Origin of the sequence: Prevotella vespertina, from assembly GCF_009728485.1 — a bacterium.
Lineage (GTDB): Bacteria > Bacteroidota > Bacteroidia > Bacteroidales > Bacteroidaceae > Prevotella > Prevotella vespertina.
The window spans coordinates 173,015-288,357 of record NZ_VVIQ01000003.1; the positions used below are offsets into that span (position 1 = coordinate 173,015).

Sequence of the window (115,343 nt, forward strand, 5' to 3'; positions counted from 1 at the left end):
TGGCTCGCTACGCCTCAACATCCCTAATGGCGAAACGATCCTCTTCCCTGGTGACACGCTTCAAGCCATTGGAAATGATGAACAGTTAACGGCACTATCAAGAGCCATCAAGTCTGAACAGCAGCCCGAAGACACCGAGATAGAGAAGCGAGAAATGAAGCTTCGCCGTGTCACCTTATCCGAATCTAGCCCTTTCATTGGCAAAACCCTCAAAGAGAGTGGCATTCGAGACAAGTATAACTGCATGGTTGTTGGTGTCGATGAAGGGCAAGATAACCTAACCCTCATCACTCCTTCCCGCTGTTTACAGGCTGATGATGTACTATGGATTGTTGGCGAAGAGAGCAATTTGGCGAAGATTCTCACGTTGAATTGAGAACCTCTCCAAGTCTTATGGATCCATACGTACTAATTTTTTTGTCATTTGATTGGTACTGAGACGACTGCAAAGCATACAAACAACAAGACGCCTTTCTCCATTTGAGAAAGGCGTCTTGCTAAAAGGAAGTGAGCATTGCTATGATAACAACCAGGGGTATAGTCGCTTATTCATGATAGCTACCTAGTTTTGAAAGATAAAACTTCTTAAAGTCGCTCCATTTATAGTAATAAGGTGCAGAAGTCTTCGGCAATGGTAGCGTAGCTTCCTCTTCATTGAGTAAAACCTTCACAAGCGTTTCTGCCTTAGGCTTCCTCGGATTTTTATAGAATACGAATTGAATGTTAGCAGCCATAGGTACAATGCGTGTAGAACTCCAACCTTTCAGGTCAAGACTATCTATATCCGATACTCTGATGTCACTATTATTCAGATTAAGCAGACAGGTCAACGGCATCACCATCGTATCATGTCCGAAACGAAGTGTCGCACCGGGATGAGGAAGTGCCAAACAAGAATCGGCATCAGTGATAATCTTACGCAAGAGATTGCGCTGTGAAAAAGGTTGATTACCTCCGCTCTGTGGTGCACTAGCATATCGCAAATACCACCAAGCATTACTACGTTCCCAAAGACGGTATAATTCTTCTGGGGTAAAGAGATTGTACAATGAAAGCGAATGGCGTATTTCCGAGTTCTGAACAATACTAGCCAAACTGAAAAGATCAAATGAGAGTTGCCCCGCATCCACCTTCTTTGTCACATATTCCTTATCCTTAAAGAGGCGAGCCATCAAAGGTTTTGTGTCAATATTGCGTTTGCCCCACTCATCAATCGTATTCTTTACAGCACTACTATCCCTTTGGTGAGACAATTTTTTGTCTGATTGATTCATAAAATACATATCATGTGCACTCGCATCATGCCTAATGCGCAAGCGAGGATTATGTCGAATCAGCTCTTGCAGTTCGTTTTCCATGGACAGAATACAGCGGATAACATCCGTAGACTTAGCATCTATCCACACCGAATCACGGAAAACAGATGGGAAACGTTCGTACATTCTTCTCGCAATCTGCTGATGTTGCTGTGCTCCCAGAGGTGTCAATTCACCCCACCGCTTATAGGATTCAGCATACATGAGGCGTAGTTTCTTCAAGACATCTTCCCCCTCATTCGTCAAAACCCCAGCAGAATCAGCCCGCTCAAGCACTTCAATCGGTCGAAGATATTGCTGCGCATGAATGAGATAGCGCGATCCATGTCGACCATAATGCGAGAGATACACAGGAAAATAGCCTGACGGAGCAGGTGTCAGCTTACCAGAAGGAGTCGGATAAGCTAGGTAATTGTTGGCAGAAAGTTCTGGATGAGCACTAATCTGCTGTTTGAACGATTGTGCTGTGACGTGTAGAGATGCCGAAAATGCCAGCACACCAAGCCAAAAAAGATGTTTTTTCATATCGTTTTGATTTGTTCTAATAGCAATACAAAGGTAAGCATTTTCCATAAAGGCACATAAGAATAAACTAAATAATAGCTTCTTTCACTGAAATACGATAGTTGTTTTTCTATAGCATATACAATGAACAGAAGCAGAAGACACCCACTTGTTTTGTAAAAGAATATAGCCAATTTGATAGGTTATTACTGCGATATTCTGGAAAGCCTACTTACTTTGCTCGAAATATTCGATTTTTGAGAGCAATAAGTCTTGTTCTTCTAACAAACTAATAACCAAGCTGTTACAAATAATGCTATCCTATTATGAGAAGAAAGCAGATAGATTTTAATGAAATTGGAGCATATTTTAGCCCAAAACGATGGTTATTTCCGTAAAAAACGATAGTACTTTTTAGCAAAAACGATACTACTTTTCACCAAAAACGATAGTACTTTTTCATAAAAAAGTACTATTGTTCTGAGTTTATGGGTATTTAGTGACTCCAAAAACCAATATTCGTTTCTAGAAAGAGCTAATTAGGAAATTTAGAATGTAAAATATCTTCTTAATTAATTCGTCTATACGAATCATCTAAAAAGATAATAGGAAAGATTCGGAAACAGCCGAAAAAACTATCTAATCGAAGCACTTTTCCCACTCACGGAAGCGGAGACCCCCCTCATCACCGAACTTTGATAGGCTCTTTTCCGCCTGTTCAATCGTCTTCTCTCGATCAAGGTGCGTCTTAGAAAAGAACTTATCGGCATAACAAATCACCTTTTCTTCCATCGTTTCGGGTAGGAAATCTTGCTGCGGAAGAGGGAGGTTTTGCGCTATAATCTGCGCTTTTGTAATCCCAGCACCCGTATGTCGTTCGCAAACACGAGCATGACGTGGGAAGCCTTCCGACCTTAATAACTCTGCTCCGATACGCCCGTGACAGATGTAAGGTTCGGTTCCGAAACACTGAATGCCAGCCGCATCGCACTTGAAAATACCGATATCATGCAGCATAGCAGCCTCCTCTAAGAACGCACAATCGAGCTTTAATTCTGGATGGTGAGCCGCTATTGCTAATGCCTTATCAGCCACACTGCGACCATGAACTAGGAGGATGTGACGAAGCTCATTGTCGGTTGGGTAAAACTTATTGATGATTGAAAGATAATCCATAATCATAAACGAAAAAGTCACGGTCTTACTCAATAGCAATAGACCGTGACTTAATATTTTTTTAATGCGTTTTACTTATTCAGCATGCTCACGCTCAATGTAAGCAATAACATCGCCCTTGTTCACCTTAGCACCTTGCTTAGCGTTGATCTCAACCAACTTACCACCGAGTGCAGCTGGAACAGTGACGAACTCGCCCCAAGGAGCCTGGATATAGCAGAAAGCATCGCCCTCTTTATACTCCTTACCAATGAATGGTTCTACAGCTGGAGCAGCCTCGCCATCGCCCTGGAACTCCCAGAACAACTGACCTTTGACAGGAGCAACAAGTGCATCTGCCTTTGCATGCTTAAAGGCTGCAGCCTCTTCTGGGCTAACCTTTGCGCCGAGCTTAGCATCCTTAGCAGCTTGAAGATCAGCCAAGAAGTTCTTCTTAGCCTGTCCACTCTTGTAGTTGCGATACTGCTCTGGGTGCATAGCCAATTCGAAGAGTTCCTCCTCATCCTGACCATAATCCCAACCATTCTCGTCCATTTCCTTGCGGAAATCCTCAAGATTATTCTTCAACAATGTATGTGGGTCTGCATCTGTGAACTCAAGTCCCTTCTGCTTAGCTAGGTCTTTCAACTCTTGACAAATCTCACCTGGTACACGACCGCTCTTTCCGAGGATCATACCCCACATAGAATCGTCCATCATAACGAAGCGACCCTTACCCTGCTCAAGAGTGAGGAGGTTCATCAATGCGATGTTCTTTGTATATTGTGAGAATGGAGTTACCAATGGAGGATATCCTACACGAGGCCAAACATAAGCAACCTCATCGAACAACTTGATAAGCATGTCGTCAACAGAGAGTTCTTCCTCGCCCTTCTTCTTACGAAGGTTATTAATAGTAGAGCGAATACCACCGAGATCTGCCATCATTGAACCCATCATACCACCAGGTAAACCACAGCTAAGGAGCAATGAACTCATGATCTTATTCTGTGGATTAATGAAGTAACCCAACCATTCATCAATAAACTCCTGAGTCATGGCACGCGCCTTCATATAAGCATCCATATTAATCTCTGGAACATCAAAGCCTGCATTCTTCAACATACTTTGTACAGAGATAACATCTGGGTGAACTTTACCCCATGACAATGGCTCTATAGCAACATCGAGGATGTCAATACCATTCTTTGCAACCTCCAACATAGATGCCATTGAGAGACCAGGACCTGAGTGACCATGATACTCTAGTAAGACATCTGGGTGCTTCTCCTTAATACGGCGAGTGAGTTCTCCTAAGAAAGCAGGCTGACCAATACCAGCCATATCCTTCAAGCATAGTTCCTCAGCACCAGCTGCAATTTCTTCATCAGCTAATTTGCAGTAGTACTCAATAGTATGAACAGGAGAGGTGGTGATACAGAGTGTTCCCTGTGGAGTCATACCAGCTTCCTTTGCCCATTTCAATGCTGGAGCAATGTTACGAATATCATTTAAACCATCGAAAAGACGAGTAATATCTACACCCTGAGCATGCTTTACACGATACATCATCGCACGAACATCATCAGGAACAGGATACATACGTAAAGCATTCAAGCCACGATCAAGCATGTGTGTCTTGATACCAGCTTCATGCAGAATCTTCGTATAGGCACGTACCGACTCGTTTGGATTCTCACCAGCCAGTAAATTTACTTGTTCAAAAGCACCACCGTTGGTTTCTACACGTGCGAAACAACCCATCTCAATGAAGACAGGTGCGATGCGCACTAACTGATCTTTACGTGGCTGGAACTTACCAGAGCTCTGCCACATGTCTCGATAAATGAGACTGAACTGTATTTTCTTTCCCATATCTTATTTTATTGCTATCTAAATGAAGGTGATTGCAAACTGCAATCTCGACTTGCAAAATTAGATAAAAAATTCCAAAAATCAACTGACAGACAATATTTTTTGCAATAATTGACTATCTTTGCAGCATAAAAACAACGTACATGAAGAATTTCTTTTTCCCTCTTTTAAGCCTTTCTTTGTTGCTACTTACGGCATGTTATAACCAAAGTTCAACAGGTGATCATGGGGCTATAGACATTGAAACTAGCCTGAAAGGTGATAGTACTCGGTATGGATTGGCATGTGATGGATGCTCTGATTCTGTTATCGTATTCCTACCTGATGAGGGTGGAGACCCTATAAAGTTTGATATTGTCACGGCTAAGCGAAATAATATGGTATATGGGGATATCCAGATAGGAGACAAACTGGCGATTCTCCCTAATCCGATTGATCCATACGAGGCTGCAATGGTTATCGATCTAGAACAGATGAAGGGGACTTGGACTTTTCAGGTTCTTCCTAAGTTGAAACCAAATCCGACAAAGACAGAAGACGAAATTCTTGCAGGGATGAGCGATTCTTTGAAGAAAGCACTCTTCATTCCTCGAGAATATGGATTCACACTCAAGAGTTATAATCAAGCCTCCCCCGTGGGATATATCATGAAGTCCAACTCTTTGGAAGATGAGAGTCCTGTAGAATACCCAAAAGTAACGGTTTATACAAGTTGGCATATTTTTAATGGTAAACTGTATATCTATAAAGATACATTGGATGAGCAAGGACATCGAATACCACAAGACTCTGTTGGCTTTGATTCTGGCTCTATGCGTTATTTATCAGCTGATTCTATGGCTGCTCTCTTTGGTAAGAAAGTCATGCAATATCACCGAAAGAAGAGTGCTTTAGAGGCTAACAAAGAGGCACAAGAGGCTGAAGCGAAGGTGGCAAAGCAAGATACGATTAAGAAATAAGTAGGTATATTTATTTCAGTGAGACTCTCCAAAGCTTCAAAATAATATGTTTAGGCTTGTTCTAAGAACCTATACACGTAGAAGGTAGGACACTTCCTAATTGACGATATTTGTAGAATACCTATCAAGGGATAATAAAAAAGTAGGGGATTCATTGTATATGAATCCCCTACTCTGTATTACTTTCCTATAAGAAACTTCTCTTCTAAGAAGAAAATGTGGACCTGGTGGGAGTCGAACCCACGTCCGCACAAGGAAACCATACGCTTTCTACACGTTTATTCCAGCCTTCGGTTTTCGTATGTTGGCAAGACCTGGACCACCAACCAACATCTTATCCTCTAAATCTTCATCAGTGCATCGAGGCATACACTGACTATTTCCGATTGAACCTGCATCGCTTACTCTCTAGATTCGGAACAACATCCTCGGAGCGATGTCTCGTCCAACTATCTAATAGTCGGATAAAGCCAGTAACCTACTGTACTTCGGTTAGGCAGCGAGAGCGTAATTGTTTTCGCCAATTAATTGTTTGATAGCTGATATTAAGGAGCAAACTAACGACGCTCCGCGTGCTTACGTACCATTCCGTCTTGCCGTCAAATCCAAACAAGCCCATACGATAGTCGTGCAAAGGTAGTGATTGTTTGTGATAATGCCAAACATTTACTCCTTTTTATTATTGCAGAGTAAAGGTAGGGATATACAATCGTCCGTCTGAAAGTATGCTTCCCTTAGATCAAACGATTCGTTTATCCCTACCTTTATGATCTCTTTCTAGCCTTCGTTATGCTTCCTTATCGTATTCGAGATGGAAGTTGATAATGGTTTCAATACCCTTCAACCAGAGGTCGACAGGCATATTCTCGTTTGGAGAGTGAATAGCATTTGACTCCAAACCGAAGCCCATCAGGACGCTCTTAGCACCGAGTAACTTCTCGAATGTTGAGATAATAGGAATAGAACCACCAATACGAACAGGCAATGGACGCTTTCCGAATACCGCTTCAAAGCCACGTTCTGCTGCCTTATAAGCTGGGAAATCAATAGGACAAACGTACCCATAGCCACCATGATGCTTCTCAACCTTCACCGTAACGGTATCTGGAGCAACGCGATTGAAGTAATCTACCACTAATTGGCTAATCTTATTATGGTCTTGATGAGGTACTAAACGTGAAGAAATCTTTGCGTATGCCTTTGAAGGAATAACCGTCTTGGCACCATCGCCAGTATATCCACCCCAGATTCCACATACATCGAACGATGGACGATAGCCTGTGCGCTCGATAGTACTATATCCTTCTTCACCGAATAGAGCCTTTACTCCGATAGATTTCTTATATTCTTCTTCGTTAAAAGGAATAGATGCGACGAGTTTACGCTCCTCATCCGAAGCCTCCTCAACGTCATCATAGAAGCCTGGAATACGTATCTTACCATCAGGACCGGTAACGTCAGCTATCAACTTACACAATACATTGATTGGATTAGCCACAGCACCCCCGAACGTACCAGAATGTAAATCGTGATCAGGACCTGTAACCTCTATCTGCCAATAGGACAAGCCACGCAAACCAGTTGTGATAGATGGTACATCAGGGCTGATAATACCTGTATCAGAAACAAGAATCACGTCACAAGCTAGCAAATCCTTATGCTCTTCGATGAAAGGAGTAAGACTTCCTGAGCCGATTTCCTCCTCACCTTCGAAGATAAACTTCATATTATGCTTCAGTAAATCATGCTTGTTCAGATACTCAAAAGCCTTTGCTTGCATGAACGATTGCCCTTTATCATCATCAGCACCACGTGCCCAAATGTGTCCATCTTTGATTACTGGCTCGAAAGGCTCCGTCTTCCAAAGCTCGAAAGGTTCGGCAGGCATTACATCATAATGTCCATAAACTAATACGGTCTTAGCCTTTGGGTCAACCATTCTCTCTGCATATACCATAGGGTTGCCCTTCGATGGCATCACCTCAGCCTTGTCAACTCCTGCTTGTAACAAAAGTTCCTTCCAACGTTCTGCACAGCGCACCATGTCTTCCTTATGAGCTGTTTGTGCACTCACGCTAGGTATGCGTATCAGACTGAATAACTCCTCGAGCATTCTGTCTTTGTTCTCTTCTACATATTTCTTAATCATATTTCTTTATTTATTGATTTTCTAATGTTCGCAAATTTAAGCATGATTTATGACTTTTGCAAGTTTTTCCTTTGGTTTTATACTGGCTTACTTGCATGAGATAGAATTAATTGATATATTTGCAAAAACTAATACACTCTTTTATGAACAAAGTTATCCTGACAATCGTCCTGTCATCTTTACTATTTGCATGTGGTTCTGCTAAACTTACAGAAGAGCAACGTATGCAGAATGAAATAAGGCGAGATGTCCCTTTTCAATTAGACTCTCTTAAACCCACCAATAGTAACAGCTGGAGCTTCGCCAACAATGGTATTATTACAGCAGAGCCTGACTATGAAATAAGGGATGACGGTGCATTATTTGTTTATCGTACTTTCTTTAATGAACCGAAACAAGCACAGCAGCCCAATATTGTATGGCGTAATCTCTTCATAATAAAAAAGAAGCACCGAGTAATATGCGTGGATAGGATATTGATAGATGGTAAGACGAAAGGTATAGTTTATATTCTTCAGAGCAAGAACAAGTCCTATTCTTCTTATGGACTTTATCAATGGGATGTCACACGATTGAAGCATTTAGAGTTAGTTGGCTCTATTTTAGAAGATATGAAGAACTCAACTCTAAAACGATTCAACCTTTCTAACAGCACTCCTAAATTAATGTCTTCAGATATCAAGACACCTTCCTCACAGGATGATTATTGGCATCTTATCTTCCATGCTGACTCTCTTTATGAGCAAGGGCGTTATGATGATGCCATCCGTGTATATACAGAAGCATTCGCAGATGATCGTTACATCTTTCCTTCCAAGTTATCAAGTGTTGCTTATAAATTACGTATGGTTGATAAAGATGAGGCTGCTTATAAGTTTGATAAGCACCGTATAAGAATGGAAAAGGATTACTATCAGATGCCAGACTCTGCCACTGTGCCTTCTTATGAAGATGAGTTTGATAAGCGAGCAGTTATCTATAACTATGATTTATCACTGAAGAACCATTTAGAAGAGATGCTTGAACGTGACCAAGCTTATAGGACACAATGGATATTGAGCCGACAGTTGCACCATGAGGAGACACAACGTGATATAGCGTTAAGGCTTCGTGCTGATAGTATTGACTCTCTCAACCAAGTCGAGATAAGGCAAATATTGAAAGAACACGGCTTCCCTAAAAAGACAGAAGTAGGCACTTCTGCTTGTGAGGCAGCATGGATAATCATTCAGCATGCGCCCTTGGATGTACAGAAAGAATATCTACCTATGTTGGAGAGAGCTACGACAGAAGGGAACATTCAAGCTGCTTTAGTTGCTGCTCTACATGATAGGATAGATGTAAGAGAAGGGCGTCCTCAGAAATACGGAACACAGAGAAATGGCAATGGACTATGTCCTTTACTTAATGAAAAGATGGTCAACCAATGGCGGAAAGAGGTCGGACTTTCGCCATTGGATGAATCTGCGAAGTGAACTTAGTGTTTCTGTTTGGTAGAGAAGTCATTATTCTCTTGGTCTATTTCTCTTAATACTTTCACAGCCAGCTCAACGCTCTTCACATCGCTAACTACCATAGATCGCTTGCCATTCTTCTCTTTCAAGTTACACTGACGGGGATGATAACCGATGTAGTTAAGTACTTTACCAAAGGCTGCACTTTGATAGTATATGCTGTTGGTATTGGAGACAAACTGCATCTGCATACGCTGTTGCTTGAGAATAATCTTCTCACAACCCAATCGCTTGCCTATGCGTCGTAGCGCAACAACCTGCATTAACTCCTCACCTTGACGTGGAACAGGACCAAAGCGGTCTATCAGACGTTGGCGATAAGCCTCCAAGTCCTCATCTTTCTCAATGTTATCTAATTCGCGATAAAGCAACATTCGCTCCGAACTACCGGGCACATAGTTATCGGGGAAGTACATCTCTAAGTCGCTTTCAACGGCACAATCATCTATAAAGTCATCTCCCGTTATCTGCTTCCCTTCGTTCATTTCCTCCGCATAAAGGTCTTGGAACTCGTCATTCTTTAGTTCGGTGACTGCCTGACTAAGTATCTTTTGATAGGTTTCATAGCCCAGATCCTCCATAAAGCCACTCTGTTCCGAGCCCAGCAGATTACCCGCACCACGAATATCAAGGTCCTGCATAGCCAGATTAAAACCGCTCCCTAAGTCGGAGAAAGTCTCCAATGCCTCCAAACGACGGCGTGCCTCAGAGTTAAGCGCAGCCAATGGTGGAGCGAGAAGATAGCAGAAAGCCTTTTTATTAGAGCGTCCCACACGACCACGCATCTGATGCAAGTCAGACAATCCGAACCGATGAGCCTCATTAATGATAATGGTGTTCGCGTTAGAAATATCGATTCCATTCTCCACAATAGTGGTCGAGAGCAACACATCATAGTCGTAGTTCATGAATCCCATGATGATTTTTTCTAGTTCCTCAGGCTTCATCTGCCCATGTCCTATTGCCACACGGCAGTCAGGGACATACTTCTTAATAAGATTGGCTATCTCTGGAAGATTACCAACGCGGTCATTCACGAAGTAGACCTGACCATTGCGACTCATCTCGAAGTTAATCGCATCGGCTATTACCTCATGTGAGAACGAGGCGATCTCGGTCTGAATTGGATATCTATTGGGGGGTGGTGTGCGCATGATACTCATGTCACGTGCGCCCATCAAAGAGAACTGCAACGTTCGTGGAATAGGTGTTGCCGACATAGTGAGCGTATCTACATTCGTCTTCAACTGGCGTAACTTCTCCTTTGTAGTTACTCCGAACTTCTGTTCCTCATCAATGATAAGCAATCCTAAGTCATGCCACTTTACAGTCTTACCAATCAGTTTATGCGTACCCACAAGGATGTTTATCTTCCCTTCTGCAAGGTCTTCTATAACCTGCTTCGTTTGCTTTGCACTGCGGGCACGAGATAGGTAATCCACCCGAACAGGCATATCCTTCAGTCGCTTCTTGAATGTTTGATAATGCTGAAAAGCCAATACTGTGGTAGGTACTAATACCGCCACTTGCTTGTTATCTACAGCAGCTTTGAAGGCAGCACGTATAGCTACTTCGGTCTTACCAAAGCCCACATCGCCACAAACCAGTCGATCCATAGGGCGCGCACTCTCCATATCCTGCTTCAGTTCCTGCGTTGCCTTTAGCTGGTCGGGCGTATCTTCATATAAGAACGAAGCCTCCAATTCATGTTGCATAAACGAGTCGGGCGAGAAAGCGAAACCCTTTTCTCTGCGGCGTTTAGCATATAGTTTGATAAGGTCACGAGCAAGATCTTTGATTCGTTTCTTCGCTCTCTCCTTCAATCTATCCCATGCTCCAGAGCCCAAGACAGATAACAATGGAGGTTCACCGGAATTGCCTCTGCGATACTTACTAATCTTATAAAGGGAATGAATAGACACATCCACGATGTCATTATGCTGATAAACGAGTCGGATCACTTCCTGATATGAATCGCCTGTAGGCACTCTGACGAGTCCAGCAAACTTACCGATACCAAAGTCAACATGCACAAGAAAGTCGCCAGGTTCCATCTCTTGCAGTTCTTTCATCGTCAGTGCCATCTTGCCCTGACGTGCTTTATCTGACTTGAGGTTATACTTATGGAATCTATCGAATATCTGATGATCTGTGAAGAAACATACTTTTAAGGTATTATCAACGAATCCCTCGTGTATTGTTCGATTAACGGGAGTGAAAGGCAAAGCTCTAACTTTGGTTTCACCTTGGCTATTGGTAGTAGCTTCAACGACTGACAAATTCTCCGAATCGGGTGCCATATCTGAGTTAGATAACGATTCGAATATATCTTTGAGGCGTATTGTTTGCTTCTCACTATCCGCAAAGATGTATAGTTTGTAACCCTGTAGAAGATAGTCACGGAGCGTCTTTGACAGCAGATCGAAGTTCTTATGAAATAGCGGTTGAGCGGTCGTATTGAATTGAATCGTTACGTGCTGACCATCCGCTTTCTTGGCAGTCTCACTGATAGAATGGGGCACTCCGAACTCTATGCGACGATAGTTTAGAGCCTCATTCATAAAGTGCGATGCCGTGATGAGTTGCCCTTCTTTACGGAACGCCTGCTCCAGTTCGTGCTGTTCCACCTCTGTCTTTCCCTCCCTCTGTGCCGTTAACGCCTGTGCTGTGAAGCCCTCTTTATAAATGTTTTCGATAGCATCACGCACATAAAGGAAGTCTTTGAACGCAAGGAAACTATCAGCTGGTAAGAAGTGAAGGAACGGCACTTTCTCTTCTGATAAAGTAGCCAGTTCGGGTACGACCTCTATGTGTTCTAACTTCTTACTTGATAACTGGCTCTCTACTTCAAAAGTGCGAATCGTCTCTATGTCATCGCCAAAGAAGTCGATACGATAGGGCAGTTCACCAGAGTAGGAATAAACATCAATGATACTGCCACGCACAGCAAATTGTCCAGGCTCATACACATAATCGGTTTCCGTGAAGCCGAATGAGCGCAAGGTCTTCTCTACCTCAACGATATCAATGTGCTGATTGACAGAGAGCGATAGGTGTCGTTCGTCCAACTGCCGCTTTGAGACAACCAGTTCTGATAATGCTGAAGGATCTGTGACAATGTAGATTGGATGCCCGTTAGCCGTCCCTTTCTCCGTAGCCAATGCCGATAAGCGTGTGAGTACCTCCGTGCGCAGGATTTCATTCCCCGCATCCCTCTGCCCATACTTGACTGCACGACGATAGGACGAGGGGAAGAAGAGCACTTCAGCCGTGCTATCTTTGCTATCTTCAGGCATGACGATTGTCTTCAAATCATTATAGAAATAGCCAGCTTCTTCGCTATCATTAAGTACGATGACGACCGTTTTCTGCCATCGTTCGGCTATAGCTGCAAAGAGCATTGGAGCGGCTGATGCCACTAGTCCTTGCAAGAAGATGGCTCTCACTTGTTGGTCTTCTTGCACCTTCATTATCGCTCCCGCCTGTGGCAAGGTAGCATATATCTTTTGTATGTCTTGTATCTTCATCGCTTGTGCGTTGTGCCTGCAAAGTTACAAAAAAGTACAGATAGTAAGGCTTGAAATGCGTATGGATTGAGTGAAGGAGTGCTCTTCTCGATTTAAAGAGGGCGTTTCTTGATGGTGAGAAGAGCCTTTCATTGAAGTGAGAAAACGCCCTTCTCGATATGAGAAGGGCGTCTTGCCATTAGGAGATACAACTCCTATCATATGGTACAAAAAGCAGAAAAGGTTGAACTACCAATGGTTAGTCCAACCTTTTCTGTCTTATTTATTATCATCTCAAACATCGTCTTGCGATGAAGAAACAAACGTTTTATTCAAATGGTACAGCCTTGAAGCCCAACTCTCGGTTACTTGATTCTACATAGATTGTATATCCAAACGTATTATTCCGTCTAAAGAATAAGTTGAAGGCATACTTGGTATTATTTCCATCAACACTATTCTTCGCAAAAGCACTTGAACTCCAATAAAAACCATTATAGCCAATATTCAAACAGATTCCCCTCTCATACCATCCTAACTCAGGCAAGAAGAAATACTTATGAAGGTCTGCCTTTGCAGGAGGTGTGTCTGGGATATTATTATTCTGTGCATATTCTCCACTTTCTGCGACACGTAAATCAGTTACAGGAGCCAATTCGCTTGGTGCTGTTTCCTTGTTCATGTCGGCGATATATTGCCTTTTCAGAATCCACATACCACCCTTATAAAGATGACCTAAGAAAGAGAATAATTGATTCCTATCGCCATGTGGGTCGCCCTTAACTACATACCATGCCATCTCGTTAGCATTTGGTAACTTCTTAAATAGTTCTGTTTGCGCATCATTCCTAACACCATCTCCAGGGAATGAAGTATTACAATAACGATCTACATCACCACTCTTTGGGTAGTTCTCATTATATGATTCTGGACCATTAACAGTTCCTACAGAAGTTGAACCATTCTTCCAAGGCTGCCAGATAGGGGCTGTTCCACCCGTCTGATGTGGATACCAATAGTTCTGCTTAGCATCCCACATATAGTAATTCTGGTCGAAGTTTGGAATTTCCATATCCACTTTCATGTTGTAAGTGATATTCTCCTTATAGGTAAAAGTACCATAATCCTTTGTTACTACACCCTTGGTTCCTGTTCCGGTGTCCTCCAAATAAAACTTAGCCGTGAGTTTGTGTGCGCCTGGCTTTATAACGACAAACGAGCCATTAGTAGCCATATCCGCTGTAGTCTTGCTTAAAGGGAACCCATCTCTATACTGGCTTGGAGAAAGGAGACCACCACCAAGTGAGTTTGATTTTAGGGTGATTGTCTTGCTAACAGCGTCATCTTCCAACTGATTGGTTGTCGTATTCAGGGTATAAGTACCTGCAATATTCCCATCAGAAGTCAACTCTATCTTACTGATACGTGTCGAACTTAATTCTGTCTTACCATTGAAAGGCATAAAGCAAAGTATAGCAGCCTTGTGCTGAAGAGTGAACTTAAAGTTACCATCAGCTGTCTTTGAAGTAGTAGCCATACCCCAATCGCCATATTTGCCAACGTCTAAACCACTATTAGGCTTCATTTGCTGCTGTGTAGAAGCAAATTTTATTTTCTTATCAGTGCCTTCCTTTCCGAGATAAAGCACCCTATAACTACTCTTCTTCTTATACTGTCCTGGTACTTGGAAGGTGAATGACTCCTTCTCTTGGATAGGGGTAAACGTTTCAGGACCGCCTTCAATCGTATTTGTACTCTGCTGCCATACGCCATTGTCATCTTCTACCCATATCTTATCACCAGATGTCCATTTGAAAACTTTTGGATAAGTGATAGAAGTACGTGTCATTACTGCACCACCAGTAAAAGAGGTTAAGTGTTCATTCTTATGTTCCTTTTCTTCTGTCTTGTTCTTCTCTAACATGTCATCTTGAGCACATGAGGTGAGACTTAAACCTATCGCCAGAGCAGCACCAAGAACAAAGAGGTTAATCTTCATAAAATTGTTATTCATTACTTGTTAAGACCTTTAGTTGTATCATCATTTAGAATTACTCACTATTCATTTCCCCACATAATGGCAGATTTTGCCCCATTAGAGGAACCACTAACAGGCTGAGGTCCATCTTCATTATTTGCATCTTGATGGTCGCCAGTGACTGTCGGATGCTCTTGCGTGGGTGGAGAACCTGCCAAAATTGGCACAACATCAACAACTAAACTTCTCGTTTGAGGCCGTGTATAGACACTTCTTAGACCTCTTGTTACTTTCTTCTTCATTCTGTAATATAAATTGTTTTTGGGATAAATGAGTTATTTTAAAGTTATACTTTTGATTTCTTCGTGGTCTACCAATAACGAACATAAAACTTCTATGGCGACTCTTTTCTCTGTTATATTCATTCTCTTGAATGACAGAGCCATCTCACAAGTGGTATATTCGTTCTCTTGTTAAACTAATCGTTCTCTTAAGTTTATTGCTTGCAAAGGTAAATATAAATTTTTAAAAAGCAAAAGCACAATTATACTTATTTCTCTATAATAAAAGAAACGGGGGCATTACTTTCCATTTAAAGGACAAGTTAAAACTAAGAGAAATCAAGTTTGCTGTCATTCTTATCATTGCTTTTCCATTAAAAAAGCATTGTAAACCCACGAGTTAGTGCAAACATTAAATATGACAGCCAATAAAAACAAAACTAAATCAGGGATTTATCGTGTGTTATAGAGAGCTTTTATTTTAGGTAAATCACTTTGCTTTGTCCACAACTTGCAACAAGTCACGTCCCCGTACATGCTTATTTGCAAATAGGCGAATGATATTCTGGAAAGGAGCTGGCATGTGTGCAAAGTCGCTATTATCACAGTCAAAGACTGTACGCCTATTTACATTAAGCCATACACATACATCTCCTTGACCATAATGTTCAACGTCTTCGTTATAACTTATATATTCCTCTGGATGCTGGTGAATGAAAGCAACAATACTATCATTCGCCTCCTGGGATAACTTAAAACTAACTTCATTCTTAGAATCAAACCCGCCCCCGTCTACACTCATCATCCGTGTCCGTGTGTTATATTCGAACTCATAGTTTGGAAGAGACCTTCCGTAACACGATAAATGACCATTGAGAACATAGTTTCGTTCCTTCATTAGATACGACTTACGTAGGTTTAGGACTTCCTTCTGATGCCGCTTATATAATAAGGAGTCAGTAACAAAAAGGCTATAAGCCTTCATACCTCGACCTTCATCAAGCTTATTATCCGACCATGCAATCAGCGCTCCCCATTGATCATAGAACTTCCATTGTGCAGAATCAGGGATTATCGGTGAATCCCCAGTGAACCCTTGAGACTTCACCTTATCTACTATTACTCCCCTATCGCACACGAAGAACGAACACACCTGTGACGCATAACCATCTGTAATGATATGAGTCTTATCCTTATACCATACCGCCTTCGGTCCATCAATAGAGAACGCAAACAAACCAACAACACCACAGACGAGAACGATAACACTCATAAGGATGATGACCAACACACCCAATATCTCATTATAGTTAAAGCTCTTTCGGATTACTTTCCCTATAGGATAAAACCATATAGGAAGTGTGCCAAGCATGCCATAGTATAATAAGGTATCGAATAAGGGTTCCATCCGCAAATCTGCTGGTAGACATATATGTAATGCCCACCAACAGAAACTTAGTAGGATGTGAACCCAGAAGATGGAATATACAATCCGCTTAGTTGTCATAACAATCAGTATTTGTTATGGATAAGGAACGTGCTCCCTTATTCGTGCGTGATGAACCGTTGCTCGGCTAACTGCTCGTATTTCGTACCCTTACGACCATAATTAGCGTATGGATAGATACTGATTCCCCCACGTGGAGTGAAGATGCCTGTCACCTCGATGTACTTAGGATCCATGAGCTTAATGAGGTCCTTCATAATAATATTCACACAATCTTCATGGAAATCACCATGATTACGGAAGCTAAAAAGATAGAGTTTAAGACTCTTACTCTCAACCATTCGCTCGTCAGGGACGTATGAGATACGTATCTCTGCAAAATCGGGTTGTCCCGTAATAGGGCACAGACTCGTGAACTCAGGACAGTTGAAACGCACCCAATAGTCATTCTCTAGATGCTTGTTCATAAACGTCTCCAACACCTCTGGCGCATAATCCATTCTGTATTGGGTTGCAGAACCTAACGACTGCAAGCCCTCTTCGTTTCTTTCCATAATCGTTTCTATTGTTTTACTTGCAAAGGTAATACATTGTTAGTAAATTGCAAACACCATCCCCATATATTACCTCTCTAACCAACATCTTATAGGCTTCGAGGTCCTCTCCCACCCGTTCCATTATTATTTACTCCACGTCTGCGAATCATTTCTCACGTGCTCTGCATCTTTTACAAACGTATAAAAAGTTTGTTTCATCATGAAGAGACACTCGTTTCATCATGATGAAACACAAGTTTCATCGTGATGAGACAAATAAAAGGTACGGGAGATAAAGACGTAAAACACATGAGAAAAGAAGAAGATACAAGGAAGAAACTGAGTGAAACTGTATTAGACAAGGAGCGCAAACGCACAACTAATAGGAATCGATATTGACCAATCCGAATAGCAAGCGGGGTTCTGGTTTGTTGTGCAACCTTACTCATAGTAAGCTCACTCGCATAAAGTTGCTCTGCATTAGATTAGATATTTACCGATGTTTGTCTTCTTATTTTGCCTCACAACACTATCCCTGCTTTGAGACAATATTAGGTACACTATCAGAACTTACAGAAGATTTGCATCCATGAGATACTACTACTCAAGCCTTACTTACATCGAGAAAGGGGATGTGCCAACCGATTGGCACATCCCCTTTTAATTGTTTATTCCCTTGTGTGCTACTGCAAAGAAAATATCTTCCAAATACTGTAATTCACACCATTGTCATAGACATCTTCCCCTTCATGCGCCTTTAAAGCCTTCACTACACGGATGGTGATAGGCAAAGCTATTACCTCGTAAAGCGTCTTTAAGACTACCTGCCAGAGCATTAGTTTTGGCAATTCTGGAGTTGGAACAACGCCACCCAACGCCAATGGGAAGAAGATAAGAGAGTCAAGGCTCTCACCTGCAATGGTACTCAAGATGGCACGCCATGAGAAATGACGACCTCCATCACGTAGCTTCATCTTACTCATTACGTAGGCATTAGCGAATGAACCTACGATGAAAGCTACGAAAGAGGCTGCTGCCACACGTGGAGCAAGACCAAAGATAGCATGAAACCCTGCTTCGTTAGTCCAATAAGGAGCACCAGGAATCCAATCACATAAAGCCCCCATAGATACGAAGAAGAAGTTCATTGCAAAACCTGTCCATATTAACAGACGTGCTTTTTGGAACCCCCATACCTCACAAACACAGTCGTTGATGATGTAAGAGATGGGGAAGACGATGAGTCCACCCGTCAATGAGATACCTAACACAGAGATTTGCTTTGTCTCGAGCGTGTTTGCCGCAATAAGGCAAACGCAAAAGAGGATGCTGAAAAGCATAAACAGCACACTCACTTGTTGTCTACTTTTTATCATTGTCTTGTTTTGTTAAAGGGGGTTGAGCAAGTACCCCTATTCAATTAAGCGGCTGCAAAGGTACGCTTTTTATCTGAACTACCATAATAAGCCCTAAAAAAAAGCTAAATACACGTGGAGATAAGCATATTTTCATTACTTTTGTAACCATAATATAAACCAAATGAAAGATATGAAGAAAATCATTTTAATGACCATGTTGGCTGCTACAACACTTGCTGCTAGTGCGCAAGATACAAAGCCATACGAGAGTAAGATGTCGCAGATTGAGACTGAATATAATAAGTTGAAAGCTGAATTTGAAGTCCTCAAACAGAAGGATCCATCTACATTTACTGATGCAGACAAGGCTAAGATTGGAGAAATCATGGCAAAGGCTGACTCACTAGATAGTGTTCAGTTGGCTACTGTTCTAGAGATTGCTGATAAGTTCAAGACTACTACTTTCCCTGCAAAATATATTGCGGAGGTGGCTGACGGACTAGAATATGCAGACTTGAAGAGGCTATGTGACCCATCAACGGGCTATTACAATGCGCCAGAGATGAAGAAAGCCAAAGATTTATATGAGATGTATAAGCTACGCGAACCAGGCTCTATGTATAAGGAGTTGGTAATGACCGACCTCAATGGTAAGCAAATGAAGCTAAGCGATTGGGCAGGTAAGGGTAAGTATGTGTTCGTTGACTTCTGGGCTAGCTGGTGTGCGCCTTGCCGCAAGGAGATGCCTAACGTTGTGGAGGCTTATAAGAGATATAAGGACAAGGGACTAGAGATTATTGGTGTTAGTTTCGATGACAACAAACTCAAATGGTCATCTGCTGTTGAGAAGCTCGGTATGACTTGGCCTCAGATGTCTGACCTGAAAGGCTGGCAGTCTGCTGCTGGTAAGGTTTATGGCATTCGTTCTATTCCTTCAAACATACTGCTCGATAAGGACGGCAAAATCATTGCAATGGATCTAAGAGGTGAAGCTTTGCAGACAGAATTAGCAAAGTTATTGAAGTAATATATATAAAGTGTGTCAGATAGCTGCGCTATTTGACACACTTTATTTAATAACACAACACGACCATATAACCGATAAACACTATTGTAAGGACTACTCCTTCCCACCTTGCAATCTTATACTTCGTGAAGGAGAAAAGCCATACTAACAGCGTTGAGACTACCATCATTGAGAGGTCTAACATTGTTATACCTTGCAAGTGCATAGGAGTTATTACACCTGTAACGCCCAAGATTGCTAGAATATTAAACACATTCGAGCCTAAGACATTGCCAATAGCAATGCCACTATTACCTTTGCGCGCAGAAACAACACTTGTTGCTAACTCTGGTAGGGAGGTTCCTCCAGCCACAATGGTTAGTCCGATGACTGCTTCCGACACACCGATATGCTCTGCCACCTTCGTTGCTCCTTCCACAAAAAGGTTACTGCCCCCTATCAAACAAGCTAATCCAACGATTATCCATACGATAGAAAGCCATGCTGCCATAGGTTTTTTCTTATCTTCAATGGGCTCTGTCTTAGCTGTGGTATCATCTTCTTTCGTCTTAGCACCCTTCAAGGTGACATACATAAAGACAAGGAATAGCACAAAGAGGATGCCTGCATCCAACCTACTAATATTACCATCAAGACACATTATTAGTAATACAACTGAGGCAAATAACGCAAAAGGTATATCCTTCCGAACGGTTGACTTCAAGATAGTCATAGGTGCTACCCACGCGGAGACACCAACTATCAACAGCGTATTAAAGATGTTCGAACCAACGATGTTACCTACAGCCAAGTCGGTAGTACCTTTGAGTGCAGACACAAGACTCACACAAAACTCAGGCATACTTGTGCCCATCGCAACTATTGTTAACCCTATCACAATCTGTGGCATCTTCATTTTCTCAGCCACTGCTACAGCCCCGTCAGTCAGTCGGTCGGCTCCCCATAAAACGAGCACAATGCCCACGAGGATAAATAAAACATTTAGTATCATATACTTCTTACTCTTTTGGCGGGCAAAGATACAAATAAAAAGCTATATGCCAAAATGTTAGTTCTGCATCAATTATGGGCTACTTACAATGCAGTTATTTGATAAATAGCCCTCATTTCATCCATTATTTGCTTCCAAGTTGCCCCTCTTCACAATATGAAAGAGACTAAGGTCTATGTGTAACAAGGCTATGCCTTGTTAGCCAAGAACAAAGGTAGCACAAATGAAGAGACGCTCTTCTTGACATGAAGAGAGCCTTTCCTTACAACAAGGAAACGCCCTTCTCAATTAGAGAAAAGCGTCTCCTTATATTTCCCTTTAGGTACTCCCCCTCCTTGAGAGGAGCTGGAGGAAGTTCTATATATGCTCTTTAGCCAGCAAGCCCACGTCGATTAAGGATCTTAATAATCTTACCCTTAATCTCGATAGCACCCTCTTTCTCCAAATCGGAAAGCACACGCAGAAGAGAGAACTTCTGTATTCCGAATGAATCAGCAATCTCTTGACGTGAGCGCTCAAGGTGTATCTCATTACTACCCTGCTCTCCTGCACGCTCTAAAAGTAGGTAGGCTACCTTCTCACGGACGGTAAAGAGACTAAGAATCTTCATCTTTTGCGTAAGGAAAACATCTATATTAGAAAGGATACGAATGAAATTCATGCGGATAGCATCATCATTATCAATAAGTGACTTCAGGCTATCGGGCTTCATACGAAACAATTCCACACGACCATCAGTCTCGACACTAACGGGTAGACTTCGGTCTTTAGAGAAGATAAATGCAGGTGCAACAAGATTGCCACTTCGCAGTCGGCTCACCTCTACTTGCTTACCCGACAGGGCTGCCATACGGCATATCAACACACCACTCACCACAATATCTACTGATCGACAAGGCATTCCTGCCAATGCATAAACATCATGCGGAGGTAGAGAAACCAGCTGATGTGGAACGTTCCCCAGCGTTATTTCTATCTCAATATCACTCATCCCTGCAAAGAGCGGACAGGCACGAAGAGCTTTCATAACATTACTTTCCATGCCTGCAAAGATACAAAGAATACTTGTAATCCTATACTTTTAACGTGCTTTAACCCGATATGGTCACATTTGTTACTCCCTTTCTTCCGTTATTTTTGATACTTTTGCAAGCAAGAACAAGATAACAATTTAAAGATATGTCACAGGCACAATTCAAAACAAATATCCCTTTCGAGACATGGGATCTAGACTTACTTGTTGATTACGTATTGAAGTTTCATCATCGTAACACACGTAAATATGGTAATGAACTATTAGAGAGACTGAACCAATTAGCAGCTAATCACCCCGAATTAGATCGTGTTGTAGATCATTTCCGTAATAGTATTGCAGACTTAGACTTGCATTGCCAGAAAGAAGAGAACGTACTCTATCCTTTCATCCTAGAGCTTTTCAATGCAGCAGAATTGGGTCAGGAGCACGCTCCATTCCACTGTGGTTCCATCCAATTCCCTATCAATGCAATGATGGCTGACCATAGTGATGAGATTGAACGACACGATCGCATTGCAGAACTGACTAATAACTACACAGCCCCAGAAGGTGCAGAACCTGAATATGTAAAGGCTTTAGCAGACTTAAAACAGTTCCGCAATTATCTCTTGGAACATATCTATGTGGAAAACGAAGTGATATTCCCGAGAGCATTAGCTATAGAATAAGGTTTAAATGGAGAACTAGATTATGAAACTAAAACGTGTTTATTTGCCGGCAGAAGAAACCGATGGTTATCGAATACTCGTAGACCGATTGTGGCCAAGAGGTATTAGTAAAGAGAAAGCGAAGATTGACCTTTGGCTGAAAGAGGTTGCTCCGAGCAATGAATTACGTAAGTGGTTCGGGCATGACCCAGAGCGTTTCAACGAGTTTACCGAGCGTTACAAAGCAGAGTTACAAGCATCTGGCGCATTGGAGGAGTTACATCAAGCTATCCAAGAACATCCTAATGCAACACTACTTTATGCAGCACATGACGAGCAACATAACAACGCCATCGTCCTGCAAGAACTACTCGAAACGAAATAAATAAACACAGGAACAGATATTATTGTCTGCTCCTGCGTTGCTTTATACACTATCCTAATAGTGAATAAAGCAGTATCTTAACATTTAACGTATTAAAGGAAAGCACATAGCTCCCTCTTTACTTCATGTTTCTAGATTATGATTTCTTATGAAGATAGCATTTATTCCACTACAAAAACATAGTTTGTAAGCCTACAGAATAAATTACAAACTAACTTGGTTTACCAACATTTATATGAAACTGAAGTAATAGTTGCAAGAAAGGAGAATACCTTTCTCACATAGGAATAGAACACCCATATATTATAAAAATAGATTAGCTTCACTCATATTTAGTTGTATCTCAAGGTTAAAAGACCTCCATTAAAAGAGATTCACATTACAAAATAGAAAAGAATATATACTTTCAAGCCATAATGTCAGTATATGCAGTCATCTTGTCACACATAATCCCTTGGTATGCTCCTTGCATTATGGTCAGTACAAAAACGATAATAATAACATAAAGTAAAGGAGATGAAAGATATGTATAGAAATTCATGGTTACCAGAAGTTTTCAATGACTTTTTGAATACAGCAAATATGCCTAAGACAAATGCAACAGCACCAGCTATCAACGTACTGGAGTCTGAAAAGGAATATACAGTGGAGCTTGCAGCACCAGGACTAAGCAAGGAGGATTTCGATGTAAACATCAATAGTGATGGTGACTTAACCATTAAGATGGAGAAGAAAGCCGAGGAGCAAGAGAAGAAAGGTCATTACTTGCGTCGTGAGTTTGCTTACAGCAAGTATGAGCAGACACTGATCTTGCCAGATGATGTACAAAAGGAGCATATCGCAGCACGTGTTAATAATGGTGTGTTGACGGTTGTTTTGCCTAAGATTCAGGTTCAAGAGCAGAAGGTTGCAAGGCAGATTGCTGTAGACTAAAGATTTGAGAGACTTTGAGGTAAAAGTCTAGTTGTCTAGTTATTGATGAAAGAAGGATTATACTGAATTGAATAAATTGTGATGTTAAAAGCCCCAAGTACGCTTGTACTCGGGGCTTTTTCGTATTCTAACACTTAGTTGCTCTAAGCGTTTTATATGATTTCAATTACTTTCTGTCATCGATGTTATCACCCTCAGTAGGCTTCATATCCTCTTCAAAGTTGGTTTCTCCTGCCTTTACAAGGATCTCGTACCACTGAAGAAGTTTCTTGATATCGCTGTTGTGAACGCGGTCACGATCGAAGTTAGGAAGCACCTCTCCAAAGTAAGCCTGTAGCTCCTTTGCAGATGCCTTACGCCAATTAAGGGAAGCAACTTTGCCATTCTCTTTATCACGCAACTTAGTCAATATTTCGCCCAATGGCACATCCTCGCTATCAGTGAACATTGCAATATCAGCAAGACTGGTTACTCTGTCGGTAGCAAAAGCTGGTTGACGCTTGTGCGTCTCATCGAGTGATTCAACGATAAGATTCGATTTACCACGGCTAACCAACTTATAGAGTCCTGGTTTGCCTGCAATTGAAAGAATTGTCTGTAACATTTTCTTATAAATTGTTTATTGTTAAATTATTCTGAATTAATAACTCTCTTTATTCTTAGGAATGGTTCTCTGTGGAAGATAGTTGTGTGAGCAGGGAGTCTATCTGCTGGTCTAATGATTGTATTCCATCATTGATAATTTCATAATCACTACGCTTCAAGACTTCTTCTTGCGGTAATTGTCGGTTTATCCAATCGAGAGTTTTCTCTCTGCTGATAACATCCCTTTGCATAACACGTTGTATGCGCACTTCTATCGGAGCAGTGACACATACCACCTTATCTATATGTGTGCGCTCGTAGAAACGACTATCAAAGAGAATGGCACTCTCTATCCACGACATTCCTGATTGTTCGAAATCACGTGCAACGGCAGGATGAATGATATTATTAACAGCTTGTACATGGGCATCATCACGAAGGAGATAATCGGCAAGAACAGCTTTCTGCAATATACCTTCTTTATATACATGCTCGCCAACTAACAGCTTTAGATTCTTTTGCAACTGAATCGAAGTGCGCATGAGTAGCTTAGCATGGGCATCACAATCGTATACCTTTATACCACGCATAGCTAATATTTGGCACACATAGGACTTACCACTACCAATACCACCTGTTATTGCAATAATCATCGCTGCTCAATTAAATAATCAACAGTATTGACTGACGGACGAACATTTCGAACACCATTAGGAGTATTGAGGATATATAAGCGGCATTTGTCCGAATGAGTAGATTCTATATCCTTATAATTAACGACAATGCGGAAGTCTACGGGCAGTAATTCCTTTGTCTCTGCATTCTTCGGCATACTACGCATACGATATGCACCAACGACAAAGCGAACCTTTACCTTACTTGGGAATGTACGCATTACCTTGTCTTCTGGCATGTTGATAGCCTCTATTGGTACTTCAACGCTTTCTTCCGTAAGGACATCAGGGTAGAGTTTCATCTTCACTTTCGATGGTATGCACTTCGCATTCGTGAACTTCCGAAGATCAATCGTCATCTCCTTCACGTCGGTAAAATTGGTAATATACTGACGTTTTGTATAGACCGTTTGAATACTGTCCAATACATTCCTAGCGGCATAAACCTGTACACTATCGGGAACAAAGTCGACGTGTGCTAGATAATAATTCTTACCTGGCACTACCGTTCCTAATAAATGCACAGGAACCTTCTTATGTTGTCCGAAATTGAATGAAAACGAGAGTTTTCCACCTTTGACCGAGGTTATCTTCGAGCTTTTAGCCAACTGAAGATAAATTTGTTTTTGAAGATCTGCGACAGAAATATCGCCCCGGCTGTGCCCATCAGTATAGAGCCTATAGTCTGCATAAATGGGGCGGAAAGCATCCTCTGCACCATAAGCAGCTATCATATAGCCTTTATCGCGAACCGTAAAACGAACAACAGAATCAGGATCACTCGTAATAACAACATTACGAGGGACGTCTGCCATACGAAGTGGTATGCTAAACTCCCGCTCATAGGTTTCATTTAGCGTCATAATAAGCCAAAATCCACCACTTAATACAAGGAAGAACAAAAAAATCAGAAACTCCTTGTTGATGATTATCGACAAGAAGCTTCTGAAGAGATTGAGTGTATGCAGCGATTTGCCTATCTTCATCAAATAAATTACTCCTTTATGAGATCGTTTTTACTTTGACTGCCCCTGTTGTGAAGCCTGTACGCTAGCAAAGACGTAACCTTTATCTACGGTGATAACAACATTGTGTGCAATCTCTATGTCAACCTTATTAGTTGCCAAATCAATCTTCTTGACTGTACCGTAGATACCACCACCAGTAACAACAGTGTCACCTGCTTTCAATGCATTCTGGAAAGCACGAATTTCTTTCTGTTTCTTCTGTTGTGGGCGAATCATTAAGAACCACATGATGGCAAAGATTACTACCATCATAACTATCATCTGCCAACCACCACCACCTTGGGTAGGTTGTGCGGCTAAAAACATAGCTGTATTCATTTTATCTATTTATTACTTTTATTGTACTATTAAAAAATGTTTGTCTACATGAAGCTTACTTTTCCGAAGAAGAACTCCATACATAAAACAAATTGATTATTCAATATTCTCTTGTGGAGCATCAGGCTGCGTGCGACTAGCAATGCGCTGAGCCGATGTCTGCGCAATCGTTGGGCGACGTCCCTCTCGACGGGGAGCATTGTTCCGCTGATTATCTACATAGGCACGACGAGGACGTGGTTCTGGCATTACCTTCATCATCTTACCCGTCTGAATAAGATGGCGTGCAATAGCATCAAGCATTCCATTAATGTATCCGCCACTTCGTGGAGTGCTATACAACTTAGCTAAGTCAACATACTCATTGATGGTCACTGTCGCTGGAATATTAGGGAATGTCAACATCTCCGCAATAGCTATTTGCATGATAACAACATCCATATAAGCCAGACGAGAGAAGTCCCAGTTACGACTAGACTCACTCATATAACGTTGATATTCATCAGCATTAAGAATAGTAGAACGGAATAGCTTAATAGCGAACTCACGATCATCCTCTTCTCTATATTCCTTCAAGAGTTCTTGATCTGCCTTATTTTCTGGGTCAAAACGCTTAATCGTTTTAAGAACAAAGGTATCAACAATCTCTTTATCATCATTCCAATAAAGACTCTTCTCCTCTAGAACTGCATCTAAGTCTGCGTTCTCTTGTATCAAAGTACGATAGATTTTACGCCAAACCTCACGATCTACATCATACGAATCCTCTTCGTTCACCATATACTCTTGGTAGATTGTACTCTGCTCTATCTGATCACAAAGTTTACGTACAATCTCCATATCATCCTCCCAACGATGTTTCTGAGTTTCCATGAAACTATTGAGTTGCTTATTCTCCTCTAGCTGTACCGCAAACTTATTATAAGCAAAGCGCTGAGAAGGAGCCTCTGTTCCTTCACGTGTAGCACGATTAGCATTTATCTCCACGCGATGGCGCTCCTCTTGCGTGATAGATACAATTAAAGCCAAGAGGTAATTGTAGAGATCATACGCTTTTGCTAAACTGAAAAGCAATTCTTTCTCTGCATTGTCCATATTCCTGTTACCGTTCTGATAGTATGCATAGGTTAACTGGACAATCTTAATTCTAATTAATTCCCTATTGATCATTGTCTATTCTAAAAGATTGTGTTTCTATTGAATTCTTTAACGTTGCAAATATAGGAAAATTCCTTTGCACATGCAAACAAAACTTTCTTTTTCTATGTTTTTTAAGACAATACTTGTGTAGTCCAGCGAAAAGAGGTAACTTTGCAGCGCTTTCTGCAAATTGAGAAAGAGGTATTAAAAGTTCTATAAAGACTTCGTTCTCCATATTTCTCAGTGTGTGATGGCGAATTAACGTTCATATTAATTTAGAGTAACACAAAGTTATGAAAGAAATTAAAGTAGCAGGTCAGAAGCGTACAGACCTTGGAAAGAAAGCTTCAAAGCAACTTCGTAAGGAAGGTTTAGTTCCTTGTAACCTTTATGGTGAGGCACAGAAAGACGGCAAGCCATTGGCATTGTCATTCACTGCTTCAATGGCAGAACTCCGCAAGTTGGTTTACACTCCACACATCTATGTTGTAGAGTTGGTTATTGACGGCGAGAGACACACAGCTGTTCTTAAGGAACTCCAGTTCCATCCAGTAACAGATGCTTTGCTTCACGTAGACTTCTATGAAGTAAACGACCAGAAGCCTATCGTTATGGGCGTACCAGTTAAGCTCGTTGGTTTAGCACAGGGTGTACGTGATGGTGGACGTATGAACATGTCTATTCGTAAGATCAATGTTAAGGCTCCTTATCAGCAGATTCCAGAGCACCTCGACATCAACGTTACTCATCTTAACCTCGGTAAGAGTATTAAGGTTGGTGAATTAAGCTTCGAAGGTCTCGAATTAATAACTCCAAAGGAAGTTGTAGTTTGCTCAATCAAGGCTACACGTAACTCTATCCAGGCTGCTGCTGCAGCTGCTGCAGCTGAGGCTGAGTAATCTTAACAAGATACGACAATTGGATAAGTATTTAATTTGTGGACTAGGCAACCCAGGTCATGAATACGAGGGAACTAGGCACAACACAGGATTTATGGTATTGGACGCTTTCGCTAAAGCGTCCAATATTGTTTTTGAGGACAAACGCTATGGCTTCATAGCAGAAACTACTATTAAAGGGCGGAAAATCATCCTTCTCAAGCCTACAACATTCATGAATCTATCAGGGAATGCTGTTCGTTATTGGCTGAATAAGGAGAATATTGACCAAAGTCGACTACTCGTTATTTCCGACGATGTCGCTTTACCATTAGGTGCTTTTCGCTTAAAAGGGAATGGATCAAATGGTGGGCACAATGGCTTGGGGCATATTCAACAACTCATCGGACAAAATTATGCACGATTACGCATGGGTGTTGGCAACGATTACCCACGTGGAGGTCAAATAGACTGGGTACTTGGGCATTATTCAGAAGATGATATGAAAGTCCTTCAACCTGCGATTGATTTAGGTGTAGATATCATCAAGAGTTTTGTTTTAGCAGGCTTAGATATCACCATGAATCAATTTAACAAACTCGGTAAGAAGTAACACAACTACTAAAAGATGACATGAACGACGTTGCAAGAATAGATAAATGGCTCTGGGCTGCACGCATCTTTAAAACTCGCTCCATTGCAGCAGACGCCTGTAAGAATGGTCGTGTGACGATTAAGGGCGTAAACGTAAAGCCTTCTCACACTATCAAAGTGGGTGAAGTTGTAAGCGTAAAGAAGCCTCCTATCACCTATTCGTTTAAGGTTCTTAAAACCATCGAACAGCGCGTTGGAGCAAAACTTATCCCCGAAGTATATGAGAATGTCACCGAGGCAAAGCAATACGAACTACTTGAGATGAGTCGTATCAGTGGTTTCGTTGACAGAGCGCGAGGTACTGGTCGCCCCACTAAGAAAGACCGTCGACAGATAGATGCCTTCATCGATCCTTCAATGTTCGGCTTCGATGATGATGAGGAGGACGAGTAACAATAGGGACAGACGCCATCGTCTGTCCCTACTTTGTGGCATTTCACCAGCCTATCCTAACTAGCTTCCGTTAGGCACATCCCCTCCTTTGGAGGGGCTTGGGGAGGCTTCCTACCCTGCTTGTGGTCCAGGGTGATCTTCACTCCCCTCTCCATTCGGAGAGGGGGCGGGGGTGAGGCTTTTTTTATCCTCCCCTTTCCACTCTTCCCACTCAATATCAACATCCGCCAAGCCACGGGTGGAAACACGACCTTTGCCAGCACCACGATAACGGGTTTCGGGCAAGAAGCGGACACGAATACCACGAATCAACGTGGCATTTACATCTTCAGGCTTATCGACACCGTTTTTCGTTGTCACGGCTGTGAAATAAAACGAACCGACCCCATCGAGCTTCACCGAGCGACCCTGTGCCATGAAGTCACCCAGTACACCACCCAAGGCTGTCAGTACCGCCCGCACATCGGCAGGGCTAACCGTCGATTCGGCTGCGATTCGTTTTGCTACTTGTTCGGTTGTTGCCGGACTTACCACTAGAACGGACTTAGGATACCATTTGCCGTTCACCTTCATTTGAGCTTTCTTATAGAATGCCATAGGTAAAAGATTTTTACGCTGCAACACTGTTTTTATCAGTCATCATAACGAGTCGTACACCCGTGTTTTACGCCATATACTTTCGTGGCTGACAATATATACTTTCGTGCCCCACGAAATGTACTTTTGTGCCCCACAATATGTACTTTCGTCAAACTGCCGATTTTCACAGCTTGCAGCAAGTTAATAATTAGATTTATAAGCTCCGCACAATTTGCGGATTTTTCTTTACATTTTTCTCCTTTTAATTACTTTCCATAGGGATAAACTCAGTAACCTCAAAGAATGGAGACAACTTCATCCATTACAACTCCTACAGATTTCAACCCTGCCACATAAAACCCTCCAAAGAAAAAGAAGTACCGATAAAACGCGTGGCGGTCAACAGCTACTTTCCGAAGCAGAAATGATTTAAAGTGCCCTAGATAACCACAATAAGAGTTAATCACGCTCCGTAAGAACAACACCTGTCGACGATTCAGAGCCTTCTCACGGCTGCAGAGCTGTTCTATCTGCCCCATCCGAAAACGAAACTTCCTTATCGTCCGCCAACGAGGATAACGCCTGTAAGGCATCACGTATGCACCAAGGAATGTCATACCCTTTGAGCAGTGTTGCAAGCTAATCTTCTTTGGGTGCAACGTAAGGTGTAACTCATCATGCAGATAATCACGAAACAGCCCTATCAATCTCGCCAGCTTACGATGGTCAGTATCTATAACATAAAAATCGTCAACATATCGTCCATAATGCTTTAAGTGTAGCTGACGTTTAGCAAACTGGTCAAGCTGATTCAGATAAATGTTACTAAATAGCTGTGACGTGAGGTCGCCAATGGGTAGCCCTGTACCTTTTGTCGAACGGAAGAGACTCTTTGAGGGTGGCAATCCCTCCCAATCCTCCTCGCCCCCAACAATGCGCACATCACTCGTAGGGTCGCGCAGCAGAATGCAGTCAATTAGGAAATCAACCAGCCCACGGTCAATCATCTTGTTCCATTGCGGCTTCTTATCCATCTCTTTGCGCAACAACTCCCGCAGTTCACGTTTCGGAATACTCATAAAATACCCTTGTATGTCAAGTTTCAGCACGTAAGCTGATCGAGTATAGTTCTGCGTGCAGCTACGCAGGTGGTGTTCAAACCGTTCCACACCCATCAAAGTCCCTTTCCCCACACGGCACGAGTAACTATCGTGTATAAACGTTGTTTCAAACAGTGGTGCAATGTAGTTGAACAATAAATGATGCACCACACGATCCTTAAACGACGAGGCAAATATCTCTCGTTGTACAGGATCAAACGTGATAAAGCAGATGCAAGGTGAGGGACGATAAGAACGTAAACGTAGTTCGTCGTAGAGTTGCATGAGGTTATGTTCAAGATTCATCTCAAACTTCATTTGGCTCTCTGTGTTCCGCTTATTCCGCCGAGCATCATAGTAGGCTGCAAATATATCGTTCAATAGATTCATTGATTGAGGAGTAATGGATGATAATAAATGATGATAGCTGACTTTCTCGTCAACTCGTCCACATGCCAGGCGGTAAATTCTGAGACAGCCCGAACCGCGAACCCATAGGTACGAGTGTTGTTGTTCAGCGGGTTCACGTTGCCCGAGTTGAAGTTCAGGTTGCAACCATTGTTCGTGTTGTTCGGAACCGCCGACCAATAATAACCGTTGTTGCCGACGTTGTTGAGCGAACCATCATTGTTGTTGCGTAAGCCCGAAGCAGGGAAGTGTAGTAACCACTCATTAAATGAAGCATGGGAACAGCCCCTGTTTGCAAGCCCATAAAGGAAATGCGAAGCAAAGACTGATAACCACCCAACAGATTGGAATACCATAACCAGCCACGACGCATTGCCACGGGGCATTTGCGCACCATTTACGTGTACTGGTGGGTTACTGAATTTACTAATGCACGCTGCCTGCGACCGTAATCGCTGACATTCTGGCGTAGCCTGAGCAGGGAGAGCAGACGAGAATAAGACAAGTATTATCAGCACAAAGCACATGATCAAGTCTGTGTGCCCTGCGTATATCTTTTTGTAGGTTGTGATTATAGTTTGTTTCATTGCTTTCATCTTGCTTATTCGTATAATTAGCGATATTCGTAGTTCATTCTCCTTCCTCTCTGTTCACACCTTCGTTTCAGTGTCTTTGCCCTCTTCGTTTGCAACCTTTTGACTGTACTTATGCCATGCCGTCAGTTGTTTTGAGATGCTCTCCGTCTTTAGGCAGAGTTGTGCAAACTGCGGTATGCTCAAGTGATGCATGTCTTTCAACAGGCGTATGCGTAGCCGTACATACATAAACACCTCAAGGCTCTTCCGTAAAAGAGGCTCTTTCTCACGTTGACCATTCGCTTGATAAACAAGCACCATCAAGTCCAGAAGTTCATTCTTCAAGTCCTGAACCAGTGTATAACGCAAATCACGAGGGACATTGCGCGTACGCTGATAAACCTCCAACAGTAAGTCATAGATAGCCTTAAACACTGGCAAATTATCGTACTGTGCCATGGGCTTCTCCTTTTCTTCAAAAATCGGTCCTTACTTCAATCCTTTTAAAATCTCTTGCAGCTGCGCTATAAACATCATGCACTGCATAGGCGTACTGTTAGCAAGATTAAACGCTCGCAGCTTCTCCAAAACACCATTCCCTTCACAGTGCCCCATAACTTCAGGTAGAGAGCAGCTCGCTGGTGCCGACTCCTTTAGCTCAACCCCCTGCTTCCACTCTGCAAAAGCATTCAAATCAATGGGCTCTACTAAACCTATCACTTTGTGAGCGTCATCCGACTCTATGATATTCCGACCACTCAAATATTTTTCTTCTGACGAAGCAGGGAAGCCAACATAGACTACCTCATCACCATTAAGCACCTTCAGCTGACGCTTAATAACCTTAAAAGGATGCACAAAACTGCACAGGGCAAATGCCGAAACCTCATAAGCACGAAAAAACAAACCCTCACGATAAAGATAAATCTTGCTCGTATTGCTTTTCTCTGCTTCAACAATCTCTTTTATACTCATTGTCGTTACCATCTTTTTATTTAAAAATCTTTTTTTATGTTTATCCTCGCCTCCTCACGAGGGAGGCAAGGATAAAAAACAGAAATTTTCATCGACCGGCTTCGCCGGTTTCTTTTGCCGGCGGGCGGGGCGAGCCCGCCGGCAATAAATCAAATGAATCAAATCAATCGAATTATTCTGAGACAGCCCGAACCGAGAACCCATAGGAACGAGGGCCGTTGACCAGCGGGTTCACGATGCCCGAGTTGAAGTACAGGCTGCACCCACCGTCCGTGCTGTTCGGAACCGCCGACCAATAATAACCGTAGTTGCCGACGAAGTTGAGCGAACCATCATTGAAGTTGCGTAAGCCCGAAGCAGGGAAGTTGATAGTAGCAGTCTTACTGCTATTGGTCCAGAAGTTATGACCAAAATTATTTGTCCACTGCTGCCAGTCGTCTGTACCGTCAACATTCATCTCTGATTGAGACGTTGAATTCTGACCCGTTGTGGTAAACCCTGTAAATGCATTGTTGGCTGGCATCTTGAAACCTACAGGACAAGGATCGTAGACAGTCTTAACGACAGGATTGTCATTACCCTGATTATAACCACCAGTAACAGTGTTGTCGGCTGACCAAAGATTGTAATAACCATAATTTGTCCACAACGATGAACCATAAATATAGAACTTATCTGGATTCTGAATATTGTTCACAATAGTCATGTTGTCACCAGCATTCTCGGTGATACTACCAGCCTTTAGATCACTTGTAGCAACCCCAGGGAAGGCATCCTTACGACCGAACTGGTAAAGTGTGGTAGCACCCTTCTTTACATTACCTGGGTTCTGGGTAATATTGATGACTGTCTCTTGTGCTACTCCACCATTCTTAATGGTCTGCACAACCTTGACTTTGACAGTACGAGCTTTGTCGTATGTAGAACCACTCCACTGGGTTGGCTTCCAACCTAAGGTTTCTTTAGTGAAGTAATAGTCCTTGTTTTGATGATTGGTTACCTTTATCTTATCGAGCACATCCTTAGGAGCAAACCACAAATGCCATGACCAAAGAACTGTTTTTGAAGCACCACTACCTTTGGTAACAGCAACAACGGCATTACCGCTCTGGATATCGCTTGCCTTAACCTCGAAGTCGAGGAAAGCATTGCCACCAACATGCACGATAGAAGGAGAATGAACGAGGTCGGCAGCATCTGCCCAGACTACTTCAGCACCATTGACACCACTATTGGCACCTCCATTGGTCTTCTCGATCCAAGGGTCAGTGATGTTAGCACCTGCATGATCCTTAAAATTACGCAAAACGTATGGCTCGTTAGGAGTACCCGTAGGCGCATGACTGATGTAAGAGTTCGCATTAGTAGCACCGTTCTCAATGGCATTACCATAAACGAGCGGGATGCGATAATGACCAGGAGCTGAGATAACGTAAGAGTTGGCTGTGCTACGATTTACACTACCACCCTTGGTAGAAAGGTCGTAAGGAGCAGAAGCAGAACCTAAGGCGGTTGCATCCTTGAGTTCCTTGTTACGCTTAGCAAGTAGGTCGGTAACGTCTTTGGTCAATGTAGCTGTGCCTTGGTCAGCAGCAGTACCACCATCACCCTCGGTCTTGCTAAGACTGGTGAGCCATGCTGGTTTCTCCGCCATAGAGAAAGTTCCATCGCCATTGGCATCATAACCAACGACCTTCCAAGCCACAGCCTGCTGTGTACCGTCAGGAGCAGTACGATAACTTGTGATGCCGTAATTATCCGTCGTTGTTGCATCGTAAGCAGCAGCACTTGGATCGGTTGCTGTAATCGTGTAATTCCAAGTAGAGCTGGTCTGGCTTAGCTTGTAAGTACGGGTGGTTCCGGCTTTCCATTCACCCTTCAATGGTACGGTGATAGTTGTACCGTCGGTGCAATGCACGTATGCAGTAACAAGACCTGTGAGCTGCTGCGGAATCATATAGAACGTGAAGTTATCACCCGCATTACCCATGATGGTAGTGTTAGGGTTGGCACTTGTGCTCACGCTGACACCAGAGAGGACGGCGTTACCACGCGTGCTATAGCCTGTGTGATCCCATGCTGCCCCTGTACCATTGAATTGCTTTGAGAGCAAATACTTGCTCTTCAGCAATACGTTTCGTAACTCCACCTTATCGATGGTTTTGTTCCAAGAGAGGTTTTGACCAACGGCAAAGCGAATACCTGTAAGGGCGTGACGGAAGTCAAGACTGGTGACTGGTTGCACGTTCTTTGTGGCATACTGTACATCGCCAGAGCAGGCGGTCATTAGGTCGACCTCTTTCTTTACATCAGGATTGACTTCAAATTCTACGCTTGGACTACCGCTGGCAGCAGTGTTGTTAATGGTCATCTTTGAGTAGCTCTCTGTGTTAGGAGAGACAGCAAAGAAGCGAGCAAAGGGTTGTGAGAATGCCCAATAGATGGGTGAATAGAGTTCACCATTACTCTTGGTTTTCTTAGCGTGGAACCACTCTGGATTGGTGAGGATGGTTGATGCCGAGGTGCCACGAATACCAGAGGCGGAGAAGTCGCCAAGGGTAGAAGTCTTGATGATTTCGGCACGTGTGTGGGCATCTGCCTTAACAGGGTTGACACCCTCAACAGTGGTTTCAATCAAGCACACATCAATGTTGCGATTGCTATGAGCTGTGAGCTTACCGCCGGCAAGATCGCTGCTACCCAAGCCGGGAGTGATGGCACCGCGTGTCACAACTCCACGAGAGATAGCTCCCTCCTGCACATCGTTTACACTAAAACGGACAACAGCACCATTGCCGTTCGTTCCGCCGTTATCCAAATCGTCGTCGGCACAAGATACGGCCGTCAACGCTGCGCCGCTGGCTAAGAGTGCCGAGCAGGCGTAAAAGAATAGTTTGTTCATTAATTAATAAAAGAAAAAAAGCCTCACTCCCAACCCCTCTCCGAGTGGAGAGGGGAGTAGATAGTATGTTAATCCTAAAGGTTAGATCGTCATAAGATAAGACTATAGGAATGAGGAGTTAATACTGTTTGTTTGGATTCTTGGACAAGTAACTTGTTAACTTGTAAACTCGTTAACCTTCTAGATTATCATCATCGCCACCATTTTCTTCTGTTGGGTCAATGACTTTGATGCCACCAGGAGGAGTACCACCGCCACCAGGACGAACGAGAGGACTACCGGCAAGGAGACTGCCCTCGGAGGCCACTCTGACGACATCGATTGTAGGACAAACATAAAGTTGTCGCACCGTCTTTCTAATTTTCTTCATAAGCTTAATGAAATTAGTTAATTAATAAAAGTTACGTGTTAGTTCACAACATTAGCACTATTTAGGGAATAGTTGGTAACCACATTGAATTGCATGGGCAAGGACGCAAACGGCACCTTGCCCATGCGTGTCAACATGGTTCCAATCAGAGTATATGAGAAAAAAACGATTAATAAAACAAAATCGGCAAAGGGCAAATACAGCAAGCCCTTTGTCGATACGCTATAACGTGCCACGCATTGCATAAGCACGTAAACGACTAAGAAAGAAAGAGTTATAATACTATTGAGAGAGAGAGAGAGAGAGAGAGTACACAATTATTTGGAACTACCAAATAATTTAACATCTTTTCTTTATTTTCTTTCTTCAGCACCTCTATAGACTTGTTCGCATTGCAAGCAACAGGCACAACAACACGACTTACACCTTTATTATATAAGGCGTAAGCATTAGTGGTTGAAATAAGCTGCTTTGTTACTCTCATTATGCGTTATTGCAAGTTAATTTTCGTTTAACTGGGCGCAAAGGTAAGAAGAATAAATTAAAGGAGCAAGGAAAAGAAGAAAAAAACTCACCCCCGCCCCCTCTCCGAATGGAGAGGGGAGTAAATAGTACTGTTTGCAGGGGATTTGCTGGCTAATGGATAGGGCGTTTATCAAGTGTTTACTATATATAATAAAGGTGGAGTCAAAGGATTAAGGGGGGTAAAACGAAATGTGTAAATATAATAATTGGGTAAATGTTGTTAGATTGTTTGTATATCAGAGAGTTACAGGATAATTGAGGGTGAATGGAGCGCAAAACGAAATGTTACAATCGTGTTACATTTGTGTTACATTCGAGGGATGTTTGAACAGTGTTTGAGGAGATAATGTTACATGGGGCCGGAAAGGAGGCGATTTGGGGCGATTTTAGCGTAAGAATGGGTGTTTTATTGTGTGAGGAGTATAGAGGGCGACAGAGACGGAAAGAATGGCTGTGGGAGAGGTTGTTTTATCGTGATACAATGTGGGTGAGCTTATTTGGGCTCGCCTTTTATTTTGCTTTGTTATTAAATAATTACATGTTTAATATATCGTATATAATAACTATTTTGTATATTTGCAAACAAAAAGAGATAACTATGACAAAGGTAATACACGTACAATTGATGAATGGAAGGAAGAATTATTACTTTGGTTCTATTCCTGCAATTTACAGCGTTTTGACGGCTGAGGAGATAGGTATTAAGCAAAGTTCGCTGGAGCGTGTAGGATTGAGTAAGGGAGGGGTTGTTCTGAACAAAAAGGCTTGTATCAGGGCTGGTGAGCTTATACGCTCAAAGGTGACAAAATAAGGGTATGTATGAACAGCTAAAACGCTGATTGAACGATAGTTGAACGGCTTTCAATACGTTTTTGAACGGTTGAAAGCTGTTTTCTTTATTTTATGGGGTTGTAAAGGTGTGTTTTTAAGGTAAAAAATGGCTTTGGAGTGACATTAGGGGTGACGATAGGGGTGACAGTGTAAAACGAAATGTGTAAAGAGGGGTGACATTAGGGGTGACACTTTTTATATGTTTTTGACCACATTCACCCCCCTAATAAGGACAAAAAAAGGCGGATTGATGCCGTTTTTTGCCGTTTTACCCCCCCCTTTATTCCACAAAACAGGGGGTATAATACCATGTGACGAATAAAAATAATTTCGTAGAACACCCTATTTATCGGGCTTTTTAGCTATATTTGCGGTGTAAAATCATTAAAAAATGTGCGTGTGTCGCATAAGGAGGGTAATATGAAATATAAAAATGTTGCAGAATTGATTAATAAATGGGAGTCGTTAATGGGTAAAGAACAGACATTATGTAGATTGAGAGCAATGCGCAATTATGCTGTAGAATGTCTGAAAGAGCATCCACACGAGAAATGCGCAGATGCTCTTGATGATAATATGTGCCTACTTGAGGCAGTTGTTGCTGAAGCAGAGGCTCTTCTTCAATAGTTGGAATTAATCATCTATAAAAACAGCGTCTTGGATATTACTTGATATATCACTCAATACACCAATATTTAAACGCTTAATGTATTTTCCAAGATCTTGATAAGTGATGTCAAATGACTTTTTGTGTACCTCGACCTTTTCCGTGTTCCCTAATCTTTCGGCAACTTGCTCATAAGGTTCGTGGTCTGAAGCTCTTTCGACCAGATATGCCGAAACTGTTAGTGGGTACTCTCCTATTGTTTCTCCATCCGAGAACTCAAGACCCAGCAGAAACCACCCGTGAAGGTCAATACCATTATCTTTACACATTCTCCACAAAAAATCATTCATGTGTCCGTCAATTGCAGCAATACCCTTCATGTCATTGTTCTGCGTACCAATTTCATTTTTGAGAAGACTAAAATTGAAATCTTTCATTGTTAATAGAGTTTAGTTAATAATTATATAGTTTGTTTTTTTCTTACTCGAGATTTACGTGCCCTATAACGAGTGCGATACCAGTTATTTCTTCCTTGGGTATATCGAAAGGAGGATATTGGGTGTTCTCGCTTACTGCAGAGAGCGAGTTTGCTGTAGTACCTGGCATTAGTCGTTTGATGAGTAGTCCTTGTTCACGTGTTGCAATGACATGTGGTCGATTCCATTGTATGAAACCTGAGTTATGTATGATAGTACAGCCAACGATATCACCAGCATTGTATTTAGGTTGCATAGAGTCGCCTGTTACTTCGATCATGAAATCTACACGTTGTCTTTTCCATTTGGGAATGACATAATATTCTTTTACGTCACTCTTAGCTATAACAAAGTCTGCACTCCCGAAACCAGCAGCAACCTTTGGCGTTACTAAAGGAATCAACTCTTGTGTGGCGTGTAGAGGGTCAAGGCATCGGAATGCCTCAGGAAGTCTATCTTTTGCTGTTGGCGTGCTCGGTTGCGTTGTTACTTGTGGCTCTTGTATTGTGGGCTTGAGCATGGGACCCTTGCCTGTGAGAAGCCACTCAGGAGAAACGTTTACGCATTTTGCATAAACAATATCAATATCAAAGGTATTCCGGCTAATCCATGTATTAATAGCCTGTGGAGATACGCCTATCATACGAGCAAATTCTGACTTATTTCCGTCAGAATAGTGTTCTATAAGCTTTAAAAGTCTATCCTTTTTCTCCATAATTAAACATTTTGCGTAAAATAATTGCCTAAATATTTGTTTTGTTTATGCAAAGTGTTTATCTTTGCAGCGTGTTAAGTTTATTAACAGCGTCCAAAGATACAAAAAAGGGGCGTTATTTGCAAATGTTTAATAACCAAAATAACTGGTTTATGGCAACAAAGAAAGTTTATGATGCATGCTGTCAGTGCATACGACAGATGAACCTACAACAAGTAACGAGCGCAGGCTGCAGAAAAATAACAAAGCCAGCAATGTCTTTCTTATTTGGAAAGACAGAACTGGTTACGGAAAAGGAGTTGATGCGCTGCGGCGAAATTGAACAGCGCCGCCACCTTAATGAGGACGCTATTTTGCGGAGCATTTACATTGAATTGTATTCGAAGGTGAAACCTTTTGTCAAACACTCCAATATGGTCGGTCATACATAGGATGTCGATAGAACTGGCAAAATCGTGGCACTGTTGAACGAGTGTCTCAACGAGTGAGAGTCCCCGTTCAATGGTATCAGCTTCTGGTTCAAACCAGAACTGATAGATGACATTTATCTCTTCGGTCATGGGTGTTAATTTTATAAATAGTCCCAAAGATACGAAAAAGAAAATTGATTTAAATGTATAATAAATAAAATATATGGAAAAACAGATCTATGTAAGTAAGAAAGGTAAGGCTTATTTATGTGAAGTCTTTAACTGCACCACAGTGATGGTATGGAAGGCTCTGAACTTCAAAAGCGACAGCGAACTTGCAAGGAAGATTCGCTTCACAGCACTAACACAGCTGAATGGAACCCCTAATTGGAAGCAGGCTGACGTTGAGACTACTCACGAAGAAGCTGAACAGACAATGACACAGACCTTCGGTGAGCGTGTGAAGTTGGTTGTGGACCGCAAGGATGGCAGCGTGAGTGTCTTTGTTGATGGAGTTATGACACGTCGAGAGCAGGATATGAACATCCCTGCCTTCGTGGAGCTGCAGAGTGAAGTTGAATTGATGGCTATGAGCTTATAACTATATTTGGGATGGAATACTTCAACAAGATATTGTGCGTAACCTACGCGGAACTGACTGGAGGTAGTGATGCAGTTATTAAAGCTGCTACATTACGTCAGAACATGAGCCGTGGAAATATTGTCAGCGTACACCGTGGAGGTGGCGAGGGCGGTCAGGCACTTTACGCATGGAGTTCCATTCCTCAGAAATACAAGGCTCGGTATATGGAACGATACGGTGATCCAGAGCAACGAATGAAGGAAGCAATGATGCGTGACCGCATACGGCTTGACAGCGAGGCACGTGAGTTCTTTGAAAACTTCACCTATGAGAAGAACGGCAAGCAGGAACATCTTACAGAGAAACTCATTGAAGAGTACACCATTAATGCGAGTGTTCTGAAAGAACTGTTGAAGATGATGGCACAGCGTAGAGCTATTCGTCAGAGTCTGAACGGCAGCACTACAGGGGCTTGGGAGGTAATCTATCAGAGTTCTGAAGCTATGCGCGAAGAGTATCAGCACACCCTTCCACAAAATGAAGCGCGACTGAAGGCAAAGATTAAGGCTTTCAAGGCAGATGGCTACAAGAGCCTTATCAGCGGTAAGGTTGGAAATAAGAACACGCAGAAGATTACTGACGAGTTCGGACAGCTACTCATCGCACTGAAGCGTTGCAGGGTTCCAGTCTACACCGATGCGCAGCTCTTTGACGAGGCAAACCGCCAGGCGGAAGCAAACGGCTGGAAGCCACTGAAAAGCCTTAGCGGTATGAAACGATGGCTGAACAGTGCTGCGATTATGCCACTATGGTACGATGCTGTGCATGGTGAGCAGGCAGCACGACAGAAGTTCGGACGTAAGCACCGGACGGCATTGCCAACGAAACGTGATGCGCTGTGGTATGGCGACGGTACGAAGCTTAACCTCTACTACCAGGACGAGAACGGCAAGGTGCGCACCATGCAGGTCTATGTAGTCATTGATGCGATGAGTGAAGTGATGCTTGGTTGGCACATCAGCGATAGTGAGGATTACGAAGCGCAATATCTCGCTTACCGCATGGCAATTCAGACAAGCAAGCACAAGCCCTACGAGATTGTTCACGACAACCAAGGCGGACATAAGAAACTGGATGCCGACGGACTGTTTAAGAAGCTTTGCCACGTGCATAGGACCACGCAACCTTATAACGGCGAATCAAAGACCATTGAGGCGGTGTTCGGTCGGTTCCAACAACAAGTGCTGCATAAGGATTGGCGTTTCACAGGTCAGAACATTACGGCAAAGAAGATGTCGAGCCGTCCGAACCTTGAATTTATTGAGGAAAACAAGGACTCACTCTATACGCTTGAGGAACTGAAAGATGCTTACGCAAAGGCTACTAAGGAGTGGAACGAAATGGCGCACCCTGCATACGGCAAGAGTAGACAGGAAGCCTACGACAGCAGCGTGAATGAGGAAACGCAGCAGGTTACGGCACACGACATGGTGGATATGTTCTGGGTAACGGCTAAGCGTATGAGTACCTTCACCGACCAGGGGATCAGCGTAACGATTAAGAAGGAAAAGCGACAATACGAAGTGATGAGCCAGCCAGGCGTTCCAGACCACGAGTGGCGCAGGCAGCACACTTACGAGCGGTTCGTTGTTAAGTATGATCCTTACGACTTCGGAAGCATTCGCCTCTATAAGAAAGAGGCTGACGGCAGTCTGCGATTTGAACGAGTAGCAGAGCCTTACGTTGTGATACATCGTGCGATACAAGAGCAGACAGAAGGCGAGGCTGCATTCATCAGACAGGAACAGGCTGCGAATACCACTGACCGCATTGAGCGTACCGTTGCAGGACGTGAGATTGAAAAGGCTCACGGCGTAATGCCAGAGCAGCACGGATTACGTAGTCCAAAGCCTAAGGGAATGACAGCAGCTGAACGCAGACAGATTGAACGTCGTACTGGCATCTATAGCAAGTCGCCAGAAGAGTATAAGATAGGACGAAAGACGAAGCAAGTAAGCCTTGAAGACTGGGCGGAGGTTGAGATGGCAGTGGTTGATATGGCTTCGGTAGCTGGAAAGTATTGAAAGGTAAAATCGTAAAAATAAAGACAATATGAAACTAACAAAAAATGAAAAAGGACAGATTCAGGAGTGCTTGAAGCAGTATGTCAGCAAGTACCCAAGCCAGAATAAGGCTGCGCAGAGTCTCACGGGTATTAGCAGCGCAACATTGAGCACGCTGTTGCAAGGCAAGTGGGAGAATATTTCGGACGATATGTGGCGCAACCTCGCCTCACAGTTGGAGACAACGTCCAGCAATGACTGGCAGGTGGTCGAGACGAAAGCCTTTCAGGAAATGACCCTCGTCATGAAAGATGCCCAGGCTGTGAAGAATGTCACATGGATAGTGGGAGAAGCAGGCTGTGGAAAGACAACCACGGCGCGCCTCTATGCAAATGAGAACAATGAGGTGTTCTACATCTTGTGTTCTGAAGACATGAAGAAGAGTGACTTTGTACGGGAGATTGCACGCCGCATCGGTCAGCGTACAGAAGGCTACAGCATCAGAGAACTGCTCGACAGGATCATTGACGACCTTATTCAGATGGAGGCACCGCTGCTTCTTTTTGATGAAGCCGACAAACTGCCCGAGCGAGTATTCCACTATTTCATCGACTTGTACAACAGATTAGAGGATAAGTGTGGTATCGTCTTCTTCTCTACAAGCTATATCAAGCGTCGTATGACCATGGGGCTGCGCTACAACAAATGCGGATATAACGAGATACACAGCCGTATCGGCCGCAAGTTCTATGAACTGGAACAGACCGCCCCTCATGATGTGTATGCAATCTGCATGTCAAACGGTGTGACAGACAAAGGACGCATCTCAGAGGTTGTTAAAGATGCAGAAGAATATGAATTCGACCTGCGGCGCGTGAAGAAAAATATTCATAGAGTTAAATTGATGGCTGCTCAAACAGCGAAAAATCAGCGTTTGAACAGCGGTAAAACAGCAGAATAATGAACAGGGCAATGTCAATAACCGATATGCTGCGTATGAAGAAAGAAACCTACCCTTTTGAAAGAGAATGGGCAGACGCCTTCGGAGCACCGGAGCGAGGAGGCGTATGGTTCATTTGGGGACGTTCTGGAAGCGGTAAGACCAGCTTCACGATGAAGCTCTGCAAAGAGTTGGCAAAGTACGGGAAGATAGCCTACAATTCCTTGGAAGAAGGTTTCTCTCTGACAATGAAGAATGCACTTATAGAGGCAGGTATGCAGGACGTTGCACGGCGGTTTATCCTCATCAGTGAAAGCATGAAAGACCTTGACGGCCGTCTCAAGAAGCACAAAAGCCCGGATATCATTGTGATAGACAGCTTTCAGTACACACAGATGAGCTTTAAGGATTATCAGAAGTTTAAGAACCGACACCGGGATAAGCTGCTCATCTTCATCAGTCAGGCAGAAGGAAACAAACCTTCAGGTCGTACAGCGGTGAGTGTGATGTATGATGCAGCCCTGAAGATATGGGTGGAGGGTTATCGGGCAATCAGCAAAGGACGGTATTTCGGGAGCAAGGGCTATTACACGATATGGGAGGAAAGAGCAAACATATATTGGGGAAAAACTAAAGAGTAAAGCTATGGCAAACAAGCGAGACAACCTGTTGTACAGGCTACGAAAAAAGGGCATACAGGCCAATACCCGCGAACGCGTTATCTTCTTCGGCGTGGGTGGCGAGCCGTTCAAGCTAATACAGATAAGGCGGCTCTGCCGTGAGTTTCATTTCAATGTGCAATTAGTAATACAATAGACAAATGAATACTTATATTTTAATGTTATCAAAAACCTTTCCAAAGGGACATCTCCATGCCGGAGAACAAACCTTTTTTAAGGAGAAGCTCGGTATAAGCAAACTGCATACTATTCGTGCAAATTATCCTCTATGGGAACAGCGTATTGCAGAAATACAAGCAGGTAAAGGTGTATTGTCTATCCGGCAATGGGTGGGCGAACCATATAAGAGCAAACAGGTTGAAATTACACAGCTGACTGCAAATGAGGGTGTCGGTATTCAGAAACTAATATTTATCGACAATAATATCATGCTACCTGTTATTGAATATGGGTCAGGTAACGAATTCAAATCAATGGATAGATACATGTTTGCAAAAAATGACGGCCTTTCTTTCAAAGATTGGAAAGCGTGGTTCAGAAACTATGATTTATCAAATCCGTTGGCAATCATTCATTTTACAAATTTTAGATATTAATATTAAGATGAGCAAGGAAAGACGAATCATTGAGATTGCTCCAGGGCTGTTGAGCCCAGGAGGGCGCATGGGAGAGCGCTTTTTGAGCCGTGGGCACGTGTGCACCTATTGTCAAGGGAATGGATACCGTTGGCAGGAGGACGACTGGCAAGAACGATACAAGTTAAAGTGCCCAATATGTGAAGGTAGCGGTAAACTTGATGCAGTGATTAATGTTGAGTGGAAAGCTTCAAAAGAATAGTTATGGAAATGTTAAGATACAAGTCTGTCTGTCCGAACGACAAACCGATGTGGCTGTTAAAACTACAGATGGCAATCAGTAATACTTACTCTCTACGAGGAATAGAAGATACTGAAGAGGAATGGAAGCAGTTGAAAGACTTTATAGACTGGTTTATATCTAAGTTGTATGTTCGCAAAGACATAGCAGTGAAAAGCGATATAAGCACCTACCTTATGAGAGAAGATGGTCAGACCCAACTGCTTATCAAACGAAACGGAAAATTAATTCAAACATATTATATCAGTAAGTAAACGAGTAGACGAGTGAATGAGTAAACAAGTTATCAGTACGATTAACATGTCAACTTGTAAACCCGTAAACTTGTCAACTAAAACAAAAAAGATTATGACTACATTTTTAGACGAAATCAAACGCAGATTGCAAGTATGGCACGAACAACGCGCTGAGCGCATAGAAGCTAAGCGACAGGCACGGCTCGACGCAGAGGCACGTGAAGCCGTACAAGTAATGGAATTCAACGGCGAACTCTATGTATGTGTGCACGGCATACCGCTGTTCGGTGAATGTGATCTTAGTGACGACCTTACAGAGGCTGTAGCTTCTGGCCGTAAAGCGTATAAAGACTGGAAGGAGGAAAAACTATGGGAACGGACAGGAACTACGCTCGATTTTATACGTTGCTGAAGAAGATGCCTTGCGTAGACAAGGAAACGCTGGTGTATCAGTTCACACAAGGACGGACAGTTCACCTACGCCAGATGACAGCAAGGGAATATGAAGTAATGTGCCGCCAGATGGAGGATATTACAGGGTATGACGAGCGAAGACGTAAGCAGTATGATATCCTACGCAAGGCACGTAGCGGAGTACTTCACCAGTTGCAGATATACGGCATAGATACGACAGACTGGAACCGTGTAGATGCTTTCTGTAAAGACCCACGTATAGCAGGAAAAACATTTAGAGCATTGACAGTGGATGATCTCAATGCTTTGAACACAAAAATAAGAATGATCATCCGAAAACAAAAAACAGATTAATATGGTAAACATTAAGAATCTAAGTAAGGAAGAGCGTGCGAAGCTACTTGCTGAGTTACAGAACGAAGAAAAGCAGAGTCGCATTGAACGCCGTGAGACCTATGAGGGGCTACGTGCTGAGATGATGCACGATGTGTGGCAACGCTTAACACGTATCGTGACTGACGTGCGTGGCTTCCACGACTGGTTACAGGGTGAAGTTGAGAGCTTCGTAAGTGTGATGCGTGATTATGGTCAGGTTCGTAAGAACAACCAACGAAGCTACACGATTACTGACGGCGATTTCCGTCTTGAAATCTCAAGTAATAAGGTGAAAGGCTTCGACGAGCGTGCAGACCTTGCAGCAGAGCGTCTAATCGACTACCTCAAGCGTTATATGAAGCAAAGCGAGAAAGGTTCGGACGACCCAATGTATCAGATGGCAATGACACTGCTTGAGCGCAATAAGGCTGGTGACCTCGACTACAAGAGTATCTCTAAGCTGTACGAATTGGAGGATAAGTTCGATAGTGAGTATTCAGAGATTATGACGCTTTTCAAGGAGGCGAATGTGGTTCAGAAGAACGCTATCAACTACTACTTCTATCAGAAGAATCCGAAGACCAATGTTTGGGAACGCGTAGAACCAAGCTTCTGTAGGTTATAAAAGCCTCCCCAAGCCCCTCTTTAGGGGCTTGGGGAGGCTTCTTTATGTGTCCGTACACATAAATACGTGCTTTTATCATGTAATCACTTGCAAATAAGCTGATTATTTGTTAAATTTGCACGTAATGGGGAAAGGACGAGATAAAGCACTCATAGAGTTGCGCGACGAGGCATTATGCCGCCGCTACTACTACTGGACGGAGGAACGACGCCTCCGTTTCGATGATGCGTTGACATTACTCTCAAAACAAGAGTTTTTTATCTCCGAAGAGCGCATTATGGCCATCATCCGCCGCAAGTGCCGTGAGATAAAGGACATTCAGCTGCGACCAGTTCCCAAAGTGAAAGTACCACGATTGACGGCACAACAGTTAGAATTGTTTCAAAAGTAAAAAGGTAAGAGATGTTGGATAACGAGAAAAAGGTAAAAGGATAAGGATTCCTTTTATCTTTTTCTTTTTTATCTGGCAGCCGAATCGTCGTGCAACTCAAACTGAAAGACATATTCATACACCTTAATCATACCCGGCAACGAATAGAACCTTGTTTTCGTGCGATACAGCGGACCCATGTCGTCGTTGTGACGCGAACATTGAAGCACGGTGTACAGACGGTTCGCAAGGCGTAAACGTTCTGCAGCCTTTTCCGTTGTTCCCGAACCGATGTGCGTATCGTCATAACAATCAATGGCAAGCCGTGCTGTAAGCGTAACGACTCCTTTCTGCACACCCATGCCCACTTCGTTCCAGTCGGCTTCCATGTTGCCTATAAGAGCGCAAGGGAATGTGACGGGGTAAGTGTCTTCAGCTGTTTCCAGCTGCCCGCAGTCCTCATCTACGAGCGACAATTCTGGTATCTCACGACTAATGAGATTGAGGATTGACGTAAAAATCTCTTCCATATTCTATATTCCTAAAACATTGGTAATCTCCTGTTCTATTTTCTCATTGATGCGCTGCGTGAGCTCCTCACTCTCACCGAGAAACTGCCGTCGAGGAATCTTCACCGAGAGTTTTTGTTTCCGTGTAAGTGCAAGATTACGCCAGAACTCCGCCTGTGGTGACGCTGATTGCGCTGTAGCCTTTTTCTTACCCCGCTGTCCCTTTGAATCTTTACCCGATGCCTTGTAATACATATACCACGCAAAACGGCGCATACGGGGCGTAACAGTGGGGCTGACAGTGCCACCCTGATTGTGTATGGCAGCATAGGGCAAATCATTCGAAACCGTCACACGATAATCGCCAGGCACGTATTTAATGGAACTGAACAGATGGTTGCGCCCAGAGAGCAGCGGACCATACGAAGCTGATGCCGAAGCAGAACCTGACTGCTGTCGCCTTGTCACAGCCCACTTTTGCAAACCTCGATTAACGAAGCCACCTTTGCGGAAGTTGTCCTGATAATGATCCTTAGCCATGCGCCCCACCTTTACAGGTAATTGCCGTCGAACAAGTTGATCAACCTCCCGACTTTGCCTTTTTATGAGTTCCGAAAAATCTTTTATATCCATTTGCTTGCTTTATTCGTTGATTAGTTGTATATTTGCAGTGGTTCTGGTCGAAGGTATCGTCCCCGACCGGAACCTCCTACAATGTCAGGCTTTCCACCTGACATTTTTTATTTATAGATTATCAGCTTATTTTTCCAATGTATCATAATGGTTCTTTCTTTTTTACTTCTTGACAGATAGTTGGTTATGGTGCTATGAATCGTTGTTCTTGCGACAGAAGAAGGTATTTCCAGAATGATATTATCTGCTTGCTTTTTAGCTTTCTTAATATGATTCTCAATAGCGTTCTTTTGTTGTTTAATGGTTGCACTACGGTTCATACTTAGCATACTCTTTCCATCAAATAGTTTTCCGCCAATTAAAAAGTCAGGGTTTTTACCCTCAAATACATCTGAAGGTAACAGTTTTGCACGAAGAGCCTTCTGCGTTGGATTCATAGGATCAAGCCGTGGCAAAAGATAAACCTTAGTCTTGAGTTTATCAGAAACAAATTTTGCTAATCGCTCATTCTCTTCCACCTCATTCTTTCCATGATAAGGACTTGTAAACACCTGCCCTTTATAAGCGTCTTTATAAGTTTCTACTTTAGGAGGTTTCACGTCAACAGCATCTGCTTTGTTCAATTTAGAATCAATATACGGACAATGATAGCAGTCCTTTACTCTATCTCTGAACAGTCGCTTGAGCCTATCCTTGAACTTCGGAGTATAGAACGGACAATCGTCACACGAAGCGGGGAAATACGGGTGATCGTCAGAGAACGTCTCTCCCGTTGTGCCAGGGTTGCCTTTCAACCCAGCCTGCGGCTCTGAGTGTACGTCCTCAGCAGGCACAGGCGTAACCGCCTCGTCAGTACTCGTCAGGCTGCACTTACAATTCCATCGGTCGCCTGGGCGGTGCTCCGTCCAGAACTCATCATCAATCGGGCGTATCGTTCCCCAGTACTTCCTATGATCTTCCCCTGGGTGCAGGCTCGTTGAGGGCATCCACTTGAGGTTAGGCAGCACATCTCGTTCGCGGAGGAACTGCTGCCAGTCGGCTGTCTGATGCGCCCTTAGTACGGCTGTATCGTATTCTGTCCGTAGCCATGCGCCACACTGATGCGAAGCAATCGGCAGAACATCCTTCAACCACTGATTGAAAGGCTTTAAACCGCCGTTTGAATCCAGCATCCGTACAGCCATGTCGTTTTGAGCACGATGCACTTTGAAGGCAGAGAACACCTCATTGCTGTGTTTTAACTGCTGCTTGAAATCCTCATCACGGTCAACAGAAGGAAACGCATCATTAGTAGCCTGATTGAATACCTCACGAATGGCATCGTATAAGTAAGGTTCTATCTCTGTTTTCACATTGAACATCTTTCGATAGATGTTTGTCAAAGCCTTTCTTAACACGTCCTCACTTATCAGCATGTTCATGGCTGGCGCATCGTCAGCATCAAAGTAGTTTTGATTGACTACCAGTCTAAACGAGCCCCGTCCTTCGGGGCTTTCACGAAAAAAGAGCGGAGGCGATTCTTGAACTTTGAGACTTGAGTTTTTCCATTTGATGTTTGCGTAGTACCATCAGGATCTTCCTCTTTAGTCTGTTGCTTTAGTTTTTCTTCACGTGTTTTTTTATCCTCCAGCTGCTGTTGCTTCTGCTGGTCGTAGTTTTTAGGTTTTTCTACACCAAACTTCTCATAGAGATAATCATCATCAATAGGAAGAGAGAAAGTCGTGTGCAGCTGCGTAAGTACACTCATCTCCGTATTCGGATCAATGTCTTTCTTCTCAGGGAAGCAGAACTTACCACCAGCTGTGTTTATACCCATGTGTGAGAAGATGTCAGTCATATCATAGTTCAACACGTTGAGCACATATTCACGATCAGCCTTAGCAACACTTTCCTCCACCTTCTTATGTACCGTTCCCAGAGCCTGCGTACCCTTATCTGACGACTCCGTTGTTAGTGTGTTGCCCAGAACAAGCTTTGAAATCTCGCTATTACAGCGTTCCACCAATCTCTCATATACATCAGCCGAACCAGTTTTGTTGCCCGCCTCACGCAATTGAAGTTCTGTATCCTTGCCATGAATGAACGTGGCGAGCGATCCAATAGAGTTGGCATCATTCAAAGCTCTTGCACGTGCATCCTCATCGTCGGTCTCATAGATATATTCTTGAATGGGCATACCGAAGACTTCTGAGAATTGTGCCCAGTCGGCAGTTGTATTGCGTTTATAAATGACCCATGGAGCAGCCTTTGCAAGTAGTCCAAGATCGCTACTCCTACCAATAAAGAGTAAGTCGGCAAACTCTTCCCAAGGTGTACCAAGCAAATCTGTTTGGCGGGTAAGAATGAGCTTACGTACAGGCTCCACATGCTTACGTGGCACAAGGTCATAATCTATCCATTCTCCGTTCTTATAGAACTGAAGTAAAGAAAAGCCCCAAAAGCGTGCATCAAGAATGTCTGCTACGCAGCGATAGAACCAGGGAGACAGAATCTGTTCATTAATAGCATCATCGGGCTTTCCGTTGCGTTGGAACTCGATACTTGAGCATAGCACGGCATTCTTTCTTTTTTCTATGACACTTGAAAGATGCGTATCAAGCAATATGTCCGTATAGAGGTCGTATAGCTTAGAACGTTGCGAATAATCTACATTCTCTGCAGCCTTAATAGCTGTCATGAAGTCAGCCGTGTCGATATTGAAGCGCTTAGGCTGCGTAATCCTTACAATGGCAGGCTGCTTCTGCCCGGGACGTGGAATATTCCCACTGATAGTAATTCGTGTATTCTTCTTGCTCATGATTATAATCTATTTACTCGTTTCGTATTACTTTTGAACATCAACGGAGCTTTAGCAGCTCTTACGTCTTCTGGTAGTAGCGGTGCTCCATCAATGGATATATCTTCCTTCGCTACAGCCTTCATCCACTCCACGGCTCTCTCGTATCGATCTTTGCGCACTTGTGAAAGCTTCATGGGATTATGAATGCAGAAGATGTGATAGACAGTTATATCAATGACCATCATCAAGATGAGTTGATTGCGTGCTTCTCCTGAAGCCGAGAAAATGACATCGCAGTCGTAACGCTTAGATAGGTAGCCTCGCATTTCAGCAATAGCCCTATCCTCACATATCTCAACGAGTGACTCATCGTCCCTAACAAGTGCATCAAGTATCTCTCGGTGTACACTTGCATCATAGTCCTTTATATCAATAAACTGGCTCATATCCTATATTTGTTTTTGTTTCTTACGCTTCTGCGTGATTGTGTAAGAGGTCGATCTGCACGCTGTGCTGTCTGGTCAATCTTTCTGTTGCCACCCTCCACAGCATCAGGTCCATCGGCAGGGTATTTCAGCGAGAGCGTGAACAACTTGAACTGATCCTCTAACTCCTTCATGTGAGGGTTATCCTGTTCTGCCTCATTAAGAATCAAGTTTCCTTCACGATTCATTGGTTCAAGATTAGCCTCTATACGAGTTGCTTTATCCGTCTTCTTCTCCTCGTCCCCTTGTATATATAATGTGATGTTACGCTCTTTGCGAACCTTACGCACAAGCGGACGAAACACCTGCTGAAAAAATGGATCTTGAAGTTTATTATTCTCCATCCAGCAATAGACATTGGTGCGCCCAGCTACATATTCAAGCAGCTGCACATACCAGTCGATGAACTCTGAGTTGAGTGCCTGTGCAAGGCGTGCCTTAATTACGTAGAGTTTTCCGTCTTTCTTTCCAAGCAGCATTACAGCTTTGAATGACTTTCCTTTCTTTCCCCGGCTTTCTCCTGGAGCTGGATCACCATAGATGATGAGAAACTTGAACTTAGACAGTGGTGGTACCTTACCATAAACAACCTGCTTGAATATCTCACCTTCCGAAATAGGGTTGTTGAAATACTCATGCTGCTGTGAAAGTGTGGAAATCTTAGATAGCGTTCGGTCTATATGTTCCTCAGTATTTTTTTCAGGCCAGGTGCTCTTACCATTCTTATCACGGATATTAATAATATCCCAATGGTCTGCTTTTTCTCCAGCACGTGTGACACAGCAATCCTTTGCGATGATGTTCCCGCAGAAGATAATCAGGGTAGGTTCTGATGTTGAGCGTGTCGGATAGAGAGCTTGCTCCCACCACTCCCAACGCTTTTGTATAGTGTCAGGGTTCTTGGTATCCTCGTCAGTATCAAAATCGTCTACAAGTAGTACATCTGGACGAATGGCCTCATTACGTGAACCACGGGGCGACTGCCCTGCGCCAATGGCACGAAAAGCCACACCGCCCTTTGTTATAAACTCATCTTCCGTCCATGCACCAATGGTCCGCTGTTTGCCATAATAAGCTATGATACGTCCGTTTGCTTCAAGATTACCTCTGTAAGGGTCAAGTAGCCGAATCGCATTATCCTTACTATTAGAGGTGAGAATAACATTTCTCTTCTTGCCAGTTAAGGTGAGGTACATGACAACAAACATTGTAATAGTAGACTTTGCCAGCTCACGAGACCATGACAAAACTTCATACCATTCCTCATGTGCTATCATACGTCGGATAGCTCGCTTTTGGAAGTCTGCAAACTCATACTTAGCGTAGTTTGGAAAGAAATATTCTATCCATTCTATGGGGTGTGCCTCAAGATAGATACGATGCCTTTCTCGATCAGCTACACTCATTTCCTTGTCTACAGGAGTTGAGCGCATAATATCTTGGCGATATTTCTCCCAGTCAAGGAGCGCATGTTTATCGATTTGTTTCATATCTATAGAAGTGATTTAATGAATGCGTCAGAGAGTTGCGTAATTTCTTTTGCTTTCTCAAGATCTATGGGACGTAAGAACTCGATAAATTTTGTCTGCACGCTGATAACATCAGCTATACCAATATCAGTCTCCATCTTACGAATTGCAGCAGAGAGTTTTCCCAGGATGTCGGCCTCTGTACTATTGGCAAAACGTTCACCTTCTGGCTTCTCTGCAATTTTACTGTTTATCTCAGCCACCTGGCGATATAGGTTAGATACTTGTTCCTCGCGTGTCAGGGTAAGCCCGACCTTCTGCTTCTCCCATTTTCCGTCAGCTATCCACCTGTTCACTGTCACACGGGCGACACCCACACGGTCAGCAATCTCCTGCTGTGTGAGGTTCTCTTTGAGATAGAGCGTCTTTGCCCATTCCTTTTTCTGTGTATTGCTTAAATCCTTTGTCATTTGCACCTAAATTATAGTGCAAAGGTGGGGCGATTTCATGATGTTTGCAAATCGTGTCCGCATGATGCAACTTTATAACGTAAAGAGTTAGTTATAAGGTTTGTATGATAAAATGGCCGTTTGCAAAGTCGGAGAAAATCTTTCACCTTTGCATCAAAATCCGCAATGTGTGAAAGTGAAATAATAAAGAAAATGAAATCAAAAACATTCTTTAATATCATACCAGGTGAGGAAACCTGTTGCATTCTCCTTTATGGAGATATCGGGGATAGTTATGGTGCTGTCACCAGCAGTCAGATTACCAGTGAACTGATGGCAGCAGAGGCAACCTATAAGAATATAGATGTTCGTATTAATAGTATTGGTGGCGAGGTCTATACGGGCATTGCTATCTTTAACGCTTTGAAAGCGAGTAAGGCGAACATAACAATCTATGTTGATGGTGTAGCAGCATCCATGGCAAGTGTTATAGCCTTATGCGGGAAGCCTCTCTATATGAGTCGATATGCCCGTTTGATGCTGCACAGCGTCAGTGGTGGTTGCTATGGCAATACCAAGGACATGAAAGATATGATTTCACAGATGGAAAGCCTTGAGGATACGCTCTGTGATATGTATGCAAGCAAATTGGCTCAAGATAAAGAGACCATCAAGACAAACTATTTTGATGGAACAGACCACTGGCTTACAGCAGAACAGGCAAAGGAACTCGGTTTTATTGATGGTATATATGATGCCGACCCTGTTCCTGAAGAGAGTACACCCGAACAGATTTACACAATATTCAATAATAGGCTCAACGAGTCACAAAACATTTTAGACATGAATTTAGAAGAATTGAAGAAACGTCCGCAGTTCAAGGACTGTGCGACAGATGCGGAGGTACTGGCACGTCTGGATCAGTTAGAAGCAAAGGCTGGTAAGGTTAAGAGCCTTGAAGAAGAGAACATATCGCTTAAAGCACAGGTCAAGACTTTTGAAGACGCTGCCGAGGAAGAGGCCGCTGCAAACCGTAAGACGCTACTTGATGCAGCAGAACAGGATGGACGTATCAATGCTGAGACACGCTCTGTCTATGAGAACCTACTGAAGGAACACCCTGAGGATGGCAAGAAAGTGCTTGCATCATTGCCTACAAAAAAAATGGTCAAGGATACCTTGCCTAGTGGTCAACCACTTGAGGAAAGTCCATGGGAGAAGCGTCAGCGTGAAATAAGAGATAAATTCCACGGAAAGTTATAAGCAACCATGAGAGTAATAACCAAATAAAATAGAACAATGGCAATAACAATTAAAAACACCAATTACAATGGTGAGGTGCTGGAGCAGCTCCTAACTGTAGCAACAACGAGTAATGAGATTGTTGAGAAAGGTCTCATACATGTTATTCCAAACGTTGCTAAGAAAATCTCCATTCCACGACTTCGCACCAATAAGATGCTGCAAAGGCAGAAAGAAGACCCACAGGTGAGTGACAGCAAGGGAGGATTCGATTACTCTGAGAAGGCACTTGAGCCTGTAGATTTCATGGCTTTTACTGTATTCAACCCACGCACATTCGAGAGTGTCTGGCGTCCTTTTCAACCGAAGGGTGACCTTGTGTTTGCAGAGCTTCCTCCGAACGTCCAGAATCAGCTTCTTGATGCTCTCTCAAAGCAAGTTCAGTTTGAGCTCGGTACCCACTATGTGAATGGTGAAAAAGGAAGTGATGATGATCACCTGTTCAATGGTATCTTGACTCAGGCAGCTAAGGATACAGATGTTATCATAGCAAAGTCTGATTCGACTAAGATGACAGAGCGTCTTGCAGCGATTCGCAAGGTAATTCCTGTTGCAATCCGTGAGAATCCAAATTTGCGTATCCTAATGAGCGTAAACGACTTCGACAAGTACGATGAAGAACTTACTTCTCGGGAGTACAAAAATCGTGACGAAACGACACGCAACATCAAGCGATACAAGGATATTCAGATTGAAACTCTTGCGGCTTGGCCTGACGATCTCATCGTAGCTACATTGTGTAGTCCTGATGCGATGACATCTAACCTGTTCGCAGCTGTGAACCTACAGGATGATGAGCATGTCATCAAGATTGACAGAGTGAGCAACATGAGTGAGCTCTATTTCTTTAAGATGTTGATGAAGGCTGATACTAATATCGCATTTGGAGAAGAGTTCGTAGTTCTTGATAAGCGCACTTCCCCGAAGTTCCTTGCTCACGGATAAAAAACATTGTATAATTATTAAAAATAAACAAAATGGAAAAGACAATTAAGCAAGAAGAGAACGAGGTAAAGAAGGTTACTATAAAGGTAACAGAAGATTTCCTTGATAAGTTTGATACCTCTGTTCGCTATGAGGTAGGAACAGAGTTAGAGTTCGAAGAGGAGCGTGCAAAGGACGTTGTCAATCGAGGTCTGGCAGAATTTGTTGAACCTACTCTTCTCCAGGGTTAATGAGTAATCCTATGAAGTACCTTGTAATCCACTGCACCGCCACGCCGGAAGGACGTGAGGTAAGTGCTGCGGAGATACGCCACTGGCATACTGCCCCTATAAGCCAAGGAGGGCGTGGCTGGAAGCAAGTGGGTTACACAGACATGATACATCTTGACGGGCGTGTGGAACGACTTGTTCAGAACAACGAGGACGCAATGGTTGACCCGTGGGAAATTACCAATGGTGCTGCAGGTTACAACGCTGTGAGCCGACACATCGTGTATGTGGGTGGTTGCGACAAAGCTGGAAAGCCCAAGGACACTCGCACCACGGCACAGCGTGAAGCTCTCAAACGTTACGTCCAGGACTTCCATCGCCGCTTCCCTCAGATACGCATCGTGGGACACCATGAACTGAACCCAAGCAAGGCCTGTCCAAGTTTTGATGTTCCATCGTGGCTTCGTGAAATTGGTATCAGACAGGTTTAATTAAGATTGAAAGACAATGGCAGACACTATATTCCAGATTCTGCAATGGGCAATCCCGTCAGGTGGTATTGGTGCTGCCATTGCCTGGATAGCAGAAAAGAAAACGAGAGATGCCAAGACAGCTAAGGAGGTGCATGACACCTATAAGGCTATGTACGAGGATATCTCAGCACTATTAGTTGAAACTCAAAAGAAATATGAAGAAACAAAAGAGCAAATTGAAACTCTCGGCACAGAGAACAGTCGTACCCGTCGGGCACTTAACCGCTTATCTCGGGCTATCGAGGCTATTCAGATTTGTCCTCATCGTGCTAATTGCCCTGTCAGCGGTGAGCTGTCACTCGACGAAGAAGCTGACACAGGAAAGCAGGTCAGAGCAAAGCACAGAACTACTCGACAGCGAGGCAGTGAACATCAGCACACTGCAGATGCACCCCGTGAAGGTACCAATGTCGGCAGTGAGCCTAACGCTCAATCTGGACACACTGCGCCTGCTGCCTCTCGGAGCAAGCTACACGGCACGGCAGGGGCAAGCAAGTCTGAAGGTAAGTCGTAAGCCACAAGCCAAAACATCAAAGGCAGGCGGAACAAACGAAGCTGTTGAACCGGGCGAAATCATCATTGAAGCCAATTGCGACTCGCTCGAACTCGTTGCCATGCAGCTGTCAAAGACGGTCAGCGTTCTTAAAAAGCGTCTTGCCCGTCAGCAGCACAGCAGCCAATCGCAGCTGAAAGAACAGAAAGACACTACATCATTCAGCAGCGTTCAAGTGGCGTTCAAATGGCTTTTAATCGGCATTCTAACGGGCTTTATCTTATCGAAAATAAGAACAATTATTTCATTTATAAAACGAAGAGTATATGGCAAATAAAGATTTTTTGTATGGTCTCAGCAAGATGACCTTTGCTGGCAAGACGGTTGGTTACATCGAAAAAGACAGCTTCGAGTGGGGCGGCAAGGCTCCAGAGAGCGTTGATGTCGATGCCGAGCAGGTGCCAGATGCCCCCGTGTTGACATTGGTGCAGAAGAATAGTACGGTTGAGCCAAAGTTCAACATGATTCAGCTCAACTATGAGAACATGGCAGCCTTGCTTGGTGGTCATGCAACAGCGACTGGGTGGGAGGCACCAACGGACTTGTTACAACTTAGCGGAGAGTGCCTCATCGACACACCAAGCGGAAAGCGTATCAAGATTCCGAATGCAGTGTTGCTATCGAACCTCGGTGGTAAGCTGACGCTGACAGAGGTTTCAAAGATTGAGTGCCAGTTGAAGGTGATGAAGCCTGCTGATGGCACAGCACCATTCTCTATCATCGATATCCCTGCAGGATAATAGTAGCTGATTATGGATGAGCGGAAAGTTCAACAAGAGGCATCGGAAGCCCTGCTTGACGTAGGGGTATCGGTGCCTCTGAAACCCATTAAAATACCTTTCTGCAAGAAACCTTTGATGCTTCGAATGGCAATGCGTCGCCCAAGGCTAAGCACGCAAATCAAGATTGCCCGACTCTACTTGAGTTTAGGTACAACTTATAAAGAGCTGGAAACGCTTGACAAAGAAGCACAGATGCGTTTCATTGCAGAGCATGGTAAAACGGTGGCTGACATGGTGGCACAGACGATGTGTGGCAAATGGTGGAAACCCGTATGGATTGTCTCATGGGTACTGCGTCACATGGTCGACAACCTCTATTTGCAAGTAGCGATGATGAAGTTTGTCCTACTGTTAGGCACTGAAAGTTTTACGAATATTATCAGATCAGCCGAGATGACGAACCCGATGAAGCTGCGTCTGAGCCAACGAAGGAAGGGGAGTTAGCAACCGAGTATGAAGGAAGTCATAGCCCCTTTGGTCTGGTGTGGCAAATCGCAAATGCCACAGGTTGGAGCCGAGAGTACATTCTTAACGGCGTAAACTATCAGACATTGATGATGATGCTTGCAGATGCACCACGCTACGTCAAAAAGAAGAAATCGAACATGCGTACCGAAGAAGAGGGAACCCCAGCAGACGATGTTCTAAACTTCTTCCAGAGTAATCTAACTTAAAACCTCAAAACAAAAAGATGAAGGCTGTTGAAATAGAGTTCTTAATGAAAGGCAACCTTAAACAGGGTATGCAGGAAGTCGGCGGTGAAGCAGATGTGCTTGACAGTCGGCTTCGTGGTCTGCGTAATACTATTGGTGGACTATTCGCTGTCGATCAGAGTGCAGAATTTGTCAAGAAGATAATTGATGTACGTGGTGAGATTGAGAGCCTTCAGATATCTTTTGAGACCTTAGCTGGTAAAACTAATGGTGATAAGCTGTTTGGTGATATCAAGGAATATGCTGCCAGTACACCACTGATGATGAACGACCTTGCTAAAGGTGCACAGACTTTATTAGGTTTTAATATTGAAGCAGAGAAGGTGATGCCTATCCTTCGTCAGATAGGTGATATCTCTATGGGTGACTCTCAGAAGTTCAATTCCCTTACACTTGCCTTTGCACAGATGAGCTCTACTGGTAAACTGATGGGACAAGACCTGTTGCAGATGATTAATGCTGGATTCAACCCGCTCGTCGTAATATCAGAGAAGACAGGTAAGAGTATGAGTGTGCTGAAGCAGGAAATGACAGACGGGAAAATCAGCGTCGACATGGTTGCCGATGCCTTTGCCTCGGCAACGGGTGAGGGCGGTAAGTTCCATGGAATGCTTGAGAAGCAGAGTAAGGGTATGAAGGGAGCTATCAGTAACCTTGAGGGTGCATGGAAAGATGCTATGAATGACATGGGAGAAAGTAGCGAAGGTTTCATCATGCAGGGAATTGACCTTGCAACACTGGCTGTAAAGAACTACGACAAGTTGGGTAAGGCTATCCTTACGGTCGTAGCTGCTTACGGCGAATACAAGGGAACGTTGATGGCTGTACAGGCACTACAGAATATCATCAGTCAGCAGAAGACCGCAATAGAAGCCGACCGTGTAAACGAACTGCAAGAGCTTGTTGGGAAGTATAAGGAAACACTTAACTCTGATGCTATCAATGGCGACACGTCAGCAACACAAGCAAATACAGCTGCAAAGGCTGAAAATAAAGCAGCTATTGATGCCGAAGTAGCTGCTATGGAAAACGAACTACGTACTAAGGTGGCTGTGGCAGAGGCTAATTACAATGAAGCTACAAGTCTGGCAGCTGCAGCATCCTTACAGGTTGATGCTGCGAACGAGGCGGTTGTTGCGGCACAAGAGCAATATGAAGCTATTTTACAAACTGGAAATGGCGAGGCTATTGAAGCAGCGGAGTTAGAATTGAACACGGCTGCTTCAGAAGCAAATTCAGCAGCACGCAACTTGCAGGCGGCACGTGCGAATGTTGCAACGGCAGCAACTGTGAAGGAGACAGCTGCCACACGTTTGTCAACTTTCCAAACACAGGTTGACACAATCCAAAAGAATGCCAACACACGTGCTACAGGGCTTTGGGCTGCAGCCACACGTATGGCAACCACAGCTATGCAAAGTCTGAAAGCTGCCTTCATGTCTAATCCTTTCGGACTCGCTCTGGTTGCTATCACTTCGATTATAGGTCTACTCTCCATGTTCACCTCTGAAACGAAACAGGCAGCTGACGCAACCAGTCGGTTCCGCGAGAAAGTGATGCAGGAGCAGTCGCAGTTGGATGCTTATTATGCCACCCTTTCCAATGTTGAAAAAGGATCGAAGACTTATCAGTCTGCCCTTGATAGTATCAATTCACTTGCAAAAGAATATAATACTCATCAACTTTCACTCAATGACACTTTAACAGAGCAGAAAAAGAAGTATGATGAGCTGACTGAGGCTATCCGTAAGCAGGCAGCAGAGAAGACGCTTGCCGAAGCAGCAGCAAAGGCGAATGAAGATGCCATGAATGCTGAAAAGGAAGCCATGGATAGTTTGCTGGAGAAAGCCAAAGATGCAACGCATAAAGAAATACGTGAAGCCGTAGAGACAACACCAGAAGGTGTCTCAATAATGGTTAACAAGTCCGTCGATGTTGCCAGTGAAAAGCTACGTTCTGTTACCTCTGCCACATGGAATATGATTTCAACGGAGGTGATGAGTCATGCTGCTGACATATCTGCTGCATTTGCCAAGTCTCAAGAAGATGGAACAAAGGCAGTTCAGGAGGAAGTAGATTCCATCGAAAATATCTTGCGTACATTGGGTGTCACAGATAAGGAAATAGAAGCTTTCCATGATGACCTTTACGATTACGTGAACACATCGGCACAGGGATTCAGTGAGTCATACGGAGAGTTGGAACGAACACAGGCACAGCTGGAAGGTATAGCCAGTGCTACTATCGACACGAAGGACACGACCAACGAAGCTATTGACCAAATGAATTATGAGCAACTGGTTGAAAAGATGCAGAGTGTTCAAGCGGAGATAGATAATATCAATGCTAAGGAGGTTAAAGTAGAGACTGATAACTCACGCCTATTAGAGTTGAAAGGACTTCTTATTGACATCAACAACCTTATCCCAAAGGCACTGACAGCGGGTTCTGATGCTGATATGGAGAAACGCCTTCAGGATTTGAAGAAGAAGCGTGATGGAGAGGTATATGGTACAAAGGCTTGGGCTGACTATAATAGTCAGATTGGTAAACTGACGGCAAAACTCTCTGCGCATAAAGGGGGATATGCCGAGACAATTTTTAACGAAAACAGGAAAAAGAGTAAAAAGAAACCTAAGAAAAAGAAAGAGAAGAAAGGTCCCTCAAAGGAGGAGATTGCTCGGCAGCAAGCTCGCTATCAAGAAATACTTGAAGAGCAAAAAGAGGAGCGTAAGCGTGCTGCTAAGGATTTGGAACTGGAAACGCAGCAGGCACGGATTGATGCCATGCAAGAGGGGTCTAAGAAGACGCTTGCACAGATACAACTCGACTTCGACAAGGAGAAAGAAAAGATAAAACGGAATTATGAGGATATAAAGAAGAGTAAGATAGAAGCTGCACAAAAGGCTTGGGAAGCTAATCCTGTCAATAAGGGAAAAGTCTTCCATGCAAATCCTGCTGATAGTCGATTTGCTTATACTAAAGAGGAGGAGGAAAACAAGAAAGCGCAAGAGATGGCTGCTAAGCAAGACTTCCTCAAGAAGCGTTCAGATGTATTCTCTGCCGACCGCCAGGCAATGCGCGACTATCTAAAAGAGTATGGTTCTTTTAACCAGCAGAAATTAGCTATAGCAGAGGAATACGCCGAGAAGATAAAGAAAGCAACAAGTGAAGGGGAGCGGCAGAAACTGATAGCTGAACGCAACACTGCACAAAGTAAGGTTGACGTTGATGCCATCAAACAAAGTATTGATTGGGGCAGTGCATTTGGCGAGTTCGGAGCAATCTTTAAGTCTGAACTTGACCCGCTGCTCGGTAAGCTGCGAAAGATAACCGAGAGCAAAGAGTTTAAGAGTAGTAGTATCCAAGATCAATCGGCAGTATTTGAACTGATCCATCGCCTTGAACAAAGTTCTGCCGTATGGGACGGCGACATATTCCGTAAGGTTAGCAATGACATGGAGGCTTATCAGGCCGCTATGGAGAAGCTCATCACTGCACAAGAAGTGGAACGCCACGTATATGAAGAGACTACTGAAAGTCTGAAAAATGCACGTGAGAAACTTGAACTGGCACAAGCCGAAGGGAACACCGAGGATATGGAACGCTGGCAAACGGAAGTAAACCGCTTGGTAGCTGAACAGAATGCAGCAAGCACAGCTGTTGCAACATATAGTCAGGCAGCCAATGAAGCAACTGAAAGTCTCAAAGCAAGTGCTGACAGAGCCAAGGGAATGTTCGAAGGGCTGGAGAGTGCTATTAGTGGACTTACAAGTGGCTCGCTCAAAGGTCTGGGTGGCGCGCTGATGCAGCTTGACAAACTCTTTGGCGGCAGTGAGACTACAAAGACTGTAGGCAATGCACTTGCAAAAGGGTTTCAGTCTCTGTTTGGGAAAGACAGCAGCGTAAGCAAAGCTCTCTCAACAGCTCTTGGTGACACGGGAATGATGGGCGAAGTTATTAGTGCTGTCCTCGGTATATTCGATGCTATTGCACAGAATGGTATCAGCGGTATTGTTACAAGTCTTCAAGATACTATACTTGGAGCAGTCGAGAAGATATTAGATGATGTGTTCAGTGGAGAGATTATCACAAAACCTTTAGGTAATCTGATGGAACACCTTAATCATATACTTGACACTGTATCGTTTGGCGGATTCAGTAAGTTGACCAGTCTGTTAGGAGATGGCGATAGCGATAAGAACTTAGAGCGTGACCTTGAAAAGCTCACTGAAAGTAATGCTGATTTGAAACAGGCTATTGACAATCTCACCGATGAGCTTAGTAAATCGAAAATGAGTGATGCTGGCAGCCTATACGAACAACAGAAGCGGAACATAGAGGCTTTGGAGCGCAATGCACGTGAAAGTATGGCACGTAGTGGTGCTGCATACACAAATGGACATTGGTACAAAGCATGGACTGATGGGCACCACAGCTCGAACTATAAGATTAACGAAGGCATGAGAAATAGCGAGTGGGATGCTATCAGTAAACTGCTGGGTAAAAACGTGCGAGGTGCTGCTGACGTGTGGACACTATCAAGCAAGGAAATGTATGAGGTCGCAACGAAACTCACAAGTGAATACAGCCATCTTAAGGATCTTGCTAACGATGGATATAAGGACGCAGCGCAGTTCATGGACGATTACATCGGCTATTGGAAGCAGTTGGAAAAAATAGAAGACTCCTATCGTGAGAAGTTGACGGATGTTAGTTTCGATTCTGCCCGCAACTCATTAGTGTCGCTGGTGAAGGACGTAAAGAATAGCAACCGTGAGATACTGAAGAGTGTCGACGAGATGTTTGAGAATGCTATTCTAAACTGGATGCAGTCAGAAAAGTATGGCGATAGACTTCGGGCATGGTACAACAACTTTGCCGATGCAATGAAGGACGGACTTTCCAAAGGTGAAGCCGAGAGCTTGAGAAATATGTACACCAAGATAGTCAATGATATGCAGGCTGAGCGAAATGCTGCTTACGATGCTGCTGGCATTGACCCTTCCGAAGGAACGCAGCAAACAGGGCGAAGTGGTGCTTTTGAGACGATGACACAAGACCAAGGAACGAAACTGGAAGGGCTCTTTACCAGTGGACAGCTTCACTGGGCAAGCATGGACAACTTGCTCGCTAAGATAGCAGAGCGGTGGGCTTCGGCTTCCGACTGTCTTGCAGAACTGGTTGAGAACACGTCCTATTGCAAGCATTTGAAAGATATATCAGAAGATATAAAAGCTATGAAACGTGACGGAATGAAAATGAGATAAACTTATGGCAGAACATATATTATCAGGACAGGTGTTTATCAATGACACTGACATCTGGACAACTTACAAAGCTTTCCTGCGTGAGGAGCAGAAAGGCGGACACGAGAATCTCAATGCGCTGCTCGCACCTGCAAAGACAAAGGCGAATGTTGCAGTCAATATACGAGAGCAACATGGTGAAGAGTATAGCGATGACCTGCGTCCGAAGACAGAAGGGCGAGACGTAACACTTCATTTTGCCGTTAGTGCTAACACTTCAAGTGAGTTCGTCAGACGATACACTGATTTCGTGCACTTTTTGAAGCAAGGCAATAAAGGCTGGTTGAATTTCCGATTTCCTACGCTGAATTTAGAAATGCGTATGTTTGTCGATCAGTTCCCAAGCGGGTTTACGGCAATCAGCAACCTATGGTCGGCTGGACAGCAATGCGGAGCCTTCAAGGTGAAATTTCGTGAACCAGTCTCCTCATTCTAATGGTGTTTAATCAGTATTCAAATAGCATTTTATCAGTGAGCAATTACTATGCAATTCGTAAACCTATCACTTAGCGGTAGTAAACGATAAGTTTACGCATTAAAAGTGATAGAGTTACGATGCATAAACGATAAGTTTATTTTTTATAACCTACCAAGATGATTAAAATATACGGGAGCGACAATAATTTGAAGTGCCAAATAGAACCAGGCAATAACAGTCAACAAGATAAAACTCTTGGCGGCGACAACCTGCTTTCCCTTTCATTTGTGCATCATAGTTTTGTTCAGTTGGATGTAAACGACTGGTGCGAATTTGAGGGTGAACGCTACTGGCTGCAGGAACGCTATCTGCCGACACAGAAGAGTGAGAGTGAATGGAGCTACGATTTGAAATTCTATGGTATAGAAAGTCTTATCAAGCGGTTGTTGGTGCTGAAGAATCCTGATGGCGAGAACGAAGCGGTATTCACGCTTACTGCCCCAGCTGCAGAGCATGTGCGGCTCATAGTCGGCTGTATCAATGCTGGAATGAGTTCAACGGAGTGGAAGATGGGTAGTGTCATTGCAACCGAGAACCTGACTATAGACTACAGCGGAACTTATTGTGACGAGGCTCTACGCAAGGTTGCCGAAGCTGCCAAGACAGAATGGTGGGTGGAGGGACAGACGGTGAACGTCTGTCGGTGCGAGCATGGTGAGGAACTCACACTGCGTTATCCAGAGAGTATCACGCAGCTTGAACGCGATACGGCTGATGGTGTGAAGTTTTATACACGATTGTTTCCAATGGGTAGCTCGCGCAATATTGACCGTGAGAAGTATGGTGCTGTACGTCTCCAGTTGCCGAATGGTCAGAAATATGTGGATATGAATGTTGAGAAGTATGGTGTCTTTCATCATTATGAAGAGGTCGCCTTTGCTGACATCTATCCGCGTCGCATCGGTACGGTGAGCGAAGTGAGGGAATCATCGGTTAAGGACAACGAAGGTAAACCTTTCAAAATATACTGGTTCAAAGATAAAGACCTACCTTTCAACCCGAATAAATACGAACTGGCAGGACTGGTAAAGCATGTGGTGTTTCAGAGTGGCGAGCTCAACGGCAGAGACTTTGAAGTGAACTACCATACCGAGGAACGAGAGTTTGAAATCATAACCACCTGGCCTTATAATGACGATATGCAGCTGCCGGGTGGACTGCTCATTCCGAAGCCCGGTGATAAGTATATTCTTTGGAATATCCGTATGCCCGATGAGTATTACGGACTGGCTGAACAGGAGTTCCTCGCAGCGGTGGAAGCATTCAATGACAAGCATTGCATCGACACGTCGGTGTATAAATGTCCGACGCATCATGTCTGGATAGAACGCAATCGGGTGCAACTCTATATCGGGCGAAGAATACGACTGGAGAGCCAGCAATACTTCCCCGAAGCAGGTTTTCGCAGCAGTCGCATCACCCGCATTAGTCGCAGTGTGACGCTACCCAGCCAGATGAATCTTGAAATCAGCGATGCCACAAGTACGGGCAGCATGACTCGTATTAATGATGGCATTAACGAGGCAAAAAGTTACGCAATGTCAGCTCTCGGTGCTGTGCCAGACATCATACGGAGCGGTGAATCTACACTACCGACCGACACCAATCTTTTTTCCGCCCGCCGCTCGCAGAAGGAGTTCCTAAGCAAGAAGGAAGAAGACGTGGCGCAGCAGCTCATCACCTTCCTCAAGGGTATCGGATTGGGAGTAAATGGGCAGTTTTCAATCAATGCTGACGGCGTGGCACTACTCTCTCGCATACTCATCGGCAACTATATCAAGGACTCGACGGGTGCGGGCATATACGCTGATGAGCAAGGAAACTATCACATTGAGAGCGATTACGTCCACGTGCGTAAGCAGCTGACGGCAGAAGAGATGCAGCTGATGAAGTCGACACATATCAATGGTAAGGTGGTCAATTCCCCTGGTAGCTTTACTATCTCAAAAGTTGAGAAGATCGAGGGCGGTTGGCGGTGCTACTTCACGCAGCAGGATGGTGATGGACGCAGGGTGAGTAACACAATGGGTATGGACGATTATGCGTATTGTGAGACGTTCAATCTCGTCAACACACAAGGCGCATTGGCGAATCATTACTATCATCGCCGTGTCTTTGGACTTGGTGTTGATTATGTGGACATCTGCGATAACACGAATGCAGAAGACTATGCAAGTGGTAGCGACGAACCGCGCATAGGAGATGAGGTTTCAACATTGGGCAACAAGACTAATCCCGCACGTCAGCACGCTATCATTCAGGCAGCTGCAGGGACTGGCTCACCTTACTATCGTATGTATGTGGGCATTAATTCGTTCTCAATGCCAAAGCCAAAGATTCAGATGAGTCCGACTGAAGGGTCTTGGTGGATGGTTACGGACGAACATGGCAACGATATGCCGATGGAGGAGTACATAGCCTCTTTGAAATCACAACTTAACGCTGTGCAGGATCAGGCAGACAAGCAAATTGTAATATGGTTTGGTGATGCTGTGCCGACAGCCTCAACAGGACCTGCCAGTGAGTGGGCGGATGAAGCTACAAAGGAGATGCACCTACATGACATCTATTATAATAGAAGTTACGCAGAGACAGGTGGTGGTCGGGCGTATTCATTCGAAAAGAATCCTGATAACACATACGCTTGGAAAGAGATAACCGATGCTGACGTGTTGAAGTCGCTTGAGGCAGCGAAACGAGCACAGGACACGGCTGACGGCAAGCGCAGGGTGTTTGTACAAGACCAGCCAGTACCACCGTATGATAAGGGCGATCAGTGGAGCCAAGCCACGTTCGGCGACAAATATAAGAACGACTTGCTGGTATGTGTGAAATCACGTGGCAAGGACGAGGAGTTCGATATCGATGATTGGACTTCGGCGCAAGAGTACACTACGAAGAAGTTTGAGGCACAGCTGAAAATAGGCGATAAGACGATTGATGCCTTTGTGAGTGATTTGCGAACCGACATGGAATCTGTGGGACTTCATCTTGATGGCGAGAATAGTACACTTACTTTGGTAGCGAACAAGACCCGCATACAAGCCGCTGACGGAACAGAATCAGCCGTATTCAATGCTGATGGCACAATCGACGCACGACGTATCATAGCGCAAGGCACGGAGGACAGGATAGAATATGGTATCATTGACGGGCGAGCTAATCTCATAATCAAGGATAAAGAGGGTAACACTATGCTACGATTGAACCGCAATGGCATTGTTCTTCCAACGGATATTACGGCATACGCACGAAAGCATGCGTGCCTAATGTCTGTCAAGGAGGCGGGTGATGGTGTGTATCTTTCGGCTTCGTTCAACTTCACACTCTATGTGCGCAATACAGGATTTGAAAATAGCACGTTCGGAGACAATATCCGAGTGGAGGTTGATGTCCCCAATCTTGACATTAAGAATATGGTTATACCAGTTATGGAGGGACAAAGCAAGGCGATAGCAGTTGATCAGTCAGCAGAAATTCTATATGTTGAAAGTTACAACCATCAGTATAAATCAGGGACTATGTTGCCCATAACTCCCCAATTTGAGTATCGTGTGATATGGCGAGGCAATATCATTGATTACGGACAGGGTGAGATAACAAAATTAAAGGAGGAGGAAGGGATAAGAACCCACCCCAACCCTCCCGAAGGGAGGGAGTTTGAATAGTTCTTAGTGGGTATTAAAGGTCAAAGGTAAAAGAATTAATGTATAACAAACGTAACAACAAGCAACACCACTAATCAGTCTCCCCTCCCTTGGGGAGGGGCTGGGGGTGGGTACTTATGATGAAGTATATCAAGCTACATATCACAGAGAGTCATGTAACTGACAATCGTTTTACACAGGCTTCCGTCCGTAGTATTGAGGATGCGACTGGCGAGAACTTTGTGTCCGCCCACCCCAAGCTGCTGCAGGATATAGTCTGCCATGCTCTATCATTGGCGCACGGCGTTCAGATTGAAGGCAACAACGGATTTACATACGTATTTCCTTTTAAATTATCATAGATATGACAAAGAACATAGAGCCTATATACATTGACCGAAAGGCAAGAGGCAATCAGCTCACCGCAGAGGAATTTAATAAGATTCCAGAAAAAGTGAATGAGCTTGTCAAAGCACAGAATGCCGAAGAGGAGCGTACCAAAGGAATTATAGCAAAGAACCGTCCTACGCTCGGACAGCTTTCAAACGTGAATAGCGAAACAGACGAACTCACATCCGAGACATGCGTTCTCGTATGGAACGGTGACGAGTGGGTCCCTATGAAGCTGTCTGAACTTAATATTGGACAAGGAGGTGGAGGGCAGCAACAGACCATTCTCTATTACTTGAGAGCAGTCAATCAGTCGCCATCGACAACACTATCGGCTTCTAAGTCAGCAGGCGAGTGCGCTATTCGATTTATGTTCGTTTCACGCACTAAGGATGTTGGACAGGCGGATTATGTTGACTCTGGCGAATGGGGCACGTATGAGATATTCGCCAAAGCAGGTGATGGTACGTTCGTAAGTAAGGCTCGTGGTCGCTGTCAGTCTAATACGATTACCACTGTTGATGTGTTCAAGTTCTTAGAGAGCGGTCAGAATAACATCATGGTGAAGATTACAGGTGAGGTGACAGGGCAAACCTCTCCTGCCTTGGTATATTCAATCACGTTGTCTGCCCTCTTCCTCTCAATATCAGAGTTCAACTGGTGGAAGGCTTATCAAGGGGATATTGTGCTGCCATGCTACATCAGCGGTAATATCTCGAAGACGCTTCATGTGAAGATTACAGGTGAAGGCTACGAGCAGACGTATGAGCGTCAGTTCGGTACCGCAACTTACACATCTTCGCCTGTAGCTTATACCGTGCCATTCACGAATAAGACGGGTATCTTCCATCTCTCTGCTTGGCTATCGAATGAAGATAATACGGTCCAGACTACTCCAGTTGGTTACGACTTTATGGCGGTCGCTAATAACGAAGCAGTGAAGATGGTTGTCGTGAATAATAAGGCAGAGAAGCTGCTTAACTGGTATGAGAACAAAGTATTGGAATATGCTGTATATGACGGCAAGGCGGTAACAACACCGCTGTCAATCTTGATGAAGAAGGACAACGAGGTCCTTCAAGAGAATGTGTCTGAGAATACTTTGACACAAACAAAGATGCAATACACCCTTTCGCTTGAGGTTGAGACGATTGATAACTCCGATTTCACAGCGTTAATCGGTTTCCGTTCTCACCCAACAGACGAGGTGCGTTTGCGTGATGCTATTCCTTTCCCTGTTGATAACTCACAAGGTTACTCTGCAACAGCTGGAGCAGTATTCTATCTGAATGCAAAGAACAGAAATAACACCGACACCGACCGCAATGTCCTCCGCAATCTCATCAATACCGAGCATATCGGTGCTGAATGGCAGAATGTTGCCTTCTCTCGAGACGGTTGGGTGACGGACGATGAAGGCGCACGCACATTGCGACTACTCGCTGGTTCACGATTGACTATTGATTACAAACCCTTCGCAAAGGAAGCAGCACAGAGTGGTAAGACCATCGAAATTGATTACCAGATTAATAACACCTCTGATTACGATGCAGAGTGCATATCTATTGCTATGCCTTATCAGAAGGGTTATATCGGACTGAAGGTGAAGCCATCTTCTATTATGTTCGCAACTCGTAGTGAGCGTAATCCTGATGTTCAGGCAATGAGTACAGACGATGGTGTGCGCATTCGATTGGCTCTCGTAATTAGTCCGAAAAAGTACACGTATGTACTCAATGGAAACACGTATTATCTTAACCTCGTCTATCTCTACATTGACGGCATTGAAGCTCGTAAGTTTGCTTACCTCTTGACAGATTCTATGCAGATAGGTTTAGGTGGTGGTATCGTCATAGGTTCTGATAAGGCTGATGTCGATTTGTACTCTATTCGCATTTATGATAGTGCGATGGACGCTGCTAATGTGCATCAAGACTATATCAATGCCCTTGCAACCGTAGGAGAAAAGAGTGCCGAGAAAATAGATAATGACATCTATGATACGCTCGGTACCACAGTCGACTTTGATAAGGTGCGTGGCAAGGTGAACGTCTTTACTTTCGACAAGCCATTGCCGGCTTATGAATACGGCAAGTCATATCGTCCTAAGGGCACGCTTGAGATATATCCGAAAGACGGGAATACGAACCTTAACCGCTTGACGATTACTAACCTTCAATTGCAAGGTCAAGGTACATCTTCTATGCTTTACTACCTATGGAATTGGAAGGCAAAGGTAGCTAAGGACACAACTATCGTCTATGAGGACGGACAGACAGCACAGAAAAAGTTTGAACTCTTTAAGAACCTTCCTAAAATCTCTAAGCTGACAGCGAAGAAGAATATCGCTTCTTCTATGCAATACCACAAGTTAGGTTCTGTAAACTCATATACCGACCTATGGAAGGCGGTAGGATTGACTAACGAGGGTATCGAGCAGGATAGCGAAGCACGTGTCTCTATTTACCAAGAGACATTCGTGGGATTTGAGAAACAGACGGCAGAAGACGGTACTGTGACGTACAAGTTCGTCGGTTTGTTTACAGTAGGCCCAGATAAGGGGGATGCTGCAACCTTCGGATATGATAAGGACTTGTTTCCTGACCTTCTATCTATAGAGGGTTCTGACAACTCGCCACGCTTGACACTCTACCAAGTGCCTTGGGACAAAAGGCGCATCCGCTATAATGCGGAGGAAGAAGCCTATCAGTATCAAGTCTCTGAACTATCTTGGGAGAACTGCTGGGACTTGGATTACGCTGACTTACCTGCTGATGATAAGGCTACAGCCGACAATGAGACCCGTCAGCGAGCAGAGCAGCTCGTTGAGTCGTATATCACGGCTTATAACATCGTGTATCAGTGTAATACGTTCATTGAACCTTTCAATGGAACGCTTGATGAGTTAAACGCTGACCCACATTCAACCCATATTGAGTATTGGATTGCGAAGGAAGGCGACCCGAATCAATACAACCTATACTATTACGATAGCTTGTATAAGCGTTTCTGCCCTTCTACGCTTGATAGCGGTGTGTCGGTGGTTAATCTCCGTCAGCAGTTAGTCGGAGATAAGTACGGATTGACAGAGTCGGTGTTCAACTCGATTAGTGATGTCGCTAAACTCAATGAGTTATTCAAGGCAGCACGTATTCAAAAGTTCCGTGCCGAGCAGTCACAGTACTGGGACATCACAGACTTACTTTATCATCAGTTATACGTAGAAGCGGTGGCAGCGACCGATAACTGCGCAAAAAACATTTATCCTTATAATTTCAATGCAGAATAGATATGGCAAAAAGTAAATGGAAATTTCGTCAGGATGACTTGGATACTATCTTCACAGTCATTAATCAAGGATTGATGAAGAAACCCTACTCGGTGGAATATCACGATACATACGAGGACGGTACGCCTGTGTGGAATGGAGAAAAGTCCGTACTATGGAACTTGATGGAGCAGGCATACCCTGAGGAACGGGCGCAAATGATGCGTCGTATGCTTGCGAAGATGGAGGAGTTGGGCGGTCTTCAGAAGGGAACGCACCAGCAAAAACTCTTTGCGTTTTTTGAGAAGTACTATTTTTCTGTGATTGATAAATTCTCATCTATGCTTTACAATGAGGATGGAAAACTCTACGAGAAGATGAAACTTGCCATGCTGCAAGGAACATACACGAACGATACCGACCCTCTTGGTCAGTCGCTTGGTGATGGTCAATCTCCTGAGGTTGCGTGGGTAAAGAAGCGCATCCAATATCTTATGTCTAAGTATTCTTTTGGTGACTACGATGCAAAGACTGCTGAAGGTGCGATTACTGTTCGTACCTCCGCACAGGCAGACGCTACGACTAATTCTATTGTTCTTCGTCTGACACCTGCAATGAAACTGTACCCTACTATTGCGTACGGTACCACAATTATGCGTGGTGCTCGCACGGACGCTGGTAAGGCTTGTGAGATTATAGTCGATATTAACGGCACGTCCGACCAGCAGCTCTCTGTCAAGTCAGCTGACTACCTGCTCGATATTGGAGATTGGAGTTCGTATGTAATTAACGGTGCACTCTCTATTATCGGTAAGCGATTGAAGCGTCTGAAACTTGGTGATGAGAACGAGCAGAAGGTGAAGATACTTATCTCTTCGCTTACGCTCGGTAATACCACCTCCTTAGAGGAGATTGATGTACAGAACATCTCGACCCTTGGAGGTTCACTCGATATGCGTAGTAACTTCCGTCTGCGTAAGTTCCTCGCTGGTGGCTCATCACTCACCGAAGCACACTTTGCGGATGGTGCTGCTCTCGAGGAGGTTGACTATCCGGCTACTACCTCATACGTCGAATTAAAGAACCTCGATAAACTCACGAACGAGCACTGCAACACAGAAGGTTGCGCTCCTAACGTTATGAGTTACTTTGTAAGCGGTTGTGACAACCTTCAGCCAGTGAAGAAACTCATCGACATCATGGATGCACAAGTAGGACAAGTTCCTCACGCTCTGCGCTACGTGCGCTGTGTCGGCTTCAACGAGACCTTCACGGACGGACGAGCCTTTGACAAACTCTCCCAGCTTGTAGACGGTACATATCAGGGTATCGATGCAGAGGGTCAGTACGGCAATGACCCTTACCCTGTTCTCGACGGCACTATCAATCTCTCCACAGGTGCATACCGTGACACCTACGATGCGCTGATGACTCATTACCCAAAACTTAAATTGAACATCGCTAAGTGGTGGATTCGCTTCGAAGACCCTGAGGTGAAGCGTATTTGCGTTGAAAACTGGGATAAAGACGGTGACGGAGAGCTCTCTATGGAGGAAGCTGCTGCTGTTAGTTCCATCGGGACTATGTTCGCAAATAAAGAATTTACTTCACTAAGAGAGATTGGATTTTTCGGAGCAAGTGAATTATCAAAAGGAGCCTTCAAGAATGTTGTTGTCTCAGGAGTATTAATCTATCCGAGCAGTTGTAAAGCGGTGTCAGACGGTTGCTTTTTCAACGCTACCATTGATACGATAGATATACCTGCGTCTGTCACGTATTTAGCTAGCACGTGTTTTCATAGCAGTAAAACTAAGAATATAATTTTTCGCTCTAAAACTCCGCCTAAGTTATATGGCTATCAAGAATTTGGCGGGAAGATACGTATGGGAAAAGTCTATGTTCCTGATGAATCTATTGAACTATATCGTACAAAATGGGGAAATTGGATTCCATTTGCACCTCTCAGTGAGTATCAAGGATGATACTCGCTGAGTGGTAGAATGTTCCCCAAGTAACCTTGCATAGCCTGACTATTCCATTTAGTGCTTTGCTTGTATGTTTCGACTAAATGAGAAGCTACATAAAGAGTGTCTATTCTTGCGTAAAGAATGCCCCAATATCTTATTATGTCGATATAGTTACTGCCCTTGAGGACTAAGCTCTTTATTCTCGCACTGTTAAATGAACCCTCATCTATAGCTATTACAGAAGAGGGTATTATAACACACTCCCCTTGACTAAAACGAAACATAGATTTAGGAACAAAGGTTAATCCTTCTGGAAGAGATATTGTTCCAAATATAGAACTTTCGAAGGCTCCTTTTTCGCCAAAAGGTTTTACCTCTTTTCTCAAATCAGTGAAATATTGAAGCTCCGTAAACCCTTTTATGGTACGATTTGTGAACACAGTCCCGATGGGATTAAAACGGTATTTAAATGCTATTTTAATCCCATCGGGACTGTATTTATCGGCAAAGATTCTATCAAGAATTTAGACCTAAGTTTTCTACACCATTGGGAACGGATTAACTTTGCCCATGTCAGAGACTGTAAGCGTTTGAAGCGTGTAGTTTATCCAAGCTCTCTTAAGGAGGTAAGCGGTGGATTACTTACGAATTGTTATGATGTCGAAGAAATAGTTATATTAAGTAAGGATATACGATTTACTTTTGGAATGGTAATTAATGGTGCTCGTTCGTTGAAGCGAGTTATACTACATGCAGAAACTCCTCCTGAGAACACAGACCCTTCTGCATATTTCTTTTGGTATGTCAACAAAGATGCGGTGCTATATGTTCCAGACGAAAGTGTTTATCTTTATAAACAAGTTTCTTTTTATAGCAAGTTCGCTAAAGAAATACTCCCTATGAGTGAGCTTTACGAATGATACTTACTAAGCGGTTCATATTCTAACCATGGTGAGAGATTAGCAGAACGATAAGAATCTACACTTTTATCAGGAACATATATGTGTTTTATCTTCGCTCCAAAGAACTCCCAATATCCAAATATTCGAGGGGGCTGAGTTCCATGGAAAATCAGATTGTCGATACGTGCTTCGTGAAAGCAAGTACCCGAGAGAAAAGATACAGTAGAAGGTAGCTCTATCGTTCTTACTGTGGCATTATCAAAGGCTCCTGTCGCTACGTCCGTGCAACCTTCAGGTATAACAATAGACTCTTTTACTGTTGTATTTTTGAAGGCTTCCTTACTCAGCTCGACAGCTCCAAACATACCAAGTTCTTTCAGCGATTCAAACGACCCACCTCTAAACATAGTCCCGATGGAACCCTCACCTAAACGCTCTTCGTATCTCCTTATTAATCGTTGTGTCTTTCACAGCAGAATACACCTGAGTAGTCTTGATGCTCTGATGACCTAATATATGTTGTATAATAGGTAAGCTCACTCCTTTACTCAGCAACACTGTTGCACACGTATGTCTTGCGCAGTGAAAGGTAATGTGTCTGTGGATATTAAATCGTTTGAGCACACGCTTGAGAACCAGGTTGCACCGTGCGTTACAAGGCAACTGAAACAATTTACCAGTAGTGGTCTTGTTCTCTTGTACCATTGCAGTAGCCTTACCTCCAAACATCTTGGAGATAGGTATTCGCACCTCGTGGTCAGTCTTCTGCATACGCATCACCACCCACTTGTTCCGATAGATGTTCTTAATATGCTGCTTAGTTACTTGCACGATATCTGAGAATCGAAGACCAGAATAGACGCTGAATAAAAAACCTTTAATCACCTTTCTCTCCTCTTCAGTCAAGTCTTCTTTTACCTCCTTCTCCTCAATCCGCCTCAGTTCTCTCTCTGTCAGCGATTGCTTCTGTACATTCTCTGTTTTTATGTGATACTTGCGAAAAGGATAGACTGTCATCAGTTCCTCGTCGATAGCGAGATTAACGAATCGACGAAAAATCTTCATAAACTTAGCTATGGTGTTTATCGCATACCCTGCATTCTTTAGGAAGTTCTCAAAATCGTATATACATTTATAATCAATCTGAGTGAAGGTTATATTTTTCTTAAACCGCCTTAGCACTGCCAGCGCAGCCTTATGATTCGCAATCGTCCCAGCTGTGTATGTCTCTTTTTCAATCTCACCTTCCATCCATTCAAGAAAAGAGCTATCCTCCTTGTATGCAATCAGAGTAGGGTTATCGACCAATTTGTTGACGTCACCAATATGCTTGATGACGTATTTCCCATCAACTTGAATTTGTATTAGCGCATTATGCCCTTTAAGCTGTGCTGTTAAGTTTTGAATAAGCTCTTTGAGATTCATTTCTTTGAATTTTGAGGACAACCTGCCCAAAAATTCAGTACCTTTGTAGTCTATTAGCAGGCTGCAGGTGAAAAATAAAAAGCCCCCAGCCTGTTAATAGTCATCTCACCTACGTATTAACGAACGAGCGAACCCGTACGACTGGGGGCAAATACCCTTGTCGCAGGTTCGCTTTATTCGTTAAATGTAAGTGAGATATTGCAAAGGTAGTAAAATTTAGGATAATGAAGATAATAGAAGTATTGAAATTTAACCGTGAGCTAATAAAAAAGCTCAAAACGGCTGGTATACGCTTGGAAGATGAAGCGTATGTAGACTTATATACTGATTATATGGCATTGATTGAACATGGCGAGAAAGTATCATATATCGTAGCACATCTATCAGATAAGTATGCCGTAAGTGAACGCAAAGTGTATGATTTGATTAGACGCTTCCAAAGTGACTGCAAAACGCTTGCAGTATGACTTGCTCTCGCTTTTCTCTTGGCTCAATAAATATTGCGACCTTTGCCGTGCAAAATAAGTGAGACAATGAGAAAACAATATTTATCAGCACCGCTTCCATTTCAGGGACAGAAGCGGATGTTTGCTAAGGAGTATATTAAGGTACTCCAGCAGTTCCCTGACAATACAACCTTCGTAGACTTATTCGGTGGTAGTGGTCTTTTATCACACATCGCCAAGTGTCAAAAACCCAAAGCCACCGTGGTATATAATGACTTCGATGGCTATCAATACCGCTTGGAGCATATTCCACAGACCAACGAACTCCTTACAAGATTAAGAGGCGTTATTAGTGTGCCACGACATAAACCGATACAGGGAAAGGAACGTGAGCAAGTTCTAACACTGATACGTGAGCATGAATGTTTATACGGATACGTAGACTACATAACGTTGTCCTCTTCCTTACTTTTCTCAATGAAGTATGCAACAAGCTATGAGGATTTAGAGAAAGAGACCTTGTACAATAACATCAAGGCAACGAATTATCCTCTATGCAGAGACTACTTCGACGGACTAACCATCACGTCATGCGACTACAAAGAGGTCTTCAATAGCTACAAGGATACTCCTAACGTCGTCTTCCTTGTAGACCCTCCATATCTCAGCACAGACAGCTCGACATACAAGATGTATTGGAAGCTATCTGATTACCTCGATGTGCTTACTATCCTCGCTGGTCACCGCTTTATTTACTTCACATCGAACAAATCCTCCATCGTAGAACTTTGTGAATGGGTAGGCAAAAACAAACTGATCGGCAACCCCTTCCAGAATTGTCACCGCCGAGAGTTCAATGCCCACATGAATTATAACTCCTCCTACACAGACATCATGCTCTATACGAACGCCATTTAAACACCATTCAAACGATGAATAAATACCACGAAATATTAGATAAAATACTGCAAGATGGTCGTATGCAGCATAACAAAAAGGGAGAAATTAAATATCTTCTAAATGAACGGCTGACACTAACACCTTCGGACCTACTTGATATATTTGAGACGCATGGTATCGCACGCAAGAAACTACGTAATGAACTGCAACTCTTCATGCAGGGTGAACGCCAGGTAGAGAAGTATCGTGAAGTCGGTATTGCTTGGTGGGATTATTGCGGTTCAATTCTTGTCAATAGTTATCCTACATATTTAGAGAAGTTGCCTCCATTGATAGAGAAGATAAACCGTGAGAAGCGCAATAGTAAGAATTATGTATTATTCCTTGGAGAAACAAATGCAGAGAGCAATCAAGCTCCATGCCTAAGTCTTGTACAGTTCCAGATAGATGAAGGGGAACTCGTTGTATCTGCTTATCAACGCAGCTCTGATGCTAACTTAGGTCTTCCTGCAGACATCTATCATCTCTATTTGATATCTCGACAAATAGATCTCCCGTTGAGGTCTATAACACTTAATCTTGCCAATGTACATATATATCAAAGCAACATAGAACATACAAAGGAATTGCTTGCTGGAAACGATGATATTAGATTTGAACTCAATGTATAACGAAAAAGTCAGACTGGGAAATCCAAAGTCTGACTTTTTCTTCTGTGCGTGCATTCAATATTATCACATTTCGTTTTACACAGAAAATTCGCATTTCGTTTTATAACTGCATCACATTTCGTTTTGCGGGATTTAGGATATGTCATTAAAAGAATATGTCTCTCTGTCATTATGTCTAAAGAATATGTTAGAGTCATTATGTTTAAAGAATATGTTACTATCTCTTTCACGTTCCTTTGTTACTATGTCTTAAAGAATATGTCCCCTTTTCTGTCTAAAGCAATTAGTAGAAAGGGGCTCTTGTTCCTTTTATCTACTTAGAAGCCACCAGGACCACCCATTGGTGGGCGACCACCTCCCATTGAGCCACCACCAGGAGGAGGTGGTGGCATATTTGAATTAGGGCGTCCGAAGCCACGATCCTTGGGCTTTGGAGCATTCTTGCCACCAAATAGATTCAATCGATAAGTAGCACGGAACATGATGTAACTATTTATACTATTATATTCCGTGTCGGTTCTGTTTACAGCATTGATAGTGCGTGAGAGGTTACTTTGTTGATGTAAAATGTCATAGAACTGTAAGCTCAATGTCAAAACATTACCCGCTAACAAACTCTGAGAAAGCTGTGCATTCCACAACAACTCATTCGTGTTTAGTGCCGCATCATTATATCCTCGACGGCTATTCTGATGTAAATCAGTAGATAAACTCATGTTCCAAGGCAAGGAGAAGATAAGACTTCCACCATAAGAGAATTGCCATGTACTCAAGTTATTGAGGCTTTGGAGATTGTTCTTAGAGTGTGTGTAATCAACCGAACCATCCAATGCTAGTTCTAGCCAAGATGTGCGATAACTAGCTGATAAGCGTTCGCCAAGTGTCAAAGACTTAGTGATATTCTTCTCAACGGCACTTGTTGCATTCTGTTGTAAATAACTAGCGTAACGATTGAAACTGCCTCGTGTGAACGTATTAACATTCCATACACCTGCAGAATCAATACTTGTATTAAACATCACAGCAGCATTTGCATCCCAATTACCATTCACATTGACTGGTTGTACTGTACGAGCTCCCGTCGTTCCATCATACGTAACACTGTTTCCAATGGCGTTACGTGTAGTAGAGAAGTCCGCAAAAGTCATCACTGACTGCGCATGTTTTTGCCTAAAGGCATTGTAGAACAAGCGGAACTTATTAGTAAAGGCTGGCTTCAAATTAGGATTACCTTTCGATATATTCTGTGGATCAGTATTATCGACAATATCAAGTAACTGCGTCATAGATGGTTGCGAGACCGTGCCATTATAATTGATACGCAGGTTACTTTGCTCATTGAATTTATAGCGGAAATCGAACGTTGGACTCCAGTTCACCACTGATCGTTTATTATCAACATGTACACCTAGATAATCCTGCATATAGGTAGAATGTTGTGGTTGTAACTTCATTCCGACATTCATTTTCCACTTTGTATGTAACATTCGCAACATCACTTGCATATCGTGAGTATAGGTTCGATACTCTGAATAACGGCTTAAATTAGAATCTAAATAACTTGGCAAAGGATTCGTTAATAAACCTAGATAATTATCCCATGATCGATAAGCTGGCTTCAAACTACCGAATGTTCCAGATGGCAATGAGGAGAAATCATAAGTATCACGATCGCTCTTTGAGAAGCCATATTTGAATTGATAACTGAATTGTAAGTATGTCTTCCGTGCAAGTGGTTCACTATAAGTAGCCTGCAAAGCGTAATCCCAGCTCTTTGTTGGCATAAGGTTATAACGATAAGCACGATAGGTTTTATAATTCCCCAGCGCATCTCTCAACTGAAAGTATTGTAAGTCTTGTGTTGAGAAAGTCTTCGAATCTGCATCACTATAATCGCCATCCACACGCAGGGTAACGTTTCGTCCGTTCTGACTCAAGCGACGATTCACTTGGAGCATAGCACCCAAAGCATTGTTATCACCATAAGAAATGGTTGTATTATGCTGATTGTTCACCATTACACCTTGTGCTTCTAACTGTGCAATAGCTGTTGCCAACAATGAATCATCCACACTTTCGTATGGGTCGGTATTGTAAGCTGCCGACTTACTAACAACCTGTCCATCATTCTTTGATAGTCGGATATTAGGTCGGAACATGATATTCCACATAGAGTCAGGTTTCCACTCCAAACGGAAACGACCATCCCAAGAGTTCTCACGAGTATATTCCTGCGAGCGACGATTGGCGTATGAACCTTGTGACGCAACGAAGTTCTCTATTGATACACGGGTATTCAAGTCACCATCAGAATGATTCCAACGAACACTACCATCCCATTGTAAGGTTTTACCATTATCATAGTTCATATTCAAACCAACCATCTTTGTAGCATTCAATCCTTGACGTATGCCACCCCATCCGCCACGAGGACCACCACCAAAGCCCATATCGTTGACATTATTAGCAGACAAGAAGCCCATCATTCGGAACTTATCATTGAAATAAGCTGCCATTGCCTTCTCTGAATAACGATGCTTGGTTCCTATTCCAAGGTCAATGTTTGAGAAGAAGCCTTTGTTCATTCCAGCCTTAACACCAAAGTCCAGTACAGTCGATTCGTTGCCATCATCAATACCCGTCACACGACTCAAATCACTCTTCTGGTCGTATGCTTTAATCTTATCTATTATAGAGGTGGGGAGGTTCTTGAGTGCTGTTTTAGTATCACCAGTCATGAACTCCTTACCATTAATGAGTATTTTCTTGACCTCTTTACCATTAATCTTTATCGTACCATCGTCCGACACCTCGGCTCCTGGTAGCTTTTTTACTAAGGCTTCTATAGTCGACCCCTCTGCAACACGGAATGCCGACGCATTGTATTGAAAGGTATCAGCCTTCACAACTACCTTTGGTGCACTTGCAACAACCTTAACTTCTTTCAACGTGTGCGTATCCACTTGAAAATCGAGTTGCCCTATAGCAACATCTTGATCATTTGCAATCGTAACATTCTGAAAGATTGTTTTATAACCAACATAGGATGCCTTCAGAATAAACCTGCCATTCGTTGGAGCTGTCACTTTGAAATTACCACTTTCATCGGAGGTAGCTCCAACAACATAGGTGCTATCCATCTTCAACAACTGGACAACTGCAAAAGGAACTTTCTCCTTCACTTCTCCATCAAAAAGAGAACCTGTTATCGTTCTATTCTGTGCAAGTAGTGTGATGCTACTAAACGACAAGAATACAAACAAGAATAATCTTTTTACCATAAAACTATTTCATTAACTGATTTATATGATGGTTAAACATATAAGAAGTTTAACCTTAATCTTCACTTTTAACAGCTTATATAAGACATTTACAATTATTTTTTGTAACATTGCAGTTGATAGTTAATTTAACTAATAACAATTAAATGCGATACAACTAAACATAAAGGAGTATGAAACATAAAGTATTCATCACAGGTATATTAATTTCCTTTGTCTTATCTTCATGCAATAATACAACGAAGAAAGTGGATAACAACCCTACAAATGATAGTGCTGCTTCTATCGTCTTAGTTGATAAGAGTGCTCCCGAAAAAGTGGTAGCGCAACCTGACCGATTTGTTACTTACAAGAAGACGGAACGTTACCAACTAAATACTGATTGGGGAACTGACGAAGGACAGGATGACCCCACTTACAATGTAGGACACAAGAGTCTTAACCTGCAATGGCCAGTCTACCTCAATGGAGTTACACAATTACCTATCTTACAAGACCATCTAATGATTCTCATATTTGGTAAATCATGTCCTGATATACAATCAGCTATGGCAGAGTATTGGAGGCTGGGAATGATAGATGAGTGCGGTCCATACAATCCAGGAGAAGAGATTACATTAAAAAGAGTGAAGAGTCATAATCCTAATTTCGTCCAATTCATATTGAAACGTATGGTTAATTGGGGTGGAGGAACTGGTGATTATATAGAAACCTCTACTAAAGGTATCACCTATGACAAGCGTGTACAAAAGATACTTCGAAAGAAAGACATCCTTAAAAACCCACATAGTCTCCAGCTCGTACAAGTTCTAAATAAAGAAATAAAGAGGATTATGAAGGTTCAAAATGAGGAATACAACCTACTCTCCAAGATGCCTGATAAAATCATTGTTGGCGATAAGGGACTAACTTTCGTATGCCCTGATTGTATACAATTTACTTATCAAGGAGACGAAATAGAGGTGTTCGTACCTTACTTCCGAATAGCAAACTTCCTCACAAATGACTTCAAGCAATCTATCAATATGCAATAACTTGCACAGATAGGACAAGTTTTTATACGGATTGGAAGTAAAGAGATAGTTTATGAAACAGCGTGTCATCATATCAAGACATCTCAAGACAGAATTGGCAGAAGCCATTACTGAATGTGAACATGATAGAATCTTTGTTCTCGTAGATGAGACTACTAACAAACTCTGTTGGGCTCTTGTCAAGGATTATTTATGTCTGAAAGATGCCCAAACAATTGTTATTGGTGCAACTGACAGACGTAAGAATCTTGACACACTCGTCCATGTATGGGAATCATTACAGCAAGGGAAAGCCACACGCCATAGTCTACTCATCAACCTTGGAGGTGGTATGGTAACCGACTTAGGTGGTTTTGCTGCTTCAACCTACAAACGGGGAATTAACTTCATCAATATTCCAACAACCTTACTTGCCATGGTGGATGCAAGTGTTGGAGGTAAAACGGGTATCAACTTTGGTGGGTTAAAGAACGAGATAGGAGTCTTTAATGATGCTGAATTTGTATTGCTTGATACCAACTGGCTCCGAACACTTGATGAAGAAAATATTCGCAGCGGTTATGCCGAGATGCTCAAACATGGTTTGATAGCTGATGAAACGATGTGGGCAGAACTCATCAACTTCAATCTAGCACAACCTAATCTTCGTCAACTAGCCTCCATGCTGGATAAGAGTGTACACATTAAGGAACGTATCGTTGCTGAAGACCCACACGAAAAGGGTATTCGTAAAGCCTTAAACCTCGGTCACACCTTTGGACATGCGTTCGAGTCATGGGCAATGAAGCGCCAACCTGTCTTGCATGGATACGCTGTCGCCTTTGGACTGATTGCGGAACTATATCTTGCAACGACACGAACAGACTTCCCCACAGAGCGCATGCGCCAAATAGTAAACTTCATTCGATCGTATTATGGAAGTCTTCCTATCACCTGCAACGACTATCCTGAGCTTATAGAACTCATGCACCACGATAAAAAGAATCGTGGTAATGAAATCAATGTAACGCTCCTTGGTGGTATTGGAGATATCCGCATCAATCAAACCATCACAGAGAATGACATTAAGGAAGCACTCGACTTTTTCCGTGAAGGGTAGACTTATGTTCGTAAGTCCAGCTTATAAAAGGTATTTTTAACCATCTTAGTAATACAAAACCAGCTCATTTATAGTACATACAACCGCTAATTAAGTGTGAAATTCATTTGCTGTCAGTTTTAACATTTACACTATATCATTGATTACTAATGCCTTATATACTATGAAAAGATGACAGGAATGACAGCAAAAATGATTCCCTTCAATTTTACCAATAGTACGATATCATCTTTACCACAATGCTATACGCCCTATTCCTTGCGCTTCAAAAGATGCACTAATCCCCATTGCTTTAAAGGCGCGAGCGATAGTAGTGAATGTAAGATTACGTCCTCCTTCAATACGTGATACTTGCGCTTTCTTAACACCCATAAGTTCTCCTAACTGCTCTTGTGTTAAATGCCGTGACTGGCGAGCTTTCTTTATGGCTTCTCCCATAAGGAACGAGTTCATGTCAGACTCGTATTCATCACGCAAAACAGTCCCTTGCTTGCCCAAAACGGTGTCAAGCATATCCTCATGTGTATATAACTTCTCCTGTCCCATTATTTTCTTCGCTTATTATTAAAATATTCTTTTCGCTTTTCCTCAGCCTTCTTTATTTCTTTTAAGTAATGATTAAAAAATAACTTGGTACATTTTCGGAGCCGAGGCATCGGTCTTGAGCAGTGTATTCAATTGATGAAAAACTCCAGAAATGGAACTATATGGTTTCATGGAGAGAGAGAAAAAAATACCAAGTTATTTTTTTATCATTACTAAAGGCGTCTTTTGCGTTTTCTTTGTAATGCCATGCGTAGCAACAACCAATGTCTCTGCATCTGTATCCCAAAAAGCAAACAGGCGATAAGCCATCCCATCATATAGAGTTCGGAACTCCCATATATCTGTATTACCCAGTTTTTTAAACAAACTATTGTCGAGTACGAACATACTCTTACCTATATTGTATACCACTTTGACCCTTGCTTTCTGTGGTAAGAGGGTTAAGAAGTCTATTGCATCCTGCATATAGGCTATCTTAAATCTTGCTTCTCGTTCCATGTTATTGATTGTCTGCTACAAAGATAAGCATTAGTTTCCATATATGTAACCTTTCTCTTTCTTTTTTTGACCATAATTTATACTAAAGGCTTTAAACAAGTTCCTCCATAAAAGATAATACCAAGCCCCTCCCCCACTAATTCCTCACATCTAAAATACTATAAACAAGAATACTACTATCTGATTATTTACAATCAAGTGGAAGTTCCACTTGATTGTAAACATGTTCCCTTCTGTCGCCGAATATCATTTTTTCTTTGTATCTTTGCAGCCCAAGTACAACAGCTAAAAGGCAAACATGTTCCCTTTTGTCGCCGTTGTCTCATACACAAAGACATTATGAAAGAGAAGAAGATAATTAACGGGCTTAATGATCAAGAGGTGTTAGCAAGTAGGCAGAAGTACGGTGAAAACCTCCTCACACCACCTGCGAAAGAGCCTATGTGGAAGCGTTTTATAACGAAATTTGAGGATCCTCTGATTATCATTCTACTTGTTGCTGGCATTCTCTCTATCGCTATCTCTTTCTATGAATACTATGGTTTGCATGAAGGAACAGAGGTGTTTTTCGAGCCAGTAGGCATTTTTATCGCCATACTATTGGCTACTGGCATGGCATTCTTCTTCGAGGAGAAAGCGAACAAGGCCTTTTCTGTTCTCAACCAAGTCAATGACGAAGAACCTGTGGAGGTCATTCGAAATGGCAACACCACCCAAATAACAAAGCGAGAGGTTGTGGTTGGCGATGTGGTCAGGCTCAACACGGGCTCTGAAGTGCCTGCTGATGGAGTGTTACTACAAGCTATCTCTCTCAACATAGACGAGTCTTCTCTCACAGGAGAGCCTATCTGCCATAAGAGTACACATGAAGCTGATTTCGATAAAGACGCAACATTCCCAACAAACTATGTCCTTCGTGGAACAAAGGTGATGGAAGGTCATGGTTTATTCCGCGTTGAAAAGATTGGAGATAATACCGAAAATGGTAAGGTTTTCGTAGCTTCTCAGATTGATAACAGCGTTAAGACACCTCTTACCGAGCAATTAGAACGATTGGGCAAACTTATTACTTGGGCTAGCTACACCATTGCCGCCCTCATTCTCATTGCCCGCATTATCATGTTCTTCTCGAACTTCTCCTTCGATTGGGTACACTTCCTGCAATATCTCCTAGACTCAATAATGATTTGCGTGACGCTTATCGTCGTTGCTGTTCCCGAAGGATTACCTATGGCGGTAACGCTTTCTTTGGCTTATTCAATGCGTCGTATGCTAAAAACAAATAATCTTGTGCGCAAGATGCACGCTTGCGAAACAATGGGAGCAACGACTGTCATTTGTACAGATAAGACTGGAACGCTAACGCAGAATCAAATGCGTGTGAGTGAAATGGCTATTGACAGGGAGACTGAAGAGCACAGGGCGTTAGCAAGAGAGGCTATTGCTGTGAACTCAACAGCGTCTCTCGATTTCACTGATACTCATCACCCAACCGCCTTAGGCAACCCAACAGAAGGTGCACTCCTACTTTGGTTAAATGATCAGGGCTATGATTACCGTCAGTTGCGCACAGAGGCTGAGGTTATAGACGAACTTCCTTTCTCAACAGAACGCAAGTGCATGGGAACCTTGGTGCGCTCTGCTCAACTTCCGGGGAAGACCATCTTATATATAAAAGGTGCAACTGACATCATCCGTAACTATTGTTCTTCTATCATGGGGAATCGTTCGTGGGATGAAATTAGCAACCAGTTGTTAACCTGGCAGAACCAAGCTATGCGCACATTAGGCTTTGCTTGTATGCTCATCGACGATGACAACTTACACGAGGGGGTAATCCCAACCCTCCTCGACACCATCAAACAAACAGGGAAAGGATTAACTTTCCAAGGTATCGTAGCCATCTCCGACCCTGTTCGTAAGGAGGTTCCTGCTGCCGTTCGGGAATGTCTTGATGCTGGTATAGATGTTAAGATTGTCACAGGCGATACCCCGGGAACAGCAAAAGAGATAGGTCGACAGGTGGGACTATGGACTAGGAAGGATTGTGATAACTGTGTGATAACAGGTCCGGAGTTTGAAGCTCTAAGTGACGAAGAACTTTCTAAACGCGTAAACAACCTAAAGATCATAGCCCGCGCACGCCCAATGGATAAGAAGCGATTGGTTGAAGCCTTGCAAGCTCAGCATCAAGTCGTAGCAGTTACGGGCGATGGAACAAACGATGCACCAGCTCTCAAAGCTGCACACGTGGGTTTATCAATGGGCGATGGGACGAATGTTGCGAAAGAAGCATCCGATATCACCATCATTGATAACTCCTTCCGTTCTATCGGTCGTGCGGTAATGTGGGGGCGATCACTCTATCAGAACATCCAGAGATTCATCCTTTTTCAGATGACAGTAAACGTTGCTGCCTGTCTTATCGTTCTAGCAGGTGCATTGATGGGGACGCAGAGTCCACTGACAGTAACTCAAATGTTATGGGTCAACCTCATTATGGATACCTTCGCAGCAATGGCTCTCGCCTCCCTTCCACCATCGGAATCTGTCATGCATGATAAGCCTCGCAACCGCAAGTCTTTCATTATTAATCCAGCAATGACAAGACTCATTATCGGTGTTGGTTGTTTGTTCTTTGTAATCCTACTCACATTGCTTTATATGCTGGAACATGCTCCTATTCATTCGATGACCGACTTCCTTACATGGAAGAATATGGGAAATCAAGGACTAACTGACCATGAGTTGAGCATCTTCTTCACACTCTTTGTGATGATACAGTTCTGGAATATGTTTAATGCGCGAGCCTTTGCAACAGGACGTAGTGCCTTCCACTTGAAAGGTTGTAAGGGTTTTGGGGGTATAGCCTTGTTGATATTTGTGGGGCAGATTATCATTGTGCAGTGTGGTGGAAGGATGTTCAACGTCACTCCCCTTAGCCTTTCTGATTGGTTGATCATCGTCACTTCAACCTCTGCCGTTCTATGGATCGGAGAGTTATTCCGCCTCTTCAACAAACGAAACAAGCAATAGTCACAAATCAAAGAGAATATCAACTAATAAACAGAAGAGCCTTTCTTTCACGCAAAGAGAGGCTCTTCTTGCTATGAGGAAAGGCTTTCTTCACAATGAAAAGGGCGTCTCTTTGATTGGGGAAAAGACTCTCTTACAAGAGAAAGAACATCTCATAATTATGAAAAAAACATCCTGCAACTTGATTTTCATTATATTTTCACTATCTTTGCAAAATACTATTTATCGATAAACACATGGTCAGAAAAAGAAAAAACAAGCTAAGAGACGTATGGGAGTTCTTAGTGATTGCTTTTGCAATGTTGCTTGGTAGTTTTGGATGGTGCGCCTTCCTCTTACCTCACAAGATTACAATTGGTGGCATTGCGGGTATTGCCTCTGTTATCCAATGGGGTTTGGACATTCCCGTTCAATATACCTACTTGGCAATTAATGGTATCTTACTCTTTATTGCTTTGAGGATTCTTGGATGGAAGTTCTGCATTAGAACTATCTTTGCAGTGGTCACCTTTGCCATCTTTACATCGTTCTTTAGACAGGTGTTCGCAGGTCATGCACTCTTTGCCGACCAACCTTTCCTTGCCTGTGTAGTAGGAGGTGTACTATTAGGAGCTGGTGTTGCCATCGCATTACAGTACAATGCAAGCTCTGGCGGATCGGATGTTGTGGCTGCAATGATACATAAGTACCGTGACATCTCACTAGGTCGTGTCATCTTGGCATGCGACCTTTGCATCATTAGCTCAAGTTATCTCGTATTGAATAATTGGGAGAAAGTGATCTATGGATATATCGTTCTCTTTGTCATGACATACGTTGTTGATTACTTGATCAACGGTATGCGAGGTTCCGTTCAGTTCTTTGTTATATCAGAGCACTGGGCAGAGATAGGAACAGCAGTCAATAACGATGTACCTCGTGGATGTACCATCATCAATGCACAAGGGTTCTATACAGGTAAGGAATTGAAGATGCTCTTCATCATAGCAAGGCGTTCGGAAGCACGTGCCATCTACCAACTCATTGATGAAATAGACCCTAACGCATTCGTTTCACAAGGGGCTGTTAATGGTGTGTATGGCGTTGGCTTTGATCGTATGAAGGTATCACATCGCAAGAAGATAACCGAAGAACAGGTACAAGCCTGACGGTATTTTAGATAGGAAAGGATTATAGAATGGATATTCAGGAGATAAAAGATAAACGCATCGCAGTGCTTCTCTCTGGCGGTGTAGATAGCTCGGTCGTCGTATATGAGTTTGCTCGACTGGGCTTACACCCCGATTGTTTCTATATTAAGATAGGACCAGAAGAGAAGGAGGAATGGGATTGTAACTCTGAAGAAGACTTGGAGATGGCTACTTCCGTGGCGCATCGTTATGGCTGCAAGTTGCAGGTCATCGATTGTCATAAGGAGTATTGGGATCAGGTAACGAGCTATACTATGGAAAAGGTAAAGGCTGGTTTCACTCCAAACCCTGATGTGATGTGCAACAGACTCATAAAGTTTGGTGCCTTCGATGCGAAGATGGGGCATGATTATGACCTAATAGCAACGGGGCACTATGCGCAGACTGAATGGATTGATGGGCGTAAATGGCTTACAACAAGTCCTGACCCTGTAAAAGACCAGACCGACTTCTTAGCACAAATATACGATTGGCAACTAAAGAAAGCGATATTCCCTATAGGGCATTATGCGAAGAATGAGGTGAGAGAAATTGCCGAACAGGAACACTTAATCAATGCTCGTAGGAAGGACTCACAGGGTATCTGCTTCCTTGGTAACATTGATTACAATGAGTATGTACGTCGTTATCTGGGGGAACAGATGGGGGACATCATCGAATTAGGGACCGGTAAGAAGATTGGTGAGCACCGTGGACTATGGTTCCACACCATCGGACAACGCAAAGGATTGGGTCTTGGAGGTGGTCCTTGGTTCGTTGTTAAGAAGGATGTGGCGCAGAATATTCTCTATGTAAGCCATGGTTATGATCCAGCAACAGCTTATAAGAAGGACTTCCCACTGCATGATTTCCACTTCTTAACCGAAGGTATCACAGAACTACCTGCTAAGGTGACTTTCAAGATACGCCATACACCGGAGTATCACACGGCTACCGTAGAGCAACTAAGCGATGGGAAGTGCCTCATCCATTCTACAGAGAGTATTCATGGAGTTGCCCCCGGACAGTTCTGTGTCATATATGATGAGCAGCACTACCGCTGCTTTGGCTCTGGAGAGATTACTCTCTAAGGCGCATTTTAATCGTGTCACACAATTATTTATAACTTCTTAAAGCGACATTCAAAAGCAATGTCTCTTTAAGAAGTCTTCGTATTGATTGCTATACCCATTAAACACGTTGATATCAACATCACCATGAATACCACGCACCTTTCCATCAGGACTAAGCTGCCAGTAAGCTAGTTTGAAGTTAGGTTTATACTCTCCATAACGCGCAATCCACACGAGATAGTTATCACCAAGGTCGGGGGCTAAGGGCATATAACGATTGGCAAACGACTGACTGATATAGAGTATAGGGCGATGACTCGTATGTTTAAATACCATAGACATCCATATCCTCACTTGTTTGAACAGCACTTCAGCACCTCCCATAGCATGGATTTGTGCATCAGTAGGCTCTACGTCGAGCACAGGTGGTAGGTCGCCTTTTCTGAATCGAGCTTTCTTTAAGAAGAAGTTAGCCTGCATATAGCCCGAAGACAAGGTTGAGAAGAAGTGGTAAGAGCCCACTCTAATTCCGTGCTGACGGGCTGCCAAGTAATCAGAATAATAATAGTTGTTGAGCAAGGTGCGCCCTTCTGTAGCCTTAACATAGGCGAATGAGACAGGATAGTCAACTATCCCTTCCACCTTCTTACTACTTAATGTACCGAGATGAGTGATTCTTAACTTGCTCCAAGCTATGCTGTAACGCTGCTCCCCCTTCTCATGTTGATGTTTAGAAAGGTCTATACCATAGATACGATCAGCGTTGTAAGTGAGACGCTCGCCCTTAAATACGTTGTTCTTCCACTCCCCCACCTTCAGAAAGTCATGTGGCGCAACATTGATACCAAAGCCATTTCGCTTGCCATCCTGCCAATGCCCATCATAAAAACTACCATCATTACCATAATACTGACCATACCCCTCAGCCTTTCCTCCTCGTTGCTCGCCAACGTAATAACCCGCAGAATCAATCAAAGCTCCTGCTGGAAAGCCAAGAACAGGATGCGAATAAGCCTTGAAGTTACGCAAACTCTCTTGCATTCCTCGCTCTCTGCCGAAGCGTGAAGAGATCATCCAAGGAGTCATACAATCAGATGTCTGCAAGCAAAGAGCCCATCGGTTTGATTCATCATTCAAGCGATTACAAACCATTATCTCGCCTGGCTTATACCATACACGCGCTGTGTATTGATTCACTTGACGGATTCGAAGACGTGCAGTAGGTTTTATATCTTGCAAAACGTGTATAATCCTTTGCAATGAATCTATCTGATGAACCACCGCTGTATGATAATCGGCAATCTTGTTATAACCATAGTCTTGCACACTATGAACACGCAAATAATAGGCAGTTTCATTGCGCTTGGACTGTAAACCCACTAACTTTATATCCATCTTCATCAATGCGTACATCAATACCTGACGCAACTTCTGATCCTTCAGATTGATAATTGTGGAAGGATAATGGCGCCTTATCACAGCTATACGCCCAAAGCTAGAAGGCAAAATGGGTAGTTTATTCACCCAATAGCCCTCTGTTACGGACATACGTGAGTGTATGGAGTCACCTGGCAGACTACCCTCTACAAAGGTGGAGTCGGTATAATTGGAGAAATAAGCTGCAGGTTTACCATCAACGTCCAACTGATAATAAGACTTTTCAGTCACATCTACGGCACATCTTTGTATATGTCTTCTTGTCAACGAGAGGTTACGCCTGGCAATAGATGACAATAGGGAAGCTACGAGAATAAGGCTTACACCCTTGTAAAAATTCCTGTTAAAGAACGAACGAAACATCTAAATAACCTTTAAAAACGTTGCAAAGTTACTAATAAATACCTAACTTTGCCCCGCAAAAGATGAGAAAATCGGTAAATATAACACTTTCCCTCCTACTATCACTGATGATTGTTTGGATTGGTTCTGGTGTGCTGACAATGGTTTGTGAGCATACTGGTAATGTGTCTATAGCCGATAACATGAGGGATGGACATTGCAAGAAAGAGGCTAATAAGCACTGCATGAAACTGCAAGTAAAGAGCTTGTCTGCCACAAATACTGCACAATCTTCTATACAGAAGGTGCATCCTATCCAAATATCTCTACTCCCGCAACTAGTTACAAGTTGCTCGTTATTGCCTTTGCCCACATTGACAAAGGCTCCAGAGAAAGTGCTGTCATTGCTTTGGCATAGTCCGCCTAGGCAATATCTACGCTTTCTTACCACACTTCTTATTTGATATAAAGTCTCTCTGAATCCCTTTCAAGAAGGGACGCAATCGGCGTATCAGAGCTTTAACGAGGCACTATTAGGAACCAAGAGGATGTCTTGATGGGCTTATCCATCATGCGTCTACGTTTCTCTCGTTGGCTCGAAGGATTATTGTATGGCTCATTAAACAACACAGAATGCCATACGATTCATTTCAAACCATCATTTTAAAGACTTTATATGAATAAGAAAATACAACTTGCAGGGCTTGCGCTGCTCTTTACTCCAACGGCTTTCGCACAACAGACGGCCATTGATTCCACCACAACAACCCCTATTGACACAACTGCAACACTGAAAGAACAAACGCTTTCAAACGTGACGGTAACAGCAAGGGCAGCGACTGTGCGCACATTGGCGGGCGCTATCAACGGAAAGGATATTCTACGTGATGAACTCTTCAAAGCTGCATGCTGCAACCTTGGAGAGAGTTTCGTCAACAACCCTTCAGTAGATGTCAACTACTCAGATGCCACTACTGGAGCAAAACAAGTGAAGTTACTCGGATTGAGTGGCACCTATGTTCAAATGCTAACAGAGAACCTCCCTAACTTTCGCGGTGCTGCCTTACCTTACGGATTGGGCTATGTACCAGGCAACTGGATGAAGAGTATGCAGGTGAGCAAGGGTAACTCTTCAGTGAAGAACGGCTATGAAGCCATGACTGGACAGATTAACGTCGAATACGTCAAACCTGAGGATGAGACGGGCATGAGCGTTAATCTATACGGAAGTACTATGGGGAAGTTCGAAGCCAATGCGGATGGTAACATTCATATCAATGGTAACAAGAACCTTAGTACGGAACTTCTTGCACACTTCGAGAATAATTGGAGTAGGCATGATGGTAATGGGGATGGATTCCAAGACGACCCTCAAGTGAGACAATATAACCTACAGAACCGATGGTACTGGAAGACGGGCAACTACATGCTCCACGCTGGTTTGTCACTATTAAAAGAGGATAGAATGAGCGGACAGGTTAGTCATCACGCATCCTTAATGCCAGCTATGACTACACCTTATCGCATCAACATCGCAACTGACCGCTATGAGGCTTACATGAAGCACGCTCTCATTCTCAATCCTGAGCACGGCACGAACATCGCCTTAATGGGTAACGTTTCCATGCACAAGCAGGATGCGCAATATGGTATTAAGCAATACTTCGTCAACGAAAAGAATGCTTATGCCTCATTGATATTCGAGACGAACTTCACACCAGAGCATAATCTATCGGCTGGATTGAGCCTCAATCACGACTATCTGCACCAGCAACTGACACTCCCAACAGGCTATAACCCGTCTGACTATGGCAACCTCTATCCTATGACGAGGGGCATTGAGAGTGAGACAACACCTGGTGCTTATGCGCAATACACCTATAACTTGAATGGTAAACTCATCGCTATGGCGGGCTTACGCATTGACCATAGTAATATATATGGCACCTTCTTCACGCCAAGATTCCATCTGAAGTGGGTTCCAGCGAGCTTCCTTACAATGCGTCTATCGGCTGGTAAGGGCTATCGAAGCCCTCACGCTTTGGCTGAAAACAATTTCCTCATGGCATCAGGACGCCGCCTTATCATAGACAACCTCAAGCAGGAGGCTGCATGGAACTATGGGGCAAGCCTAAGCTTCACCTTCCCTATCAACAACAAGTTACTCAAGTTGAATACGGAATATTATTACACGCACTTCATCTCACAAACGCTTGTTGATTACGATACCAACCCACAGGAGCTGCACATCACCAATCTCAATGGCAAAAGTTTCTCACACACCTTCCAGGTGGATGCCTCTTATGAGTTATTCAAAGGGCTCGACCTCACAGCCGCTTATCGTTATAACCTCGTCAAAGCGACTTACAACAATCGACTGATGTGGAAACCGCTGCAAAGCAGATACAAGGCTTTGCTCACCGCAAGCTATAAGACGCCGCTAGGTTTGTGGCAGTTCGATGCTACATTAGCACTCAATGGCGGTGGACGAATGCCCGAACCTTACACCTCACCAGTGACAGGCAACCTATCATGGGAGCGCACCTACAAGGCTTACGGGCAGGTGAATGCACAGATAACACGCCACTTCCGTCACTTCTCGGTCTATGTTGGTGGCGAGAACCTAACCAACTTCAAGCAGAAGAACCCTATCATCGGATATGACAATCCATGGTCGAACACCTTCGAACCAACGATGGTCTATGGTCCTATCCAAGGTGCGATGGCATACGTGGGCTTACGTCTTAACTTAGGAAAGCGACTACAATAAGAGTCAAACATATCAATTACTAAATATAAAATATAGGATTATGAAAAAGTCAATCATCACTTTGGTGCTTCTCATGGTAGCCATGATTGCATCAGCAAAAGAGCTCAAGACTGTTATTTTCACTACGACTCCTCAAATGCACTGCGCCAACTGCGAGAACAAAGTAAAGGGGAATCTCCGCTTTGAAAAAGGCGTGAAAGAGATCAAGACAAGCACCGAAGAGCAGAAAGTTTATATCACTTATGATGCCAAGAAAACGGATGAAGCGAAGTTGCAAAAGGCTTTCGAGAAGTTCGGTTATAAGGCTGTGAAGACTACAAAGGACGCTAAGATTCCTGTACATGAGGGCGAAGAGTGTGACAACATGTAAGTCTCAGCAGCATTACCCAAGACTGAGACTGTGCGTTCCATATACTGAAACTGTGTGTCTCAAAGGCGTGAGACTGTGTGTATCACGTACGTGAGACGCTGTGTCTCAGACGTATGATACAATGAGTTTCATGGGCTGAGACTGAAAGAGGTCATAGGTAACAGGACTAAAAAAGGGGTGCATCAATAATCCTAACGGACATTTGATGCACCCTTATCATTGCGGAATAAGAAGGTTCGTCGTTATGCCTTCTTCATCCGAAGGGCTAATTGGAAGATGGACGGGATGAGTATGCAAAGCGAAAAAAACAGTCCGCCATACATCATTCGCTCACTTCCATGGAAGAAGTCGATGAGCTTTCCGTCGCTCATCTGTGGCATTAAATGGAACATCACATAGGCTACTGTGTTGTTCATCCAATGCAACATAAGCCCTGGCAGAATGCTCTTTGTGCGATAATACATCCATCCAAGTACCAAACCGAGCAAGAAGGCGTGGACGCCCTGCGCCAGGTTGAAGTGGATGAAACCAAAGACGAGAGCCGAGAGGATGATAGCTATCCAGTGACTCTTACTGCCCGTTGCATTCAGAAGTACACGGAGTACACCACCACGAAAGACTACCTCCTCTGCCAATGGTGCCATGATACCTAAGGCGATATATCCCCATGATGTCTCCATAATGCTTTGGAACATTGTTTCCGTTTGTTCGGGCATGGTGAGATTAATCTTCTCTGCTATGAACTCCATCGGGAGGATAGAACCTAAAGCAAGCAAAGCTGCCCAAAGGAGAACGCCCCACGGACGTGACTTGAGATAGATGTTAGATACTGGTGCCCACTTTGTACGAGTGAACAGGAGGAGGGTTAACAAACTACTAATCACTGATGAGAGAGCTATCGAAGTACCATCTTTGGCACCATTCATCGTGGTTAAGAAGGGAGTTCCATTAATGAATGAAACTGTAAGATTGGTAATTACTAATGCAATAACTTGCAACACGATGAAGAGTGCTACGAATAATATAGTATAAAGAACGGCTGTCCATAATTCTCTTGACTTCATATTCTTCCTTGTTTATTATTGTTCTACTATGTTATCAACCATCGGATGACGCCTATCGAAGAGTTCGTTGATGGTATGTTTGTCTTGTTCGAGCTGTTGGGATAGGGCTTCGAGGGAATCGAACTTACGCTCATCTCGTATCTTACTGATGAATCGGATAGAGACATCTTGCCCATAGAGATTGCCCTCGAAATTGAAGATGTTTACTTCTAAAGTCTCTTTCGTTCCATCGAATGTGGGGCGTTTACCGATATTCATCATCCCACGCTTCCATACGAGGGAGTGGTCTAATTGAACCATGACAGCATATACGCCACGCATAGGTAGGAGCTGTTGGCAAGCGTTGATATCGAGGTTGGCAGTGGGAAAACCTAACTTGTGACCGTTCTGGAAGCCGCTCACAATCTTGCTAGAGATGGTGTAATCGTAACCTAAATAGTGATTGGCACGCACGATATCACCTTCTTTTATATACGTCCTTATCTGTGACGAACTAATCTTCTCACCATCGGGAAGGTAGGCATTATTGTGTATGACCTCTATTCCTAACTGCTCGCCGTATCGTTTATAATCATCGAATCCCTCCGAACGATTATGCCCGAAACGATTGTCGTAACCGATAAACAGCTTGCGTACATTCAGTTGATTGCGTAAGACATCCTCCATAAACTCGCGTGCAGATAAGTCTGCCAATGCGACATCAAAGTGTAACACGATGACTTTATCAATGCCTGTCTTTGATAATAACAGCAGTTTCTCATTAAGTGATGATAGCAATTCTGGTCGGCTATTAACATCCTCTTCCTTCCCCAATGATGCCTTCAACACTTGCCGAGGATGCTCATCAAACGTTATTACAGCGGACACCATCCCTACCCGATGCGCCTCTTCAACCACATTCCTTATCAGATACTGATGCCCACGATGCACACCATCAAAGAAGCCGATAGTAGCTACCAGCTCTCCTATCTCAACCTTCTCTCCTTGCTTTATATATATCGTTTCCAATTTCCTTATACACTATTTACCATCCTTCCAACAGTTATCTGTCCTCCTTCTCCCCTCTTCCATCTCTTCAAACAATCCTCCTCAACAGCACTATTATCTTACCTCTCTTTCGCTCCTTTCACTCTTTACACTCCTTGACAAAGCCCCTTGCTCTCCTTAGCAAAGCTCCTTGCAAAGTTACTTAGAAACCACCAATTAAGACAACAGGTTATGTTCTCAAGTGAATCAAAGTCCCTTGCAAAGTTACTTAGAAAGCACCACAAACGCACTTCACTACTTCTCAAAATGTGTTAAAACTGTCATTTTCTTTCTTCTCCATTCTCCTATTTCCATTTATTTCATTACCTTTGCACCCGTATCAAACACATCTCGGACTTGTAGCTCAGTTGGTTAGAGCAACAGACTCATAATCTGGAGGTCCCTGGTTCAAGCCCAGGCTGGTCCACAACAACCAATCAGCAACTTAGAACTAACATCTAAGTTGCTGATTTTTCTTTTATAAGCTCTACCGAAAAATACATTCTTCAAGACTAAAAACAATCATGTTTACGTGCCAAGCCTATGATTATAAAAGAGTAGGAATAGTCTATCTCTAACTGCAAACTAACGTATATAATGAAAGAAGGAAATACACAAAAACAAAAAAGAGATAGATGACTCTATCTCTCTAAGCGTTGGGATACCCGGATTCGAACCAGGAATGACAGGACCAGAATCTGTAGTGTTACCATTACACCATATCCCATTAATAGCTAACTCATTGCTGAATTGCGGTTGCAAAGGTAGTGTTTTTTATTTAAACAACAAAACTTCTCTAGACTTTTTTATCGAAAAGAAGCAATTTAAGAAATACATTATATGAATTGACGGAAGGACATATGCGAGGCATAAATCAAATTAGTACTCATCTTATTAAAACTTTTGTCTACTCTTCACCTTACTTATATCCGCTTAACAAGTCATATAACAAGCCCATACCACCTATAATTATAGGTGCGCGGGGGAAGGTGAAAACAAAAAGAGATGGAACCTTGCCCATATTGTGCGAAGCCCCATCTCTCTTCTTAAAAACTATGTTTCCTTTACATATGAAATCTTACGGTCGCACGATGTTATCGTAATTATACTTGTCATTAACTATGCGCTTCCCACAAACATAATCCTTACTCAAGATGTCGTGCTTAGCAGAATAATATGGAGAAGAGGTTAAACCTCCAAGGTCAAAGAGCATTTGACAGATATCATCGGTCATAAAAGGTTTAGAAATCGATGCTTTTATTTGCTGCACCTTGTTAGGGTATTTCTTCTTAAAAACATCAGAGAACCAAGCAATCATAGGTACACTATACTGGTAATAAAGCATATTTTTCAAGTCATCACTGCCCTTTCTCCCAGCACTAGCCCTATAATCATAGACTTCTTCACCATGGTCAGAAACATAGATAACCACTGCATTTCTATGAGCATATAGACTGATTATCTGCTTCATCACATAGTCGTTATATAATGTAGCATTATCATATTCAGCAATACTCTTCCTCATCTCCTCTGTCATCCATGGTTCCTTCCGCCTAATACTATCAGCAGAGAAATGGTTAAATTGCCTATCAGCAGGATAACGCTTAACAGCTTCTATATGCTGTCCCATGAGATGGAAGATAGTCAGAGCATGGCTATGTTGCTCCTGAAAATCACGTTTATATCTATTAACTAATTGTCCATCATACTCAAAAGAATTATTGTTTGTCCTATCATAGCATACTTTCAAGACACGTGGTGCATAAAGATAACTGTTCAAAGCAAAGGTGAATGTTGCTCCAAAAGCAAAGGTTCTTTGATTATCATACATACTGACAAAATAGCCGGCTCGCTTGAATACGGCTGTTAATGGTGGGCATTCGCTCCATCGAACACCATCTTCAAGACTATTCGTACTTATCAGATTGCGCATTACCTTGGTTGTAAAATTATATGGAGAGACAGCATTTGTGAATGCAACTAACCGTCCCGCTTTCTTCTCATGTAATAAGAAAGGAGTAGTATTAAGTCCATATCCATACACAGAAGCATGATCTTTTATATACGATTCACCGATTACAAAGACGATATTCAACGAATCCTTTGCTTCAACATCACTCTTTGTTGACTTCACATTCTCCGCTAATAGTGCTGTTCCTTCCATTTCTTTCTTAGCCAGATGTGAATCATAAAGAGCCACAACCACCCTTGTCAGCGCATCGCTGGGGTAACTCATGTGTAGATTCCAAACTGAGACGTCATCTGGATTCTTGCACTGGAAGAGACCTATATAACAATAGGAACCAATCACACCAACAGTGAGCATTATCCCAGAAAACACTGACAATATACGGAAAGGACGTTTTCTTTCTAAATATAATGTACCTTTCGACCTCTTCTTCTCAGCTATTACAACAAGTACAACAAAGACCACTGTCAATGCTGGAATAACCCATGCTGTACTCGTATGCAGCAATGAATGTAAGAACTCCGAGCTCTCTTCTGCATTCGTCTCAGCTAGTAGCATCAATACGCTGGGGGATATTTCTAAGTCATAGTTAACCTTCAATGAGGCATTAATAAAGAATAAGATGAAAGCTACAATATAGATCAGCACTTTCACCCACGAGCGTTTAGTCCATGTGACGATAACGGTCGCGATATAAGCATGCAAGTAGATTACGAAAGCACGCGCATAGATATTCTGAGTTATAGAACTCCATCCTATCAATACGATATAACTGATAAATAAAGGCCATTGAGTAGTGATTGGCACTACCCAACGGCATGAAGAGATGTAATTTCTAATCTTTCGTATGAGATTCATAACATGATTCTGTATTGCTATTAACGCTTTGCCATATCGTGATACAGGGTCTGCAAAATGGCTTTACCTATGTTTATGCGTCGCTTGTCATTCCCATAAATAGCCCGTTTACTTACGTTGTCATAGACAGTACAGCCCGTTGAATCACAGAAATTGAAGCCATTATTAAAGGTATTGAAGCCAAACGGATAACGATAAGTATTACCCATTACATCACGACTGAAGGTAAAGTCCTCATGAGGAATCCCCATCTGACCTAAGACTGTAGCAGGGAGATCGGTCTGACTTATCAGTTTATGGATACGCTGAGGATGCTTAATAGCACCGCCCATCATCAAGAATGGAATGTAAGGGAACTTCGGTGAAGCAATCTCACGCCAGTTAAATCCATGGTCAGCAACCACTACGATGAGTAGATTCTTCCATGCTGGAGTCTTCTTCAACTTATCTATGAATGTTCCAAAGCACTGATCCGTATATGCGAAAGCATTGTATTTCTTATCCTTCAAACGGTGATAAGGCACATCAAACGGGTTGTGAGAACTGATGGTTAAGAAGGTCGTGTACCATGGACCAGACTTCTCCTTATCACGACGAACAATGTCATTATACAACCAGTTAAAGGTTACATGGTCTGGTACTCCCCACTTAGTTGTTCTGTCAGAAGCGGGGAAGTCATCCTCTGTCACTAACTTGTCATGCCCCGAATCAAGGAAGTATTCAGACATATTAAAGAATGACACGTCGCCTCCATAGAGTGCTTGTGTCTGATAGCCATACTTCTTCAGGGTCTTTGGTAAGCCTGGCAAATGTTTAATCTTATGTGTAAAACGCATGATACTTGTCGTTGGTTGCCCCAAATAACCACTCACTGCACACACAATACCACGGTCTGTTCGGAAGCTACCACAATAACAACTATCGAAGACAACACTCTCTGGTAAGAGGCGATTAATGTTTACCCCAACATCTTTCATACCTCCTAAGCCTTCGATGAAACATGAGCCAAAGCCCTCAAGAACCACTACTAATACATTAGGACGTGATGTTTTGATGAGCTTCTCCGTGCTATCGGCCTTTGTTGGAAATAGACCCTCATATAGCTTAGCTCGCGTTTTCTCATCGAAAGCATCAAATTCCTTGTAGTCGTCCTCCTCCTTCTGAAGACTGTACATAAGGTTGAAGATTGGATTCAAAGCTGCATGATTATAGAATGTGACATTGCTATAAAACGCACGACCTGGCGTATTTGGCCATATTCTTAAACCACGAATCATAGCAAACAAGGCTCCTCCTATCACAACAAATAGGACACCACGCAACCATGGATTTGTCTTTATCTTTCCTAATTGTACTTTCCATAAAGGCCATGCAAGTAGGACGTATGAGATAGCAGATAGTACGATCCAACCGAGCAGACGTACAAGCAGATATCCTACTGACACACTCGCAAAAGCATCCTTTGGGTCATTAAGATAAAAGAACGCCATCCGATCGAGCTTAAACTCCCAAAACTCATACAACGAAGCATCGGCTAACGCGCCCAATGTCAGTAATATGGAGATAATGACGAGATAGATGTTTAAACTCTTCTTAATAGGGAACTTCGCCCATACCCATTTGATACCAAAGAGCAAAAGAGGTATTGCCATCATATAACCCACCGTTGCCATATCAATGGCAAAACCATGTACATAAATCTCCAAGATGTCATGGAATGATGGAGATAACTTTCCGAAGCCATGGTTATAAATGAGGAATAACGGCTTCTGAATACCTAAGAAAAACAAAGTAAAGGCTATAAACAGCCACAATAATATTGAAAGATCTTTCTTCATAATCATTTTTTCAGTCTATCTAATAGATGTTCTTATCTTTATCTATACGTTATATCACTTCTTATCGTTCGTCCTTATCACATTCTTCAACTTATCTACAACTTGCGATGGGGTTAATGTCGTCATGCAATGGTAATCACCTTTTGCACACTCATCTGTCCCCGCTATCGTACAAGGTTGGCAATCACAATGTGTCAACAAAGCGTCACCTTCTTGCTGCCACCAGCCTAAGAAGCCACAAGCGGGAGCTGTTCCGCCCCATATACTCACGACACGCACGCCTGCAAGAGAGGCTAAGTGCATATTGGCAGAGTCCATAGACACCATCACATCAAGCCATGCCATCAGTGCCAATTCCTCGTGTAATTGCAATGAACCAGCGATACATCTGACGTTAGCCAACTCTTTTGTCCATGACTCTAAAGTTACTTTTTCTTCTCCCCTACCGCCGAATAAGAACACTCTCACGTTCTCCGTCTGATTCAACAAGGCAATAACTTCTTGCATCTGACTGGCTGGATAGGTCTTATTCTTATATCTTGCAAAAGGTGCAATACCTATCCAATGTTCGTTCTCCGGCTTTGTTAATTGTAGAGGTAAGGTTGGTTTCTTATCGAACAAGCCATCGAACTGAGGTTCACAAGGTAGTCCTAATCGTCTAAAAACATCGAAGTATCGTGCTGTAAACTTACTCTCCGTGTACTTATGTTGATGTGTTATTGCATGTCGTTCACTACGTTTCTTGTCAAGCATTGCCACTCGCACGCCTCGCAAAAGATAGCGTAAATCAATCTTCCAAGAGCGCATCACGTTGTGTAAATCGGCTACAGCGTCAAACTTCAAGCCCTTAATTGGCTCTAAGACAGCCTTTCTGTCCTTCACTGGACACAGTGTTATATTCTCTGGAACATGGATGAAGAGCTTGGCACAAAAAGCCATCGTCAACACATAGAAACGATGTTGTGGATAGGTTTTAGCCACACTATAGATAGCAGGGATAGTCATTGCAACATCCCCCAATGCTGATAGTCTTATGACAAGGATACGCTTGTTTTCTTTATTTGCCATACCTATTATATATGTCAATCACCTGTTGGGCAACCTTCTTTCCATCGAACTTCTTGACGTATTCCAAGCCTTCACAGATAGCCTGCTCACGCTGGTCACCACCCGGCAACATGCGCTTTATAGCCTCAGCAAACGCCTTCGGATCATCTGGACTCACGTATAGACTACCCTTACCACCAGCTTCTTCCAAACAACTTCCCATCGCTGCGACAACAGGGAGACCAGCTTCCATTGCCTCAATGATAGGTATTCCGAACCCTTCATAACGGCTCGGATAACCAAAGACAGCTGCCGAATGGTATAGAGCATGCAATGTTTCATCATCAATACCGGACAGGAGATGAACCCTATCAGCGACTCCAAGTTCCATAGCTTTCGCCTCTATTCGATCGGCATAAGGGGTTCTTCTACCCACGATAACCGCATCAACACCTTCCAAATAAGGTAAGGCTTCCACTATCTCAAGGGCGTTTTTGCGCTCTTCTATTGTACCAACAAAGAGGATAAAGTCGTTTGTAAGGTGATACTTCTCCCTTACCTTATGCTTTAAAGACACATCTACAGGAGCTGCAAAACGTGTACTACAACTCTGATAGATTACCGATATTTTCTCTTCGGGCACCTTCCCATACTCTATAATATCTCGTTTTGTACATTCAGAGATGGCTATGATGTGTGTTGCCTCATTGATGGCATTATAGAAACGACGGGTGTAAAGCCATCTATCAATGGGTTTGTACCATTCGGGATGGCGCAGAAAGATAAGGTCATGAACTGTAAGAATGGCAGGAACAACCTTACTAATACCCTTTGGTAACTCTGCATTGAGTCCATGAAAGACATTCACTTCATGCTTACGAATGTCTTTTACCATTCCTTTCAACTGCCACCACCTTTTATATAAAGGGATGGATGAGTTTGTAGGAACCACCAACTCACCTTTTTGAGGTATAGAGATAGCTTTCAAAGCAGGCTTCCCCTCATCTGGAGAAAACAGCAAGAGACGATCGTTGTCAGCTATCAACTCTGACATATTACACACCAATGTCCGACCGTAATTGCCTAATCCCGTGGCATTACGTAATATCTTCCTTGCATCAACCCCTATCTTCATTTAGTATCCTCCTAACCATCTGGAGCCATGCAGCCCCTGTATTATCAATACTGTATGTCTTTGCTTTCTCAATCACACGTAACTGCATTCTCTTCCTGCGTTCATCGTCTTTGGCAAGTGCAACTAACGCTTTGGCGTATGCTTCTTCATCGAATGGCTCTATCAGAACACCTTCCTCTTTGCTTGAGACAACAGCTGTAACTGCTGTGAAACTATTATACAGAATAGGGACAACGCCATTAGCTTGTGCTTCAGCTAAGACCAATGGCCAACCTTCATAAGACGATGTCATACACAAGATGGAAGCCTTGTCATAATACTTCTTTGCCTGATTGGTCGGTCCTTCGAAAGCTATATTCTTCAGTTCAAGCGTTGTTGCCATTGCCCTTAGTGATGCGTCTTCTACACCTCCGCCAACAATCTCCAACTTCCAATCAGGTAGTTGCGGCTGTACGATCTTCCATATTCGTAACAAGCGATCAACACGCTTCTGTATATGAGCAAAGCGCCCCAAATAAAGGATGATATTCTCTTTATCCAAGTTAACATCAGTTGGTAAGGGTACAGAATTGGGTAAGACACATACCTTATTATCAGCTGGTAGATTCAAGTTCTTCGTCAATTGATCTTTAAAAGACTGACAAAGTACACCATAAGCATCCGCCCAGTGATATACTTTCTGGTACTTTCTGTAATAATCCATATCCATTACCTTCTTCCATACCTGTAACAGACTCCTTTTAAAAGGATGTGCTTCACCAATAGCTACGGTAAGCCCCAACAGTTCATGGAACGGTGGATTGTGAAGGACAAAGACCATCTTTACACCTGTCTTTGCCTTCAACCAAGCTGCATAGCGTTGCTTCTGATAAGTCACAAGAATATCCACCTTCTCCCTTAATACGGCATCACGAATAGCCTTGGCAACACGTGGTGACCATAGGATATTACCCTTAGGAAGAGGTTTCACATCGAACAATCGCTGGAAACCCTTCGGATAGTTCTCTTGCAAATGGTTCATAACAAAGACCGTAACAGCGAATCCGTGGGAGCATAACCAGTTGCCCACATCACACGTTACACGCTCTGCTCCACCACAAGGGAAGTCTTTTGAAAGGAATGCAATATGCACTTTCCGTCCATGCCGCTGGTTATCGTTAGTCATCATAGGTCTGTTAAGTCAAAGTACTTTTGTGCTACTGCAAGCTGCGTAGCCAATTCGATTCTTGGATTTTGGAACTGCTTCACCCATTCATGAGCATGTTCTATGATGGTTTCAGCCTCTGATGGATGTGCAATATAGTACTCTATTTTCTCTATCAAGTCCGAGTAGTCAGGTTTTACCTCTATATAATGATAATCTGGAATAAGCCTTCCTTCCATGTACCAAGTCTCATAAATCATAGGTGTAGAGACGGCTACTGAATTAGAGGACATCACCCATTTGAGGTTCGTTGCAACATCCATTCCCTCAATGCAAGCGACAAACTTATAATCTAACTGCTCCTCAATGCTTAGGAAACCCTTGATACTTTCAGGGAAATCTTCGTTTGGCTCGGCTTGAGACTTACCTATATTGCACATGGGATGATCCCAAAACATCTCGCAAAACCTGCGTCTGTGAGGACGAGCATTACACCATGTTGTCCTTGAGACAAGCATGTTCTTCTTTTCTGCAAAAGCCTTTTCGTCATGCACGAAACGGAAGTGTCTATGCTGATCGAGCTTCAGCAAGATCGCATTTACATTGTCTCCTACTATCGGACGGCTCTTTACAAACGCTGGTTGAGACGGCACATGTGTAACATCCCCATGCTCATATCTGAATCTACATGCCGCAGGGAAATACTTCAAGACACTATACTGATCAAAGAAATAAGTAGAGAGACGACTCTTCTTATCGCCAAACTGTTGCTTCTTTAACGGGAACTTATATTGCCCAACAGTAGTTGCTTCATCTATATGAGTATGCTCTTGAAGTTTATTATAGTAGGCAACACGATCCATAACTATCTCTCTTTCATCATAGCTAAGTCCTGCCATGATGGAAGAGAGACGTGGACGATAACATATCCGAGGTACGAATACGTAGTCCAAGATCTTCCCTATTGAATTACCCATAGGTGATTTCCTTTTTATTCCATTTCACCTTTCATAATAGCCTCAACTCCCGCAATGTCTTTGTGGTTGTCTACTGAGAGTGAGCGACAATGGCAGTTGTAGTAATAAATAGGCACATTATTCTCGATAAAGCGGAAGGAATCATTCTCTTCTATCTTCTCTATAGGTCCACGAGGGGTCGTATGATAGAACTCCAAAGCCTTATGATTGAAAGCACCTACACCCACGAACTTATGATAAACATAATCCATATTGCCCTTTGGATATGGAATTGGACTGCGTGAGATAAACAAGCAACGATTGTTATGACCTGTTACTATCTTCAAGTTAGTTGAATCAACGACCTCAACAGGGTTATGGAAATCGGTCATAAGGTTAGACACATACATCTCTCCCTCACCTATGCTTGCAGGGATACACTGCGTGATGTAGTCCTTAGTCAACAATGGTTCATCACCGTTCACCATGACATATAGATCTGCATCAATCTTTGTTGACACCTCATAAAGACGCTCTGTTGCAGTGTCATGATCAGATGCTGTCATAACAACTTTCGCTCCGAACGATTCTGCGAGAGCCTTGATTTTCTCGCTATCTGTTGCTACATACACTTCACTGAATTGCTCTACTTCCTTGCAATGTTCCCACACCCAACGTATCATTGGCTTGCCTAAGATCAATGCAAGAGGCTTTTCAAAAAAGCGCGAAGACTCTGCTCGCGCAGGAATTACACATACGATATTCATTGTATCTATTATTTAGTACTTCTAATGAATGGCGTTCCCTTCCCTGTCAAACTTCCATCTGTTATGCGACCAAAGCCATAGCTCGGGTTGCTTACAAATGTTCGCTTCCATCATGCGGAGGTATTGTAAAGTATAAGGGAACTTCGTTTTATCATCTTGAGGACACACTTCTTTGAATGTCATAACATAGTGACCACGTCGCGGTTTCTCAACATGTAGGAAGAAGTAATGGGCATTTACGTGCTTACCAATCTCTTCTCCTCCCACAGCGAAAGCGGTGTCTTGATGCAGAAACTGCGTCCAGTTATGGAGGTTCTGACTATTCGGACGCTGGTCAGATATGAACCCCACGAGGAATTGCTCATTACTCCGATACTTCCTTAAAAGGAATCGGATGGCTTCTTGCTGTGTAACAAGTGTGGTGTTAAAACGGCTTCGGATGCGTAACATCAGATCGTCCATCACCTTGTCTTTTACAGGTCGATATAACTCACAAGTGAATGCTGGTTGACGATAATAACACGATACTTCCTGTGCCCACTCCCAATTTCCATAATGCCCAAGGAATAGGATTACAGGGCGACCATCAGCCGCTTTACGTTCTACCTCATCACCATTCTTCACCTCAACACGGCGCCTCATCTCTTCATCACTAACGTGCAGGAGTTTTACAGACTCTACTATGACATCTGCCAGATGACGATAGAATTTATTGGTGATAATGCCTACCTCCCTCTGACTTAACTCTGGGAATGACCGACTGATATTACCTGTTATCACTCGTTTCCGATAATGAATAACACGACTCAAGATGAAGTAAATGAAATCACTTATTCGATACAAGCACCAAAAGGGCAGCAAGGCTATACACTTGAGGAGACCGAGGAATATATAATAACGTACTTTTCTCATTGCTCTATGTTTGCACAAACCTTTTGAGTGAAGTTGGCATTTGCTTCTATGAAAGCTGTTGTACGACTCTTCACCTCCATCTGTTCCTTTTCTTCTCTCACCTGATTGAACCAGTGACACAAGCCTTCTGGCGTTGTGACTATCGCTCCTATACCTCGATGAACCATCTCTTTCGGGGTTGTTTTCCGTTCTATTCTTGGACCAAAAGCCACAGGTATACCATAAACAGATGGCTCGATAACACTATGCAGATAAGCTGTGAAACCACCGCCAACGTATGCCCAATTACCATAACGATAGATACGTGAGAGCGAGCCAAGTATATTGACTACCAATACTTGTACATCGGTAAAGTCAGTATCTGCTGTACATTCTGTATATAACAACGATTTTGCTGGTATTTTTTCTTGCACCTCACGAAGTGTCACTGCATCTATCTCATGTGGAACAACAAGGAATTTAACATCTTGTTCGTGCTCAATTAAAGAAGACACAAGCGATAAGTCATTAGCATCGCTCACACTACCAGCCACAAAGACAGGCGTATTGCCAGCACAAAACTTCTCTATTATTGTGTTTTGATAAGGCTCCTTGGCTATGCGAATAGCGTTATCAAACAAAGGATCGCCTATCACTTCTGCATTATTAAAGCCAATCTTTGCAAGAATCTCCTTCGACCGTTCATCCAATACCATGAACTTTGTAAAGGCCTTAAAAGCCCTTCGGATGGGGAAGCCATACCACTTCAGAAGGTAGGAGCTATCAGCTACTAACATTGAAACAAGGTAGGTCGGGATTCCACGGGAACGCAATTCTGACAGGTAATTCATCCAATATTCAGAGATAGCAAAGACCGCCTTCGAAGGTTGTACTATATCTAGAAATTCTCTAACATTGCTTTTCATGTCCAAAGGAAGATAAAAGATATTATCAACCTCATGGCTCTTTTCGTTCTCATTCATCAATGCGATGTAACCAGATGATGAAAAGAACGTGACGACACAACGGCGGTTATCGTTTCTCAATGTCTTGATAATAGGGCGGATAACATTGTATTCTCCATAGGAAGCAGCATGAAACCAAAGTACTTCACGACCATCTTTTACAACCTCACGTCGTATGGTTGAAAGGAGGTTCTGTTGCCCCATTACAAAGCGATAAGCCTTTAGGTGTTTCTCTTGTAACCATCGTTGACACTGCTCACTCTTCCACACTCGGCGAAAGAATGTATTTATCAAGACGAGAACACCATTATATAAAGATGTGAATATGCCTACCACTGCTACCTTAAATGTTTATTCGCTCAACCCGTCAAGAAACCTTTCTTCGATGATTGAAACAAGTATATAGTATATTGCAAAAGTACAAATAAAAAACCGAGAAAGCGTATATATATATCAAAAAAATTATATCTTTGCAGCCAGAAAACTAAAGGATAATGATAAAGAAGATTCTTATGAAGAAATTACTTACACTTTCGATTGCATTAAGTTTAGCAACAAACATGATGGCTGCAGAGCCTAATTCAGATGGACTTGAGAAGGACAAGGCTGTCTACTTGGAGCTTTTAGGAGCCTCAAACATGGTAGGTATCAATTATGATCAGCGTTTCAACGACCATACTAAATGGGGTTGGAGAGCAGGTGTTAGCTTTGCTTTCGGTAACAACTCCAACTTCTTTGGTAACGATGGTAGTATTCGTTATTACTCAGTACCGCTGGAAGTAAACTATCTTCTAGGCTCTCAAAAGAACAACCTTGAGGTAGGTGCTGGTGCAAATGTGGGTATTTACAACTCTCACGATCGTGACATTCAAACCCTTGAAGGTCCTGTCACGCTCACTCCTGACCAACAGGCGCACCTGATAACACAAAAAACTATCAATGGGAAGACGATAACTTTCCTCGGTTATAACACGAGTCACAATCGTTTCGGATACTATTTCTTTGGTAACATTGGTTATCGTCACGTTTCAAACAAGGGCTTCCTCTTCCGTGTGGGTGTGAATCCTTCCTTCACATTGGGTGAGAAGAACGCTATTAAAAAGGCTGTGCTCTATCCTTATCTCGGTTTTGGTTGGGCATTTTAATACCCCACAGAATACAAAAAAAGGCCTCCCCAAGCCCCTCCGAAAGAGGGGATGTGCCTAACGGGAATTGGTTAGGATAAGGGGGAGAATTGCTTAATTCAATATTCAAAACTCATAAGTAAGAAAATAAGAAACGCCTTTCTCCATTGGAGAAGGGCGTTTCTTTCTACTAAGGAGAGGCTCTCTTCATATGGAAGAAACGCCCCCTTTCTTTCGAAGGAGGCATTTCTTATCTTTCGTCTTTTTATCCGCTGCTAACGAAGCAATGCCTCACAACACCCGACTAAACCTTTCCCTCCACACACCAATAGCACTATCTACTCCCCTCTCCATTCGGAGAGGGGTTGGGGGTGAGGCTTTTTTCCTCTTTCAGTGAGGTCGGGTGAGGCTCTCAACGACCATTATCTTACTTCGCAGGAATCTCCTCCAAGGTCTGAACTAACAAGTTCCAGAATGGCTCAGCAGTAGCGATTTCAAAGCGTTCCTTAGCTGTGTGAGGACTACGAATCGTTGGTCCAAGACTGACAACATCCATATTTGGATACTTACCAAGTATGATTGAACACTCTAGACCAGCGTGATCTACCTGTACAATTGCCTCTTCGCCATTTTGTTCCTTATATACTTTTTGCAACAAGCTAAGGATCTCGCTCTGTGGATTTGGGTCCCAGCCGCCATAATGGGCACTAAAGACTGTCTTCATACCAGCCATATTAAAGCAGCTTTCCAATTGTGTTGCGATATACTCTTTCATGTCTTCTCGACTTGAACGAGCAAGGATCTTAATAGAAGCCTTTGTTGGATCGATATTGATAATAGCGAGGTTTGAAGAGGTTTCTACCACATCTGGATAAGAAGGAATCATACGCAAGACACCATTGTGACAAGCATAAATAGCGTCGATGAGGTTATCTTGGATCTCAACCGGTAGAAGAGCTGCAGGCTTCTCTACGTCCTCTACGAAGAATTCGATATTATCAACAACTTCTATACCCTTATACTCGTCCTTGATAGCAGACTTCTGTTTCTCAACGAGTTCCTTAAGTGCAACGACATTAGCTTGTGGTAAGGCTAAGACAACTTCAGCCTTGAAAGGAATGGCATTACGCATATTGCCACCCTGCCAACCAGCTAGGCGAGCATCAAGTTCGGTGATTGCTTTGCGAACAAAACGTACCATCTCCTTATTAGCATTGGCACGTCCTTCATTGATCTCAAGACCAGAGTGACCACCACGAAGCCCTTTTAAAGTAACCTTCACAGCAACCTCTTGATCATTTGCAACCTCTTTATATTCAAGTGTTGATGTAACGTCTACACCGCCAGCAGAGCCTATAACGAACTTACCCCAGGTCTCTGAATCGAGGTTCATGAGGATATCTCCATGCAACTCACCCTCTGGAAGCTCGTTAGCACCAAACATTCCAGTCTCTTCATCACGTGTAATAATAGCTTCAACAGGACCATGTTTCAAGTCCTTATCCTCCATGATTGCCATGATAGCAGCAACTCCGATACCATCATCAGCACCCAATGTCGTGTTGTTCGCATACACCCAACCCTCCTCAATGTGGGTTACGATAGGGTCAGTCTCAAAGTTATGATTACTATCTGGAGCCTTTTGTGGAACCATGTCCATGTGTGCTTGGAGTAGAACTGTCTTACGATTTTCATAGCCAGCAGTGGCTGCCTTGCGCATTACCACATTACCGCCAGCATCGATAAATGCCTCTACTCCCACCTTTGCAGCAAAGTCTAATAAGAACTTCTGCACCTTTTCCATGTACCCAGATGGGCGTGGAATCTGTGTTAAATCATCGAAGTTTCTCCACAAGCCTACTGGTTTAAGATTTCTGATTTCACTCATAATGTTGATATTAAAAGGTTATTACTATAATTGTTGTTTGGCTTATATTATACATTTTCTATTGGTCGGGTGAGTTTGGCAGGACTATCCAATGAAACATAAGGTTTGGTAAAGTTCAATGCTACCCACGCATAAATGCCTAAGAGAATGACCAAAAGTGTTTGGATAGTATGCACTATCAATACAAAATAAAGTGCCTGATTGTCAGCAACACCATAAAGTATTAGCATTGTCTTCACCGCAAAATGCCAAGGTCCAGCACCATTAGGTGTTGGGACGATAACAGCTATCGAACCCACAACAAAGCTCACTAAAGCACAAGAAAGACCGAGATGGGCGGTTGAAGGAAAGCAATAGAACGTTAGGTAATAATGCAAGAAATAACTGCCCCATATCGCTATACTATAGAAGAGGAAGAGCGGGATATTCTTCACCTTCCTTAATGAACTAATGCCTTGCCAAATGCCACTTAGCATTTCTTTCACCTTATTATATATGGAAAGGTGGCGTAACACATAATAGAAAAGGATGAGGGAAGCAACACCACAGATGGCTGTTACAAACCATCCAGTTGCAGAGAACATCCCTAAAAGATCATCAATTCGAGTCCCTGTGCGCGAAAAGAAGTTTGAGAAAACACCAATCTGCATAACAAAGGCAATAGATGTTATAAGAATGACGATGAGCGTATCTACAGCCCGTTCGGTCACTACTGTACCGATAGCCTTTGGGAAAGCAACCTTATCATAACGATTCAAAACACCGCAACGAGCAAACTCTCCGATTCGAGGAATGAGTAAACTAACGGCATAAGAAAGGAAGATTGAATTGACACAAACCGATGAACGAGCATGTTCCCCGATAGGTTCTAGACTCTGCTTCCACCTCCATCCACGGAAAGCCTGCGCCAGAATACCAAAGGGAAGAGAGATAATCATCCACGTCCAATTCATCTCGTGCAAGAGAACATGACTAATGCTAGAGAAGTCGAAACCGCGATACATCCAATACAAGATGGCACTTCCAAGCAAAAGGGGAAGTACTATCTTGATGATCTTATTGAACAGTTTCTTTGTATTCATATATTGAGCAAAGATAAATAAAATGCTTTTAAAAGCAAAATAAAATGCCTATCTTTGTAGGCAAATACGTAAAAATCATGAAATTAGTCAAGCCTAAGAAGAATTTAGGTCAGCACTTTCTAACTGACTTAAGCATTGCTAAACGGATTGCAGATACTGTTGATGCATGCCCAGAGATACCTGTTTTGGAGATAGGACCAGGTATGGGAGTGCTCACGCAGTACCTTGTTGAGAAGCCAAGAGTGGTTAAAGCAGTTGAAATTGATGCTGAGAGTGTTGCGTATCTATATGAACGTTTCCCAAAACTACACGAGAATATCCTTGGAGAGGACTTCCTTCAAATGGACTTGACACAGATATTTGATGGTAAGCAGTTCGTCTTAACAGGTAATTACCCTTATGACATTTCATCGCAGATATTCTTCAAGATGCTTGATTATAAGGACTTGATACCTTGCTGTACGGGGATGATTCAACGAGAAGTTGCGCTCCGCATGGCAGCAGCACCTGGCTCGAAGGCTTATGGGATATTGTCTGTCTTGATTCAAGCATGGTACGATGTGGAATACTTGTTCACGGTGGATGAGAATGTATTTAACCCTCCTCCAAAGGTGAAGAGTGCTGTGATTCGTATGACAAGAAACGATATCACAGACATTGGTTGCGATGAACAATTATTCAAAAGAGTGGTGAAGACTGTTTTTAACCAACGACGGAAAATGTTGCGTGTAAGCCTTCGTCAGATATTTAATAATGGTAAGCCAACGGATGGATTCTATGAGCAAGACATTATGACGAAGCGTCCCGAACAATTATCAATACCGCAGTTTGTGGAACTAACCAATATGGTTGAAGAGCAATTAGCCAACTATCAACAATAGAACGCATGACAAGAAAAGAGCAATATGAGCAATTAATTCCGCAGATTGCAGGCTTGATAAAGGATGAAACAAACCTGGTGGGCATTCTTGCGAATGTTTCGGCTGCATTGCATGAGGCATTTCCTGAACGATTCTTTTGGGTGGGCTTTTATCTTCAAGAGAATGGGAATATGTTGAGACTCGGACCTTTTCAGGGGTCAGTAGCCTGTTACACAATCCCTTATGGTAAGGGTGTTTGTGGCAAAGCATGGGAGGAAGGTCGCACACTAATCGTTCCTAACGTAGAAACATTCCCTGGTCATATTGCTTGCAGCAGTCGTTCTCGAAGCGAAATCGTTGTTCCCATGTATGACTCCCAACGCCATTTTAGGGGTGTGTTAGACATTGATAGCACTCGACTTGATGACTTTAGTGCAGAAGACAAAGATGGTCTGGAACATATCATCCAACTACTGATGGCGGAAATAGAAGACCTCTTTTAGGAAAAGTAAAGTAAATTCTTGTGCATATCCGAATTAATTCCTATTTTTGTAACATCGAATATTTAATACTAAAGATATATGTTAGACGTAAAGCAGACATTAAATGATGCCAGCGAAAGAATGGAGATGGCAGCAATGTATCTTAGCGATGAATTGCAACGCATCCGAGCTGGTCGTGCAAACGTAGCCATACTTGATGGCGTACGAGTTGACTCTTATGGTTCAAAGGTTCCACTGAATCAAGTAGCCTCAGTCATGGTGCCTGATGCACGTACCATTGCTATTAAGCCTTGGGATAAGAAAGCTATTAAGGACATCGAGAAGGCTATCATGGATTCTGATGTGGGTATCACACCTGAGAACAATGGTGAGATGATTCGCTTAAACTTACCTCAACCAACCGAAGAGCGTCGTAGAGACTTGGTGAAACAATGCAATAAAATCGGTGAACGAGCAAAGGTCGAGATTCGCAATGTGCGTTCTGATATCAAAGACAAGCTGAAGAAAGCTATCAAAGATGGTCTATCAGAAGACAACGAAAAGGATGCTGAAGACAGCTTGCAGAAGGTTCACGACAAGTTTATCAAGCAGGTAGATGAGCTTCTAGCAGAGAAACAGAAAGAGATTATGACAGTGTAATTGAAGCCTCACCCCCGCCCCCTCTCCGAATGGAGAGGGGAGTGATTACTATCGTAGCTTACTCTTAGAAAGAGACATAGAATAGTACATTTCACTCCCCTCTCCATTCGGAGAGGGGCTGGGGGTGAGGCTTTTTTTTCCTATTTATGCGTGGCTTAGTAATAAAGAACACTGGCAGTTGGTACACCGTAAAAGCGGAGAATGGTAAAAACATAGACTGCAAGATAAAGGGTAACTTCCGATTGAAAGGGATTCGCTCTACCAACCCCGTGGCTGTTGGCGACCATGTTGTCATCACGCCCAACCAAGAGGGTACGGCATTTATAACCGAGATTGAGGATAGAAGAAACTATATTATAAGGAAGTCGCCGAATCTTTCTAAACAGAGCCACATCATTGCTGCCAATATTGATCAGGCTTTCTTGGTGGTAACTATCAATTATCCTGAAACTTCAACAACATTCATTGATCGCTTTCTAGCTGGTGCCGAGGCGTACAGAGTGCCTGTCACCTTGGTCTTCAACAAGCACGATTTACTATCTGAAGAAGAACTGCGGTATCAGCATGCTGTGATGAAGCTCTATGAGACTATAGGCTATGAATGTATCGAAGTACAAGCCACTAACGATACTTCCAATGAGTTCAGTGTAGAGAAACTGAACCCCTTGTTGGCAAATAAAATCACATTACTAAGTGGGAATAGTGGTGTTGGAAAATCAACCATCATCAACGCTCTCCTACCCCACGTAAACCTTCGCACAGCCGACATATCCGATGCGCACAATACGGGTATGCACACAACAACATTCAGCGAGATGCTGGAGTTGCCTGTTGGAGGTTATCTCATCGATACCCCAGGCATAAAGGGTTTCGGTACATTCGATATAGAACGAGAGGAGTTGACAAGCTACTTCCGTGAGATATTTAAGTTCTCCGAGCACTGCAAATTCTCTAATTGTACCCACACACATGAGCCTGGTTGTGCCGTTCGCAAGGCTGTTGAAGACCATTACATATCAGAAAGTCGATACAACAGCTATCTTTCTATGCTCGAAGACAAGGAAGAAAACAAGTATAGAGAGGCATTCTAATAACGGATGATATGTCATTAAAAAATATGTCTTTCCGTCATTGTGTCTTAGAATCATTTGTTTGTTGCTAAATCACAATGACATAGTTTTTTAAGACATAGAAAGCAAAGGAACGATAATATATTTTATAGACACAATGACAGAAAGACATATTCTTTTAATGACATATTTTTAA

107 protein-coding genes, 2 tRNA genes, 1 other RNA gene and 1 pseudogene (1 of these 111 cut by a window edge) are annotated in these 115,343 nt (G+C 43.1%); 55 read left to right on the forward strand and 56 right to left on the reverse strand.

Annotated elements, in window-relative coordinates; genetic code table 11:
* Window positions 1-376: the end of a cation:proton antiporter gene (locus F0475_RS04010; RefSeq protein WP_155715528.1), read on the forward strand. It extends 1,895 nt beyond the left edge of the window; the window shows 376 of its 2,271 coding nt (coding positions 1,896-2,271); its start codon lies beyond the left edge, outside the window; it ends in the stop codon at window positions 374-376.
* Window positions 377-545: 169 nt separating this feature from the next.
* Here the strand turns inward: F0475_RS04010 and F0475_RS04015 are convergent, their stop codons facing one another.
* The 3 genes from F0475_RS04015 to F0475_RS04025 form a co-directional block, all read right to left on the reverse strand.
* Entirely contained in the window at window positions 546-1,841 is a 1,296-nt protein-coding gene (locus tag F0475_RS04015; RefSeq protein ID WP_155715529.1) for a histidine-type phosphatase, read from the reverse strand.
* A gap of 618 nt (window positions 1,842-2,459) precedes the next feature.
* Window positions 2,460-2,996, reverse strand: a complete 537-nt coding sequence (locus tag F0475_RS04020) for an HDIG domain-containing metalloprotein (protein WP_155715531.1) — start codon at window positions 2,994-2,996, stop codon at window positions 2,460-2,462.
* Between the two features lie 75 nt (window positions 2,997-3,071).
* Window positions 3,072-4,850, reverse strand: a complete 1,779-nt coding sequence (locus F0475_RS04025; RefSeq protein ID WP_155715533.1) for a biotin/lipoyl-binding protein — start codon at window positions 4,848-4,850, stop codon at window positions 3,072-3,074.
* A 143-nt stretch (window positions 4,851-4,993) separates the two neighbouring features.
* Here F0475_RS04025 and F0475_RS04030 point away from each other — a divergent pair, with 143 nt between their 5' ends.
* A complete protein-coding gene (locus F0475_RS04030) occupies window positions 4,994-5,809 on the forward strand; it encodes a hypothetical protein (RefSeq protein ID WP_155715535.1) in 816 nt (271 codons plus the stop codon).
* A gap of 216 nt (window positions 5,810-6,025) precedes the next feature.
* Here F0475_RS04030 and ssrA read toward each other — a convergent pair.
* Window positions 6,026-6,426: a transfer-messenger RNA gene (gene ssrA, locus F0475_RS04035) on the reverse strand.
* 170 nt (window positions 6,427-6,596) lie between these two features.
* Complete coding sequence (locus F0475_RS04040; RefSeq protein WP_155715537.1) at window positions 6,597-7,958, reverse strand: dipeptidase; 1,362 nt, start codon at window positions 7,956-7,958, stop codon at window positions 6,597-6,599.
* A gap of 143 nt (window positions 7,959-8,101) precedes the next feature.
* Between F0475_RS04040 and F0475_RS04045 the strand changes: the two genes are divergently transcribed.
* Window positions 8,102-9,433, forward strand: coding sequence for a DUF6624 domain-containing protein (locus tag F0475_RS04045; RefSeq protein WP_155715538.1), 1,332 nt, complete (start codon window positions 8,102-8,104; stop codon window positions 9,431-9,433).
* Between the two features lie 2 nt (window positions 9,434-9,435).
* Here F0475_RS04045 and mfd read toward each other — a convergent pair whose 3' ends face one another.
* The 6 genes from mfd to F0475_RS04075 all read right to left on the reverse strand — a co-directional run bounded on the left by mfd (window position 9,436) and on the right by F0475_RS04075 (window position 18,596).
* The gene (mfd, locus tag F0475_RS04050; RefSeq protein ID WP_155715539.1) at window positions 9,436-12,999 is read right to left on the reverse strand and encodes a transcription-repair coupling factor; all 3,564 of its coding nucleotides are present in this window, start codon (window positions 12,997-12,999) and stop codon (window positions 9,436-9,438) included.
* Between the two features lie 307 nt (window positions 13,000-13,306).
* Window positions 13,307-14,992, reverse strand: coding sequence for a hypothetical protein (locus tag F0475_RS04055; RefSeq protein WP_155715540.1), 1,686 nt, complete (start codon window positions 14,990-14,992; stop codon window positions 13,307-13,309).
* Window positions 14,993-15,036: 44 nt separating this feature from the next.
* Window positions 15,037-15,258, reverse strand: coding sequence for a hypothetical protein (locus tag F0475_RS04060; RefSeq protein ID WP_155715542.1), 222 nt, complete (start codon window positions 15,256-15,258; stop codon window positions 15,037-15,039).
* Window positions 15,259-15,727: 469 nt separating this feature from the next.
* Entirely contained in the window at window positions 15,728-16,744 is a 1,017-nt protein-coding gene (locus F0475_RS04065) for an endopeptidase (RefSeq protein ID WP_234422951.1), read from the reverse strand.
* 38 nt (window positions 16,745-16,782) lie between these two features.
* Window positions 16,783-17,238 carry a preQ(1) synthase gene (gene queF, locus F0475_RS04070; protein ID WP_155715544.1) on the reverse strand — a complete coding sequence of 152 codons (456 nt, stop codon included), beginning with the start codon at window positions 17,236-17,238 and terminating at the stop codon, window positions 16,783-16,785.
* Window positions 17,239-17,903: 665 nt separating this feature from the next.
* A complete protein-coding gene (locus tag F0475_RS04075) occupies window positions 17,904-18,596 on the reverse strand; it encodes a queuosine precursor transporter (RefSeq protein ID WP_155715546.1) in 693 nt (230 codons plus the stop codon).
* Window positions 18,597-18,768: 172 nt separating this feature from the next.
* Here F0475_RS04075 and F0475_RS04080 point away from each other — a divergent pair, with 172 nt between their 5' ends.
* Window positions 18,769-19,605 (forward strand): TlpA family protein disulfide reductase, encoded by an 837-nt coding sequence (locus tag F0475_RS04080; protein WP_449421264.1) that lies wholly within the window; start codon window positions 18,769-18,771, stop codon window positions 19,603-19,605.
* 46 nt (window positions 19,606-19,651) lie between these two features.
* Here F0475_RS04080 and F0475_RS04085 read toward each other — a convergent pair whose 3' ends face one another.
* Window positions 19,652-20,596: a calcium/sodium antiporter gene (locus tag F0475_RS04085; RefSeq protein WP_155715550.1), complete on the reverse strand. Its 945-nt coding sequence runs from the start codon at window positions 20,594-20,596 to the stop codon at window positions 19,652-19,654.
* Window positions 20,597-20,966: 370 nt separating this feature from the next.
* Window positions 20,967-21,638 carry a Crp/Fnr family transcriptional regulator gene (locus F0475_RS04090; RefSeq protein WP_004382486.1) on the reverse strand — a complete coding sequence of 224 codons (672 nt, stop codon included), beginning with the start codon at window positions 21,636-21,638 and terminating at the stop codon, window positions 20,967-20,969.
* Window positions 21,639-21,775: 137 nt separating this feature from the next.
* Between F0475_RS04090 and F0475_RS04095 the strand changes: the two genes are divergently transcribed.
* The 3 genes from F0475_RS04095 to F0475_RS04105 all read left to right on the forward strand — a co-directional run bounded on the left by F0475_RS04095 (window position 21,776) and on the right by F0475_RS04105 (window position 23,597).
* Window positions 21,776-22,300 carry a hemerythrin domain-containing protein gene (locus F0475_RS04095; protein WP_155715551.1) on the forward strand — a complete coding sequence of 175 codons (525 nt, stop codon included), beginning with the start codon at window positions 21,776-21,778 and terminating at the stop codon, window positions 22,298-22,300.
* A gap of 22 nt (window positions 22,301-22,322) precedes the next feature.
* Window positions 22,323-22,664, forward strand: coding sequence for a DUF488 domain-containing protein (locus F0475_RS04100; protein WP_155715553.1), 342 nt, complete (start codon window positions 22,323-22,325; stop codon window positions 22,662-22,664).
* Between the two features lie 525 nt (window positions 22,665-23,189).
* Complete coding sequence (locus F0475_RS04105) at window positions 23,190-23,597, forward strand: Hsp20/alpha crystallin family protein (protein WP_155715554.1); 408 nt, start codon at window positions 23,190-23,192, stop codon at window positions 23,595-23,597.
* A 166-nt stretch (window positions 23,598-23,763) separates the two neighbouring features.
* On the opposite strand, the gene F0475_RS04110 is transcribed toward F0475_RS04105, so the two are convergent.
* The 5 genes from F0475_RS04110 to nusB all read right to left on the reverse strand — a co-directional run bounded on the left by F0475_RS04110 (window position 23,764) and on the right by nusB (window position 27,372).
* Window positions 23,764-24,201 carry a DUF5606 family protein gene (locus F0475_RS04110; RefSeq protein WP_004382481.1) on the reverse strand — a complete coding sequence of 146 codons (438 nt, stop codon included), beginning with the start codon at window positions 24,199-24,201 and terminating at the stop codon, window positions 23,764-23,766.
* 55 nt (window positions 24,202-24,256) lie between these two features.
* A complete protein-coding gene (gene coaE, locus F0475_RS04115; protein WP_155715556.1) occupies window positions 24,257-24,835 on the reverse strand; it encodes a dephospho-CoA kinase in 579 nt (192 codons plus the stop codon).
* On the reverse strand, window positions 24,832-25,842 hold the full coding sequence (locus tag F0475_RS04120; protein WP_009434883.1) for a CdaR family protein: 1,011 nt from the start codon (window positions 25,840-25,842) through the stop codon (window positions 24,832-24,834). The genes coaE and F0475_RS04120 overlap by 4 nt, the downstream gene beginning before the upstream one ends.
* Window positions 25,843-25,872: 30 nt before the next feature.
* Window positions 25,873-26,202, reverse strand: coding sequence for a preprotein translocase subunit YajC (gene yajC, locus F0475_RS04125; RefSeq protein WP_004382476.1), 330 nt, complete (start codon window positions 26,200-26,202; stop codon window positions 25,873-25,875).
* Window positions 26,203-26,298: 96 nt separating this feature from the next.
* Window positions 26,299-27,372 (reverse strand): transcription antitermination factor NusB, encoded by a 1,074-nt coding sequence (gene nusB, locus F0475_RS04130; protein ID WP_155715558.1) that lies wholly within the window; start codon window positions 27,370-27,372, stop codon window positions 26,299-26,301.
* 263 nt (window positions 27,373-27,635) lie between these two features.
* On the opposite strand from nusB, the gene F0475_RS04135 reads away from it, so the two are divergent.
* From F0475_RS04135 to F0475_RS04145, 3 genes are read left to right on the forward strand one after another with little or no spacing between them, the layout of a single operon-like run.
* Window positions 27,636-28,241, forward strand: a complete 606-nt coding sequence (locus tag F0475_RS04135) for a 50S ribosomal protein L25/general stress protein Ctc (protein WP_155715560.1) — start codon at window positions 27,636-27,638, stop codon at window positions 28,239-28,241.
* A gap of 19 nt (window positions 28,242-28,260) precedes the next feature.
* Window positions 28,261-28,833: an aminoacyl-tRNA hydrolase gene (pth, locus tag F0475_RS04140; protein ID WP_155715562.1), complete on the forward strand. Its 573-nt coding sequence runs from the start codon at window positions 28,261-28,263 to the stop codon at window positions 28,831-28,833.
* A 20-nt stretch (window positions 28,834-28,853) separates the two neighbouring features.
* Window positions 28,854-29,267, forward strand: coding sequence for an RNA-binding S4 domain-containing protein (locus tag F0475_RS04145; protein ID WP_155715563.1), 414 nt, complete (start codon window positions 28,854-28,856; stop codon window positions 29,265-29,267).
* A 111-nt stretch (window positions 29,268-29,378) separates the two neighbouring features.
* Here the strand turns inward: F0475_RS04145 and F0475_RS04150 are convergent, their stop codons facing one another.
* The 8 genes from F0475_RS04150 to F0475_RS04185 form a co-directional block, all read right to left on the reverse strand.
* Window positions 29,379-29,864, reverse strand: a complete 486-nt coding sequence (locus F0475_RS04150) for an HU family DNA-binding protein (RefSeq protein ID WP_155715565.1) — start codon at window positions 29,862-29,864, stop codon at window positions 29,379-29,381.
* A gap of 278 nt (window positions 29,865-30,142) precedes the next feature.
* On the reverse strand, window positions 30,143-31,336 hold the full coding sequence (locus F0475_RS04155) for a reverse transcriptase domain-containing protein (RefSeq protein WP_234422952.1): 1,194 nt from the start codon (window positions 31,334-31,336) through the stop codon (window positions 30,143-30,145).
* Window positions 31,333-31,941 (reverse strand): hypothetical protein, encoded by a 609-nt coding sequence (locus F0475_RS11830; protein WP_234422953.1) that lies wholly within the window; start codon window positions 31,939-31,941, stop codon window positions 31,333-31,335. The genes F0475_RS04155 and F0475_RS11830 overlap by 4 nt, the downstream gene beginning before the upstream one ends.
* Before the next feature lie 63 nt (window positions 31,942-32,004).
* Window positions 32,005-32,388, reverse strand: coding sequence for a four helix bundle protein (locus tag F0475_RS04165; protein ID WP_009434792.1), 384 nt, complete (start codon window positions 32,386-32,388; stop codon window positions 32,005-32,007).
* Between the two features lie 30 nt (window positions 32,389-32,418).
* Window positions 32,419-32,904: a hypothetical protein gene (locus F0475_RS04170; protein WP_155715569.1), complete on the reverse strand. Its 486-nt coding sequence runs from the start codon at window positions 32,902-32,904 to the stop codon at window positions 32,419-32,421.
* Between the two features lie 172 nt (window positions 32,905-33,076).
* Window positions 33,077-35,806, reverse strand: coding sequence for a hypothetical protein (locus tag F0475_RS04175; protein ID WP_155715571.1), 2,730 nt, complete (start codon window positions 35,804-35,806; stop codon window positions 33,077-33,079).
* Window positions 35,807-35,978: 172 nt separating this feature from the next.
* Complete coding sequence (locus tag F0475_RS04180) at window positions 35,979-36,176, reverse strand: hypothetical protein (RefSeq protein WP_155715573.1); 198 nt, start codon at window positions 36,174-36,176, stop codon at window positions 35,979-35,981.
* Between the two features lie 274 nt (window positions 36,177-36,450).
* The gene (locus F0475_RS04185; protein WP_155715575.1) at window positions 36,451-36,660 is read right to left on the reverse strand and encodes a hypothetical protein; all 210 of its coding nucleotides are present in this window, start codon (window positions 36,658-36,660) and stop codon (window positions 36,451-36,453) included.
* Window positions 36,661-37,299: 639 nt separating this feature from the next.
* Between F0475_RS04185 and F0475_RS04190 the strand changes: the two genes are divergently transcribed.
* Both F0475_RS04190 and F0475_RS04195 read left to right on the forward strand, forming a co-directional pair.
* Window positions 37,300-37,512 (forward strand): hypothetical protein, encoded by a 213-nt coding sequence (locus F0475_RS04190; RefSeq protein ID WP_155715576.1) that lies wholly within the window; start codon window positions 37,300-37,302, stop codon window positions 37,510-37,512.
* 440 nt (window positions 37,513-37,952) lie between these two features.
* Entirely contained in the window at window positions 37,953-38,159 is a 207-nt protein-coding gene (locus F0475_RS04195) for a hypothetical protein (protein ID WP_155715578.1), read from the forward strand.
* A gap of 6 nt (window positions 38,160-38,165) precedes the next feature.
* Here F0475_RS04195 and F0475_RS04200 read toward each other — a convergent pair whose 3' ends face one another.
* The 3 genes from F0475_RS04200 to F0475_RS04210 form a co-directional block, all read right to left on the reverse strand.
* Complete coding sequence (locus F0475_RS04200) at window positions 38,166-38,576, reverse strand: hypothetical protein (protein ID WP_155715580.1); 411 nt, start codon at window positions 38,574-38,576, stop codon at window positions 38,166-38,168.
* A 43-nt stretch (window positions 38,577-38,619) separates the two neighbouring features.
* A complete protein-coding gene (locus tag F0475_RS04205) occupies window positions 38,620-39,330 on the reverse strand; it encodes a LexA family transcriptional regulator (protein ID WP_155715582.1) in 711 nt (236 codons plus the stop codon).
* 263 nt (window positions 39,331-39,593) lie between these two features.
* On the reverse strand, window positions 39,594-39,890 hold the full coding sequence (locus tag F0475_RS04210; protein ID WP_155715583.1) for a hypothetical protein: 297 nt from the start codon (window positions 39,888-39,890) through the stop codon (window positions 39,594-39,596).
* A 73-nt stretch (window positions 39,891-39,963) separates the two neighbouring features.
* Here F0475_RS04210 and F0475_RS04215 point away from each other — a divergent pair, with 73 nt between their 5' ends.
* The 11 genes from F0475_RS04215 to F0475_RS04265 all read left to right on the forward strand — a co-directional run bounded on the left by F0475_RS04215 (window position 39,964) and on the right by F0475_RS04265 (window position 46,923).
* On the forward strand, window positions 39,964-40,341 hold the full coding sequence (locus F0475_RS04215) for a hypothetical protein (RefSeq protein ID WP_155715584.1): 378 nt from the start codon (window positions 39,964-39,966) through the stop codon (window positions 40,339-40,341).
* A gap of 11 nt (window positions 40,342-40,352) precedes the next feature.
* Window positions 40,353-42,407 carry a kinase gene (locus F0475_RS04220; RefSeq protein WP_155715586.1) on the forward strand — a complete coding sequence of 685 codons (2,055 nt, stop codon included), beginning with the start codon at window positions 40,353-40,355 and terminating at the stop codon, window positions 42,405-42,407.
* 28 nt (window positions 42,408-42,435) lie between these two features.
* A complete protein-coding gene (locus tag F0475_RS04225; protein WP_155715588.1) occupies window positions 42,436-43,347 on the forward strand; it encodes an ATP-binding protein in 912 nt (303 codons plus the stop codon).
* 11 nt (window positions 43,348-43,358) lie between these two features.
* Window positions 43,359-43,967 (forward strand): ATP-binding protein, encoded by a 609-nt coding sequence (locus tag F0475_RS04230; RefSeq protein WP_234422954.1) that lies wholly within the window; start codon window positions 43,359-43,361, stop codon window positions 43,965-43,967.
* A 179-nt stretch (window positions 43,968-44,146) separates the two neighbouring features.
* Entirely contained in the window at window positions 44,147-44,602 is a 456-nt protein-coding gene (locus tag F0475_RS04235; RefSeq protein ID WP_155715591.1) for a hypothetical protein, read from the forward strand.
* 7 nt (window positions 44,603-44,609) lie between these two features.
* Window positions 44,610-44,843, forward strand: coding sequence for a hypothetical protein (locus F0475_RS04240; protein WP_155715593.1), 234 nt, complete (start codon window positions 44,610-44,612; stop codon window positions 44,841-44,843).
* Between the two features lie 2 nt (window positions 44,844-44,845).
* A complete protein-coding gene (locus tag F0475_RS04245; protein WP_155715595.1) occupies window positions 44,846-45,136 on the forward strand; it encodes a hypothetical protein in 291 nt (96 codons plus the stop codon).
* Window positions 45,137-45,230: 94 nt separating this feature from the next.
* Window positions 45,231-45,530 carry a hypothetical protein gene (locus F0475_RS04250; RefSeq protein ID WP_155715597.1) on the forward strand — a complete coding sequence of 100 codons (300 nt, stop codon included), beginning with the start codon at window positions 45,231-45,233 and terminating at the stop codon, window positions 45,528-45,530.
* Entirely contained in the window at window positions 45,488-45,886 is a 399-nt protein-coding gene (locus F0475_RS04255; RefSeq protein ID WP_155715599.1) for a hypothetical protein, read from the forward strand. The genes F0475_RS04250 and F0475_RS04255 overlap by 43 nt, the downstream gene beginning before the upstream one ends.
* Window position 45,887: 1 nt before the next feature.
* Window positions 45,888-46,532: a DUF3164 family protein gene (locus F0475_RS04260; protein ID WP_155715600.1), complete on the forward strand. Its 645-nt coding sequence runs from the start codon at window positions 45,888-45,890 to the stop codon at window positions 46,530-46,532.
* Between the two features lie 124 nt (window positions 46,533-46,656).
* Entirely contained in the window at window positions 46,657-46,923 is a 267-nt protein-coding gene (locus tag F0475_RS04265) for a transposase (protein ID WP_155715602.1), read from the forward strand.
* A 68-nt stretch (window positions 46,924-46,991) separates the two neighbouring features.
* On the opposite strand, the gene F0475_RS04270 is transcribed toward F0475_RS04265, so the two are convergent.
* The 7 genes from F0475_RS04270 to F0475_RS04300 all read right to left on the reverse strand — a co-directional run bounded on the left by F0475_RS04270 (window position 46,992) and on the right by F0475_RS04300 (window position 53,247).
* The gene (locus tag F0475_RS04270; RefSeq protein ID WP_155715604.1) at window positions 46,992-47,432 is read right to left on the reverse strand and encodes a hypothetical protein; all 441 of its coding nucleotides are present in this window, start codon (window positions 47,430-47,432) and stop codon (window positions 46,992-46,994) included.
* A gap of 3 nt (window positions 47,433-47,435) precedes the next feature.
* A complete protein-coding gene (locus F0475_RS04275; RefSeq protein WP_155715606.1) occupies window positions 47,436-48,044 on the reverse strand; it encodes a phage virion morphogenesis protein in 609 nt (202 codons plus the stop codon).
* A gap of 107 nt (window positions 48,045-48,151) precedes the next feature.
* Window positions 48,152-49,465, reverse strand: a complete 1,314-nt coding sequence (locus F0475_RS04280; RefSeq protein ID WP_155715607.1) for a CdiA C-terminal domain-containing protein — start codon at window positions 49,463-49,465, stop codon at window positions 48,152-48,154.
* Window positions 49,466-49,503: 38 nt separating this feature from the next.
* Entirely contained in the window at window positions 49,504-50,841 is a 1,338-nt protein-coding gene (locus F0475_RS04285) for a phage portal protein family protein (protein ID WP_155715609.1), read from the reverse strand.
* 2 nt (window positions 50,842-50,843) lie between these two features.
* Entirely contained in the window at window positions 50,844-51,269 is a 426-nt protein-coding gene (locus F0475_RS04290; protein ID WP_155715611.1) for a phage protein Gp36 family protein, read from the reverse strand.
* Window positions 51,266-52,798 (reverse strand): hypothetical protein, encoded by a 1,533-nt coding sequence (locus tag F0475_RS04295; RefSeq protein ID WP_155715612.1) that lies wholly within the window; start codon window positions 52,796-52,798, stop codon window positions 51,266-51,268. Before F0475_RS04295 ends, F0475_RS04290 begins: the two co-directional genes overlap by 4 nt.
* Before the next feature lie 2 nt (window positions 52,799-52,800).
* Window positions 52,801-53,247 carry a YfeC-like transcriptional regulator gene (locus F0475_RS04300; RefSeq protein WP_155715614.1) on the reverse strand — a complete coding sequence of 149 codons (447 nt, stop codon included), beginning with the start codon at window positions 53,245-53,247 and terminating at the stop codon, window positions 52,801-52,803.
* A gap of 192 nt (window positions 53,248-53,439) precedes the next feature.
* Between F0475_RS04300 and F0475_RS04305 the strand changes: the two genes are divergently transcribed.
* The 15 genes and pseudogenes from F0475_RS04305 to F0475_RS04375 all read left to right on the forward strand — a co-directional run bounded on the left by F0475_RS04305 (window position 53,440) and on the right by F0475_RS04375 (window position 74,242).
* Window positions 53,440-54,489 carry a head maturation protease, ClpP-related gene (locus F0475_RS04305; RefSeq protein WP_155715616.1) on the forward strand — a complete coding sequence of 350 codons (1,050 nt, stop codon included), beginning with the start codon at window positions 53,440-53,442 and terminating at the stop codon, window positions 54,487-54,489.
* A 36-nt stretch (window positions 54,490-54,525) separates the two neighbouring features.
* Window positions 54,526-55,458: pseudogene (locus F0475_RS04310) on the forward strand (hypothetical protein); the annotation flags it as partial.
* Between the two features lie 47 nt (window positions 55,459-55,505).
* The gene (locus F0475_RS04315) at window positions 55,506-55,703 is read left to right on the forward strand and encodes a hypothetical protein (RefSeq protein ID WP_155715620.1); all 198 of its coding nucleotides are present in this window, start codon (window positions 55,506-55,508) and stop codon (window positions 55,701-55,703) included.
* Window positions 55,703-56,173, forward strand: a complete 471-nt coding sequence (locus F0475_RS04320; protein WP_155715622.1) for an N-acetylmuramoyl-L-alanine amidase — start codon at window positions 55,703-55,705, stop codon at window positions 56,171-56,173. Before F0475_RS04315 ends, F0475_RS04320 begins: the two co-directional genes overlap by 1 nt.
* A gap of 16 nt (window positions 56,174-56,189) precedes the next feature.
* On the forward strand, window positions 56,190-56,729 hold the full coding sequence (locus F0475_RS04325; protein WP_155715624.1) for a hypothetical protein: 540 nt from the start codon (window positions 56,190-56,192) through the stop codon (window positions 56,727-56,729).
* Between the two features lie 305 nt (window positions 56,730-57,034).
* Window positions 57,035-57,508, forward strand: coding sequence for a hypothetical protein (locus F0475_RS04330; protein ID WP_155715626.1), 474 nt, complete (start codon window positions 57,035-57,037; stop codon window positions 57,506-57,508).
* A gap of 12 nt (window positions 57,509-57,520) precedes the next feature.
* Window positions 57,521-57,994 carry a hypothetical protein gene (locus F0475_RS04335; protein ID WP_155715628.1) on the forward strand — a complete coding sequence of 158 codons (474 nt, stop codon included), beginning with the start codon at window positions 57,521-57,523 and terminating at the stop codon, window positions 57,992-57,994.
* Between the two features lie 38 nt (window positions 57,995-58,032).
* Entirely contained in the window at window positions 58,033-58,224 is a 192-nt protein-coding gene (locus F0475_RS04340; protein WP_314867488.1) for a hypothetical protein, read from the forward strand.
* A 17-nt stretch (window positions 58,225-58,241) separates the two neighbouring features.
* On the forward strand, window positions 58,242-63,533 hold the full coding sequence (locus F0475_RS04345; RefSeq protein WP_155715632.1) for a tape measure protein: 5,292 nt from the start codon (window positions 58,242-58,244) through the stop codon (window positions 63,531-63,533).
* Between the two features lie 4 nt (window positions 63,534-63,537).
* A complete protein-coding gene (locus F0475_RS04350) occupies window positions 63,538-64,008 on the forward strand; it encodes a hypothetical protein (protein ID WP_155715633.1) in 471 nt (156 codons plus the stop codon).
* Between the two features lie 158 nt (window positions 64,009-64,166).
* The gene (locus F0475_RS04355) at window positions 64,167-67,718 is read left to right on the forward strand and encodes a hypothetical protein (RefSeq protein WP_234422955.1); all 3,552 of its coding nucleotides are present in this window, start codon (window positions 64,167-64,169) and stop codon (window positions 67,716-67,718) included.
* Window positions 67,719-67,834: 116 nt separating this feature from the next.
* On the forward strand, window positions 67,835-68,059 hold the full coding sequence (locus F0475_RS04360) for a hypothetical protein (RefSeq protein WP_234422956.1): 225 nt from the start codon (window positions 67,835-67,837) through the stop codon (window positions 68,057-68,059).
* 2 nt (window positions 68,060-68,061) lie between these two features.
* On the forward strand, window positions 68,062-71,376 hold the full coding sequence (locus F0475_RS04365) for a hypothetical protein (RefSeq protein WP_155715635.1): 3,315 nt from the start codon (window positions 68,062-68,064) through the stop codon (window positions 71,374-71,376).
* A gap of 2 nt (window positions 71,377-71,378) precedes the next feature.
* Window positions 71,379-73,337 carry a leucine-rich repeat protein gene (locus tag F0475_RS04370; RefSeq protein WP_155715637.1) on the forward strand — a complete coding sequence of 653 codons (1,959 nt, stop codon included), beginning with the start codon at window positions 71,379-71,381 and terminating at the stop codon, window positions 73,335-73,337.
* Window positions 73,338-73,912: 575 nt separating this feature from the next.
* Window positions 73,913-74,242 (forward strand): hypothetical protein, encoded by a 330-nt coding sequence (locus tag F0475_RS04375; RefSeq protein WP_155715639.1) that lies wholly within the window; start codon window positions 73,913-73,915, stop codon window positions 74,240-74,242.
* Here F0475_RS04375 and F0475_RS04380 read toward each other — a convergent pair.
* On the reverse strand, window positions 74,233-74,631 hold the full coding sequence (locus tag F0475_RS04380) for a leucine-rich repeat protein (protein WP_155715641.1): 399 nt from the start codon (window positions 74,629-74,631) through the stop codon (window positions 74,233-74,235). The genes F0475_RS04375 and F0475_RS04380 overlap by 10 nt on opposite strands.
* 16 nt (window positions 74,632-74,647) lie before the next feature.
* Window positions 74,648-75,649 carry a tyrosine-type recombinase/integrase gene (locus F0475_RS04385; RefSeq protein ID WP_155715643.1) on the reverse strand — a complete coding sequence of 334 codons (1,002 nt, stop codon included), beginning with the start codon at window positions 75,647-75,649 and terminating at the stop codon, window positions 74,648-74,650.
* A gap of 224 nt (window positions 75,650-75,873) precedes the next feature.
* On the opposite strand from F0475_RS04385, the gene F0475_RS04390 reads away from it, so the two are divergent.
* From F0475_RS04390 to F0475_RS04400, 3 genes are all read left to right on the forward strand, one after another.
* Entirely contained in the window at window positions 75,874-76,116 is a 243-nt protein-coding gene (locus F0475_RS04390) for a hypothetical protein (RefSeq protein ID WP_155715644.1), read from the forward strand.
* A gap of 66 nt (window positions 76,117-76,182) precedes the next feature.
* Entirely contained in the window at window positions 76,183-77,013 is an 831-nt protein-coding gene (locus F0475_RS04395; protein WP_155715645.1) for a DNA adenine methylase, read from the forward strand.
* A gap of 14 nt (window positions 77,014-77,027) precedes the next feature.
* Window positions 77,028-77,666, forward strand: a complete 639-nt coding sequence (locus F0475_RS04400; RefSeq protein WP_155715646.1) for a thymidylate synthase — start codon at window positions 77,028-77,030, stop codon at window positions 77,664-77,666.
* 317 nt (window positions 77,667-77,983) lie between these two features.
* Here F0475_RS04400 and F0475_RS04405 read toward each other — a convergent pair whose 3' ends face one another.
* Window positions 77,984-80,947: a TonB-dependent receptor gene (locus F0475_RS04405; protein WP_155715647.1), complete on the reverse strand. Its 2,964-nt coding sequence runs from the start codon at window positions 80,945-80,947 to the stop codon at window positions 77,984-77,986.
* Window positions 80,948-81,120: 173 nt separating this feature from the next.
* Here F0475_RS04405 and F0475_RS04410 point away from each other — a divergent pair, with 173 nt between their 5' ends.
* Together F0475_RS04410 and aroB are read left to right on the forward strand one after the other, a co-directional pair.
* Entirely contained in the window at window positions 81,121-81,981 is an 861-nt protein-coding gene (locus tag F0475_RS04410; protein WP_155715648.1) for a hypothetical protein, read from the forward strand.
* 52 nt (window positions 81,982-82,033) lie between these two features.
* On the forward strand, window positions 82,034-83,080 hold the full coding sequence (gene aroB, locus F0475_RS04415; protein ID WP_155715649.1) for a 3-dehydroquinate synthase: 1,047 nt from the start codon (window positions 82,034-82,036) through the stop codon (window positions 83,078-83,080).
* Window positions 83,081-83,311: 231 nt separating this feature from the next.
* Here the strand turns inward: aroB and F0475_RS04420 are convergent, their stop codons facing one another.
* Window positions 83,312-83,626: a helix-turn-helix domain-containing protein gene (locus F0475_RS04420; RefSeq protein WP_155715650.1), complete on the reverse strand. Its 315-nt coding sequence runs from the start codon at window positions 83,624-83,626 to the stop codon at window positions 83,312-83,314.
* Window positions 83,627-83,821: 195 nt separating this feature from the next.
* The gene (locus F0475_RS04425) at window positions 83,822-84,124 is read right to left on the reverse strand and encodes a type II toxin-antitoxin system RelE/ParE family toxin (RefSeq protein WP_155715651.1); all 303 of its coding nucleotides are present in this window, start codon (window positions 84,122-84,124) and stop codon (window positions 83,822-83,824) included.
* 339 nt (window positions 84,125-84,463) lie between these two features.
* Here F0475_RS04425 and F0475_RS04430 point away from each other — a divergent pair, with 339 nt between their 5' ends.
* The 3 genes from F0475_RS04430 (at window position 84,464) to mnmA (ending at window position 89,420) form a co-directional block, all read left to right on the forward strand.
* Window positions 84,464-87,160 (forward strand): calcium-translocating P-type ATPase, PMCA-type, encoded by a 2,697-nt coding sequence (locus F0475_RS04430; RefSeq protein WP_155715652.1) that lies wholly within the window; start codon window positions 84,464-84,466, stop codon window positions 87,158-87,160.
* Between the two features lie 236 nt (window positions 87,161-87,396).
* Window positions 87,397-88,308: a YitT family protein gene (locus tag F0475_RS04435; RefSeq protein ID WP_155715653.1), complete on the forward strand. Its 912-nt coding sequence runs from the start codon at window positions 87,397-87,399 to the stop codon at window positions 88,306-88,308.
* A gap of 29 nt (window positions 88,309-88,337) precedes the next feature.
* Window positions 88,338-89,420: a tRNA 2-thiouridine(34) synthase MnmA gene (gene mnmA, locus F0475_RS04440; RefSeq protein WP_155715654.1), complete on the forward strand. Its 1,083-nt coding sequence runs from the start codon at window positions 88,338-88,340 to the stop codon at window positions 89,418-89,420.
* 51 nt (window positions 89,421-89,471) lie between these two features.
* Here the strand turns inward: mnmA and F0475_RS04445 are convergent, their stop codons facing one another.
* Window positions 89,472-91,202, reverse strand: a complete 1,731-nt coding sequence (locus F0475_RS04445) for a GH25 family lysozyme (protein ID WP_155715655.1) — start codon at window positions 91,200-91,202, stop codon at window positions 89,472-89,474.
* Between the two features lie 62 nt (window positions 91,203-91,264).
* On the opposite strand from F0475_RS04445, the gene F0475_RS04450 reads away from it, so the two are divergent.
* From F0475_RS04450 to F0475_RS04460, 3 genes are all read left to right on the forward strand, one after another.
* On the forward strand, window positions 91,265-91,645 hold the full coding sequence (locus tag F0475_RS04450) for a hypothetical protein (protein ID WP_234422957.1): 381 nt from the start codon (window positions 91,265-91,267) through the stop codon (window positions 91,643-91,645).
* Between the two features lie 212 nt (window positions 91,646-91,857).
* Window positions 91,858-93,951, forward strand: coding sequence for a TonB-dependent receptor plug domain-containing protein (locus F0475_RS04455; RefSeq protein ID WP_155715656.1), 2,094 nt, complete (start codon window positions 91,858-91,860; stop codon window positions 93,949-93,951).
* A gap of 40 nt (window positions 93,952-93,991) precedes the next feature.
* Window positions 93,992-94,321: a heavy-metal-associated domain-containing protein gene (locus F0475_RS04460; protein ID WP_009434844.1), complete on the forward strand. Its 330-nt coding sequence runs from the start codon at window positions 93,992-93,994 to the stop codon at window positions 94,319-94,321.
* A 242-nt stretch (window positions 94,322-94,563) separates the two neighbouring features.
* Here the strand turns inward: F0475_RS04460 and F0475_RS04465 are convergent, their stop codons facing one another.
* Both F0475_RS04465 and ribF read right to left on the reverse strand, forming a co-directional pair.
* A complete protein-coding gene (locus F0475_RS04465; RefSeq protein WP_155715657.1) occupies window positions 94,564-95,385 on the reverse strand; it encodes a CPBP family intramembrane glutamic endopeptidase in 822 nt (273 codons plus the stop codon).
* 15 nt (window positions 95,386-95,400) lie between these two features.
* Window positions 95,401-96,393, reverse strand: coding sequence for a riboflavin biosynthesis protein RibF (gene ribF, locus F0475_RS04470; protein WP_155715658.1), 993 nt, complete (start codon window positions 96,391-96,393; stop codon window positions 95,401-95,403).
* Between the two features lie 371 nt (window positions 96,394-96,764).
* On the opposite strand from ribF, the gene F0475_RS04475 reads away from it, so the two are divergent.
* A tRNA-Ile gene (locus F0475_RS04475) sits at window positions 96,765-96,838 on the forward strand.
* Between the two features lie 229 nt (window positions 96,839-97,067).
* Here the strand turns inward: F0475_RS04475 and F0475_RS04480 are convergent.
* From F0475_RS04480 to F0475_RS04525, 10 genes are all read right to left on the reverse strand, one after another.
* Window positions 97,068-97,138 (reverse strand) — tRNA-Gln (locus tag F0475_RS04480).
* A 351-nt stretch (window positions 97,139-97,489) separates the two neighbouring features.
* The gene (locus F0475_RS04485) at window positions 97,490-99,238 is read right to left on the reverse strand and encodes a phosphoethanolamine transferase (protein ID WP_155715659.1); all 1,749 of its coding nucleotides are present in this window, start codon (window positions 99,236-99,238) and stop codon (window positions 97,490-97,492) included.
* 20 nt (window positions 99,239-99,258) lie between these two features.
* Window positions 99,259-101,076 carry an LTA synthase family protein gene (locus F0475_RS04490; protein WP_155715660.1) on the reverse strand — a complete coding sequence of 606 codons (1,818 nt, stop codon included), beginning with the start codon at window positions 101,074-101,076 and terminating at the stop codon, window positions 99,259-99,261.
* A 54-nt stretch (window positions 101,077-101,130) separates the two neighbouring features.
* Window positions 101,131-102,144, reverse strand: coding sequence for a glycosyltransferase family 9 protein (locus tag F0475_RS04495; protein WP_155715661.1), 1,014 nt, complete (start codon window positions 102,142-102,144; stop codon window positions 101,131-101,133).
* On the reverse strand, window positions 102,134-103,258 hold the full coding sequence (locus F0475_RS04500; protein WP_155715662.1) for a glycosyltransferase family 4 protein: 1,125 nt from the start codon (window positions 103,256-103,258) through the stop codon (window positions 102,134-102,136). Before F0475_RS04500 ends, F0475_RS04495 begins: the two co-directional genes overlap by 11 nt.
* On the reverse strand, window positions 103,242-104,426 hold the full coding sequence (locus F0475_RS04505; RefSeq protein ID WP_155715663.1) for a glycosyltransferase: 1,185 nt from the start codon (window positions 104,424-104,426) through the stop codon (window positions 103,242-103,244). The genes F0475_RS04500 and F0475_RS04505 overlap by 17 nt, the downstream gene beginning before the upstream one ends.
* Complete coding sequence (locus tag F0475_RS04510) at window positions 104,423-105,379, reverse strand: glycosyl transferase family 90 (protein ID WP_155715664.1); 957 nt, start codon at window positions 105,377-105,379, stop codon at window positions 104,423-104,425. Before F0475_RS04510 ends, F0475_RS04505 begins: the two co-directional genes overlap by 4 nt.
* A gap of 14 nt (window positions 105,380-105,393) precedes the next feature.
* Window positions 105,394-106,125 (reverse strand): 3-deoxy-manno-octulosonate cytidylyltransferase, encoded by a 732-nt coding sequence (locus F0475_RS04515; RefSeq protein ID WP_155715665.1) that lies wholly within the window; start codon window positions 106,123-106,125, stop codon window positions 105,394-105,396.
* 21 nt (window positions 106,126-106,146) lie between these two features.
* Window positions 106,147-107,037 (reverse strand): lysophospholipid acyltransferase family protein, encoded by an 891-nt coding sequence (locus F0475_RS04520; RefSeq protein ID WP_155715666.1) that lies wholly within the window; start codon window positions 107,035-107,037, stop codon window positions 106,147-106,149.
* The gene (locus tag F0475_RS04525; RefSeq protein WP_317163178.1) at window positions 107,034-108,317 is read right to left on the reverse strand and encodes a 3-deoxy-D-manno-octulosonic acid transferase; all 1,284 of its coding nucleotides are present in this window, start codon (window positions 108,315-108,317) and stop codon (window positions 107,034-107,036) included. The genes F0475_RS04520 and F0475_RS04525 overlap by 4 nt, the downstream gene beginning before the upstream one ends.
* Window positions 108,318-108,493: 176 nt before the next feature.
* Between F0475_RS04525 and F0475_RS04530 the strand changes: the two genes are divergently transcribed.
* Window positions 108,494-109,126: a hypothetical protein gene (locus F0475_RS04530; protein ID WP_199879779.1), complete on the forward strand. Its 633-nt coding sequence runs from the start codon at window positions 108,494-108,496 to the stop codon at window positions 109,124-109,126.
* 406 nt (window positions 109,127-109,532) lie between these two features.
* Here the strand turns inward: F0475_RS04530 and F0475_RS04535 are convergent, their stop codons facing one another.
* Window positions 109,533-110,993 (reverse strand): aminoacyl-histidine dipeptidase, encoded by a 1,461-nt coding sequence (locus F0475_RS04535; protein ID WP_155715668.1) that lies wholly within the window; start codon window positions 110,991-110,993, stop codon window positions 109,533-109,535.
* Between the two features lie 47 nt (window positions 110,994-111,040).
* Window positions 111,041-112,075 (reverse strand): lysylphosphatidylglycerol synthase transmembrane domain-containing protein, encoded by a 1,035-nt coding sequence (locus F0475_RS04540; RefSeq protein ID WP_155715669.1) that lies wholly within the window; start codon window positions 112,073-112,075, stop codon window positions 111,041-111,043.
* A 77-nt stretch (window positions 112,076-112,152) separates the two neighbouring features.
* On the opposite strand from F0475_RS04540, the gene rsmA reads away from it, so the two are divergent.
* The 4 genes from rsmA (at window position 112,153) to rsgA (ending at window position 115,168) form a co-directional block, all read left to right on the forward strand.
* On the forward strand, window positions 112,153-112,956 hold the full coding sequence (rsmA, locus tag F0475_RS04545) for a 16S rRNA (adenine(1518)-N(6)/adenine(1519)-N(6))-dimethyltransferase RsmA (RefSeq protein WP_155715670.1): 804 nt from the start codon (window positions 112,153-112,155) through the stop codon (window positions 112,954-112,956).
* 5 nt (window positions 112,957-112,961) lie between these two features.
* Window positions 112,962-113,438: a GAF domain-containing protein gene (locus F0475_RS04550; RefSeq protein WP_155715671.1), complete on the forward strand. Its 477-nt coding sequence runs from the start codon at window positions 112,962-112,964 to the stop codon at window positions 113,436-113,438.
* 78 nt (window positions 113,439-113,516) lie between these two features.
* Window positions 113,517-114,077, forward strand: coding sequence for a ribosome recycling factor (gene frr / locus F0475_RS04555; protein ID WP_009435748.1), 561 nt, complete (start codon window positions 113,517-113,519; stop codon window positions 114,075-114,077).
* Window positions 114,078-114,223: 146 nt separating this feature from the next.
* Window positions 114,224-115,168, forward strand: a complete 945-nt coding sequence (gene rsgA, locus F0475_RS04560) for a ribosome small subunit-dependent GTPase A (RefSeq protein WP_155715672.1) — start codon at window positions 114,224-114,226, stop codon at window positions 115,166-115,168.
* The last annotated feature ends 175 nt before the right edge of the window (window positions 115,169-115,343 follow it).

Excerpts from the sequence above, each read along its gene's own strand:
- F0475_RS04015 (WP_155715529.1), bottom strand. The coding sequence starts at position 1,841 with ATGAAAAAACATCTTTTTTGGCTTGGTGTGCTGGCATTTTCGGCATCT.
- F0475_RS04020 (WP_155715531.1), bottom strand. The coding sequence starts at position 2,996 with ATGGATTATCTTTCAATCATCAATAAGTTTTACCCAACCGACAATGAG.
- F0475_RS04025 (WP_155715533.1), bottom strand. The coding sequence starts at position 4,850 with ATGGGAAAGAAAATACAGTTCAGTCTCATTTATCGAGACATGTGGCAG.
- F0475_RS04030 (WP_155715535.1), top strand. The coding sequence starts at position 4,994 with ATGAAGAATTTCTTTTTCCCTCTTTTAAGCCTTTCTTTGTTGCTACTT.
- F0475_RS04040 (WP_155715537.1), bottom strand. The coding sequence starts at position 7,958 with ATGATTAAGAAATATGTAGAAGAGAACAAAGACAGAATGCTCGAGGAG.
- F0475_RS04045 (WP_155715538.1), top strand. The coding sequence starts at position 8,102 with ATGAACAAAGTTATCCTGACAATCGTCCTGTCATCTTTACTATTTGCA.
- mfd (WP_155715539.1), bottom strand. The coding sequence starts at position 12,999 with ATGAAGATACAAGACATACAAAAGATATATGCTACCTTGCCACAGGCG.
- F0475_RS04055 (WP_155715540.1), bottom strand. The coding sequence starts at position 14,992 with ATGAATAACAATTTTATGAAGATTAACCTCTTTGTTCTTGGTGCTGCT.
- F0475_RS04060 (WP_155715542.1), bottom strand. The coding sequence starts at position 15,258 with ATGAAGAAGAAAGTAACAAGAGGTCTAAGAAGTGTCTATACACGGCCT.
- F0475_RS04065 (WP_234422951.1), bottom strand. The coding sequence starts at position 16,744 with ATGACAACTAAGCGGATTGTATATTCCATCTTCTGGGTTCACATCCTA.
- queF (WP_155715544.1), bottom strand. The coding sequence starts at position 17,238 with ATGGAAAGAAACGAAGAGGGCTTGCAGTCGTTAGGTTCTGCAACCCAA.
- F0475_RS04075 (WP_155715546.1), bottom strand. The coding sequence starts at position 18,596 with ATGATAAAAAGTAGACAACAAGTGAGTGTGCTGTTTATGCTTTTCAGC.
- F0475_RS04080 (WP_449421264.1), top strand. The coding sequence starts at position 18,769 with ATGAAGAAAATCATTTTAATGACCATGTTGGCTGCTACAACACTTGCT.
- F0475_RS04085 (WP_155715550.1), bottom strand. The coding sequence starts at position 20,596 with ATGATACTAAATGTTTTATTTATCCTCGTGGGCATTGTGCTCGTTTTA.
- F0475_RS04090 (WP_004382486.1), bottom strand. The coding sequence starts at position 21,638 with ATGGAAAGTAATGTTATGAAAGCTCTTCGTGCCTGTCCGCTCTTTGCA.
- F0475_RS04095 (WP_155715551.1), top strand. The coding sequence starts at position 21,776 with ATGTCACAGGCACAATTCAAAACAAATATCCCTTTCGAGACATGGGAT.
- F0475_RS04100 (WP_155715553.1), top strand. The coding sequence starts at position 22,323 with ATGAAACTAAAACGTGTTTATTTGCCGGCAGAAGAAACCGATGGTTAT.
- F0475_RS04105 (WP_155715554.1), top strand. The coding sequence starts at position 23,190 with ATGTATAGAAATTCATGGTTACCAGAAGTTTTCAATGACTTTTTGAAT.
- F0475_RS04110 (WP_004382481.1), bottom strand. The coding sequence starts at position 24,201 with ATGTTACAGACAATTCTTTCAATTGCAGGCAAACCAGGACTCTATAAG.
- coaE (WP_155715556.1), bottom strand. The coding sequence starts at position 24,835 with ATGATTATTGCAATAACAGGTGGTATTGGTAGTGGTAAGTCCTATGTG.
- F0475_RS04120 (WP_009434883.1), bottom strand. The coding sequence starts at position 25,842 with ATGAAGATAGGCAAATCGCTGCATACACTCAATCTCTTCAGAAGCTTC.
- yajC (WP_004382476.1), bottom strand. The coding sequence starts at position 26,202 with ATGAATACAGCTATGTTTTTAGCCGCACAACCTACCCAAGGTGGTGGT.
- nusB (WP_155715558.1), bottom strand. The coding sequence starts at position 27,372 with ATGATCAATAGGGAATTAATTAGAATTAAGATTGTCCAGTTAACCTAT.
- F0475_RS04135 (WP_155715560.1), top strand. The coding sequence starts at position 27,636 with ATGAAAGAAATTAAAGTAGCAGGTCAGAAGCGTACAGACCTTGGAAAG.
- F0475_RS04145 (WP_155715563.1), top strand. The coding sequence starts at position 28,854 with ATGAACGACGTTGCAAGAATAGATAAATGGCTCTGGGCTGCACGCATC.
- F0475_RS04150 (WP_155715565.1), bottom strand. The coding sequence starts at position 29,864 with ATGGCATTCTATAAGAAAGCTCAAATGAAGGTGAACGGCAAATGGTAT.
- F0475_RS04155 (WP_234422952.1), bottom strand. The coding sequence starts at position 31,336 with ATGAATCTATTGAACGATATATTTGCAGCCTACTATGATGCTCGGCGG.
- F0475_RS11830 (WP_234422953.1), bottom strand. The coding sequence starts at position 31,941 with ATGAAACAAACTATAATCACAACCTACAAAAAGATATACGCAGGGCAC.
- F0475_RS04165 (WP_009434792.1), bottom strand. The coding sequence starts at position 32,388 with ATGGCACAGTACGATAATTTGCCAGTGTTTAAGGCTATCTATGACTTA.
- F0475_RS04170 (WP_155715569.1), bottom strand. The coding sequence starts at position 32,904 with ATGAGTATAAAAGAGATTGTTGAAGCAGAGAAAAGCAATACGAGCAAG.
- F0475_RS04175 (WP_155715571.1), bottom strand. The coding sequence starts at position 35,806 with ATGAACAAACTATTCTTTTACGCCTGCTCGGCACTCTTAGCCAGCGGC.
- F0475_RS04180 (WP_155715573.1), bottom strand. The coding sequence starts at position 36,176 with ATGAAGAAAATTAGAAAGACGGTGCGACAACTTTATGTTTGTCCTACA.
- F0475_RS04185 (WP_155715575.1), bottom strand. The coding sequence starts at position 36,660 with ATGAGAGTAACAAAGCAGCTTATTTCAACCACTAATGCTTACGCCTTA.
- F0475_RS04190 (WP_155715576.1), top strand. The coding sequence starts at position 37,300 with ATGACAAAGGTAATACACGTACAATTGATGAATGGAAGGAAGAATTAT.
- F0475_RS04195 (WP_155715578.1), top strand. The coding sequence starts at position 37,953 with ATGAAATATAAAAATGTTGCAGAATTGATTAATAAATGGGAGTCGTTA.
- F0475_RS04200 (WP_155715580.1), bottom strand. The coding sequence starts at position 38,576 with ATGAAAGATTTCAATTTTAGTCTTCTCAAAAATGAAATTGGTACGCAG.
- F0475_RS04205 (WP_155715582.1), bottom strand. The coding sequence starts at position 39,330 with ATGGAGAAAAAGGATAGACTTTTAAAGCTTATAGAACACTATTCTGAC.
- F0475_RS04210 (WP_155715583.1), bottom strand. The coding sequence starts at position 39,890 with ATGACCGAAGAGATAAATGTCATCTATCAGTTCTGGTTTGAACCAGAA.
- F0475_RS04215 (WP_155715584.1), top strand. The coding sequence starts at position 39,964 with ATGGAAAAACAGATCTATGTAAGTAAGAAAGGTAAGGCTTATTTATGT.
- F0475_RS04220 (WP_155715586.1), top strand. The coding sequence starts at position 40,353 with ATGGAATACTTCAACAAGATATTGTGCGTAACCTACGCGGAACTGACT.
- F0475_RS04225 (WP_155715588.1), top strand. The coding sequence starts at position 42,436 with ATGAAACTAACAAAAAATGAAAAAGGACAGATTCAGGAGTGCTTGAAG.
- F0475_RS04230 (WP_234422954.1), top strand. The coding sequence starts at position 43,359 with ATGTCAATAACCGATATGCTGCGTATGAAGAAAGAAACCTACCCTTTT.
- F0475_RS04235 (WP_155715591.1), top strand. The coding sequence starts at position 44,147 with ATGAATACTTATATTTTAATGTTATCAAAAACCTTTCCAAAGGGACAT.
- F0475_RS04240 (WP_155715593.1), top strand. The coding sequence starts at position 44,610 with ATGAGCAAGGAAAGACGAATCATTGAGATTGCTCCAGGGCTGTTGAGC.
- F0475_RS04245 (WP_155715595.1), top strand. The coding sequence starts at position 44,846 with ATGGAAATGTTAAGATACAAGTCTGTCTGTCCGAACGACAAACCGATG.
- F0475_RS04250 (WP_155715597.1), top strand. The coding sequence starts at position 45,231 with ATGACTACATTTTTAGACGAAATCAAACGCAGATTGCAAGTATGGCAC.
- F0475_RS04255 (WP_155715599.1), top strand. The coding sequence starts at position 45,488 with ATGGGAACGGACAGGAACTACGCTCGATTTTATACGTTGCTGAAGAAG.
- F0475_RS04260 (WP_155715600.1), top strand. The coding sequence starts at position 45,888 with ATGGTAAACATTAAGAATCTAAGTAAGGAAGAGCGTGCGAAGCTACTT.
- F0475_RS04265 (WP_155715602.1), top strand. The coding sequence starts at position 46,657 with ATGGGGAAAGGACGAGATAAAGCACTCATAGAGTTGCGCGACGAGGCA.
- F0475_RS04270 (WP_155715604.1), bottom strand. The coding sequence starts at position 47,432 with ATGGAAGAGATTTTTACGTCAATCCTCAATCTCATTAGTCGTGAGATA.
- F0475_RS04275 (WP_155715606.1), bottom strand. The coding sequence starts at position 48,044 with ATGGATATAAAAGATTTTTCGGAACTCATAAAAAGGCAAAGTCGGGAG.
- F0475_RS04280 (WP_155715607.1), bottom strand. The coding sequence starts at position 49,465 with ATGAACATGCTGATAAGTGAGGACGTGTTAAGAAAGGCTTTGACAAAC.
- F0475_RS04285 (WP_155715609.1), bottom strand. The coding sequence starts at position 50,841 with ATGAGCAAGAAGAATACACGAATTACTATCAGTGGGAATATTCCACGT.
- F0475_RS04290 (WP_155715611.1), bottom strand. The coding sequence starts at position 51,269 with ATGAGCCAGTTTATTGATATAAAGGACTATGATGCAAGTGTACACCGA.
- F0475_RS04295 (WP_155715612.1), bottom strand. The coding sequence starts at position 52,798 with ATGAAACAAATCGATAAACATGCGCTCCTTGACTGGGAGAAATATCGC.
- F0475_RS04300 (WP_155715614.1), bottom strand. The coding sequence starts at position 53,247 with ATGACAAAGGATTTAAGCAATACACAGAAAAAGGAATGGGCAAAGACG.
- F0475_RS04305 (WP_155715616.1), top strand. The coding sequence starts at position 53,440 with ATGAAATCAAAAACATTCTTTAATATCATACCAGGTGAGGAAACCTGT.
- F0475_RS04315 (WP_155715620.1), top strand. The coding sequence starts at position 55,506 with ATGGAAAAGACAATTAAGCAAGAAGAGAACGAGGTAAAGAAGGTTACT.
- F0475_RS04320 (WP_155715622.1), top strand. The coding sequence starts at position 55,703 with ATGAGTAATCCTATGAAGTACCTTGTAATCCACTGCACCGCCACGCCG.
- F0475_RS04325 (WP_155715624.1), top strand. The coding sequence starts at position 56,190 with ATGGCAGACACTATATTCCAGATTCTGCAATGGGCAATCCCGTCAGGT.
- F0475_RS04330 (WP_155715626.1), top strand. The coding sequence starts at position 57,035 with ATGGCAAATAAAGATTTTTTGTATGGTCTCAGCAAGATGACCTTTGCT.
- F0475_RS04335 (WP_155715628.1), top strand. The coding sequence starts at position 57,521 with ATGGATGAGCGGAAAGTTCAACAAGAGGCATCGGAAGCCCTGCTTGAC.
- F0475_RS04345 (WP_155715632.1), top strand. The coding sequence starts at position 58,242 with ATGAAGGCTGTTGAAATAGAGTTCTTAATGAAAGGCAACCTTAAACAG.
- F0475_RS04350 (WP_155715633.1), top strand. The coding sequence starts at position 63,538 with ATGGCAGAACATATATTATCAGGACAGGTGTTTATCAATGACACTGAC.
- F0475_RS04355 (WP_234422955.1), top strand. The coding sequence starts at position 64,167 with ATGATTAAAATATACGGGAGCGACAATAATTTGAAGTGCCAAATAGAA.
- F0475_RS04360 (WP_234422956.1), top strand. The coding sequence starts at position 67,835 with ATGATGAAGTATATCAAGCTACATATCACAGAGAGTCATGTAACTGAC.
- F0475_RS04365 (WP_155715635.1), top strand. The coding sequence starts at position 68,062 with ATGACAAAGAACATAGAGCCTATATACATTGACCGAAAGGCAAGAGGC.
- F0475_RS04370 (WP_155715637.1), top strand. The coding sequence starts at position 71,379 with ATGGCAAAAAGTAAATGGAAATTTCGTCAGGATGACTTGGATACTATC.
- F0475_RS04380 (WP_155715641.1), bottom strand. The coding sequence starts at position 74,631 with ATGTTTAGAGGTGGGTCGTTTGAATCGCTGAAAGAACTTGGTATGTTT.
- F0475_RS04385 (WP_155715643.1), bottom strand. The coding sequence starts at position 75,649 with ATGAATCTCAAAGAGCTTATTCAAAACTTAACAGCACAGCTTAAAGGG.
- F0475_RS04390 (WP_155715644.1), top strand. The coding sequence starts at position 75,874 with ATGAAGATAATAGAAGTATTGAAATTTAACCGTGAGCTAATAAAAAAG.
- F0475_RS04395 (WP_155715645.1), top strand. The coding sequence starts at position 76,183 with ATGAGAAAACAATATTTATCAGCACCGCTTCCATTTCAGGGACAGAAG.
- F0475_RS04400 (WP_155715646.1), top strand. The coding sequence starts at position 77,028 with ATGAATAAATACCACGAAATATTAGATAAAATACTGCAAGATGGTCGT.
- F0475_RS04405 (WP_155715647.1), bottom strand. The coding sequence starts at position 80,947 with ATGGTAAAAAGATTATTCTTGTTTGTATTCTTGTCGTTTAGTAGCATC.
- F0475_RS04410 (WP_155715648.1), top strand. The coding sequence starts at position 81,121 with ATGAAACATAAAGTATTCATCACAGGTATATTAATTTCCTTTGTCTTA.
- aroB (WP_155715649.1), top strand. The coding sequence starts at position 82,034 with ATGAAACAGCGTGTCATCATATCAAGACATCTCAAGACAGAATTGGCA.
- F0475_RS04420 (WP_155715650.1), bottom strand. The coding sequence starts at position 83,626 with ATGGGACAGGAGAAGTTATATACACATGAGGATATGCTTGACACCGTT.
- F0475_RS04425 (WP_155715651.1), bottom strand. The coding sequence starts at position 84,124 with ATGGAACGAGAAGCAAGATTTAAGATAGCCTATATGCAGGATGCAATA.
- F0475_RS04430 (WP_155715652.1), top strand. The coding sequence starts at position 84,464 with ATGAAAGAGAAGAAGATAATTAACGGGCTTAATGATCAAGAGGTGTTA.
- F0475_RS04435 (WP_155715653.1), top strand. The coding sequence starts at position 87,397 with ATGGTCAGAAAAAGAAAAAACAAGCTAAGAGACGTATGGGAGTTCTTA.
- mnmA (WP_155715654.1), top strand. The coding sequence starts at position 88,338 with ATGGATATTCAGGAGATAAAAGATAAACGCATCGCAGTGCTTCTCTCT.
- F0475_RS04445 (WP_155715655.1), bottom strand. The coding sequence starts at position 91,202 with ATGTTTCGTTCGTTCTTTAACAGGAATTTTTACAAGGGTGTAAGCCTT.
- F0475_RS04450 (WP_234422957.1), top strand. The coding sequence starts at position 91,265 with ATGAGAAAATCGGTAAATATAACACTTTCCCTCCTACTATCACTGATG.
- F0475_RS04455 (WP_155715656.1), top strand. The coding sequence starts at position 91,858 with ATGAATAAGAAAATACAACTTGCAGGGCTTGCGCTGCTCTTTACTCCA.
- F0475_RS04460 (WP_009434844.1), top strand. The coding sequence starts at position 93,992 with ATGAAAAAGTCAATCATCACTTTGGTGCTTCTCATGGTAGCCATGATT.
- F0475_RS04465 (WP_155715657.1), bottom strand. The coding sequence starts at position 95,385 with ATGAAGTCAAGAGAATTATGGACAGCCGTTCTTTATACTATATTATTC.
- F0475_RS04485 (WP_155715659.1), bottom strand. The coding sequence starts at position 99,238 with ATGAATCTCATACGAAAGATTAGAAATTACATCTCTTCATGCCGTTGG.
- F0475_RS04490 (WP_155715660.1), bottom strand. The coding sequence starts at position 101,076 with ATGAAGAAAGATCTTTCAATATTATTGTGGCTGTTTATAGCCTTTACT.
- F0475_RS04495 (WP_155715661.1), bottom strand. The coding sequence starts at position 102,144 with ATGGCAAATAAAGAAAACAAGCGTATCCTTGTCATAAGACTATCAGCA.
- F0475_RS04500 (WP_155715662.1), bottom strand. The coding sequence starts at position 103,258 with ATGAAGATAGGGGTTGATGCAAGGAAGATATTACGTAATGCCACGGGA.
- F0475_RS04505 (WP_155715663.1), bottom strand. The coding sequence starts at position 104,426 with ATGATGACTAACGATAACCAGCGGCATGGACGGAAAGTGCATATTGCA.
- F0475_RS04510 (WP_155715664.1), bottom strand. The coding sequence starts at position 105,379 with ATGGGTAATTCAATAGGGAAGATCTTGGACTACGTATTCGTACCTCGG.
- F0475_RS04515 (WP_155715665.1), bottom strand. The coding sequence starts at position 106,125 with ATGAATATCGTATGTGTAATTCCTGCGCGAGCAGAGTCTTCGCGCTTT.
- F0475_RS04520 (WP_155715666.1), bottom strand. The coding sequence starts at position 107,037 with ATGAGAAAAGTACGTTATTATATATTCCTCGGTCTCCTCAAGTGTATA.
- F0475_RS04530 (WP_199879779.1), top strand. The coding sequence starts at position 108,494 with ATGAAGAAATTACTTACACTTTCGATTGCATTAAGTTTAGCAACAAAC.
- F0475_RS04535 (WP_155715668.1), bottom strand. The coding sequence starts at position 110,993 with ATGAGTGAAATCAGAAATCTTAAACCAGTAGGCTTGTGGAGAAACTTC.
- F0475_RS04540 (WP_155715669.1), bottom strand. The coding sequence starts at position 112,075 with ATGAATACAAAGAAACTGTTCAATAAGATCATCAAGATAGTACTTCCC.
- rsmA (WP_155715670.1), top strand. The coding sequence starts at position 112,153 with ATGAAATTAGTCAAGCCTAAGAAGAATTTAGGTCAGCACTTTCTAACT.
- F0475_RS04550 (WP_155715671.1), top strand. The coding sequence starts at position 112,962 with ATGACAAGAAAAGAGCAATATGAGCAATTAATTCCGCAGATTGCAGGC.
- frr (WP_009435748.1), top strand. The coding sequence starts at position 113,517 with ATGTTAGACGTAAAGCAGACATTAAATGATGCCAGCGAAAGAATGGAG.
- rsgA (WP_155715672.1), top strand. The coding sequence starts at position 114,224 with ATGCGTGGCTTAGTAATAAAGAACACTGGCAGTTGGTACACCGTAAAA.